The sequence below is a fragment of the Streptomyces sp. NPDC008092 genome (genome assembly GCF_042957285.1).
Classification (GTDB): Bacteria; Actinomycetota; Actinomycetes; order Streptomycetales; family Streptomycetaceae; genus Streptomyces.
On record NZ_JBIBHY010000026.1, the window covers coordinates 1 to 91,750 of the forward strand.

129 protein-coding genes and 1 pseudogene are annotated in these 91,750 nt (G+C 69.1%); 94 read left to right on the forward strand and 36 right to left on the reverse strand.

The annotated features are described in order from the left end of the window. The 5 genes from ACFZB3_RS47245 to ACFZB3_RS47265 form a co-directional block, all read left to right on the forward strand. A partial coding sequence (locus ACFZB3_RS47245; protein ID WP_391389512.1) for a hypothetical protein occupies positions 1-642 on the forward strand: 642 nt, incomplete at its 5' end. Positions 643-657: 15 nt separating this feature from the next. Continuing rightward, positions 658-987, forward strand: a complete 330-nt coding sequence (locus tag ACFZB3_RS47250; RefSeq protein WP_391389514.1) for a hypothetical protein — start codon at positions 658-660, stop codon at positions 985-987. A 20-nt stretch (positions 988-1,007) separates the two neighbouring features. Further along, entirely contained in the window at positions 1,008-1,454 is a 447-nt protein-coding gene (locus ACFZB3_RS47255) for a hypothetical protein (protein ID WP_391389516.1), read from the forward strand. Positions 1,455-1,484: 30 nt separating this feature from the next. Further along, positions 1,485-2,588, forward strand: coding sequence for a hypothetical protein (locus tag ACFZB3_RS47260; protein ID WP_391389518.1), 1,104 nt, complete (start codon positions 1,485-1,487; stop codon positions 2,586-2,588). A 4-nt stretch (positions 2,589-2,592) separates the two neighbouring features. Then, positions 2,593-2,871, forward strand: coding sequence for a hypothetical protein (locus tag ACFZB3_RS47265; protein WP_391389520.1), 279 nt, complete (start codon positions 2,593-2,595; stop codon positions 2,869-2,871). A gap of 258 nt (positions 2,872-3,129) precedes the next feature. Here the strand turns inward: ACFZB3_RS47265 and ACFZB3_RS47270 are convergent, their stop codons facing one another. Genes ACFZB3_RS47270 through ACFZB3_RS47280 form a run of 3 tightly spaced genes read right to left on the reverse strand, consistent with a single transcriptional unit; the run spans position 3,130 to position 3,949 of the window. After that, complete coding sequence (locus ACFZB3_RS47270; protein ID WP_391389522.1) at positions 3,130-3,390, reverse strand: hypothetical protein; 261 nt, start codon at positions 3,388-3,390, stop codon at positions 3,130-3,132. Positions 3,391-3,401: 11 nt separating this feature from the next. Beyond that, a complete protein-coding gene (locus ACFZB3_RS47275; protein WP_391389524.1) occupies positions 3,402-3,626 on the reverse strand; it encodes a hypothetical protein in 225 nt (74 codons plus the stop codon). Between the two features lie 11 nt (positions 3,627-3,637). Then, positions 3,638-3,949, reverse strand: coding sequence for a hypothetical protein (locus ACFZB3_RS47280; RefSeq protein ID WP_391389526.1), 312 nt, complete (start codon positions 3,947-3,949; stop codon positions 3,638-3,640). 273 nt (positions 3,950-4,222) lie between these two features. Between ACFZB3_RS47280 and ACFZB3_RS47285 the strand changes: the two genes are divergently transcribed. Both ACFZB3_RS47285 and ACFZB3_RS47290 read left to right on the forward strand, forming a co-directional pair. Further along, complete coding sequence (locus ACFZB3_RS47285) at positions 4,223-4,513, forward strand: hypothetical protein (RefSeq protein ID WP_391389528.1); 291 nt, start codon at positions 4,223-4,225, stop codon at positions 4,511-4,513. A gap of 90 nt (positions 4,514-4,603) precedes the next feature. After that, positions 4,604-4,867, forward strand: a complete 264-nt coding sequence (locus tag ACFZB3_RS47290; RefSeq protein WP_391389530.1) for a hypothetical protein — start codon at positions 4,604-4,606, stop codon at positions 4,865-4,867. 440 nt (positions 4,868-5,307) lie between these two features. Here the strand turns inward: ACFZB3_RS47290 and ACFZB3_RS47295 are convergent, their stop codons facing one another. After that, on the reverse strand, positions 5,308-5,916 hold the full coding sequence (locus tag ACFZB3_RS47295; RefSeq protein ID WP_391389532.1) for a hypothetical protein: 609 nt from the start codon (positions 5,914-5,916) through the stop codon (positions 5,308-5,310). 181 nt (positions 5,917-6,097) lie between these two features. On the opposite strand from ACFZB3_RS47295, the gene ACFZB3_RS47300 reads away from it, so the two are divergent. Beyond that, positions 6,098-6,505 (forward strand): DUF6221 family protein, encoded by a 408-nt coding sequence (locus ACFZB3_RS47300; protein ID WP_391389535.1) that lies wholly within the window; start codon positions 6,098-6,100, stop codon positions 6,503-6,505. Next, positions 6,502-7,575 carry a tyrosine-type recombinase/integrase gene (locus tag ACFZB3_RS47305; RefSeq protein ID WP_391389537.1) on the forward strand — a complete coding sequence of 358 codons (1,074 nt, stop codon included), beginning with the start codon at positions 6,502-6,504 and terminating at the stop codon, positions 7,573-7,575. Before ACFZB3_RS47300 ends, ACFZB3_RS47305 begins: the two co-directional genes overlap by 4 nt. On the opposite strand, the gene ACFZB3_RS47310 is transcribed toward ACFZB3_RS47305, so the two are convergent. The 5 genes from ACFZB3_RS47310 to ACFZB3_RS47330 form a co-directional block, all read right to left on the reverse strand. Beyond that, on the reverse strand, positions 7,572-7,898 hold the full coding sequence (locus tag ACFZB3_RS47310) for a hypothetical protein (protein WP_391389539.1): 327 nt from the start codon (positions 7,896-7,898) through the stop codon (positions 7,572-7,574). The genes ACFZB3_RS47305 and ACFZB3_RS47310 overlap by 4 nt on opposite strands. A 1,107-nt stretch (positions 7,899-9,005) precedes the next feature. Further along, positions 9,006-9,872 carry a hypothetical protein gene (locus tag ACFZB3_RS47315; RefSeq protein WP_391389541.1) on the reverse strand — a complete coding sequence of 289 codons (867 nt, stop codon included), beginning with the start codon at positions 9,870-9,872 and terminating at the stop codon, positions 9,006-9,008. 592 nt (positions 9,873-10,464) lie between these two features. After that, on the reverse strand, positions 10,465-10,659 hold the full coding sequence (locus ACFZB3_RS47320; RefSeq protein WP_391389543.1) for a DUF6011 domain-containing protein: 195 nt from the start codon (positions 10,657-10,659) through the stop codon (positions 10,465-10,467). 124 nt (positions 10,660-10,783) lie between these two features. After that, positions 10,784-11,107, reverse strand: a complete 324-nt coding sequence (locus ACFZB3_RS47325) for a hypothetical protein (protein WP_391389545.1) — start codon at positions 11,105-11,107, stop codon at positions 10,784-10,786. 9 nt (positions 11,108-11,116) lie between these two features. Continuing rightward, the gene (locus tag ACFZB3_RS47330) at positions 11,117-11,530 is read right to left on the reverse strand and encodes a WYL domain-containing protein (protein ID WP_391389547.1); all 414 of its coding nucleotides are present in this window, start codon (positions 11,528-11,530) and stop codon (positions 11,117-11,119) included. 234 nt (positions 11,531-11,764) lie between these two features. Between ACFZB3_RS47330 and ACFZB3_RS47335 the strand changes: the two genes are divergently transcribed. From ACFZB3_RS47335 to ACFZB3_RS47400, 14 genes are all read left to right on the forward strand, one after another. After that, a complete protein-coding gene (locus tag ACFZB3_RS47335; RefSeq protein ID WP_391389549.1) occupies positions 11,765-12,562 on the forward strand; it encodes a hypothetical protein in 798 nt (265 codons plus the stop codon). Between the two features lie 68 nt (positions 12,563-12,630). Further along, entirely contained in the window at positions 12,631-13,647 is a 1,017-nt protein-coding gene (locus ACFZB3_RS47340; protein WP_391389551.1) for an ERF family protein, read from the forward strand. 310 nt (positions 13,648-13,957) lie between these two features. After that, on the forward strand, positions 13,958-14,302 hold the full coding sequence (locus ACFZB3_RS47345) for a hypothetical protein (RefSeq protein ID WP_391389553.1): 345 nt from the start codon (positions 13,958-13,960) through the stop codon (positions 14,300-14,302). Positions 14,303-14,372: 70 nt separating this feature from the next. After that, complete coding sequence (locus ACFZB3_RS47350) at positions 14,373-14,702, forward strand: hypothetical protein (RefSeq protein WP_391389555.1); 330 nt, start codon at positions 14,373-14,375, stop codon at positions 14,700-14,702. A 311-nt stretch (positions 14,703-15,013) separates the two neighbouring features. Then, positions 15,014-15,925, forward strand: a complete 912-nt coding sequence (locus ACFZB3_RS47355) for a WhiB family transcriptional regulator (RefSeq protein ID WP_391389557.1) — start codon at positions 15,014-15,016, stop codon at positions 15,923-15,925. Further along, complete coding sequence (locus ACFZB3_RS47360; protein ID WP_391389559.1) at positions 15,922-16,332, forward strand: hypothetical protein; 411 nt, start codon at positions 15,922-15,924, stop codon at positions 16,330-16,332. The genes ACFZB3_RS47355 and ACFZB3_RS47360 overlap by 4 nt, the downstream gene beginning before the upstream one ends. Positions 16,333-16,693: 361 nt before the next feature. Continuing rightward, a complete protein-coding gene (locus ACFZB3_RS47365; RefSeq protein WP_391389561.1) occupies positions 16,694-16,993 on the forward strand; it encodes a hypothetical protein in 300 nt (99 codons plus the stop codon). Further along, positions 16,990-17,643 carry a hypothetical protein gene (locus ACFZB3_RS47370; RefSeq protein WP_391389563.1) on the forward strand — a complete coding sequence of 218 codons (654 nt, stop codon included), beginning with the start codon at positions 16,990-16,992 and terminating at the stop codon, positions 17,641-17,643. Before ACFZB3_RS47365 ends, ACFZB3_RS47370 begins: the two co-directional genes overlap by 4 nt. Before the next feature lie 493 nt (positions 17,644-18,136). After that, positions 18,137-19,285: a hypothetical protein gene (locus ACFZB3_RS47375; RefSeq protein ID WP_391389565.1), complete on the forward strand. Its 1,149-nt coding sequence runs from the start codon at positions 18,137-18,139 to the stop codon at positions 19,283-19,285. 12 nt (positions 19,286-19,297) lie between these two features. Continuing rightward, the gene (locus tag ACFZB3_RS47380; RefSeq protein ID WP_391389567.1) at positions 19,298-19,666 is read left to right on the forward strand and encodes a hypothetical protein; all 369 of its coding nucleotides are present in this window, start codon (positions 19,298-19,300) and stop codon (positions 19,664-19,666) included. Next, on the forward strand, positions 19,663-20,460 hold the full coding sequence (locus ACFZB3_RS47385; protein ID WP_391389569.1) for a DciA family protein: 798 nt from the start codon (positions 19,663-19,665) through the stop codon (positions 20,458-20,460). Before ACFZB3_RS47380 ends, ACFZB3_RS47385 begins: the two co-directional genes overlap by 4 nt. 10 nt (positions 20,461-20,470) lie before the next feature. After that, positions 20,471-20,902 carry an SLOG family protein gene (locus ACFZB3_RS47390; RefSeq protein ID WP_391389572.1) on the forward strand — a complete coding sequence of 144 codons (432 nt, stop codon included), beginning with the start codon at positions 20,471-20,473 and terminating at the stop codon, positions 20,900-20,902. Positions 20,903-20,971: 69 nt separating this feature from the next. Then, a complete protein-coding gene (locus tag ACFZB3_RS47395; RefSeq protein ID WP_391389574.1) occupies positions 20,972-21,175 on the forward strand; it encodes a hypothetical protein in 204 nt (67 codons plus the stop codon). Continuing rightward, positions 21,172-21,381, forward strand: a complete 210-nt coding sequence (locus tag ACFZB3_RS47400) for a hypothetical protein (RefSeq protein ID WP_391389575.1) — start codon at positions 21,172-21,174, stop codon at positions 21,379-21,381. The genes ACFZB3_RS47395 and ACFZB3_RS47400 overlap by 4 nt, the downstream gene beginning before the upstream one ends. A gap of 92 nt (positions 21,382-21,473) precedes the next feature. On the opposite strand, the gene ACFZB3_RS47405 is transcribed toward ACFZB3_RS47400, so the two are convergent. Together ACFZB3_RS47405 and ACFZB3_RS47410 are read right to left on the reverse strand one after the other, a co-directional pair. Beyond that, positions 21,474-22,406 carry a hypothetical protein gene (locus tag ACFZB3_RS47405; RefSeq protein ID WP_391389577.1) on the reverse strand — a complete coding sequence of 311 codons (933 nt, stop codon included), beginning with the start codon at positions 22,404-22,406 and terminating at the stop codon, positions 21,474-21,476. Next, complete coding sequence (locus ACFZB3_RS47410; RefSeq protein WP_391389578.1) at positions 22,403-23,560, reverse strand: AAA family ATPase; 1,158 nt, start codon at positions 23,558-23,560, stop codon at positions 22,403-22,405. The genes ACFZB3_RS47405 and ACFZB3_RS47410 overlap by 4 nt, the downstream gene beginning before the upstream one ends. A 923-nt stretch (positions 23,561-24,483) precedes the next feature. Between ACFZB3_RS47410 and ACFZB3_RS47415 the strand changes: the two genes are divergently transcribed. From ACFZB3_RS47415 to ACFZB3_RS47535, 25 genes and pseudogenes are all read left to right on the forward strand, one after another. Then, positions 24,484-24,759, forward strand: coding sequence for a hypothetical protein (locus ACFZB3_RS47415; protein ID WP_391389580.1), 276 nt, complete (start codon positions 24,484-24,486; stop codon positions 24,757-24,759). 223 nt (positions 24,760-24,982) lie between these two features. Then, positions 24,983-25,555 (forward strand): hypothetical protein, encoded by a 573-nt coding sequence (locus ACFZB3_RS47420; protein WP_391389582.1) that lies wholly within the window; start codon positions 24,983-24,985, stop codon positions 25,553-25,555. A 139-nt stretch (positions 25,556-25,694) separates the two neighbouring features. Continuing rightward, positions 25,695-25,955 (forward strand): hypothetical protein, encoded by a 261-nt coding sequence (locus ACFZB3_RS47425; RefSeq protein WP_391389584.1) that lies wholly within the window; start codon positions 25,695-25,697, stop codon positions 25,953-25,955. Positions 25,956-26,140: 185 nt separating this feature from the next. Then, positions 26,141-26,488 (forward strand): hypothetical protein, encoded by a 348-nt coding sequence (locus ACFZB3_RS47430; RefSeq protein ID WP_391389586.1) that lies wholly within the window; start codon positions 26,141-26,143, stop codon positions 26,486-26,488. Between the two features lie 75 nt (positions 26,489-26,563). Beyond that, complete coding sequence (locus ACFZB3_RS47435; RefSeq protein WP_391389587.1) at positions 26,564-26,995, forward strand: hypothetical protein; 432 nt, start codon at positions 26,564-26,566, stop codon at positions 26,993-26,995. 14 nt (positions 26,996-27,009) lie between these two features. Next, entirely contained in the window at positions 27,010-27,273 is a 264-nt protein-coding gene (locus tag ACFZB3_RS47440; protein WP_391389589.1) for a hypothetical protein, read from the forward strand. 71 nt (positions 27,274-27,344) lie between these two features. Further along, positions 27,345-27,971 carry a hypothetical protein gene (locus tag ACFZB3_RS47445; RefSeq protein ID WP_391389591.1) on the forward strand — a complete coding sequence of 209 codons (627 nt, stop codon included), beginning with the start codon at positions 27,345-27,347 and terminating at the stop codon, positions 27,969-27,971. Beyond that, a complete protein-coding gene (locus ACFZB3_RS47450) occupies positions 27,968-28,564 on the forward strand; it encodes a hypothetical protein (protein WP_391389593.1) in 597 nt (198 codons plus the stop codon). Before ACFZB3_RS47445 ends, ACFZB3_RS47450 begins: the two co-directional genes overlap by 4 nt. Further along, positions 28,557-28,766 carry a hypothetical protein gene (locus ACFZB3_RS47455; RefSeq protein WP_391389595.1) on the forward strand — a complete coding sequence of 70 codons (210 nt, stop codon included), beginning with the start codon at positions 28,557-28,559 and terminating at the stop codon, positions 28,764-28,766. The genes ACFZB3_RS47450 and ACFZB3_RS47455 overlap by 8 nt, the downstream gene beginning before the upstream one ends. Next, the gene (locus tag ACFZB3_RS47460; protein WP_391389596.1) at positions 28,766-29,845 is read left to right on the forward strand and encodes a DUF5131 family protein; all 1,080 of its coding nucleotides are present in this window, start codon (positions 28,766-28,768) and stop codon (positions 29,843-29,845) included. The genes ACFZB3_RS47455 and ACFZB3_RS47460 overlap by 1 nt, the downstream gene beginning before the upstream one ends. A 2-nt stretch (positions 29,846-29,847) precedes the next feature. Further along, positions 29,848-30,450 (forward strand): hypothetical protein, encoded by a 603-nt coding sequence (locus tag ACFZB3_RS47465; RefSeq protein WP_391389598.1) that lies wholly within the window; start codon positions 29,848-29,850, stop codon positions 30,448-30,450. Then, positions 30,447-30,695: pseudogene (locus tag ACFZB3_RS47470) on the forward strand (WhiB family transcriptional regulator); the annotation flags it as partial. The gene ACFZB3_RS47465 and the pseudogene ACFZB3_RS47470, both read left to right, overlap by 4 nt. A 251-nt stretch (positions 30,696-30,946) precedes the next feature. Further along, positions 30,947-31,789, forward strand: a complete 843-nt coding sequence (locus ACFZB3_RS47475; RefSeq protein WP_391389763.1) for a WhiB family transcriptional regulator — start codon at positions 30,947-30,949, stop codon at positions 31,787-31,789. Continuing rightward, the gene (gene ssb, locus ACFZB3_RS47480; RefSeq protein ID WP_391389600.1) at positions 31,786-32,280 is read left to right on the forward strand and encodes a single-stranded DNA-binding protein; all 495 of its coding nucleotides are present in this window, start codon (positions 31,786-31,788) and stop codon (positions 32,278-32,280) included. The genes ACFZB3_RS47475 and ssb overlap by 4 nt, the downstream gene beginning before the upstream one ends. Before the next feature lie 143 nt (positions 32,281-32,423). Continuing rightward, complete coding sequence (locus ACFZB3_RS47485; protein WP_391389602.1) at positions 32,424-32,612, forward strand: hypothetical protein; 189 nt, start codon at positions 32,424-32,426, stop codon at positions 32,610-32,612. A 36-nt stretch (positions 32,613-32,648) separates the two neighbouring features. Further along, the gene (locus tag ACFZB3_RS47490; RefSeq protein WP_391389604.1) at positions 32,649-33,020 is read left to right on the forward strand and encodes a hypothetical protein; all 372 of its coding nucleotides are present in this window, start codon (positions 32,649-32,651) and stop codon (positions 33,018-33,020) included. Continuing rightward, a complete protein-coding gene (locus ACFZB3_RS47495) occupies positions 33,017-33,394 on the forward strand; it encodes a hypothetical protein (protein WP_391389768.1) in 378 nt (125 codons plus the stop codon). The genes ACFZB3_RS47490 and ACFZB3_RS47495 overlap by 4 nt, the downstream gene beginning before the upstream one ends. Beyond that, complete coding sequence (locus tag ACFZB3_RS47500; RefSeq protein WP_391389765.1) at positions 33,391-33,672, forward strand: hypothetical protein; 282 nt, start codon at positions 33,391-33,393, stop codon at positions 33,670-33,672. The genes ACFZB3_RS47495 and ACFZB3_RS47500 overlap by 4 nt, the downstream gene beginning before the upstream one ends. A 33-nt stretch (positions 33,673-33,705) precedes the next feature. Next, on the forward strand, positions 33,706-34,131 hold the full coding sequence (locus tag ACFZB3_RS47505; protein WP_391389606.1) for a hypothetical protein: 426 nt from the start codon (positions 33,706-33,708) through the stop codon (positions 34,129-34,131). After that, positions 34,128-35,675 (forward strand): DNA methyltransferase, encoded by a 1,548-nt coding sequence (locus ACFZB3_RS47510; RefSeq protein WP_391389608.1) that lies wholly within the window; start codon positions 34,128-34,130, stop codon positions 35,673-35,675. The genes ACFZB3_RS47505 and ACFZB3_RS47510 overlap by 4 nt, the downstream gene beginning before the upstream one ends. Before the next feature lie 17 nt (positions 35,676-35,692). Beyond that, on the forward strand, positions 35,693-36,262 hold the full coding sequence (locus ACFZB3_RS47515; protein ID WP_391389610.1) for a DUF1643 domain-containing protein: 570 nt from the start codon (positions 35,693-35,695) through the stop codon (positions 36,260-36,262). Continuing rightward, complete coding sequence (locus ACFZB3_RS47520; RefSeq protein WP_391389613.1) at positions 36,259-36,636, forward strand: LuxR C-terminal-related transcriptional regulator; 378 nt, start codon at positions 36,259-36,261, stop codon at positions 36,634-36,636. Before ACFZB3_RS47515 ends, ACFZB3_RS47520 begins: the two co-directional genes overlap by 4 nt. Before the next feature lie 67 nt (positions 36,637-36,703). Next, on the forward strand, positions 36,704-36,892 hold the full coding sequence (locus ACFZB3_RS47525) for a hypothetical protein (RefSeq protein ID WP_391389615.1): 189 nt from the start codon (positions 36,704-36,706) through the stop codon (positions 36,890-36,892). After that, positions 36,889-37,551, forward strand: coding sequence for a hypothetical protein (locus tag ACFZB3_RS47530; protein ID WP_391389617.1), 663 nt, complete (start codon positions 36,889-36,891; stop codon positions 37,549-37,551). Before ACFZB3_RS47525 ends, ACFZB3_RS47530 begins: the two co-directional genes overlap by 4 nt. A gap of 146 nt (positions 37,552-37,697) precedes the next feature. After that, the gene (locus ACFZB3_RS47535) at positions 37,698-38,192 is read left to right on the forward strand and encodes an NERD domain-containing protein (RefSeq protein WP_391389619.1); all 495 of its coding nucleotides are present in this window, start codon (positions 37,698-37,700) and stop codon (positions 38,190-38,192) included. Positions 38,193-38,411: 219 nt separating this feature from the next. Here ACFZB3_RS47535 and ACFZB3_RS47540 read toward each other — a convergent pair whose 3' ends face one another. The 5 genes from ACFZB3_RS47540 to ACFZB3_RS47560 all read right to left on the reverse strand — a co-directional run bounded on the left by ACFZB3_RS47540 (position 38,412) and on the right by ACFZB3_RS47560 (position 40,411). Next, positions 38,412-39,170, reverse strand: a complete 759-nt coding sequence (locus tag ACFZB3_RS47540; protein ID WP_391389621.1) for a hypothetical protein — start codon at positions 39,168-39,170, stop codon at positions 38,412-38,414. A 51-nt stretch (positions 39,171-39,221) separates the two neighbouring features. Further along, positions 39,222-39,530 (reverse strand): hypothetical protein, encoded by a 309-nt coding sequence (locus ACFZB3_RS47545; protein ID WP_391389623.1) that lies wholly within the window; start codon positions 39,528-39,530, stop codon positions 39,222-39,224. Beyond that, a complete protein-coding gene (locus ACFZB3_RS47550; RefSeq protein ID WP_391389625.1) occupies positions 39,530-39,835 on the reverse strand; it encodes a hypothetical protein in 306 nt (101 codons plus the stop codon). Before ACFZB3_RS47550 ends, ACFZB3_RS47545 begins: the two co-directional genes overlap by 1 nt. Then, on the reverse strand, positions 39,835-40,116 hold the full coding sequence (locus tag ACFZB3_RS47555) for a hypothetical protein (RefSeq protein WP_391389627.1): 282 nt from the start codon (positions 40,114-40,116) through the stop codon (positions 39,835-39,837). Before ACFZB3_RS47555 ends, ACFZB3_RS47550 begins: the two co-directional genes overlap by 1 nt. Before the next feature lie 97 nt (positions 40,117-40,213). Next, a complete protein-coding gene (locus tag ACFZB3_RS47560) occupies positions 40,214-40,411 on the reverse strand; it encodes a hypothetical protein (protein WP_391389629.1) in 198 nt (65 codons plus the stop codon). A 280-nt stretch (positions 40,412-40,691) separates the two neighbouring features. On the opposite strand from ACFZB3_RS47560, the gene ACFZB3_RS47565 reads away from it, so the two are divergent. Beyond that, a complete protein-coding gene (locus ACFZB3_RS47565) occupies positions 40,692-41,768 on the forward strand; it encodes a hypothetical protein (protein WP_391389631.1) in 1,077 nt (358 codons plus the stop codon). Here the strand turns inward: ACFZB3_RS47565 and ACFZB3_RS47570 are convergent. The 19 genes from ACFZB3_RS47570 to ACFZB3_RS47660 form a co-directional block, all read right to left on the reverse strand. After that, positions 41,746-41,895: a hypothetical protein gene (locus ACFZB3_RS47570; protein WP_391389633.1), complete on the reverse strand. Its 150-nt coding sequence runs from the start codon at positions 41,893-41,895 to the stop codon at positions 41,746-41,748. The genes ACFZB3_RS47565 and ACFZB3_RS47570 overlap by 23 nt on opposite strands. Then, positions 41,892-42,257 (reverse strand): hypothetical protein, encoded by a 366-nt coding sequence (locus ACFZB3_RS47575; RefSeq protein WP_391389635.1) that lies wholly within the window; start codon positions 42,255-42,257, stop codon positions 41,892-41,894. Before ACFZB3_RS47575 ends, ACFZB3_RS47570 begins: the two co-directional genes overlap by 4 nt. Continuing rightward, positions 42,254-42,832 carry a hypothetical protein gene (locus ACFZB3_RS47580; protein ID WP_391389637.1) on the reverse strand — a complete coding sequence of 193 codons (579 nt, stop codon included), beginning with the start codon at positions 42,830-42,832 and terminating at the stop codon, positions 42,254-42,256. The genes ACFZB3_RS47575 and ACFZB3_RS47580 overlap by 4 nt, the downstream gene beginning before the upstream one ends. Beyond that, complete coding sequence (locus ACFZB3_RS47585; protein ID WP_391389639.1) at positions 42,829-43,746, reverse strand: hypothetical protein; 918 nt, start codon at positions 43,744-43,746, stop codon at positions 42,829-42,831. Before ACFZB3_RS47585 ends, ACFZB3_RS47580 begins: the two co-directional genes overlap by 4 nt. After that, entirely contained in the window at positions 43,743-44,336 is a 594-nt protein-coding gene (locus ACFZB3_RS47590; RefSeq protein ID WP_391389641.1) for a hypothetical protein, read from the reverse strand. Before ACFZB3_RS47590 ends, ACFZB3_RS47585 begins: the two co-directional genes overlap by 4 nt. Next, on the reverse strand, positions 44,333-44,725 hold the full coding sequence (locus tag ACFZB3_RS47595) for a DUF4326 domain-containing protein (protein ID WP_391389643.1): 393 nt from the start codon (positions 44,723-44,725) through the stop codon (positions 44,333-44,335). Before ACFZB3_RS47595 ends, ACFZB3_RS47590 begins: the two co-directional genes overlap by 4 nt. Continuing rightward, complete coding sequence (locus ACFZB3_RS47600; RefSeq protein ID WP_391389645.1) at positions 44,722-44,991, reverse strand: hypothetical protein; 270 nt, start codon at positions 44,989-44,991, stop codon at positions 44,722-44,724. The genes ACFZB3_RS47595 and ACFZB3_RS47600 overlap by 4 nt, the downstream gene beginning before the upstream one ends. Next, positions 44,991-45,161, reverse strand: a complete 171-nt coding sequence (locus ACFZB3_RS47605; RefSeq protein WP_391389647.1) for a hypothetical protein — start codon at positions 45,159-45,161, stop codon at positions 44,991-44,993. Before ACFZB3_RS47605 ends, ACFZB3_RS47600 begins: the two co-directional genes overlap by 1 nt. Before the next feature lie 2 nt (positions 45,162-45,163). Further along, a complete protein-coding gene (locus ACFZB3_RS47610; protein WP_391389649.1) occupies positions 45,164-46,015 on the reverse strand; it encodes a hypothetical protein in 852 nt (283 codons plus the stop codon). Next, positions 46,012-46,137, reverse strand: coding sequence for a hypothetical protein (locus ACFZB3_RS47615; protein ID WP_391389651.1), 126 nt, complete (start codon positions 46,135-46,137; stop codon positions 46,012-46,014). The genes ACFZB3_RS47610 and ACFZB3_RS47615 overlap by 4 nt, the downstream gene beginning before the upstream one ends. Before the next feature lies 1 nt (position 46,138). Further along, a complete protein-coding gene (locus ACFZB3_RS47620) occupies positions 46,139-46,690 on the reverse strand; it encodes a hypothetical protein (RefSeq protein ID WP_391389653.1) in 552 nt (183 codons plus the stop codon). Between the two features lie 205 nt (positions 46,691-46,895). Beyond that, the gene (locus ACFZB3_RS47625; RefSeq protein ID WP_391389655.1) at positions 46,896-47,288 is read right to left on the reverse strand and encodes a hypothetical protein; all 393 of its coding nucleotides are present in this window, start codon (positions 47,286-47,288) and stop codon (positions 46,896-46,898) included. Between the two features lie 810 nt (positions 47,289-48,098). Continuing rightward, positions 48,099-48,263: a hypothetical protein gene (locus ACFZB3_RS47630; protein WP_391389657.1), complete on the reverse strand. Its 165-nt coding sequence runs from the start codon at positions 48,261-48,263 to the stop codon at positions 48,099-48,101. Between the two features lie 333 nt (positions 48,264-48,596). Next, on the reverse strand, positions 48,597-49,208 hold the full coding sequence (locus tag ACFZB3_RS47635; RefSeq protein WP_391389659.1) for a hypothetical protein: 612 nt from the start codon (positions 49,206-49,208) through the stop codon (positions 48,597-48,599). A gap of 56 nt (positions 49,209-49,264) precedes the next feature. Further along, on the reverse strand, positions 49,265-50,728 hold the full coding sequence (locus ACFZB3_RS47640; RefSeq protein WP_391389660.1) for a hypothetical protein: 1,464 nt from the start codon (positions 50,726-50,728) through the stop codon (positions 49,265-49,267). Between the two features lie 234 nt (positions 50,729-50,962). After that, positions 50,963-51,220: a hypothetical protein gene (locus ACFZB3_RS47645; RefSeq protein ID WP_391389662.1), complete on the reverse strand. Its 258-nt coding sequence runs from the start codon at positions 51,218-51,220 to the stop codon at positions 50,963-50,965. Between the two features lie 207 nt (positions 51,221-51,427). Continuing rightward, positions 51,428-52,633 carry a helix-turn-helix domain-containing protein gene (locus ACFZB3_RS47650; RefSeq protein ID WP_391389664.1) on the reverse strand — a complete coding sequence of 402 codons (1,206 nt, stop codon included), beginning with the start codon at positions 52,631-52,633 and terminating at the stop codon, positions 51,428-51,430. A gap of 194 nt (positions 52,634-52,827) precedes the next feature. Further along, on the reverse strand, positions 52,828-53,202 hold the full coding sequence (locus ACFZB3_RS47655; protein ID WP_391389666.1) for a GIY-YIG nuclease family protein: 375 nt from the start codon (positions 53,200-53,202) through the stop codon (positions 52,828-52,830). 22 nt (positions 53,203-53,224) lie between these two features. Then, positions 53,225-53,509, reverse strand: a complete 285-nt coding sequence (locus tag ACFZB3_RS47660) for a hypothetical protein (RefSeq protein WP_391389668.1) — start codon at positions 53,507-53,509, stop codon at positions 53,225-53,227. A gap of 164 nt (positions 53,510-53,673) precedes the next feature. Between ACFZB3_RS47660 and ACFZB3_RS47665 the strand changes: the two genes are divergently transcribed. The 16 genes from ACFZB3_RS47665 (at position 53,674) to ACFZB3_RS47740 (ending at position 63,827) form a co-directional block, all read left to right on the forward strand. After that, entirely contained in the window at positions 53,674-54,018 is a 345-nt protein-coding gene (locus ACFZB3_RS47665) for a hypothetical protein (protein WP_391389670.1), read from the forward strand. Next, complete coding sequence (locus ACFZB3_RS47670) at positions 54,018-54,197, forward strand: hypothetical protein (RefSeq protein ID WP_391389672.1); 180 nt, start codon at positions 54,018-54,020, stop codon at positions 54,195-54,197. Before ACFZB3_RS47665 ends, ACFZB3_RS47670 begins: the two co-directional genes overlap by 1 nt. Beyond that, complete coding sequence (locus ACFZB3_RS47675; RefSeq protein ID WP_391389674.1) at positions 54,197-54,433, forward strand: hypothetical protein; 237 nt, start codon at positions 54,197-54,199, stop codon at positions 54,431-54,433. The genes ACFZB3_RS47670 and ACFZB3_RS47675 overlap by 1 nt, the downstream gene beginning before the upstream one ends. After that, on the forward strand, positions 54,430-54,744 hold the full coding sequence (locus ACFZB3_RS47680) for a hypothetical protein (RefSeq protein WP_391389676.1): 315 nt from the start codon (positions 54,430-54,432) through the stop codon (positions 54,742-54,744). Before ACFZB3_RS47675 ends, ACFZB3_RS47680 begins: the two co-directional genes overlap by 4 nt. Next, positions 54,744-55,139, forward strand: a complete 396-nt coding sequence (locus tag ACFZB3_RS47685) for a hypothetical protein (protein ID WP_391389678.1) — start codon at positions 54,744-54,746, stop codon at positions 55,137-55,139. The genes ACFZB3_RS47680 and ACFZB3_RS47685 overlap by 1 nt, the downstream gene beginning before the upstream one ends. 12 nt (positions 55,140-55,151) lie before the next feature. Next, the gene (locus tag ACFZB3_RS47690) at positions 55,152-55,283 is read left to right on the forward strand and encodes a hypothetical protein (RefSeq protein ID WP_391389680.1); all 132 of its coding nucleotides are present in this window, start codon (positions 55,152-55,154) and stop codon (positions 55,281-55,283) included. Positions 55,284-55,311: 28 nt separating this feature from the next. Continuing rightward, positions 55,312-55,524, forward strand: a complete 213-nt coding sequence (locus ACFZB3_RS47695; RefSeq protein ID WP_391389682.1) for a hypothetical protein — start codon at positions 55,312-55,314, stop codon at positions 55,522-55,524. Between the two features lie 112 nt (positions 55,525-55,636). Then, positions 55,637-55,765: a hypothetical protein gene (locus ACFZB3_RS47700; RefSeq protein WP_391389684.1), complete on the forward strand. Its 129-nt coding sequence runs from the start codon at positions 55,637-55,639 to the stop codon at positions 55,763-55,765. A 17-nt stretch (positions 55,766-55,782) separates the two neighbouring features. After that, positions 55,783-56,046, forward strand: coding sequence for a hypothetical protein (locus ACFZB3_RS47705; protein ID WP_391389686.1), 264 nt, complete (start codon positions 55,783-55,785; stop codon positions 56,044-56,046). Positions 56,047-56,081: 35 nt separating this feature from the next. After that, positions 56,082-57,278 (forward strand): hypothetical protein, encoded by a 1,197-nt coding sequence (locus ACFZB3_RS47710; protein WP_391389688.1) that lies wholly within the window; start codon positions 56,082-56,084, stop codon positions 57,276-57,278. A gap of 68 nt (positions 57,279-57,346) precedes the next feature. Then, the gene (locus tag ACFZB3_RS47715; RefSeq protein WP_391389690.1) at positions 57,347-58,015 is read left to right on the forward strand and encodes a GIY-YIG nuclease family protein; all 669 of its coding nucleotides are present in this window, start codon (positions 57,347-57,349) and stop codon (positions 58,013-58,015) included. Next, on the forward strand, positions 58,015-58,530 hold the full coding sequence (locus tag ACFZB3_RS47720; protein ID WP_391389692.1) for a hypothetical protein: 516 nt from the start codon (positions 58,015-58,017) through the stop codon (positions 58,528-58,530). Before ACFZB3_RS47715 ends, ACFZB3_RS47720 begins: the two co-directional genes overlap by 1 nt. 3 nt (positions 58,531-58,533) lie before the next feature. Beyond that, a complete protein-coding gene (locus tag ACFZB3_RS47725; protein ID WP_391389694.1) occupies positions 58,534-59,133 on the forward strand; it encodes a hypothetical protein in 600 nt (199 codons plus the stop codon). Between the two features lie 137 nt (positions 59,134-59,270). Beyond that, entirely contained in the window at positions 59,271-61,031 is a 1,761-nt protein-coding gene (locus tag ACFZB3_RS47730; protein WP_391389696.1) for a hypothetical protein, read from the forward strand. A 19-nt stretch (positions 61,032-61,050) separates the two neighbouring features. Next, entirely contained in the window at positions 61,051-61,434 is a 384-nt protein-coding gene (locus ACFZB3_RS47735) for a hypothetical protein (protein WP_391389698.1), read from the forward strand. A 62-nt stretch (positions 61,435-61,496) separates the two neighbouring features. Further along, complete coding sequence (locus ACFZB3_RS47740) at positions 61,497-63,827, forward strand: hypothetical protein (protein ID WP_391389700.1); 2,331 nt, start codon at positions 61,497-61,499, stop codon at positions 63,825-63,827. A 215-nt stretch (positions 63,828-64,042) separates the two neighbouring features. Here ACFZB3_RS47740 and ACFZB3_RS47745 read toward each other — a convergent pair whose 3' ends face one another. Then, entirely contained in the window at positions 64,043-64,258 is a 216-nt protein-coding gene (locus tag ACFZB3_RS47745) for a hypothetical protein (protein WP_391389702.1), read from the reverse strand. 327 nt (positions 64,259-64,585) lie between these two features. Between ACFZB3_RS47745 and ACFZB3_RS47750 the strand changes: the two genes are divergently transcribed. The 29 genes from ACFZB3_RS47750 to ACFZB3_RS47890 all read left to right on the forward strand — a co-directional run bounded on the left by ACFZB3_RS47750 (position 64,586) and on the right by ACFZB3_RS47890 (position 91,545). Continuing rightward, the gene (locus tag ACFZB3_RS47750; RefSeq protein WP_391389705.1) at positions 64,586-65,176 is read left to right on the forward strand and encodes a sigma factor-like helix-turn-helix DNA-binding protein; all 591 of its coding nucleotides are present in this window, start codon (positions 64,586-64,588) and stop codon (positions 65,174-65,176) included. Further along, positions 65,160-66,719, forward strand: coding sequence for a terminase large subunit domain-containing protein (locus tag ACFZB3_RS47755; protein WP_391389707.1), 1,560 nt, complete (start codon positions 65,160-65,162; stop codon positions 66,717-66,719). The genes ACFZB3_RS47750 and ACFZB3_RS47755 overlap by 17 nt, the downstream gene beginning before the upstream one ends. Positions 66,720-66,795: 76 nt before the next feature. Then, positions 66,796-68,703 carry a hypothetical protein gene (locus tag ACFZB3_RS47760; protein WP_391389709.1) on the forward strand — a complete coding sequence of 636 codons (1,908 nt, stop codon included), beginning with the start codon at positions 66,796-66,798 and terminating at the stop codon, positions 68,701-68,703. A 62-nt stretch (positions 68,704-68,765) separates the two neighbouring features. Continuing rightward, the gene (locus ACFZB3_RS47765) at positions 68,766-69,554 is read left to right on the forward strand and encodes a hypothetical protein (protein WP_391389711.1); all 789 of its coding nucleotides are present in this window, start codon (positions 68,766-68,768) and stop codon (positions 69,552-69,554) included. A gap of 111 nt (positions 69,555-69,665) precedes the next feature. Further along, on the forward strand, positions 69,666-70,415 hold the full coding sequence (locus tag ACFZB3_RS47770) for a hypothetical protein (RefSeq protein ID WP_391389713.1): 750 nt from the start codon (positions 69,666-69,668) through the stop codon (positions 70,413-70,415). Between the two features lie 15 nt (positions 70,416-70,430). Continuing rightward, a complete protein-coding gene (locus ACFZB3_RS47775) occupies positions 70,431-71,480 on the forward strand; it encodes a major capsid protein (protein WP_391389715.1) in 1,050 nt (349 codons plus the stop codon). Positions 71,481-71,485: 5 nt separating this feature from the next. Then, positions 71,486-71,818 carry a hypothetical protein gene (locus ACFZB3_RS47780; RefSeq protein ID WP_391389717.1) on the forward strand — a complete coding sequence of 111 codons (333 nt, stop codon included), beginning with the start codon at positions 71,486-71,488 and terminating at the stop codon, positions 71,816-71,818. A 95-nt stretch (positions 71,819-71,913) separates the two neighbouring features. Next, on the forward strand, positions 71,914-72,240 hold the full coding sequence (locus ACFZB3_RS47785; RefSeq protein WP_391389719.1) for a hypothetical protein: 327 nt from the start codon (positions 71,914-71,916) through the stop codon (positions 72,238-72,240). Continuing rightward, positions 72,237-73,085 carry a hypothetical protein gene (locus tag ACFZB3_RS47790; protein WP_391389721.1) on the forward strand — a complete coding sequence of 283 codons (849 nt, stop codon included), beginning with the start codon at positions 72,237-72,239 and terminating at the stop codon, positions 73,083-73,085. Before ACFZB3_RS47785 ends, ACFZB3_RS47790 begins: the two co-directional genes overlap by 4 nt. Further along, the gene (locus tag ACFZB3_RS47795; protein WP_391389723.1) at positions 73,082-73,357 is read left to right on the forward strand and encodes a hypothetical protein; all 276 of its coding nucleotides are present in this window, start codon (positions 73,082-73,084) and stop codon (positions 73,355-73,357) included. Before ACFZB3_RS47790 ends, ACFZB3_RS47795 begins: the two co-directional genes overlap by 4 nt. Continuing rightward, entirely contained in the window at positions 73,354-73,593 is a 240-nt protein-coding gene (locus ACFZB3_RS47800; RefSeq protein ID WP_391389725.1) for a hypothetical protein, read from the forward strand. The genes ACFZB3_RS47795 and ACFZB3_RS47800 overlap by 4 nt, the downstream gene beginning before the upstream one ends. Then, positions 73,590-73,976, forward strand: a complete 387-nt coding sequence (locus ACFZB3_RS47805; RefSeq protein WP_391389727.1) for a hypothetical protein — start codon at positions 73,590-73,592, stop codon at positions 73,974-73,976. The genes ACFZB3_RS47800 and ACFZB3_RS47805 overlap by 4 nt, the downstream gene beginning before the upstream one ends. After that, the gene (locus ACFZB3_RS47810) at positions 73,976-74,431 is read left to right on the forward strand and encodes a DUF6093 family protein (RefSeq protein WP_391389729.1); all 456 of its coding nucleotides are present in this window, start codon (positions 73,976-73,978) and stop codon (positions 74,429-74,431) included. The genes ACFZB3_RS47805 and ACFZB3_RS47810 overlap by 1 nt, the downstream gene beginning before the upstream one ends. Next, positions 74,428-74,814 (forward strand): hypothetical protein, encoded by a 387-nt coding sequence (locus ACFZB3_RS47815; protein WP_391389731.1) that lies wholly within the window; start codon positions 74,428-74,430, stop codon positions 74,812-74,814. Before ACFZB3_RS47810 ends, ACFZB3_RS47815 begins: the two co-directional genes overlap by 4 nt. After that, positions 74,811-75,008 carry a hypothetical protein gene (locus tag ACFZB3_RS47820; protein WP_391389733.1) on the forward strand — a complete coding sequence of 66 codons (198 nt, stop codon included), beginning with the start codon at positions 74,811-74,813 and terminating at the stop codon, positions 75,006-75,008. Before ACFZB3_RS47815 ends, ACFZB3_RS47820 begins: the two co-directional genes overlap by 4 nt. After that, complete coding sequence (locus ACFZB3_RS47825; RefSeq protein ID WP_391389735.1) at positions 74,992-75,438, forward strand: hypothetical protein; 447 nt, start codon at positions 74,992-74,994, stop codon at positions 75,436-75,438. The genes ACFZB3_RS47820 and ACFZB3_RS47825 overlap by 17 nt, the downstream gene beginning before the upstream one ends. A 146-nt stretch (positions 75,439-75,584) precedes the next feature. Continuing rightward, on the forward strand, positions 75,585-76,385 hold the full coding sequence (locus ACFZB3_RS47830) for a hypothetical protein (protein ID WP_391389737.1): 801 nt from the start codon (positions 75,585-75,587) through the stop codon (positions 76,383-76,385). Positions 76,386-76,489: 104 nt separating this feature from the next. Further along, positions 76,490-77,044 carry a hypothetical protein gene (locus ACFZB3_RS47835; RefSeq protein ID WP_391389739.1) on the forward strand — a complete coding sequence of 185 codons (555 nt, stop codon included), beginning with the start codon at positions 76,490-76,492 and terminating at the stop codon, positions 77,042-77,044. Then, the gene (locus ACFZB3_RS47840) at positions 76,960-77,418 is read left to right on the forward strand and encodes a hypothetical protein (protein WP_391389741.1); all 459 of its coding nucleotides are present in this window, start codon (positions 76,960-76,962) and stop codon (positions 77,416-77,418) included. Before ACFZB3_RS47835 ends, ACFZB3_RS47840 begins: the two co-directional genes overlap by 85 nt. A gap of 31 nt (positions 77,419-77,449) precedes the next feature. Then, positions 77,450-82,702, forward strand: a complete 5,253-nt coding sequence (locus ACFZB3_RS47845; RefSeq protein ID WP_391389743.1) for a phage tail tape measure protein — start codon at positions 77,450-77,452, stop codon at positions 82,700-82,702. Continuing rightward, positions 82,692-83,591: a phage distal tail protein gene (locus ACFZB3_RS47850; protein ID WP_391389745.1), complete on the forward strand. Its 900-nt coding sequence runs from the start codon at positions 82,692-82,694 to the stop codon at positions 83,589-83,591. The genes ACFZB3_RS47845 and ACFZB3_RS47850 overlap by 11 nt, the downstream gene beginning before the upstream one ends. A gap of 14 nt (positions 83,592-83,605) precedes the next feature. Further along, positions 83,606-84,541 carry a hypothetical protein gene (locus tag ACFZB3_RS47855; protein ID WP_391389747.1) on the forward strand — a complete coding sequence of 312 codons (936 nt, stop codon included), beginning with the start codon at positions 83,606-83,608 and terminating at the stop codon, positions 84,539-84,541. Beyond that, positions 84,538-85,641, forward strand: a complete 1,104-nt coding sequence (locus ACFZB3_RS47860) for a hypothetical protein (RefSeq protein ID WP_391389749.1) — start codon at positions 84,538-84,540, stop codon at positions 85,639-85,641. Before ACFZB3_RS47855 ends, ACFZB3_RS47860 begins: the two co-directional genes overlap by 4 nt. Further along, entirely contained in the window at positions 85,641-88,304 is a 2,664-nt protein-coding gene (locus tag ACFZB3_RS47865; RefSeq protein ID WP_391389751.1) for a hypothetical protein, read from the forward strand. The genes ACFZB3_RS47860 and ACFZB3_RS47865 overlap by 1 nt, the downstream gene beginning before the upstream one ends. Positions 88,305-88,309: 5 nt before the next feature. Next, positions 88,310-88,501, forward strand: coding sequence for a hypothetical protein (locus ACFZB3_RS47870; RefSeq protein WP_391389753.1), 192 nt, complete (start codon positions 88,310-88,312; stop codon positions 88,499-88,501). Positions 88,502-88,657: 156 nt separating this feature from the next. Then, positions 88,658-89,485 (forward strand): hypothetical protein, encoded by an 828-nt coding sequence (locus ACFZB3_RS47875; protein ID WP_391389755.1) that lies wholly within the window; start codon positions 88,658-88,660, stop codon positions 89,483-89,485. A 44-nt stretch (positions 89,486-89,529) separates the two neighbouring features. Beyond that, positions 89,530-90,789, forward strand: coding sequence for a peptidoglycan-binding protein (locus ACFZB3_RS47880; RefSeq protein WP_391389757.1), 1,260 nt, complete (start codon positions 89,530-89,532; stop codon positions 90,787-90,789). A 34-nt stretch (positions 90,790-90,823) separates the two neighbouring features. Next, positions 90,824-91,186 carry a hypothetical protein gene (locus ACFZB3_RS47885; RefSeq protein WP_391389759.1) on the forward strand — a complete coding sequence of 121 codons (363 nt, stop codon included), beginning with the start codon at positions 90,824-90,826 and terminating at the stop codon, positions 91,184-91,186. Between the two features lie 14 nt (positions 91,187-91,200). Next, positions 91,201-91,545 carry a hypothetical protein gene (locus tag ACFZB3_RS47890; RefSeq protein ID WP_391389761.1) on the forward strand — a complete coding sequence of 115 codons (345 nt, stop codon included), beginning with the start codon at positions 91,201-91,203 and terminating at the stop codon, positions 91,543-91,545. The last annotated feature ends 205 nt before the right edge of the window (positions 91,546-91,750 follow it).

Consider the following 91,750-nt stretch of genomic DNA (forward strand, 5'->3'; position numbering starts at 1 on the left):
GGTCGAACTGACGTGAGGGAAAGCCCGGCAGCGTCCCGCAGGCGCAGACGACGAACCGACATCGTCTGGGTCTGCGGGGCCTCGCTGCTCCTGCTGGTACTCGGATGGATCGTCATCACGATGCGGGACCTGTCCGCATCGCTGCACGAGGCGAGCGTGCAGCGGGACGCTCTCGCGCAGCAGGTCCGCGACCTCGGCGCCACCCCCGTGGCCGGCCCGAGCGGGAAACCCGGCACGAACGCCACCGGATCCCCCGGAGCCAAGGGCGACAAGGGCGATACCGGCTCACCCGGCCCGACCTCCACCATCCCCGGACCCGCCGGCGCGACCGGGCCCGCGGGCCCCGCAGGTTCCCCCGGCCCGTCCGGCGCCCCGGGAACCCCGGGAGCCGGCGGTGCAGCCGGACAGAACGGGACGGACGGAAAAGACGGACAGAACGGCAAGGACGGCACCAACGGGACCGACGGCAAGGACGGCCAGACCTGCCCCGACGGATACAGCCTCCAGCCCGACCCGGACGATCCCGACAACCTGGTCTGCCGGCGTGACGACGCCACCAGCAGCCCCTCACCGACCGAATCACCCACCCCCACCGACAGCGACAGTCAGCTGCTGCCCGGGCTGCTGCTGCACACCGGCTGAAGAAGGGAGCCACCCATGGCCAGTCCGGCCGCCATCCGCCGCCCCCGGCACGACACCAGCGTGATCGCCGCGGTCACCATCGTCGTGCTCATCCTGGCGGGCGTCTTGACCTGGCAGAACTCACGCGCCCAGGAACGCCTCGCAGGCCTTCGCAGCGGCCAGAGCACCGGCCTCGCCCAGCGCACCGACCAGCAGCAGCTCACCTGCGCCCTGTGGGCCGTCCTCCGCGCCGAGCAGACCGCCCAGGTACCCGCGGACGTCCGGTCGGCCGCCGACCGGATCTGCTCCACCGTCCCCACCCCCACCCCTGCTCCGTCCAGAAAGCCTCTGACGGGATCGAACTGAAAGACCTGGAGTGACACACGATGGCGAACTTCGTCTTCAACATCGCCCTCGGCAAGGTGGCCTACTACGCCAGCCTGCCTGCCGCGAACGACGGCCTCGTCCTGATCCCCCTGGAGACCAGCGGCCTGGAAACCGACGCCGTCCTGCGCGACAAGCACGACTTCCCCTCCGTCGTCGCCGGCACCACCAACGAGCAGACCACCGTCACCAGGAAGCCGCTCGCCAGCGTCACCGTGACCGTCGACGACACCAACGACCGCGTCGCCGTCGACGCCGCAGACGTCACCTACACCTCACCAACGGGCAACCCGATCAGCGCCTTCGTGGTCTGCTACGACCCGGACACCACCACCGGAACCGACGCCGACCTGATCCCGCTCACCAAGCACGACCTGACGTGGTCCCCGGACGGCAACACCTTCGTCCTGTCCATCGCGGATCTCTACCGGGCCAACTCCGCCGCCTGACTCCTGCTGACCTGACGGCGAAAGGCTGCCATGGCGAGCTTCACCGACGACTTCAACCGCTCGAACGCCACCGACCTGGGCGCCGGGTGGGTAGAGGTGTCCGGCGACTGGTCGATCGTCTCCCAGCAGCTCAGCCCGGGCGCCGCGGGCGGCACGATCATCCTGCGGGCCGCCGGGGCGATGGCCAGCAACGACCACTATGCGCAGGTCACGATCGCTGCGACCACGACAGCAAGCCAAGGCGTGTGGTGCCGCGGCAACAGCAACATCAGCCAGGGCTACCTGCTGCGCAACAACGGCAGCTCGTGGGACCTGTTCTCGGTCGTCGGCGGGTCCTTCACGGTCATCGGCACCTACGCCGTCGCCGCAGCAGCGGGCGATGTTGCGAAAGTCCAGGCAGTCGGATCGGCCATCAAAGGCCTCATCAACGGCGTCGAACGCATCTCCGTCACGAACACCGCGGTGACGACGGGCACCAGCGTCGGCATCCGCTCCGACTCCGCGGGCGCGATCCGCTACGACGACTTCGCCGCCGCCGACATCACCGCCGGCGCCACCCTCGGCATCGCAAGCAGCGTCGACACCGCGCAGGCGCTGACGGGGGCGAAAGCGGCCACGCTCGCCGTTGCCGCGGCATCCGACAGCGCCCAGCCCATGGCTGGGGCCAAGACCGGCCCGCTCACACCAGCCGAGGAGGTGGCCGCTGCCCAGCCTCTTTCCGGAGCCAAGACGACGCCGCTCACCCCACCTGGCCAGGTGGATGCAGCGCAGGCACTGACCGGCGCCAAGGCGGGTGGTCTCGGCATCGCCAGCATGGTCGAAGCCGCGCAACCGATCGCCGGTACCAAGACCGGCATCCTCACACCGGCCGTCGAAGTGGACGCCGCCCAGGTACTGACCGCGGCGGAGACGGAGACAGGAACGCTCGGCACGGCCAACACGGTGGAGACGGCCCAGCCACTGGCGGGCGTCAAGACCGCAACCCTGACGCCAGCGCTCGAGGTCGACGCGGCGCGTCCGGTCAGCATGCCGTCCACGATCGTTCCCAGCCGGTACCGCACCTACAAGGTGCCGGCAGAACCCAGGCGTCTCGCCGTGGCCGCCGAACACCGCACTCTGACAGTACGGAGGTAGTCACGTGCCCGACCACTTCGCCAAGGACCCGGCGGCCCTGCTGGATTACAGCTGGGACTGGTCCGACTGGCTGGCCGATACCGCTGACACCATCAGCTCCGCCACGGTCACCGTCCCTTCCGGGCTGACGGCCGTCGGATCGCCTGTCATTGGTGACACGCTGGTCACTCAGCGGGTGTCGGGCGGTGCCCTCAACGTGTCCTACCGGATGGTCTGCCAGATCACCACGGCCGGAGGGCTGATCGATGAACGGTCGATCTACCTGGCAATCGCCGACCGCTGACAGGGGGCGACCGCGCGGTTGGGCACCGTCGGCCCGGTCACCGGCGTACGTACGATGGCGGCATGCCCACTGCTGACAGACCGAGACCGCCCGCCCCGGAGTGCCCGCCCGCCTACGTGGGCCCGTGCCAGAGGTGCCAGCAGCCCACCCACCGGTACGGCCCCGGCGGCAATCCCCTCTGCCCCGTCTGCCTCGCACCCGTGCGTGCCGGGCAGGGCAAGCGGGCGCGCTGAAGCCCCGCACGGTGGCGGGGCTTCCTCAGAGGCCTTCCTTCTCCAGCTTGTCGGCCATGCGCTTCAGCAGCTTCTCGGCGCGGTCCATGCCCGGCTTCAGGGGACCGTCGGCGGGGAGCTGGTAGTCGCGGTCCATGGCAACTGTGTCGGCGGCGTTGCGCAGGACTACAGATGGGCTGACGGCCTGGTTGTCGATCTGGGCCTTCAGCCGCTCGATCTCCAGCTCTGCTTCGAGGGCGCGGTCACGCCACCGGTTGCCGAACTCCTCAACTGATTCGAGGGCCATGGTCGGTGTCCTCACTTCTCAGCGTCGGTCTTTACCGCGGTCCGGTTGATGTACTTGGTGCACTTGCCGCACGTGACCTCGGCGTCGTCAGGCAGCCACTGGTGTCCCACCTGGGGGTCGAGCCATATCAGGCAGGCCGTGTTGTGGCCGCCGGCGAGGATGCTTCGGACGGCGTGGACGGGGTCGGTTCCGACGTGCTTCGCGCGGAGCGGGAACCGAACCGGGGGCAGAGGCATGATCGGTGTCCTCAGTCTCGGTGGTACCGGTTGACGTGGTTGTTGATGCTCTCCCGGGTGCCCCGGTAGCCGCAGCCGCGCGGGCACTCCTCCCAAATCCCCTTGCCGACGGCCTCCTTGGTGACCGACCCCTCGGCGTTCCGGTCGTGAACGGGGCGGTAGCCGTGGGCGTGGAGCATCTGTGCGACGGAGGAGTCGTGGTGGATGGCGAGGAACGCGGCCTCGGCGGTCTTGTCGTGGCCGGCGGCGAAGAACCGGCCGTAGCCGATCTCTCTGCCGCAGCCGCAGTAGCAGAACCCGGTGGGCTCGGCGGTGTCTGTCATGCCGTCAGGCTAGCGAAGCTTGACCACTCAAGGCAACCCAAGGAATCCAAGGATTGCGCCCGAAAGTCGACCTGTAGAAAGGCCCGTAGGACGCCCGAACTCGGGAACGCCGGTAGGCGGAGACCTTCCAGCACCCCACAGGCCGCCAGGCGCCTGCACAGCCAATCCGGGATCAGATCGGGCGCCCGGAACTACTAGTGATCTACCAGTTCATCCCGAACTAGTAGTTCGACGCGGGATCACGTGCGCTGGCCCACGATAAGCTCACATGCCGTGACCGACCAGGATCCGTACACGCTTCCGCCGAAGCGTACGCAGCAGGACATCGATGCGCTCGTCGCCTTCATCCGGTGCAGAGTTGAGTCGCTCCGCGATACAGCGCGTTCCAACACGGAGGAGTACAGGGTCTCCCAGGCCCTGCTGGACATCACCGCCTACATCCTGGGGACCGCTCAGGCCGTCATTGAACGTGGCGATAATCCGGGCTCGCAGTACGGCAGCCTTGCCGTGGTGGCTCGCCGTTGGGACCGCCACCCCGACTTTCAGCCCGCATGGAGCGAGTAGGGAACAGCGCGCCTGGCTCTGGGTAATGTTCCTGATCTCGGCCCAGCAGCGCGGGGGAACGACGTTCTGATCGCGCGGGACGATGGTGGGATGAGCACACCGATCCTCGCCTGCAAGGGCTGCGGTGCCACGAAGCCTGAACCGGACACCACCCCCACCGACCTGTTCCCTTCCGAGCACTGCGGCGAGTGCCCGCCCTGGACGTGCGGGGACTGCGGTGAGCAGTGCAGCGCGGCCGCCCTGTGCTCCTGCTGGATCCGCTTCAACGGGATGGCCCTCGCTGACATCAAGGCCGTCTTCGCTGCCGACGGCTTCTTCAGTCTCGGTGGCCTTGGCACGACGGGAGGCGAGTGATGGCCGATTCTCTCGCATCGCCGTGGGTCCCGGACCGCGGTCCGGTCGATCCGAGTCCGCATATCTGCATGTACGGAGCCAACCCCGGCCCCGGCTGCGGAGCGCCCGGCACCTGGCACATTGAGTGGGAGGCTGGCCGGCAGTCCATCAGCTGCGACACGCACATGGCCGTCGTCCAAGCGCGCTGGTTGTACCGGGACCGCCACGCGCTTGGAGCCGACTGCGCCATGCCCAACGCCCGCTGGCTACCGGACCGCTGCGAGATCCTGGGGGAACCGACCGCAGCGGCCGCGGCGGCGGAGATGGTCCCGTCTGGCGTCGGATAACCTTCCGTTCTCCGACGCCGGCCCCCGCTGCCACACTCCTGATCTGCGGTCCGAGGGATCACGCGGTGCAAGTCCTACGGCGACACGGACTGGCGTGACGAGACGGGGACAGGTTCACCCGAAGTGGGTGACGGCGCGGACGGCGTCGGCGCTCCAAAGGGGCTGGGTTCCCCTGCTGGTGGCAGGGGCGGGCGCGTCACCGTTCCGGACGGCGAGGCGCCAGTCGTGGGTGGCGATGCCGTGGTAGGTGGCGCACTGGCTGGCAGTCCAGTAGGTGGTGTCGGGGTTGATCCGGACGGAAAACCGGTCCTGCCGGTCGTCTTGGAGGGACTGGAGGCGGGCCTGCCGTTCGGTTTCTTGCGCGGCTCGTCTGGCCTCACGTGCAGCCCGGCGGGCCTGCCGCTCGGCTTCCCGTGCCTGGCGTTCGGTTTCCCGCCGTGCCTGGCGTTCGGTTTCCCGAGCCTTGCGTTCCTCTGCATCGACGGTCAGACGTCGCTTCCTGTCCTCTGCCGCGCTGCGAAGTTCCTCGGCGCGCCGAACAGCGTAGTCCTTTACGGCTTCCGCGTCCCAGTATGGAGTCGTGGCGTGCGCAGGTGTGACGGGAACGGGCGCCCCTGTGGCCCGGGGGTCGGCGGCGTACCTGCGCCAGGTGGTTTCGGAGATGCCCAGGTGCGCAGCGCATTGAGGGGTGGTCCACAGGACGCTTGGTGTGCTGGCTGGCATGGCTCGCATTCTACGGGACGGCGATGAGAGAAGCGCATAACGTGTGTTCTGCGCCGGAACGCCGGCCGTCGGCACGCCCTTGATCTGCACTCTGAGGGATCGCGGAGCCCCGCCTACTAGATAATTACTGTTATGTGGATGCCCCGGCTGGCGGGCCATCAGAGCACGCTCAGGAGGACAGATGGACGACGCCGAACTGACCGTCCGAGTCATCGCAGCTTCCGGCCCACCAGTCGTGGACGACCTCACCACCTTCCTGCGCAAGCGCATCTCCAACGACAGGGAAGCGCTCAATGCAGCGCCCGCCACGGACCCGGCTGACGACCTACCGCCACTCGGCTTCATCGCCCGCGTGAACCACAGCACCATGGCGTATCTGCCCCTGGCGCGCTTCCGCGCGCACCTTGATGCGGTGGAATCCACCCTCGACAAGTTCGAAGCGGCACTCAGTCACGTGTTGCGCGGCAAGCAGATGGGCTGGGATTCCAACAACGCCCAGGTAGCCCTCACCGCGTACATGGACGTCATCAAGCTCCATGCTCTGGAGTACGCCACGCACTCGGACTACAAGGAGAACTGGCGACCGTGACCGAGCTGGTTCACGCTGCCCGGCCGGGCCAGCTCGCCACGCGCAACCGCAGCGCCGCCGACGACTGGCCCGACGAAGCACTCGACTTCGCCAACGAGTTGGCCACCCACTACCCGGCAGGCGACCCCTACCCGGGCTTGGTCGGCGCCTGGATCGCCCGACAGAAGACGAAGAACACCCGCACCACCTACGTACGCCAGTACCGGGTCTGGGACGCCTACGCCCGCGGCACCGGAACCCACCCGCTCCAGGCCCGCTTCCCCCTCGCCGAAGCGTTCTCCCGCCACCTGGAAACCGCGCCCACCCTGCGCCCGGTCAAGGGAGGCCACCGTGGAGAGAAGGCCCCCACCGGACCCCCGCGTTCGGACGCCGCCCGCGCCAACCTCCTGTCCGCCTGCTCCAGCTTCCACAAGTACGCGGTCCGCGCCCTGGGCGACGGCCACGACCCCTTCGACCTCGTCGCCCGGCCCGAACTGGACCAAGACGGATCCGCCACCCAAGGCAGCACAGAAGAAGAATCAGCTCAACTCCTCGCCGCAGCGCACAAAGACGGGCCCCGCTCCTACGCCCTGTTCCTCGCCATCTACACCATGGCCCTCCGACTCGACTCGGCCCTCGCCGCCCAGGTTGAAGACCTCGGCTACGACAAAGGCCACCGCACCCTCAACGTCAGGCTCAAGGGCGGCCGCCGAAAACCCAAGGTCGTCCCCCCTGCGACCGGACACGCCATCGACGTCTACCTGGCCGGCCGCACCACCGGTCCACTAATCCAGACCCGAAACGGCAACCCTCTCGACCCCGCCTACGTGTGGAAACTGGTCCGTCGACTCGCCACGCAGGCCGGGATCTCCAACGCCGCCACCTTCCACCCGCACGTCCTCAAACACGACGCCGTCACCCACGCCCTGGACGCCCCCGACGCCAAGCTGCATCACGTCCAGGACTTCGCCGACCACATGGACCCTCGCACCACGAGACGTTACGACCGGCGCCGCGGCCGCCTCGACAACAGCCCCGGCTACCGGATCGCCGCACGCATCGCAGAACGCCTCCCGGGAGGCGAGGACTAAACGGGCGCCTCGCCGAGCGCGTCGCGCAGGTACTCGGGCAGGGCCTGGCGGACGTCCGGGCCCGCCTCCCACCCGCCGGCCGTCAACTCGGCCGCGGTCACCACGGCTTCCGTCCCAGTGTCGGTGCGGGCGATAGCGCGGAACGTTTCCCCGCCCCGGGCCGGAGTCCCCGCCAGGTAGCCGGCCAGGACCGCCCGGGCGATGTCGGCAGGGTCGGCGCTGGTGGTGGCCCTGCCGTAGCCGCGGCATAACCACACCCGGCTGAACGGCTCCAGCAACTCGATTTCCCAGGTCAGGCGGACTGGTGTGTCTTCGCAGGTCATACCCAGATCCTGCCCGCCGCCGGGCACGCGCACGACCAATACCCGCCAGTCACCTCAGGCTCAGTTCACTGACAAGGGAACACCCACCAGATTCCGTGGCACCGTCTCTGTATGAGGAGTCACGACACCACAGAAGAAGCCCTCGCCGACCTGCGCAAGGCAGCACAACAGCTCCAACGAGCTAAGGCCGCGTACAGGAAGGAACGTCCTCATGCCAGGACCCGACCTGAGATCGCCGCGCCGTTCCGCGACGCTAGGGAAGAACTGCGGCAGACCGCGATTCGCGCTGTCCACGCTGGTGTCCGTCAAGCCGAAGCGGCACGAATCTCGGGCTTCAGCAAGGCTCAGGTCTCTCGCCTCGCGCGGGGAGCCAGATCAGGGTCGGACAAACTACCTCCAGCCGAATACCTGGTGCATACCCTGCCGGCAGTAGAGATCGCAGACCGGTACAAGGCAGGTGAGAGCGCTGTCAGTCTCGGCGAGGCATTCGGATGCAGCAGTTACACCATCTGCCACGTCCTGGAACGATCTGGTGTGTCACGCCGGAAGGGTAGCTCCAAAGATCTGCCCGTCGCTGATGAGGAGTTGGCCCGCCGGTATGTGGAGGACCGTGCGCTGATCCAGGACCTTGCCGCGGAGTGCGGGGTGAGGCCGGAGACGGTTTCCGCTCGTCTTGCAGGTGTCGGTGTCGTCGTTCCGGGCCCGGTACTCCCGAAGCTGTGGCCCGGGGACATGTCCCCGGGCCACAGCTTCGGGAGTACCGGGCCTAGCACCGAGTTCATGAATCCTGAATGCCGAGAACCTTGCAGGTCAGCGCGCTAGACGGGCATCAGCGGCCTTCCCGCACCGGCGAATCGGCGTTCGGGATCGGTGCGTCACCGCAGGTCAAGGGCGATTACAGCGAGCTACTTGTCACTTCGCCGCAGCTTCGGGAGTGCAGGGCCTTCCGGTGGGCAAGCGGCGGATGGATCTGCCCGACGCTGAGATCGTGCGCAGGCACAAGCAAGGTGAGACGATCTCCCAACTTGCTCGGTCTTACCAGGTGTCGTTTCCCACCATTCGGCAGCGCATCCGTGAGCACGGGCCAACAGAGAACAGGTCCTGACCTCAACTCGCCGGCACGTCCCAGAACCCGGTGTGTGCAAGCGCGTCCGCGGTCACGGGCGGCGTCCGCTGCGCCAGCACCGACGACGTCGCCGCGATCTGCTGCACGATCTTGTTGGGGTATTCGGAGACGATGCCCTGCCCGCCCTCCCCGATGATCAGTAGATGCACGCCCTCGGCCGGCTTGCGCCGCCTGGGCAGGTACTCGCGGAGCGCCGCCGAGGTGAGCGCCTCCAGGGTGTACTGGTGGCCGACGTTCTCGTGGTCGTCGGGGGCGCGTACCTCGTAGATCTGCTGCCCCGTGCCGAGAGTCACCTCGTACAGGTGCCGCACGTCCATGCGGACGATCTTCCCGGGGCGCAGGCCTTCCAGGCACAGGTAGGCGATCAGCCGGTCGCGCAGGTGGTTGCGGGAGTTGTTGGCGGACCATCCGCCGACCGCGGCGAGGAACGCGGCGCGTTCCATGGGGTCCAGGCGCTTGGGGGAGATGGCGTCCCGGTCCACGCCGGAGCGGAGCATGGTCAGGTCGGGTGCGGCGCGGATGATCTGGCGTTCAGCGGCCGCCGTGTAGTACTGGGTGAGGGAGGTGATGCGCCGGTCGTGGGACTTGGCGGCCTCCGGGAACTCCTGGGCGAGCTGCGCGAGGGCTGCTGGGCCGTCGAAGGGGCGGTTGCCGAGGTAGCCGGCGGGGCGCAGGTAGCGTTCGTCCGCCCACGCGGCCACGTGCTCGATCCCGAAGGAGTAGGGGTCGATGCCGCGCTCGGTGCACCAGGTGAGCCAGTTGGCGACATCGCTTCGGTAGGCGATCTGGGTGGAGGAACGCAGGGTGCCGGTGGCCAGCCAGTCGGCGAGCAGCGCATGGGGGTCCATGGGTCTTCAGTATGCCCACCGTACGTAATGGATCAAGTTTTCATGAAACCTCAGACCCCCACCCACTCAGGGGAGTCGCGCGCGCTGGGTCCTGTGCCGTCCCACGTCGGGCACCATGGCTGCCTGGTGGTGGGGCCTTCCTGAGGTTTCACGGAAAGATCACTGTGGTGCGTGGACGGGGCTCGGCCAGGCCCCTCCCTGGCCGGGTGAGAACACGCTATGCGCGATCCGCCCGCTTGTCCGAGCCGCTTCCTCCCGGCGCGTCACGCCCCAAGTTGGCCAGACTCAGCGACCGCCCGCCTGCAGCCCCGGCAGTCCACCACCATGTGACGAGGCATCACGGTGCCACCCTCGCCGACTCTCTCTTCGCAGGCCGTCCAGATCTGTTGCGTCCTGCCGACGACGAACGGAGCCGTCGCATGAACGCGTCGGTCACCTCGGCGCTTGTGCCGGCCGGTCCATTCCTCGTTGGTAGCCCATGCGGCAGGCGCAACGGGTGGGGCACTGAACGCCTTGGCCATTCGGCGAGCCTTCGCCAGCTTTTCGGCCTCGGTCTCTTCCGGGTTCCACAAGGCGTCCACGGTGCTCCTCTCTACAGGCCGGGTATTGCGTCTTGGTCGACGTGGTGGTCGGGTGTCGTGGTGCGGTAGTCCGGATCGCATTCCCTTCCCCATCCCCTCAGCCGAGAGTCGAGGTCGGTCAGTTCCCTTCGGCAGCCGCGGCACCAGACGCGTCGGCGCAGGCCCGGGACGGGTCCGGTGAGGGTCTCCTGCTGCTGCTCGGCCATGGTGTCCAGTGTGATCCGTGGAAGGGCTGTACGGGTGACGAGGTCCTGGGCTACGCTTCGCTCACGCGATCAGAGTCAGGCCACCAACCCCGGTGTGGGGCGGTGGCCTTCGTGTTGTTCGGTGTTACCGGCGGGCCAGGAGGTATGGCTTGCGGGAGCGAGGGCCTCGCCGCTCCACCGTGTAGCCCGCGGATCGCAAGGTCTCGGCGTAGGCGTCGACCTTGCGGTGCCGTTCGGCAGCCATCTTGTCGTCGCTGATCCGGTCGTCGTCCAGCAGGTCCGGCTCGGGCATCCGGTGCGCGATCCGGACCTCGCCGTTGCCGTTGTCGTCCACGACGTAGCCGGGTGCGGTGCACTTCCCGTAGCTGTCGCTGACGGACACCTTGTGCTGGGCGAACAGAACTCGGGATGCCTGGTCGACGGCCTCCGAGTAGGCGAAGCGGGGCATGGTGGGCTCCTATGCGGCGAGGCGTACGCGGGGACGGTAGTCGGCGTCGTCGGGGTCGCGCTCCAGCTCGAAGTAGATGAGCGCGGTCTCGTCATCGGCCGGGGGTTCGGCGGGCCGCTCGTACACGGTGGGCTGGGGGCGGCTGAGGACGAACGCGATGCGGTGCACGGTGTAGGCGCTGATGCGGGAGATCGTGAAGGTGCGTTCGGCGTCGGTGGGGTCTTCGGTGTGGGCGAGGCGGCACATGGCGTGGATGCGGATCTCGCCGGCCTGGGTGGTGCTGAAGGCGTACGGCTCGATCGTGCGGATGGTGGTGGTGCCGTCGCGGTCGGTGTAGGTGATGGTGACGGCGTGGCCCTTGTCGATGGCCTTGTACAGGTCGGTGAGGGTCTTGGTGGTGGTTTGGTTGGCCGTCAGGCGCATCGTGGGCTCCCCGTGTTGGTGCGGTGTGGTTCCACAATATCGCGTCACGCATTGCCAGGCAATGCAGAGACGGGTATTGTTGGGATTGTTGGGGCGTCCGCCCCGCCCGCCAGGCCGACCGGCATGGCGTCACAATGCTGAATGGAGGACACTGGCGTGGCACATGCCCCCACCACGCGCCGCCCACCCGGATACCCGACAACGAGGCGGCGCCTGCTGAAAGGACACCGCCCCGTGACGACGGACCAGAACCGCGCCCTCGCCGCCCAGGGAGCAGCCCGGCTCCGCAAGGACGGCCTGCACGATGAGGCGGCCGCGATCGAGGGGTTCCTGGCGCCGGGCGGCTGGGTGCTGCTGCGGGACTCCGACACCCGGGATCTGAGTCCGCTGTCGCTGATGATGACGACCGAGCTGAAGGCGGATCTGCGGGCGGCGTCGGCCGAGTTCGCGATTCCGCTGCCGGCGCTGGCCGAGGAGGGCTACCGGGCGGTCCTGGAGACCGGCTGGCGGCCGCCGAGGACGATGTCGGTGCGGCCGGGTGGGAAGCGGACCACGCTGCAGGTGAGTGTGGACAGCGGGCTGCGTAGGCAGGTCCAGGAGGTGCTTCCGGGGATGACGCGGGAGGCCGGGCACCGGGTGACGGAGTCGAGTATCGCGATCGCGTGGATGTGCTCGGAGCTGGGTGTGGACCTGGGTACGGCGTCGACGCTGACGGTGGTGCTGCCGCGTCCGTTGCGGGATCACTTCGTGGCGGCGGCCGGCGCGGCCGGTGTGGACTTGGACGAGGTGGTCAATCAGCGTCTTCGGGAGCTGGTGGACGGTTCGTGGGAGTTGCCGCGTCCGTCGCGGGCAGCGAAGGGGTCGCTGGCGGGTGTGGAGCCGGGGAAGTTGACGGTTCGGATCCGTGAGGAGTTGGCGTTGGCGCTGGTGGAGTTGGCGCCGGTGCTGTCGGAGCGTCTGAGTTTCCGCCTGTATCCGGGGATGATCGTCCGCTGGATTCTGATCGACCGGCTGGGGCAGCCCGCCGTGTAGGCGTTACGGGGCGGCCGCGCCCACGGGGCCGGCGGCCGTCCTTCATCACTTAGCTCATAGGAGACCTGATGCCGCAGGGCATTGAGGCCCCCGCCAGCATGACGGCGGAGGGCCAGACCTCGCACACCCAAAACCAGGACCAGCCGTCCATCTACCAGCTGATGGCTCTCGTCATGAACGATGTCAGGGATGTCGGGAAGAACGGGTTCAACGACCACCAGAAGTACAAGTTCCGTGGCGTCGACGACTTCATCGGAGCCCTCGCGCAGCCGCTTCGCAAGCACGGCGTGTTCATGATGACGGAGATCCTGGACTTCCAGACGTCGGTGCGGGGGAAGATGAACGCCACGCACATGCGGGTCGCGTTCCACTTCTACGGGCCGGCGGGTGACTGTGTCACCGCGACCACGCTCGGGGAGGCGTCGGACACGGCGGACAAGGCGTCGAACAAGGCGATGTCGGCGGCGTTGAAGTACGCGCTCATGCAGACGTTCATGATCCCGGTGGATGCGGGGTCGCTGGATGACGGGGACCGGGATCATCCTGTGGGCCAGTCGTCTCCGGCGGACTCCTACATGCAGCGGCTGCGGAAGCCAGCCGTGTGGAACAACGTCACGGCGCTGCAGGCGATGCACTCGGAGGCGAAGGCGGACGGCCTGCTGCAGGAGACCGTGTACGCGCCGGGCGGCGAGGAGATGCCGCTGGGGGAGCTGATCGTGGCCCGCGGCCGGACGCTGAAGGCAGAGGCTGCGGAACGTGCGGAGCGGCAGGCTGCTGAGGCGCCGGCTGTGGCCGCGCAGGTGGCGGCGGAGGCCGGGACAGCGCCCGCTGCCGAGGACGAGCCCACGCCGCCCTCCAGTACCCAAGAGGGTCCTCGGGAGGCGTTCACCCGGCTGACTGAGCAGTACCGGAACTGCTGGGGCAACGAACTGGCGTTGCTGCAGATCCGGGTCGAGGGCAAGCAGCTGGGTCTGAGTGAGGAGCGGGTGCAGGGTCCGCCGCCGGAGTCGGCGTGGACGACGTTCGATGCGCTGCTGGAGGCCCGGATCGCCGAGCTGAATGCTGAGAAGAGCAGGGCCGCCTGATGGCCAGCTCTTCTCAGCAGCGCGTTGACGTCTTGGAGCCGCCGCCGGTCCGGATGCGAGACGGCGTGGATATGTCGTTCGAGGACGTGCCGTATCCGGTGGTGCCGGCGTTCACCCGCCGGCCCGTTGTTCATCTCGCGGTTGAGTGTGAGGGCGTGTACTGGAACCGCGGAATGAGCGTCCGTGTGCTGGTGCGTACGCGGTGTGGGAAGAGCGACCTGGCTGCGGACCGGCGATGCATGTCCTGGGTGGCAGAGTGCAAGCGGTGCTTCCCGTCCGAGGCGGCCGGCGGAGAGCGGAGGGCCGCCTGATGGCCAAGCCGATCCCGTGCGACGCCGACCTCCTGTTTGTAGAGAGCCTCGCCTCCGGAACCGTGCACATTGCCGTGCGCTACAGAGCGGGCCACCTTGCCCAAGACCAGGTGATCGAGACTGTCACTGGTGGCGGCGCCTTTGTGGCCATGGCTGTTGCGCCGATGGTGACGCGTTGCGGGAAGCGGACTTTCCCGCAGTTCGAACGCGACCACGAGAAAACCACGCGGTTCTCCGACGACCGTCTCTGCCGAGCCTGCTATCGAACGCTAACGGTTCAGGACCAGGAACGTGCCTTCGAGCACGACCAGCCTGAGGATGCCGGCGACACCGCCAGCACCTGACTCAACCATCCCTACAGTCTCGCGCCACCACTCAACCCACGCCCCGGTTCACGCCGAACGGAGTTCCGTCATGTCCGTATTCGTTCACACGCTGCTCAATCACCCAGCGTTCTGGGTGCTGCTGGCCGTCCTGCTGTTCGCCTTCGTCGGGATGGTGCTGGTCCCTTTGTGGGAGCGGTGGCGGCCGTCGTCGTTCACGCGCGGCCAGCGTGGGGGTGATCTGGCGTGGTGGGGGCTGCTGCCTGCTGACGAGCAGGAGGCCGTCGACCTGAGCGTCATGGATGCGGCCGAGGAGGACGCGTTCCAGGACTGGAAGGCCACGGCGGAGGCCGCTGAGGAGGACAAGCGGCGGCGGGCCGCCGAGCGTGCGGCTGCGATCAACGCCCTGTTCCACCCCTGACCCCGTCCGTTCTGTCTGGCCGGCTTCGAGATGAGAGAGGTGAGTGCCGTGCCTGTTCGTACGTTCACTGCCGCCGCGGCACTCGCCGCGGCGGTTGCCGTTTGTGTGCTGGTGCGCCGGGATCGCGGGTTGCGGCGTGAGGTGGCGTCGCAGCGGCTGATGGCCGGGTGCGCGCACCGGGATGGTGCCGCGTTGTTGGCGCAGGTTCGGGCGTTCGAGGGGCGGCTTGGTCCGCTGCTCGACGTCGAGGAGGCGGCCGGCGGGGAGCCGGTGGCTGGGTTCGAGTGTGTTTCGCGGGAGGGAGGCCCCAGATGGTGACCACGGTCAAGGCAGTGAAGGCAGCGCAGATGAAGTCCTCGGCCAGGTTGCGGGAGGAGTGGCAGGACCACCCGCACTACCGGTATCGGGGGTGCGCCCCGGACGCCGACGACCCGACGAGGATGGCGGGGAATCCCGAGCTGCCGGTGGGCGCCCACCACGGACCGGACTCGTTCGAGGTGGAGGGGCAGATCGAGCGTCGGGAGCGGGAGGCTGCCGCGGTCGAGGTGTGTGTGGGTTGCCCGGTGATGGTGGCGTGTGATCTGTATGCGTCGTCGGTGCGGGCGGATGGGAAGTTGGCGGAGCCGGATGGTGTGTGGGGTGGCCGGTTGGCGTTGGAGCGGCATCGTGCGCTGATTGCGCGGAGGGTGGCGGCGCCGGCGGCTGCGGATCGTCGGTTCCAGACGGCGCAGAAGCGGGCGGCGTTGCGGGCTTTGGCTGTGTGCTGGGATCCGTTCGAGGTGGCGGCCGAGGCGTCGCGGCTGCTTGCGTCGTGGGGTGAGGGGCCGGTGGAGGGGATGGATGTGCGGACGGCGAACTGGCAGCGGTCATCGCTGGTTCGCCTGCTCGGTCTGCCGCGGGATGTGTCCCGGATGCGGGCTCTTGCGGTGGCCCAGGAGCGGGGCCTGCTGGAAGGCGTGGATGTGGTGAAGGATGACGGGTCGGTGCCGGCGGTGCCGCCGCCGACCGCGACGAAGCCTGCGGCCCCCGCGGTGGAGGAGCCGACTGTGGGGGAGCCGGCTGCGGTGGTGGAGGCTGTGCCGGAGATGCTGCCGGTGCTGATGTTGGTCCCGGCCGAGGCCAGTGGGGGGCGGGTTCGTCGTGAACGGCGGTCCCGGCGCCGGGTCGTTCAGGGCCAGGCGGGGTCCGAGCAGCTGGCGCTGGACCTGGGGGCTGCGGCGTGACCGCGGAGCCGGTGTCGGGTGCGGTGCCGTGCGACGACCAGGGTTGGGTCGAGTCGGTGGACGGGGTGCTGGCGGCCCGGGCGCGGTCGTCGGCGGAGTACCTGGCGGGCCTGCTGGCAGCCGCCGAGGTCGAGACCGCGGGCGGCGCCCGGAAGCTGCCGGCGGACTCGTGGCCGGACGTGGATCCCGGGGTGGTGCAGGAGATTTGGGATCGGGCGTGTGCGACGGCGTGGTCGGCGTCTCGGTTCGCGTCGTCGCCGTGGTTGTACCGGGATCGTTTGCAGGGTCTGCAAGCCGCCTTGTCGGAGGCGGGGTTTCATGCGATGGCCGGGACGGTGGGCCGGTCGCGCGGGCTGGTGGCGCGAGCGGGGCATCCGGCGGACTCGGAGATAGCCAGGGAGCACTGACGGGCCGTCACCGATTGTGTGACGAGTCGTACGAACGACACGAGGGGAAGGAGTCGGGACAGATGTGCTGCTCAACCGGTAGGCTTAGCCCCGCGCCAGACGTTCAGTCAGTTGCGAGGCTGGGCGGGAAGCGCACTCCGACAAAGTCGGAAGCCCCCGCTGCCACCGTGGTGGCGGTCCCGGTTTGCGAAGCCAGGACGCGAGGGCTGACGACACCACACAGTTTCCCAACAGATGAAGGTGCCGACATGGCTCAGAGTACCCGGGGTCCGAACCCCGTAGACAGGCTGACCCGCATTTCCGGCGTGAAGATCACACCGCCGACGCATGTGGGCCCTGTCCATTCGATCTCCTCCATCGCATGACCACCCAGGGAGAGGGCCGCATCCGCGAGCCCTACGACCCCATTCCGGACCTGATCGAGCGGGCCGAACGCCGTACTGGTGGCGTGCATCAGCTCAAGGAGATCGCCCGCGTGGCGTTCGACTGGCACCGCCCCGTTCTCGGGTGGGCCACGGATGGCGTGACTCGCGACTCCGAGTCGGGTGAGTTGCTGTATGCGGCGAGCACGGGTTGTGCCTGTGGGTCCGGGGAGTTTCCCTGTCGCTGGCGTCGACAGCTCACCGCTGTCTTCGGCGTGCAAGAAGAGGAGCAGCGATGAGCGCCCGCGCCTGGCCCTCCCGTGAGGAGTGGCAGGCCAAGGCCGAGTACGCCGTCCGGACCGCGTGCACGAAGTACGAGCGGCTCGAACGCGCTCAGCCGGACACCGTGTGGTTCTCCCTCGCCGAAGACCAGGAGTTCGAAGACCTGGCCGCGCCAGCCGCTGCAGAGTTCCGGACGCTCCTGACGGCCGAGATCACCCGCCTTCGCGCCCAACTCCCTGACCGGCCCAAGGAGGGACGGGCGCGCAACGCGTGGTTCGTCGCCTTGGAGGGCCAGGCCTACGAGGACGCCTGCAACCTCGGAGCGCTGGAGGAGATGCGCCGCGACGTCCAGCGGTCCCGCCGCATGGGCCACTGGGGAGTCGTCTGCTGGCAGCTGGGGCGCGTCCGGAAGAACTACACACAGATCGCCTTGCCCGACCATCTGGTCCGGGGCCACGATCGCATGCTCGAGTTGCAAGCGGCCGCCGAGAAGCGTCGGGACGAGGCCGCGGACGCCATCCAGCAGTCCGCCATCGACCGGGAGGTCGTCCGGCGGGCCACTGACGAGGCATGGGCGCAGGAGTTGGAGCGCCGTGCCGCCATCGACCACCCGCGCGTTATCCGCGTGGGGCTGACCCCGACAAGTGAGAGAGACGAGATGACTTAGCGACTTTCCGGCGGGAGGTCCTGAGCCCCTTGGCGGGGGCTTCTTCCTCTACCGCCTGGCCGCTGGTGTTGGCGCACCGCGCGCGGCCTACTTCCACGGATCGAAGTTGGCGCTTCGATCTAAGGCCCCGGATTCCGGAGCGTCCTTCAGGTTCTCACCGAACCAACTCACCACCGAGCGGGCTTTTTCATGTCCGCAGGACGGCAGGTACATAGTGCCTCAGCGCACACCCTCTTGTCAGCTTGGCCGCCCTGGCCATGGCGATTCGCGGCTTATCTCCCCCCGCACGGGCGACACCCAGTGCCCCCCACCCACCCACGACACCCACACCCCCAACACCAAAATCGAACAGAAGGCCGATTACAGTGCAGGCAAGGTCGCTCTCGTGCGCGGCGCCTGCCAGGAGGTGGCCCACACCAAGTCGCGCAGGAGCGGCCCGCGGTGGTGGCGTCGCGCCGTGGCATGGCTGATCGCAGCCGGCCATCACCCACGGGTGACCGCCACCACGCTGCGCATCGCCGAGGACCTCGCCGACCGCATGGACTACACGACCGGGCACGTCCGCTTCTGCATCCTCGACATGGTCGACCGGCTCGGCATCTCCGAGGCGACCATCTACCGGCACGTCGGCTACCTCCGCGAGCTCGGCGCCCTGGCGTGGGCCGTCCATGGGTCTCACGCCAACAGCCAGGCCCCGCAGGGCCTTGAGGGCTACGCGCCCACTGCGACCGTGTACGCCGCGGTGATCCCGGCCGTCTACGACCACGCCATGGGCCACCGGATCATCGGGAACGGGTACACCGCACGGATCATCGTCGACCTCCGCAAGCGCCCCACAGTGCCGTCTCAGCGGGCCTCGGAGCCTGTGGATAACTCGTCTCAGGGGGCTGTGGAAAACTCCGGCCCGGAACCGCTTGAGACCCCTTCCCTGATGGTGGTTAAGAAAGTGGGTCAGGTTCAGGAAGTGGGTGGTTGTACTACTACCGCGCAGCGGCAGCGAAACGACTCCACGCCCAACCAGACCCGGAGGAACAGCGGCAGCAAGCGGGCCACCATTCTCGGCGCGGCCGTCACCGCAGCGGGCATGCAGTTGGGCGACAAGCTCGCCCGGGCCATCCGCCGCCGCGTCCCTTGGGCCCGCAAGGTCACCCACGACCAGCTTCGGTGGGTGTGCGCCGACATGGGCGAGCAGCAGTGGACCGAGGACCAGGCCGTCCGCTTCGTCGTTGAGGCTGGGCACCAGCACGGGGCCGGGTTCGCCTGGCACCCGGCACGCCCCCACCGCCTCATCGCCGCCGAACTCCTCGCCGACCAGGATCGGCAGGCCGAGGACGCCCAGCACCGAGCCGACCTCGCCGTAGCGATCCCGTGGGAACAGTCCACCGCCTACCGCGAGCAGCAGGCCGCACGCGCCTCCCTGGAAGCCCTCTTCCGCAAGCCCCACCCGGAACCGCAGCCGAAGCACGAGTACACCGCCGAGGAACGCGCCCGCGCCCGCATGGACTGGAACGCCTGGCCCGAGGTCCTGGACCACCTCGCCGACGACCAGGACGACGCCATCGCCCTCTACGGCCCAGCCCTGTGCAAGTACGCCATCAGCCAGCAGGCCCGCCTGGGCTCCACCGAGTACGCCCACATCTGACCGGAGGACACCATGCCGAAGAAGACCAAGAACCGCAGCAGCAAGCAGGCCAAGCAGCACCGCCAGGCCAGGGCCCTTACCGCCCGCCAGGACAAGAAGATCGAAGCGATTCTGGACGCGACCGAAGCCGCCTTCCCGGCCGCGTTGGAGGCGGGCCAGTTCCGTGCCCTCCACGGCGACCAGGAGGTGGTGGTCACCCTGGAAGACATCCTGCACCGCGTCAACGCCGACCTGGCCGGGGATGGGGAAACTCCGCTGGGCAGCATCGACGATCTGACCGACATGCTCCGTGACGAGATCCTGATGGGGCTGCTCATCCTGCACCCGGACGATCTCTGGCGGATGCCCGAGGACTACCTGCCGAGGGCGGGCCAGGCATGACCGACGCTCCGCAGATGCCCGGCCGCGATCTGGCCCGGCAGGCCCTCGCCGCCTACAAGGCGACCGCCCGCACCACGCCCGCCGCCGCACCGGCCCGAACACGGCGCAAGCGGGTCACCCGGCCCGGAGACGGCCGCGACCCCATCAGCCTCGCCACCGCCATCACCGGCCTCGGCGCCGACCTCCCCCTTGACGCCGGGCTCGCCGGCGGCAACCTCATCGACCAGTGGCCCACCCTCTGCCCCCAGTACGTCGGCCTGGTCGAACCCGCCCGCTACGACGAGCAGACCGGCCGCCTCGACCTCCGCCCCGCCAGCCACACGTACGCCGCTCAACTCCGTCTCCTCGGCGGCCAACTCGCCAAGCAGATCAACGACAAGCTGGGCCGCCCCGTCGTCCGCACGATCCGTGTCCTGCCCGTCGGCGCCGTCACCGCGGCCCAGCCCGCGCCCGCTGCGCCAGCTGAAGACGACCCGAAGGCGCCGGTGAAGACTCGGCAGCCAGCCCCGCCCGGGTACCGGATCGCCCTCGAAGCCGTCCTCGCCCACCGACCCGAGCGACCACCCGCCGACCCCTACCAAGCAGCCGCCATAGCCCGCCAGGAAGCAGCCCTCCGCGCCAACCGACAACCCGAAGCCGAGCACCGCGACGCCGTCTGGGCCCAAGCCGACGCCGAGACCAAGGCAGGCCCGGCCGCCGGGAGCATGGCCGCCTCCGAACGCGCCGCCCTCGCCTTCAAGCGCCGCGATCAGGCCGGCCTCAACCAGCCCCGCCGCGCCTTCGACACCGCATAGGGCAACCACCGTGGCCCTCGCCCTCATCGGACTCACCGGCTCCCGCTCCTGGACCAACGTCCGCCTCCTCGAGGACACGCTCTTTTACGTCTGGCACGACGCCCTCCAGATCGGCTACACCGGCATCGAGCTCATCCACGGCTGCGCCGACGGCGCCGACACCATCGGCGACCACTGGGCCATCACCAACGGCATCCCGCGCCGCCGACGCCCGGCCGACTGGGACGGCCCCTGCGGCCCCCGGTGCCAGCCTGGGCACCGGCGCCGCAACCGGCGCGGCACCGAGTACTGCCCCCTCGCCGGCCACCGCCGCAACCAGCAGATGGTCGACGAAGGGCCCGTCCTGTTCGTCGCGGCACACCGGGCCGGGAGCACCGGGACCGCGGACTGCCTACGCCGCGCCAAGGCCGCCGGCATCCCCACACTCACCCTCACCGCCTAAGCGCAGGGAACAGTGGGCCGGATGTGGTGCACCGTTGCAGCGATCACCCCAGCACGATCGGAGCCGACCATGACCACCGCCACCACCGCCCAGACCACGCCCACCATGTGCCTCCGCCACGGCGACTTCCACGTCATGGACTCCGACTGCTGGGGCGCCACCATGGACTGGTACGTCGACCATCAGCACCTCGGCGACCAAGCCAGCCGCGACCTCTACCTGGCCGCCGTCGAACGGGAGATGCTCGACAACCTGATCCGGAGCTGCTCATGACCGCCACGCACGTCTACGCCAAGCCGGCCGAGCGACTGGACGACCTCGTGGCACGAACCCTGAAGAACGCCCAGGCGCTCATTGCAGCCCAGGGGCCGCGCCCCCTGCTGCCGTTCCGCCACCAGGACCTGTTCCGCGAGCCCGTCTACACCGACGGGCAACCGTACGACGCCGGCCTGGACGACGAGGACGAGGGTGGCGAGTAGGTGGTGACCACGGTCACCACCTTTGGGTCAGATAGACGACAAGGTGGTGACCAAATGGTCACCACCTTGAGGCTCCGGCACCGCGGTCGCGGCTACCCCAGGTTCCCGGACAGCTCCTCCAGCAGCTCCCGCACAGCGCTCTCCAACTCCTCGGCCTCGCGCCGGGCCCGCCCCGGATCCGACTCGGCCAGGGCGCGGATCCGCTCCACCGCGCGCAGCGGCTCGCTTCCCCCGCCCGTATCCCGCTTCGTGCCCGTCCCGGACTGCTCCAGGACGGCAGGGATTTCCTTCGGCGGCGCGTACCCGAGGAACGTGGCGGCTTGCTTCAGCGCCGTGTCAGTGACGTTGCCGTGCCGGGACGCTTCCATCCACGTCTCCCGGACAGCGTCCGCACCATGGGTGTCGAGTATCGGCACCAGCACCCGCAGCGGGCGTTCCCTCAGCTCCTGCGTCGTCAGGTCCTCGAGTGCCTGGGCCACCGGGGTCACGCGGATGACGTTGTTCGCCTGGTGCTTCTTGATTTGGAACCGGTCCCATGTCAGATCGCCGAACGTGTCGTAGCCGGCGACCTTGTGGAGCTCCTCCTCCTTCATGGCCTTCAGGCGGAGCCCGAGCCCGATGAGGCGCTGCTGCTCGGCGCGTTCGTGGTTGGCGCGGGCCGCGTACTGCACGGCCAGGATGCCGCGGGAGTAGAAGTCCAGCCGCTCCGCAGGGTCGCTGCTGTCCGGTTCGGTGAACTCCGGCATCGGCAGATACCCGGTGGCTGCCGGCCGCGCCGGAACGGCGGGCTCAGATACCGCCGCCGCCGGTTCGCCCGCGGCGGGCACCGCGGGCGCGGGTACCACCGGGATGGATTTCTCGGGCTGGGCCGTCGGCTGCACGGGCTGGACCGGTACCGGAAACTGCTGTTGGCGCCGCTGCCGCTCCGCCTCCTCCCACTCCCGGAGTTGCTCCTCACGCGAGGTGTCCCCGCCCTGCCCAACGACCGGGATGACGGGCGGTTCCTTCCGCCTGCTGCTGCTCACGCCGCCAGCTCCTTCGCCAGGCCCCGCATCACCTCAGCCTGACCGGAGTCAGGAGCATGCTCGAGCAGGGGGATCTGGTAATCGGACGACTCCCGGCCCTCCACCGCGTCCTTCAGGGTCGCCAGCACCCCAGGGGTGGTGAGCTGGTTCCAGCCCTCGTAGAAGCCGCGGGTGCCGACGCCCTTGCGGGAGTCGTAGGCGTTGACGACGAACCCCAACTGGTCGACGACCGCGCCGGTCATCCGGCAGTGCGTGCCGATCTGCTCATTGAGCATCTCGTACGCGTCGAACGACGACCGGTCCGACCACACCGGGATCAGGATCCCCGAGTGGTCGATCAGCTCGCCCGGGCGGCGCTGGACGTAGTTGATGGCAAGGTCTATGGCCAGCCCCAGGTTCGGCGGTCCGTCCAGGATGACGACGTCGTAGCCGTCCTCGAGTGGCGCCAGCGCCCGGGCCAGGCACGTGTCCCGGCCGACCTGGAGCAGGGCCAGCCTGGCGTCCATGAGGAACGCGTCCTTGGACGCGGGCAGGATGTGCAGCCGGCCACCGAACCGCTCCTGCGGCAGCGCCACCAGCGACCGGGCGAGGTGTTTCTCGGCCTCGCCGAGCATGTGCTTGAGGAGGCTGTCCGCGCCCTGGGGGAGGCCGGGGATCTGGAGTCGGCTGGTGAGGTGGCCCTGCGGGTCGTAGTCGACCAGGAGGACGCGCAGTCCGGCCTCGGCCATCGCCTGGGCCAGGCCGGCGGCGACGAACGTCTTGCCGACGCCGCCCTTCTGATTGCCGACCAGGATCCGCTTCACTGGCTGCGACACGAGACGCTGGCTGGGGGACGGATGGAGGCAAAGCCAGTGGACGATGGCTTGTGCCATGCCCTGCACCTTGGTGATACCGCGGGCTTCGCAGTCCTGCGTGAATCGTCCGGGCAGGCCTGGAGGGAGGAAGACGCCCCACGACTTCGCGCCCTTGGTGTCGATCGTCTCGAACACCGAGTCTCCTGTGTCGGTCTCCAGCCACAGGGAGACGGCGTTGGAGGCGGCGTCCTGCATGTTCAGTCCGTGCTCGGCGGCCCGGATCCGGAGGTCTCTGCGCAGTTCAGGCGTCAGATTGACGAGCAACTTTTCGCGCGCCTCATCGGCGCCTGGAGTGGTCATGGCGAGCAAATTACCAGGCTGCCGGTGGTGGTTGGCGGTTCGCGGGCCCTGGAGTTTCTGACCGGCCGGTAACTAGAGGGTGGGCGGCCCCTGTTGGCGTGCGACACGCAAGCGCGGTCGGAGCGTCGGATGTCCCAGCATGTGCCACCGAATCTTGTTGACTAAAAGTCGATAACGCGTGGGGTTGCCCGGGTTTCGTGTCGCCTGATCGTGTGAGTTTGTCGTGAAGAACGTTCCTACCAGCGAGAACGGGTACTGGACTGGACACGCCAGCCCCCCACGGTTGGGTGGCCGGCCGCCCGGGCCGGGCGTGGAGCTCTGTGTGGATCGCAGCCCGCCAGGCACCCGCCCGGCCCCACGGCGGCCAGCCACCACCCGGCATCCTTGCCCAGCCCGGCCGCCTCATGCATCACCTTGGGGAAGACCCCTCCCCGGTGACGCAGCCGAGGACTAGACTGCCGTCAACCTGACGGGCACGCCCACCCGCCACCCGTACCGGTTTCAGCCCACTCCACACCGCCTCCGGCGCCTGCCGGCCGGGCCGTCAACGGGTCAGGCCCTACTTCCCACCACACCCTTACCGCGAGTAGCAGAACCAGCCACCTGGGTAAGGGATCCGGTCACGGCGGAGTTAAAAGTCGACCCGCACATCCCCACTCACATCAAACGGTGTCACAGTGAGGGGTCCGGGGACCGTGGACTGGCAGCCACACCCCGGGACGGGGGCCACCACGCCGACAGGTGGCCGTACGAGACCCACCCTTCCCACTGCCGGAGGAGCGGAGCCCTGCATGTCCGCAGCAGAGCCGGCCAACCCCGTACAGCCCTACATGAACACCGGGGCCCTCGGGGCCGTAATCGATATCACCAAGCACTCCCGGCGGGGGAGCGCAGCACAGGCAGCCCAGGGACGGTGGACCAGCATGACGACACCACCCGACCCCACCCCACGGCCCGGACCCGGCCGGGACCGGACGCCGCTCGAGCTGTTCGCCAACGATGTCGAGACCGCCTTCAATGCGATGATGCCGCGCCACACCCTGACCGACGAGGACACCGCCGCGGTCTACCTGAAAACCCTGGACGTCTGGCAGCGTGCCCTTGAGGGTTCCTCGGCGCAGGGCCTCATCACCGAACCCCAGCTCGCCGAACTCCTCCAGGTCCTGGACGGGATGAGGCAGGCCCCCCGGCTTGTCTGAATATGCCAGCCGATCATGCGGTTTGAGTGAGGGGTGTGCCGTACCGATTCAGCACACCCCGTAGATCCTTTCTTACAAAGCGTTCAACAACGGCCACACCCGTGCCATCATTGGGCGTCCGGAATCACCCGGAGTGACAACTTCCGGCCTCCGGCGCGCGCCCCTGCACGACGTGTACGGATGCCCCGCGCCCCGGGTGGCCGCCGCGAGGGGACGGGGACACATGGCACACACGGACACCGGCGACACCGAAACCGACAGCGCCGGCGTGCGCCTCGCCGAACTCCACCACTACTTCCGGCAGCATCCCGTCACCGGCCCCGAAGGCCACTCCTACACGCTGTCCGGTAACCACCACACCTTCACCGAGACCGGCATCCCCTACAACGTCCGCGTCGCAGACCACATCCAAGCCTCCGTCACCGAGGTCATCACCCGCACCCGCGACGCCAACCCCGACGCCGGCCTGCCGAAGCGCATCGAGGACGTCTACGACTGGGCCCGCGAGCACACCGAGCACGCCCCCGACGACGTCCGGTTCCGCCGCGACACCCTCGAATACCGGCACCGCCTGGAACACGCCATCGCCGCCGGCGACACCGCCGTCGTCCGCCCCCACCGCTGCCCCTCCTGCGGCACCCTCGGCCTCCACTGGAACACCGACCGGCAACGCGCCGTCTGCCTCAACCTGCACTGCGCCCGCACCAACCAGGGCATCAGCCGCTCCTGGACCCTCGGCCGGCTCGCCTTCGAACGCACAGCCACCGAAAAAACCTTGCGGGAGTGTGCAACCTGACCCGGGGTAACCGAGTCGTACTCAGCAACACCGCACCACCAGCACAACATCACCACACAAGGGCCCGCCACCAGCAGGCCCGCCCCGCCTCGGCGCCACCGGAGCTGCGAACGATGGTGCCGCCGACATGGGAGCCCGTATGGCCACAGCAGTCCTCGCCCCCGACACCCACCCCGCGCGTATCCAGGACCCCGTGACGTTCACGGAGTGCGCGCTGCTGTTCATGGAGACCGGGGAACCCGAGTTCGCGGGCAGGCCCGTCAAGGCCGTCGTCCGCAAACTGCAGCGGTGGGCGCAGCAGGACCATCTGCGGCAGGAACCCCGCGGGCGGTGCTTGGTCGTCTCCTACAGCGACCTCCTGGTCGCGCACGCCAACCGGCATCCGGCCCCTCGCCGGTGACCGGAAGGTGAACAGGCCCCGTACCCGGTAGCCCTCGGGGTACGGGGCCTTTCCCACACCCAAACCGTCCGATGCATTGCGTCTCAATGCAGGGCGAGGTACGGTTGTGGTGTTGGTAAGGCAACAAGCCCCCCACCAGGACTTGTTGACCCCGTTCTGCCCTCCCTGGAGCCACCGTGGCCGTGATGACGCATGCCCGCGCACGCACCAACGCCGACTACACGGCCCTCACCCCCGCCCAACAGGACCGCTTCGACGACCTGATGGAACAGGCGGACCACGCGCGAACCGGCGACGCCTACCACGACGCGATGACCGAAGCCGCCCTCACCGCCACCCTCCCGGTGCCCGCCTCCCGGGACATCGCCCGCTGCTCCTGCTACACGGACGCCGGCGGATGCGGCTGCGCCACCATCTTCGACTCCCACGCCCCCGGCGCAGTCGTCACCGCGGTCAGCGACCCCGGCTACAACCTGTCCGGCCTGCAGTGCCCCACCTGCGGCCACGACCACCCCCGGCCCATCGCCGACTGACCCGCCACCAGCCTCCCGGGCCGTACACGACACCGCCTCTGTACGGCCCGGGTGCCCAACCCCTGGGAGAACCCAATGCAGACCACGGCCAACACCCTGGAACGCGCCGCCTACCTGATCAGCATGCTCGGGCTGCACACCGGCGACCAGTTCGCCGCCGCAGAGTCCGACGCCCTGGACGTCTGCGCCGCGGTCTACATGGCTGCTGAGGGGATCTGCCCGCCCGAGTTCTCCACCGACGAGTTGACGTCCATCACGTTGATCGAATCCTCCGCGCTCGCCATGGCCGCGATTCGCGCGATCAGCGACGTCCTCGACTCCAGCGTCTGCGAGGACCAGATCGCCCCCGGCATGTACGTCCCGAACTACATCGAGCACGTCTCCAACTGGGCCGCCACCGCCCCCATCGGCGAGAAGACGCCACCCACCACCAGCGAGGTCATCGGCCGCATCCTCCGCGCCGCCAACACCCTCGCCACCCAGACCCCCACCCACCGCGCCGCCTGAAAGGACCCACCCCCATGAGCCTCATGACGTTCGACGTCCTCACCGACGGCTTCGCCAACGACCCCGCACACTCCGCCGGCCGCGCCGACGCCTACGACGACACCAAGACCCTCACCGTCGACGAACTCGTCATCCGCGCCGGCATGCACGCCGACCACCACCCCAACCTCGCCTACGCCGTCGGCTACATGGACCGCGTCATCGAACTCCGCCTCGAACTGGACGCCGTATCCGAGGCCGAGACCGAACTTGTCTGGACCGACCGCATCACCCCCTGAACCCTCAGAACACCCCCTTCCCCCACCCACCACGGAGCACCACCCAGCCCAAGCCAGGACGGAGGCCTGAGATGGCCACCAGAACCCGCAAGACCACCGCCAAGAAGACGGCCACAGCAGCGAAGAAGACGACCCCGGCCCGCAAGCCCGCCGCGAAGAAGGCCCTGCCCAACACCCCGCCGGTCAACACGGACACCGTCGTCAACGTCCGCCCGCCCGTGCTCGTACGCCGCAAGGTGTTCGTCGGCCCCATGGGCGTCACCGAACAAGCCGCCATACGCGCCGCCCTCGCCGCAGCCAAAGCCGCCCTCCGCGTCCCCGTCTCCGCCTGGCACGGACCCGTCGCCCACCTCGCCGACGACACCGTCCTCACCCACACCCCGGCCCACGCCACCACCGACCAAACCCCCACCTTCCGGGCCGCCATCGCCTGCCCCCACGGCGCGATCCACCTCTACACCATCCACACCGCGCAGGAACTCCACCGCGCCCGGCTCCTCACCGCCCAGTGCGACGGCTGCACCATCCCCACCCCGGACACCGAGACCTCCCCGAAGCCGGCCGTGCGCGCCCTCGGCGACGCCCTCACCCGCGCCCGATCCGCCACCGCCGAAACCCAGCCCATGTCCCGCGACGACATCGCCGCCGGCCTCGCCGCCCGCGCCACCGACCAGGCCAAGGAGCACCCCCAGCCGTGACCACCGAACTCACCCAGGAGCAACGCGACCGCCGCTGGAAGCAAGCCCACACCGCCATCCAGAACGCCCTCGCCGCCTCCTGGACCGAATGGCGCCGCACCGGCCGCCGCCCCGACTTCACCAAGGCCGCCGACCACGCCATGGACGGCCTCGGCGACCTCGCTGCGGAGATCCTCGCCGACGGCACCATGTTCAAGGCAATGACTGTCAAGGACGGTGTCGTCACCATTGAACTCGCTGAAGCCCACTGGTTCCTGGAGCTGTACGTCGCATCCATGCGCGCCGTTCTCGACGATTCCGGAGCCGAGAACTACGCCGAGATCCCGTTCGAGACCGCCCCCAGGCTGTCGATGGATCTCCAGGATGGCAGCAACCCGGCCGACGCCTACACCTTGACCCTCCAGCGCCGTTACAAGCCCACCCCGCACGAGTTCCGGCTGCGCGCCGAGGAGAACCTCGGCGCCGTCATGCACGTCATCGAGCACTGGGTCGACCAGGTCAAGGACGGCGAAGACGTCCACGTCGACCAACTCACGCGGGCCCTCCAGATGGTCGGCCACCCCGTCCGCGGATACGAGCACGCCGATGACTGAGCACACACCCGGCTACATCGACGCGCTTGCCGGCCAGCTCCGCGGCCGTCGCCCGGACCTCCTCGCACTGGCGGAGACCGAACTCCAGCAACTCCGCGGTCGGATGCAAACCATCGCCCGCTTCATCAACAACCAGACCATCCCCCTGGACGTCCGTCAGGGCCTCGCCCAAGACCTCCACCTACCCACCCCGGAGAAGTAGTGGCCACCGACACCAGCATCGAATGGGCCGACAAGACATGGTCACCCATCATCGGCTGCGACCGCGTCAGCCCCGGATGCGACTCCTGCTATGCGATCAGCACCGCCCGCATCCGCGAATCCAACCCGCACCCGTCCATCGCCACCGCCTTCGCCGGCACCACCCAGCACACCGACCACGGTGTCGACTGGAGCGGCCAGGTCAACCTCCTCAACCACCGGTTGACCGAACCCCTGCGCTGGAAGACCGGCCGCAAGGTCTTCGTGAACTCCCTCTCCGACCTCTTCCACAAGAACGTCCCCGACGAGTTCATCGCCAAGGTATTCGCCGTCATGGCGCTCACTCCGCAGCACTCCTACCAGGTCCTCACGAAGCGCCACGCTCGCATGCGATCCCTGGTCGGCAACCCGGAGTTCGAGAAGCAGGTCGACTACGAGCTGCTGCACTTCCCGCCGTTCGCCGACCCGAAGCTGACCCGCCGTTCGTGGCCGCTCCCCAAGGCGGGCTGGCCTCTCCCCAACGTGTGGTTGGGCGTGTCCGTGGAGAACCAGCAGTGGGCCGACCTCCGTATACCCGCTCTCCTCAACACCCCGGCAGCGGTTCGGTTCCTCTCCTGCGAACCCCTTGTCGGACCCGTCACACTGGCCGACCACTGGATCGGCTCCGACCCCTACCGGCGAGACGAGCCGTCTATCTCCTGGGTGATCGCGGGCGGCGAGAGCGGCCCCAAGGCGCGCCCCATGCACCCCGACTGGGCCCGAACCCTCCGCAACCAGTGCGCCGCCGCATCCATCCCGTTCCTGTTCAAGCAGTGGGGTACCTGGGGCGTCGACGCTCCCCTGGACGACCAGGGACGCCTCCTCAACACCCCCCGCGGCCACGGCATCACCGTTGCGAACGACGGGACTGTCTACCAGCCCGGCGACCTCTCCTACCCCGACGGCCCCCGCTACGTCGAAGCCATCCGCGGCGGCCACGACCGCGCCCACCTCACCGGCATGTACCGCCTCGGCAAGAAGTCCGCCGGCCGCGAACTCGACGGCCGCACCCACGACGCCTTCCCGGCGGTGGCGCAGTGACCATGACCGCCCCCGAGACCCCGCCCACTGGCTCCGGCCTGGGCCGCCCCGTCGTCATCGGCATCGACCCCTCGTTGACCGGAACGGGCATCGCCTCCAGCAACGGCTGGTGCGAAGTCATCGGCTACAAACGCGCACGCGCCAAAGACCCCGGCATCACCCAACTCCCACACGCCGAACGCCTCACCGCCATGCGCGACCTCCACGCCCAGGTCCGCAAAGCCATCGGCTGCCCCGACCTCGCCGTCATGGAACTCCCCGCACCCTCCCGCAGCGGTGGCGGCGCCCACGAACGCGGCTGGTTCTGGTGGGAGACCTACCACTACCTCATGAGCAGCTACATCCCCGTCGGCCTCCTCACCCCCAACGCCCGCGCCCTCTACGCCACCGGCAAGGGCACCGCCCCCAAGGGAGCCGTCGTCGACGCCGTCGCCCGCCGCTTCCCCGACTGGGCCACCGAAGGCAACGACAACGCCGCCGACGCCGTCACGTTGATGGCCGCTGGCCGCGACTGGCTCGGACACCCGATCACCGACATGCCCAAGACCCACCGGGCCGCCCTCGACAAGGCGACCTGGCCGACCCTTCCCGGAGCCACCGCATGACCGCCGCCACCCGCCGCCCCATAACACCGGACGCGCCCAACGCTGATTGGCACGCCACCGCCCTCTGCACCCGGGACACCGCCCACCTGTTCTTCCCCGACACCACCGCCCAGACCGAGCAGGCAAAGAAGATCTGCGGCTGGTGCCCGGCCCGCGAGCAGTGCCTTGCCTGGGCGCTCGACACCAGGCAGCAGCACGGCGTGTGGGGCGGAACGACCGAGATGGAGCGCCGCATCCTCAAGCGGGCCGGCACCATCGACCCGGACCGCCTCAGGGTGTCCGGGAGCCGAGTGGTGAAGGAGTCGCAGTACTGGCCGGACTACCCGAACGCGGTGGAGGGGATCCTCGCGACGCGTCGGGGTGATGTGGAGGACCTGGCCCGGCAGGGTGTTCGGGTGGGGCGGATCGCGCGGGTGTTGAAGACGAACCCGCAGACCATCAAGAAGGTCCTCGCCCGCCTGGCTGCTGAGGCTGAAGGGGTGGCGGTGTGAGCACCATGGCCGCTGTCAGGTGGAGCGCCGACGCTGCCTGCGCGACTGCTGACCCGGATCTGTTCTTCCCCGACGAAGACACCACGGACGAGCAGATCGCGATGGCCAAGCAGATCTGCTCGGGTTGTCCGGTCAGGGAGGCGTGCCTGAGGGATGCGATTCAGCATCAGGACCGGGACGCGATCTGTGGGGGCCTGACGCCGGAAGAGCGTGTCTCAGTGCAGGGCGGGCTGAAGCGGCGGGCCGGTAAGCCGACCCCGCGGCAGTTGGCTGTGCAGCACGGTCAGTACGTGCTGACGTGTCTGGTGGACTGGCAGATGAGCGTGGCCCGGGTGGCTGAGGAGCTCGGTGCTACGCGGTCTGCGGTGTACTACGCGTACATGATGCTGGTGCCCGCAGCGAAGGGTGTCGTGCGGAGCAAGAGGCTGTCTGCGATCGAGGAGCTCCTTGTTACGTCGAAGGAGTGCTTGCGGTCCCTGGAGCGGCGGGGACTGTCCCAGTCCGAGATAGCGACGGTGCTGGAGTCGACGCAGAGCGTGGTGAGTGCCTGCCTGAAGATCCTGAGGCATCGTGACGAGGCGGTACTTCGGTTGTCGCAGGATGGCCAGGATGGGATGGCTCGATTGCAGGCCGAGGAGATGCGCGTGCACGTGGAGTCGGGCGTCGGTCTACGGGTGGACGAAGTTGTTGCGGCGGCCGGCCGGAAGATCCTCCGGATGCAGGGCGAGGGCGTTCCCCTTCGGAAGATCGCTGCGGAGATCGGTATCAATCGGGAGTCGGTTCGCCTTGCGTACCGGCAGATGACCACAAGGACCCTGAACCAGAACGAGATGGGAGAAGCGGCATGAGCCTGCCGACACTGAACGGGACCGCACGACTCATCGACACGCCGGAGCTGCGTTTCTCCGGAGCCGGCAAAGCCGTCGTGCGCGTACGTCTGGCGTTCAACGCCCGCCGCAAGGACGACTCGGGGAACTGGGTCGACGGCGACACCTTCTACATCGACGGGAAGGCCTTCGACCAGCACGCGGAGAGAATCGCCGAGTCCCTAGAGAAGGGGATGGAGGTGGTGGTGGCGGGTCGGCTGAAGACGGATCAGTGGACGACCAGGGAGGGGGAGAAGCGGTCGGGTCCGTCGTTGCTGCTGGATGCGATCGGTCCGTCACTGCGGTACGCCACCGCGCAGGTAACGAAGGCTGGTTCGGGTGGTGGCCGGCAGGCGTATCAGGAGGCGCGGCAGGCGTCGTCGCGTGAGGGTATGGATGATCCGTGGGGTGCGTCGCCGGCGGCGCAGGGGCAGGCCGGCGGGTGGGGTGGTGGCGAGGATCCGCCGTTTTGATGCGGGTGTTGGGGTGAGGGGTCTGGCCTTCGGGCCGGGCCCCTTTCTCATTCCCGCACCCTGTGATGCATTGTCCGACCATGCGTGAAGCGGTACGATGCGGGTATTCAGTCCCACCCCACCCATCTCCCAGGGGACCTCTCATGCCCACGCTGCGTCTCGTCGACCCCGACGGCTACTCCGTTCCCGGCGCCCTGCGCACCACGGCACCCGACACCGAGGCGCAGGCCCGCACCGACCTGAAGAACCTGGCCGCCGACCACGCCGCCCAGTGGGCCGACTTCGGCTACCACCCCGACGCCTACCAGATCCGTGCCGACCCGGCCGCCTGAACCACCTTCCCGCACCGACGAAAGGCCCCTGCCACCGTGACCACCCGCCGCGGCGACCTCGCCGTCATCGAACGCACCCGGATCGACCACAGCAGCACCGGCCGCACGGAAACCACCGAGTACACCGTCATGACCGTCTGCTCCGTCACCCGAGACGGCCGCGCCAAGGCAGTTCGCGACGACCGCTACCCCAGCGATGGCCACAACGTCCCCCACCCGCAGCCCCTCGCCACGATGCTCGGCCTCCGGAACATCCTGATCGTCCCCAAGGACGAAATCGACGTCGCCGCCGCGATCGCCACCGCCCGCTCCCACACCTACCCCGACAGCACCACACCCCGCGCCTACGGCTCCCTCGACGACGTCCGCGCCGCCCTGCGCCCACACCTCACCGGGAGCGACGCATGACTGCATCACCCGTCGTCGCCCACGGCTACACGTTGCGCGACCTCGACGCCCTGGCCCGTTCCGTCGTCATGAACAACCGCACCTGGTGGCCCGCCGGCGACCGAGACGACCTCCACGCAGCCGCCTGGCACGGCATCGTCGAACACCTCTGCACCGTCGACGAACAACCCGCCCGCAGGGATCTACTGGAGGCTGGCCGCCAAGCCCTCCACGACGACGTCCGCGACACGATGCGCCACCGTGGTGCACGCCGCGACAGCAGCAACAACGGTCAGAAGTACGCCATGTACTGGGACTGGGCCGGACGGCTGTCCCGAGCCCCGAGGCGGCCATCGTCGAGCGCGCGGCCCTGGACCAGATCCTCGCTGCCCTGACGCCACGGCAGCGGGAGGCGTTCGCCGCGCTCGCGGCAGCAGGCGACTACCCGGAGGCGGCGCGCGTCCTCGGGATCGCCGACCAGACGTTCAGGTCGCTGCTCGGCCGGGCGCGTGGCGCGTTCAGGGAGCTGTGGCACGAGGGCGAGATTCCGTCGGCGCACTGGGGCTGCGACCGGCGTGCCGGAGCCACGCGAGGAACCGTCGGCAAGGGCGAGTCCGCCGTTGCGAACCTCCGCCGTCGACAACGAGCTGCAGCACGCAAGCAAGCCGCCTGACCAACCCACTCCCTCCCGGCACTGAGAAGGCTCATGACCAGACTCGACGACACCGTCACCGCGGAGAAGACCGCCACCCGCGAAGCGTGGACGTTCACCCTGAAAGCACTCAACCTGACCGCCCGCCTCGGCAACTGGGAGGCGAGGACCACCGACACCGGTCTGATCCTGTCCGCTCCCGTATCCGGGTCCGACGCCGTCACCGCTGTCCGGGACTTTGCGGCCACCAGTCACATCGCCGGTGTCTGCGGTGACTTCCAGCGCGCTCAGCTCGACTACCAGGTCCCGGGCCGTGTGGCTGCGGTGTGGCAGTCGAACGGCGTGTGGCTGGAGCTGTGGACCCCCGACACCGAACCAGGGCCGCCAGCACCCGTCCAGACCGTCCCGAAGGCATTCCGGCGCTGGCGTGCCGGCCGGCTGCCGAACACCCGACGACGCAAGGAGAACACCACACCATGACCGAGCCGCCGTACTACCGAGACGAGCAGGTGACCCTGCACCTCGGCGACTGCCTCAACGTCCTACCCACCATCCCCGACGCGTCCGTCGACGCGATCGTCACTGACCCGCCCTACGAACTCGGCTTCATGGGCAAGACCTGGGATGCCTCCGGCATCGCCTACAGCGTCGACATGTGGCAGCAGTGCTGGCGCATCCTCAAGCCCGGCGGCCACCTGTTGGCCTTCGGCGCCACCCGCACCTACCACCGCATGACCGTCGCCATCGAAGACGCCGGATTCGAAATCCGCGACAGCCTGCACTGGGTCTACGGCACCGGGTTCCCCAAGGGCCAGGACATCGCCAAGTCCATCGACCGGCACCGCAACGACCGGGACGACATCCTCCGCGTCACCGCATGGCTCAAGGCCGCCCGCGACACCGTCGGGTGGACCACCAAGCAGATCGATGACCTGTTCGGCTTCAACGGCATGGCCAGCCACTGGACCGCGACTGCCAGCAAAGCCGCCTCCGTCCCGACACCCGAGCAATGGGACCGCCTCAAGGAAACCCTCGGCTTCGACGACACCGCGATCCGACCGCTGGTCGCCGAACTCAACGCACGCCGAGGCACGCTCGGCGAGGCCTGGGCACAGCGCGAAGTGATTGGACGCCGACACTCTGGCCTCCACAACGGCGGCACGAGCATCTTCCTGAGTGGAACAACTGGCCGCGCAGCGGACGGAACCATCCCCATCACCGCTCCGGCCTCCGAAGCCGCACACCAGTGGCAGGGCTGGAACACCGCCCTCAAGCCCGCACACGAACCGATCGTCCTCGCCCGCAAGACCACCGGCTTCAACACCACCGCCGCCAACGTCCTGGAACACGGCACCGGCGCGCTCAACGTCGACGGCTGCCGGACCGAGACCGGGCAGGACTACCGCGACAAGTGCGCGCCTGTCGTCGGCCTCAACTCGAACCGCAACGGCGACGCCTACGGCGAATGGACCGGCGCCCGCGAGGACTCGGCACACGCGGCTGGTCGCTGGCCCACGAACATCCTCCTTGGCCACGGACCCGAGTGCATCGACGGCGGGGCATGCCAGCCCGGCTGCCCAGTCGCCGAGATGGATCGCCAGAGCGGCATCACCAAATCCTCGGGCGGATCCGGAACCGCAAGCGGCCGTCCCGGACAGTCGGTGTACGGCACCTACGGCCAGTCGGCAGGCGCCAACATCGGCGGCCTCGGCGACCAGGGGGGCGCCTCCCGGTTCTTCCCCGTCTTCCGCTACGAAGCCAAGGCCCCAGCGTCCGAGCGTCCTCGGCTCGCCGACGGCACCGCGCACACCACCGTCAAGCCGCTCGCTCTCATGCGCTGGCTGGTTCGCCTCGTCACCCCGCCCGGCGGCATCGTCCTCGACCCGTTCGCCGGATCCGGAACCACGTTGGAGGCCTGCGTCACCGAAGGCTTCCACGCGATCGGCATCGAACAGCACGAGCCCTACGCCGACCTGTGCCGGATCCGCCTGACCAAGCCGATAACCCCGGCGCTGTTCACATGACCTCCGAGGAGCCGACAGTGACCGTTCTCGAGATGATGCCGACTGGCATGGACCTGGACATCGTCGTTGACCACAGGCAGGACCTCGCCGGTGGGACCGCGGCGGCCGTGTTCGACGAGTCCCGCACCTACCGCTACCTCCTCACCCGGATCTGGGACCCGGCCCGAGCGCCGATGGTGTGGGTGATGCTCAACCCCAGCACCGCGGACGCGTTCGTGGAGGACGCCACCGTCCGCAGGCTGGCCGGCGGGAACGGGTTCGCACGGCGTGAGGGTGCGGGCGGGATCGTCGTCGTCAACCTGTTCGCCGTCCGCTCCACCGACCCGCGGGTACTCCTCCGTCACGAGGATCCGGTGGGCCGGTACAACGACGTGTTCATACGGCAGGCCACCAGCATGAGCAGCACCGTGGTGTGCGCGTGGGGTGCGGCAGGTGTGCAGCACGGGCGTGGCCAGCAGGTCACCGAGGCGCTGACAGCGCGCCGTGTGGCCCTGTCGTGCCTGGGGACGACGTCCACGGGGCAGCCGAGGCATCCGCTGTACGTGCCCGGTGACGCGGTCCTGCAGCCGTACGGGGGCGTCTCGTGACGGCCCCGGTTCAGGTGGGCCCGTCGTCCTTCCGCGGCGGGCTCATCCGCTCCCTGGGACCCATCCGGGACTACCCGAAGACGCTGGAAGCCCAACCACGCACTGGGGTCACCGGCCGGCAGATCCAGATCCTGCTGCTGGCCGCGAACGGCAACACGAACCGGGCGATTGGCCGGCAGTTGGACATCAGCGAGGAATCGGTGAAGACCCACATGCAGTCGCTGCTGCGGAAGCTGCGGGTGCGAGACCGGGCGCAGGCGGTCGCGGTGGCGTTGCGGCTGGGCCTGATCTCTCTGGAGCAGGTGCTGGTTCCGGAGGGCGCCAACTACGACTGCCGTAGGCCCGCAGGCGGCCGGGAAAACCGGACATCTTAGACACCGTCATCGGCGGGTAAGACCGATCACCGACCGAGAGGTCCCCATGAAAAACACCCACGCCCGCATGTCAGTCACCGAAGCAGGCATCGCAGGCGCCGCCGCCGGAGGCCTGAACGCCCTGTTCTGGCGGCTGATCCTCGGCCAGATCATGCCCGTGTGGGCGTTCGTTCTGGCCGCGCTGGTTCCCGCGCTTCTGCTGACCGTACTGACGGCAGCACGCGCCCGCTCCACCAACCACAGGAAGGCGGCATGAACGACATCGAAGAACGACTGCGGAAGGCCCTGCACGACTACCCAGGTACGGCGGAGGACGTCCTCGAGATCCTCCGCCCGGACTGGGCGGAGCGGGATGCGATGGTCCGGTACTGGCAGACCTGCCGCGACGGGTACGCCACCGAGAACCGGAAGCTCATAGGCGAACGGAACCGACTCCGCAGGGAGATCCAGGAGTCGTCCGATTTGACGGCGCAGGAGGCCCGGGCCGAGGTGGACCGGCTGTCCGCCGACCTCTACTACGCCCTCGATGCGGTCGGGTACGTCGAGGAGATGTGCACGATCGTGGAGTCCGCGGAGATGGAACCGTCGCAGGGAGCGATGGTGTCGACGGTGGACGTCCGGCAGTGGGTGAAGGGCCCGCAGTGCGTCCGCATGGCCGTGGTGGACGCGAGCATGGTGCCGGCCACCCGGCCGAAGGACGATGCCGAGCTCCTCACGACCGCCCTGCGCGTCCAGGTGCGGGCCGCGCTCGAGAAGTCGGGCCGTTCGCAGGCCTCCGTAGCCCGCGAACTGCAGGTCAGTGCACGGCATCTGAACCAGATGCTGGTGGGCCACACGAAGCTGACCTTGTGGTGGGCGGCGCGGATCCTGCGCTGCTGCGGCATGCGCCTTGTCATAGGGGAGGTGGAGGGGTGAACGCGGGGGAGTCGCCGCTGCGGTGGGCTGAGGCTGAGCGGAAGCGGGCCAGGAAGGGCGTACGCCGGAAGGTACTCGCGTGGGCTGGCCTGAACCCGGCGGCCCGGCGTGCCGATGCGCTGGCTGCCCGGGCCGCGCACGGTGCGGTGGGGGAGCGGCAGACTGCGGCGCTGCTGGCCCGATTACCGGCCGGTTGGACCGTGTGGCACGGCTGCCGCCTACCGGGCCGGCGGCACGACCTGGACCACGTGCTGGCGTCTCCGTGTGGGACGGCGGTGGTGGTGCTGGACTCGAAACGCTGGCACGCCCGACGGCCGACGCACGACCGCGGCGGCCGGGTGTGGTGCGGGGAGGAGGACCGGCACGACAAGATCGAGGCCGTTGCCCGGTATGCGGCCCGTCTCCAGACGGCGCTCGGCATGCCGGGGGTGGTGGTGTGGCCGCTCCTCGTCATCCACGGCTCCCGGATCGAGGGCGGCCGGCTGGAGGTGCGGGCGCCGGACTGGCCCGGGGTGGTGCATGTGCTGGGCCCGGACTGGCTGGTGCCGACCCTGGCGTCGGCGCCGAGCGGGATCGACCCGGGGCGTGCCGCGGCGGTGGTGGCGAGGCTGGGTCAGGTTCTTTCGCCCGCTGTGGGGTGAGGCGTATGGTGGCGGTCCCACATGAGGGGGGCACCCGTTGCGGCCCGCTGGTCTTCGGACTGGTGGGCCGCTTTCGTGCTTTGTGCAACCGCCCGTCCCGACGGGGGATTACGGGACGGGCGGCAACTGGTGGGCCCGTCCCCCACCGTCGAGAAGGGGACGGGCGTTGCACTGGGAACCAGCCTGCCACGCAGCACTGACAACCCGACCGGCACCAGGTCAGGTCTGCCGCAGCGTGTAGTTCGCGAGCAGCTGCTTCAGGCCGGGCAGGTCGTACTCGGTGGTGAACTTCCCGCCGTCCGCGACCGTCGGCTGCCCACGGCTCTTCGAGCACATGACCGGCTTCCGACCCGCCGCTGATTTCACGCACTCCTGACTCGCCACCACGCCGTCCTTGTTCAGGTCCAGGTTCGGGTGGTCCAGGCCGAGGACGTGCCCGAGCTCGTGGGTGACCGCATCCTTCCGCCACGCCTCGTTCAGCGACGCGGTCTTCGAGAACCAGGTGCTGGATGTCCAGTACTCGGAGTCCATGCGGATGTGGCCGCCCCACGCGCTGCCGTTGCTGCTGGCGTGGCAGGGGTCCGTGCGGCTCATGCCCTTGGTGGTGTTGGGCCGGTAGGTGTAGTGGACGACGATCCGGTGCCGGGCCGGGCAGGTACCGACCGGGGTGGTGTCGATGAGGGTGGTGACGGTTATGGGGACACCGACCGCGGTGGTGACCTGCGCGGTCGGCCCCGTGAAGTACTTCGCCAGCTTCGACCGGGCGGTGGTGTCGGCGAAGACGATGGTGTACGGGTCGGGGGAGAGGCTGTAGATGCCGAGGCTGGTCTCGGCCTTCCAGCCGGTGCCCTTGTACACGGGCGCGGTGGCGGCGTGGGCGTCTGTGGCGCCCGCCATGAGCAGCGCGATGACGGTGATCAGAGCGGCCGCGACGGCGAGGAGGGTGCGGCGGATTCGTGCTGGTTTGTGGGTGGGCATGCCCTTCAGTCTGGGCACGAAATCACGCCACGTTCCCCCCGCTCTACGCCGTCAGGGGCGCTCCCATTCGCGTTGGTCGTTCTGCACCATGCCGGCCCCACAGTGTCGGCAGATCCCGAGCATTCGCGGTTGCCCGAACTCGGGCGTCTCGATGACCTCGTCGTGTGGGCATGCGTTCTGGTCGACAGGCTTCGACAACGCGACGGCGCGTGCGGCCCGCGTGCCAGGCTCCGGGATGACGCCAAGGAGATCGTGCTCCAGGACGGCGATTCGGTCCGCGTCCGCGCGCGGTGCGGGCGGCTCGGGCTCTGGTGGACGCTGGCGCAGCAGCTTGCGCCACAGGCTGAGTACGGGCCCCATCAGGCGCCGTCTGCGGGCGGTTGGAGGGCGATGGCCGGGTATTGCTGGACGCCTTCGGGGACTGGCCGGGGCTTCACTGTGCCGCCGAGGGGTCGGAAGGCTGGTCCCAGGAGGGGGTGTGTGGCGGCGGGGAAGGTGACGAGGTGGTCGCCGGTGTCGATGCATACATCATTGGGGCCGACGATGCGGATCGTGCCTTCGCGCAGGCCGATGGGGTCGGTGTGGATGAAGGCGACGGTGTCGCCTTCGGTGAGGGGCCGGCCGCTGTAGTCGACGGCCAGGGGCGGGGGCGTGTCGGTGGTCATCAGGCGCCTGCCCCCTCTGCAGGCCTTCGGACGACCTGGTTGAACCGGATGTGCTCGGGACGGGAGCCGGTCACTGGTACAAGCCGTCCTTGGAGGATGACCAGATGCCCAGACTGCACCACGATCTGCTCTCGCGCTGATCCGTCGCGTCCGATCAGCATGATGGTGCCGATGTAGTGGGCGTCGTTGTCCTTGCTGGTGAAGGCGATCTTGTCTCCTTCGGACAGCGGCTGGTCGAACAGGTCGAAGACGGTCAGGGGTTGCTTTTCGGTGGGGGCCATACCCCTACGGTCTCGCCGTTTCGGCCGGGCGTTCCCTCGGGTTCTTCTGGGCCCGGCAGCGTGCTGGGGGCACGGCTGCCGGGCTGCTGGCGGGGGTCTAGCCCCAGCCGGTGTCGCCCTGGACGATGTCGGTGGGCGGGTTTCCCCAGCCGGTGTCGGCGGGGGTGGTGGCTGGTGCGCCCCAGCCGGTGTCCGCTGGCGTGGCGGGTGTGAGTTCGGTGGCGATGATGGTGCCGGTGGCGGCGAGGGTGGCGATGGCCAGTGCGGTGATGGCGCGGGTGATTCGCCTCTTCACAGGGTGTTCCTTTCTGTTTCGGGTGGTTGTGGGGCATGAAAATGGGGCGTCTGGCCCGATTCTCGTGTACTGGGTCCGCTGCGATTTCCCCTGCGCCGAACGTTGGTACCTGGCAGATGCACGTTGTGGCGTGGGGGAGGACCTGGTGTACGAGCGTCGGGGGACGCCCGTGAATGAATGTGCCGTAGGCTCGGTGCGTTCTCAATCGTTTCTTCGTGCGGGTGTGTGCAGTGCGCAAACCCGCAGATGATCACGTGTGCGGGTTCGGGGGAGTGAAGCGTTGGCCATGGTTTTCGGTGGGGATCACAGAGCAGCCGAATTGTCCGAACAAGCCCAAAAGTTGTATGGGGCAATCTCCGGACAGGATTGGGCACTCGCCGCCACCCTGCAAGCCTCCGACCCGAATTCCCGTCAGGAATTGGTGACTTGGGGCTTCATCAGCGATGAAGAACCCCCCGTCGCCCGAGACCCGCAGCAGGTCCTGCGAGACATGGTGTCCCGTGAACTCGCGGCAGCATCCCGGCATATCGCCCTCGTGTCGACGATGCCGGAACTCTCCCGGGACATGATCCGCGAGTACCGGCAGGGCCAGCTCCGGGCCGGGACCTCCAGCGTGTACCTCGCCGACCAGGACACCGTGAACCGCCGTCTGCAGGATGTGATCGGTGACGCCCGCAGGGAGATCCTGGCCGCGCAGCCGGGCGGCCCCCGTAAACGGGAAGTCCTCAAGACGGCGATAACCCGGGACGGTGCTGCCCTGGACCGGGGCGTGGAACTGCGGACGATCTACCGGGACACCGTCCGCGACCACGCGCTGACCGCCGAGTACGCGCGGACGATGTCGACACGTACGGGCGGCCGGCCCGCCCAGTACCGGACGCTGGTCGCGGATTTCGAACGGATGGTGATCGTGGACCGGGAGACCGCGGTCCTGTCCGATCACATCGTGGAGGGCGGACCGGAAAACGCGGCGTGGCTGGTGACCGACCCGGCGGTGGTGACAGTCCTGGCGCGGATGTTCGACGCGAACTGGCGGCGTGCCCAGCCGTGGACGGGGGAGCTGCGGCCGTCGCGGAGAAGCGACGTGCGGAACGCGGGCACGGCCGGGGACGGTGTGCGTACGGACCGGCGGCAGCGGGGCATCCTGCGCTACCTGTGCGGGGGTGAGTCCCAGGACGTGACGGCGCGGAAGATGGGTGTTTCCCGGCGGAAGCTGCAGGGGGAGATCGCGGTCCTGAAGGAGTTGTGGGGGGTGCGGACTCTGGCTGAGCTGACGTATCAGTACGGGTCGTCTCCGGACCGGCTGGTGGACGACACCGACCCCGCGGCGGATGTCACCACAGGGCCGGCTGGGTAGGCCCGTCAGGGGGCTCCTGGTCGTCGTCCAGGTCGATGGTCTCCTGCCCGTCCAGCGGGGCCGGTGTGGGCCGGGAGAGAGCCGCCTGCAGGCCGTCCAGGCGCGCGTACAGGGCTCCGTCGGTCACTGGCCGCTGCTGGGTGTGCGGACGACGGTCCGCGGCGGGCTGTACGCCACCTCCGCCAACTCCGCGTAGACGCGCATCTCCTGACAGGACGGGCACCGGTGCGCGTTGAACCTGATACGGGGCTCACCGGGACCGGCTAGTCCGAAGGCGAGGAGAGACGGGCCCGGGTGGGCGCAGGCCCAGCAGGCGTTGAGGTCGCCGGCGTGGGCGCACAGGATGACGGGCGCCTCTTCCCAGGGCCGCCAGGTGATCGGTTCGCCGTCGTGCTCAGCAGGGAGCTCGGGCATGTACGGGGTGGCGGCGAGCGCCGCCTCGAGGTGGGCGACGCGCGCGAGGAGTTCTTCCCTGGTCGGCTCGGTCACTGGCCATCGTCCTTGCGGGGGATGCCTACCGCGTCGAGGGCGGCGTGCACGGCGTGCCAGAGGATGGCGTTGCGTTCGACGACGGTGGTGGGCAGGAAGTCGACCGGCTGCTGGCGGATGTAGGCGAACACGGCGTCGTAGGCGGACTGCCGGGGGTCTCCCGGGGTGAGGTTACCGTCCGGTCGGGTGATCTGGTGGACGGCGCCGACGGCGGTGTCCCGGTTGATGGCCTCCGGGAGGCGTTCCTTCCACGCGGAGGCCATCTGGTCCAGGCGCTCCACCTGCTTCTGCGCACGCTGGCCGGCGGCGAGTTCGGCGTTGATGCGGTCCTTGAGCGGGGCACCGAACTCCCGAGTCATGGGGTCGGGGGCGAGTCGCCGCACGGCGTCCCAGAACGCGCGGGCGGCTTCGTCGGGCTGGTAGTCGTCGCCGAGCTCCAGGGTGCCGTCGGGGCGAATGGTGATGAGCGGCCGGCCGTGGCTGGCCATGATGGTGATGTCGTTCCGCTGGACAGCAGCAGCGGTAATGCTGCTGTCCTCGAGGGCCTGCGCGCTGATGACGTGGTCGCTGCTCATGCCGGGTTGGCCTCCTCAATCTGCTTGGCCGCTCGGATGGCGTTGGCCACCCACCAGCGGTGCTGGCCGGCCTGGATGGTCTGGTCGGTGGGGATGTCGTGCTTCTTCGCGATGTCCCACAGGCCCTGGTCGCCGGAGCAGCCGATGTCCTTGTGGATGTGGCCTTCGTCGGTGTTCTCGCAGTTCCAGCCGACGAGGACGGCGTAGAGGAGGGCGTCGAGCCTGTCGGCGGCCCAGTCGCGGGAGTCGAGGGTGATGCGGGTGCGGAGGGCCTCGAGGGCGGTCTTTACGCCGAGGAGGGCGGGGACGGCGACGGTGTAGTTGATGGCGCAGGCGCGGGCGACTTCGCGGACGTCTTCGCGGTCGGCTTCGGCGTCCCACAGCCGGTCGTACAGCTCGGCGAGGGTGGCGTCGGTGTGCTCGGCGAGGGGGATGCGGTGTTCGGGGTCGGTCAGCGGGGGTGCGGGCGGCAGTTTGCCCGTCTCGGTGAGGAGGTGCTGTTCCCACAGGGCGCGAAGGACGCCGTGCCAGGTCTGCGGTACGGGATTCCAGCCGCAGGCGCAGTCGACACTCCACCGGTCGCTGGGGAGCTTGAGACGGCGGGGGAAGTGGTCGGTGACCAGTTGGCGGTGGTCGGGGCAGATGTGGCCGCCTGCGGGGAAGATACTGCCGGAACCGAGGGTGGCCCAGCCCTGGCCGGACCATTCGGGGCGTGGGGGAGGGTCGCCGGCCATGCAGGACAGGGCGTCGTACTGGCGCATGCAGCTGGGTACCAGGCAGGTGCGCAGGGACGGCTGGTTGAGGATCGCCTCGTGGATAGCGGCGTCGACCGCGGCCTCGGGCGTGGTGCCGCGCCAGCGGGCGTCAGCGGCACCGATCAGGTCCAGAAGCAGAGTGCGGGCTTCGGTTTTCACGCGCTGGTCCTCTCGGGTTCGGGTGTGCAGGTGGGGTGTTGGTGGGCGGCGGTCCCCATGGCGTGCGGGTAGTCGTAGGAACTGGGGAGGCCAGGAATCGGCTTCCACGTCTCCCCGTGGGCGCCGCAGGTCTTGCACCGCCAGCGTTCCCCGCCGTCGACCTTCTCCAGGTCGAAGCGGGTGTAGAAGGTGTCGAACTCGGCTTCGCGTTCCTGGTAGATGGTGATGCGCCGCGTGTAGTCCCGGTACATGAGGCCGCGGGCTTTCGGGTCGTCGATGGTCTCGTTCCAGGCGGGCACGTACCGGGGGTGGGTGCGCCAGAGCCGGGCCAGATTGCGCATGGTGGTGCAGGGGGTGCCGGCTGCTCCGGGGCAGGTGACGCAGACGGCGGAGGATCGGCCGCGGCCGTCGACCCAGATGTTGTGCTGGTTGGCGATGAGGTAGAGGGTGTCGATGCGGTTCAGCTCGGCGTCCCGGGCGGGACCGGGCTCGAGGCGCTCGGCGGCCTGCTGGGCGTCGGCGAGGCGGGCGTACACGAAGTCCTCGCAGCGGAACTCCCACCGCCACGCCGGATCGTCCGGGCTCGTCATCGGACCTCCGGGGCATTGACCAGCTCGATGAGAACGGCAGCATGGCAGTGGTCGGGCTGGCCGGGTTCGGGGAGCGGGCACCAGCAGGCGAGGCCACGGCCATGGAGGAGGGCACGGAACAGGCGCCGCTGCTCGGCCTGCTCCGGCTCACGGATCCATCGGGCGTACCGATCAGTGGCTTCGGCGCGGGCTGCGGTCTTGTCGTCCCAGCGGCCGAGTGTGCGGCCCTGGTGCTCGACGGCCCACATATCCAGTGGTCCGCCGCGTTCGGAGGCGGCGGGGGCGATCGTGAAGGGGTTGCCGAACCGGGTTGGGCGTCCGACGTAGACGGCCCCTTCGGGCTTTCGCCAGCCTGGGATGCGCTTCCGCTGGATTCGCTTCGGCATCATGCCTCCCGCTTTGTGCTGATGGCCGGATACAGGTGGGGGAGCGCCAGACAGCCTTCGACTACCTGGACCACAGCGGATCCGTCGCCCGGGTAGGGGGCGCCCTTTGGGTGGGTCATGCCGCAGATGTAGCCCATGACGGCTGCGTCCTTGACCAGGGCGCGTTCCCGTTCGGTGAGCGAGCCCAGGAATTCGTTCACTGCGTTGACTCGCTGGGCATCCTGCTTGGCCAGGTAGTTGACGAGGAACTCGGGGAGCGCGTCGGACATCAGGCCTCCCCGCATACGTGGTCGTCGGGGTTCATCGGCTGCTCGTTCTCGTCGTGCAGCGTCAGGCCGTTGTCCTCGTCGTACCAGCCGTCACCGGTCGCACCGCAGCCGCCGCATTCCCAGGTGCCTGCCAGGCTGATCCCGGTGAAGCCTCCGCTGGTTGTGGCCACGGTCAGGCCTCCTTCGCGCGGGTGGCGGCAGCACCGGGCACGGCGGGGCACAGGAACGGGTATGGCAGGTTGCGGTGTTCCGCCTTGCAGGCGGGGCAGCGTTCGGCGTTCGCCTTGTCGCCGAGGTGGACCGGCGGCTCGGTCTCGGTCTGCTGCGCCTCGTCGGCCAACCGGCGCAGCTCGTCGGCCCCTTCGTCCCGGCCTTCCTCCCAGGCGTCCCGGATGGTGTCGGCGGCGATGCCGAGTTTCCGCCGGTCCAGGGCGGCCACGGCGTCGGCGGCTTCCCGGAGCACGGTAGCCCGGTCGGCGGCCGCGGGGAGGACCGACAACACCGTGGTCTGCACGGCGGTCAGTACCGAGTCGGTGATGCTGCCGCCGAGGCTGGTGTCCTCCAACTCGGCGTACAGGCGGAAGCCCTCGTCGACGGCGGCGGCGATGCGGTCGCGGAGCGCGGTCCGGTCCGGGGTAGCCATGGCCATACGGCGGTGCAACTCGGCCGAGGTGACAGCGCAGCCCGGGTCGCACGGCACGAAGCGGTGGCATCCCTCCTCGAACGTGCAGGCAGATCCGGCCTGCCCGGCAAGGTCTGTCTCGAAGGCGGCGGTGCCCGCTTGGTCCGGGTGGTCGGCCTGCTGCACGAACTCGGTGCCGACGTCGAGACGGCGCGGGATCTCGGCGTCTCGGGCGATGCCAGCCGCGATGACGGCGCGCAGCCACAGGCGGGCCTCGGTGACGGCCTGCTCCCGGAACGAGAGCGGCAGGTCCTTCCACTCGGGGAGCTTGGTGGCCTTCTCCCGGACGAGCCGGTGCATGGTTTCGGCGAGTTGTCGGGCGCGAGGGTCGGGGTTGGTCACGATCGTCTCCGGGTGAGGGCGTGGATGGTGGTGATTGTGAACCCGAGGAAGCAGCCTCCGGCCCCGACCGCGGTGGTGAGGCCGAGGATGACCAGCAGCCCGGGCAGGACCGGCAGCTCCACGTCAGGCTCCTTCGAGTTCCCAGAGCGGGCAGTGGAGGACCGGGAACAGGTAGCCGTCCTCGGGCCCGGCGGGGTGGAGGCAGGATTCGTCGTCTTCAGGGTGGCTGCCGTCCTGGTGGTGGACGCACGTCTTGCAGCAGGCCAGGCCGGGGTTCTGCCAGCAGCGGGTCATGTGGTCCTGGACCTGGGTGATGCTGGCGCGGGTGTATCGGCGGCAGAACGGGCACTGGTGCCGGGACACGACCACGGGCATGGGCAGGTCGACCGGCGGCCGGCCGGTGGGTTTGCGGGTGATCCGGTACTGGTCGTGCAGGACCGCGGCGGCGGCCGCGGTGCTGACGGGGGTGAACGGGCCAGTGTCGCTGGGCGTGGAGGCGATCGTGTTGACGATGCCGGTCAGATTGTTGAGGCTGCGGCCGTCCTTGGCGAGGAGATCGAACGCGTTCAGGAGGGCCCGGACGGTCTCGTGGTCGTCGAGGATGCGCGGGCCGGCGTGCTCGGCGAGCCAGGTGGTGAGTTCGTCGCGGGTGAGGGGCGCCTGGATGGTGGGCATCTGGGTGGGCTCCCGGGGTTGGGGCGTGTGGTCCAGCCTGCCGCCGAACGGCCGTGGTGTTCCCTCGGCTTGGGGCGGGTGGACTTCAGCCCGCCCACTGTACCGCGTTTCGCATGGCAGAACAATGCGAACAGGGGGGGTGGTGGGTATGAAGATGCCCCGGACCCAACAGGACCGGGGCATCGACCAGCGTTCCTCTACCGGATCAGTCCTCGTCTTCGGGCCAAGGCGCCCCCAGACTGCCCAGCACCCCGGTGGCCTCCCGGAGATGCTCCTCAACCGCGCCCAGCGCCTGACGCGCCTCCTCCAGCCCGAACAAGGCCGTGGAAACGGCGTGGAGGATGTCCGCCTGGGAGACCTCGCTTGGATGCCGGTCAGCGAGCCGGATCCGGTTGTCCTCGTCCAGGCGCCGCAAGCCGGCCTCAAGCTGCTGAAGAGCCTGGGGAAGACGCTGCACGACCGCGGCGACCCCGACAGCGGTATCGGAGACATCGGCCGGCTGCGGGAAGGCGTCGGGTTTCAGAGTGCGTTGGTTGAGCGCTCGGATGGATTCTGCAGCGTCCGACGCCAGTTGTGACGGGGTCTTGTCGAGGTCCATGCAGGCTCCAGAAGGGGGCGTACCGGCAACGGCGGCTAGTCTTCCAGCCAGTACTGACGGGCGGGCCGGAAGTGCTGGGATCTCGAGGTGCTGGTCCTCTACCGCCTGCCGAGCCTGCGGCTCATGCTGTAGCTGGGAGCTCGTGGAGGGAGATGCTGGTGAACTGTCCGCGGTGTGGGGCCAGCGCGCAGCAGGGATCTGACGGATCGTGGGCGTGCCCGAACTGCGGGCCGATCTCCGGCACCGCGCCGGGCCCGGTCATGGTCCGGATAGGGTCGACGGCGTGAGCAGGCGACTGAAGCGTACGCAGGGCGTCCTGGACCCGGAACGGGCGGCTGCCGCGGCTGCGTTCCTGGCTGGGCAGGAGATCACCACAACGGACTGCCGGCGCTGCGGCAGCCACATCGCCGGAGTGAACGGGCGGTATGCGTGTGGCGCCTGTGGGTGGACCAACCACTGGTCGGAAGGGTCCCGGGAGCTTCCGCCAATGGAGTTGGCCGACGAACCTGCCGAGTAGCCACGCGCTGGGGGGAGGGCCGTGAACTTTCTGTTCATCTGCGGCTGGTGCGGTACCGAGTGCGTGCTGTGGGGTGAGCCGGTCGCCTCATGGTGGTCTGACAAGTACCGTTTGCCTGATTTGTTTGAATGTTGGTGGTGCGGACAAGACAGCACCGTGCCAGCCCCACCGTGGACACCCGCAGACGACTAACCAGCCCGGGCCCACACCCACTTCAACTCGGCTGCCACCGTCATACGGCATGCGAAGGCCCGGCCGCCGTGGGGGCGCGGCCGGGCCGGTGATGCGTGTGGTCAGCCGCTGACCACGCGGCTGTGCTGGCTGCCGGGCTCGTTCGGGAGCTTCTCGGCGATCTGCTGCTCCGCCGCGGTCTGGCTGGTGGCCACCGCGAATCGGCTGTACGTCTCGCCGGTCGGCTCGAACTCGACCTTCACCTGGTACGTCTGCTGATCAGCCATTCCTGTTCCTCCTTCATGCCTGCGGGGTGGGAGCGTGGGGCGCCGTCGGTTCTTCCCGGGATTCGCGGCGCCCCCATGCATGCAACCGTACCGGCCAATGCATTGGATGGCAATGCGGAAGCGGCTGGTTGTCTACGCGATCACGTCCCCCCGACAGTCACTGCACAGCACGTCCTCGGCAGAGTTCCGCAACGGCCGATGGCACTCCGGGCACTTCGCGACGGCACCGGAACGCCGGCTGGTGACAGAGGACGGGCTGACCCGGCCGCTCGGGGAACCGGGGGAAGCCGGACCGGGAACTGCCGCGTAGCGTGGCGCCGCCTATGGGAAGGCTCAGCAGTCGCCTTCTTCCAGGTGACCGTTGAGTACCCATGGCTTACCGCGTTCTGGCTTCTCAACCACCATGTTCAGCACGTGGTCGTCGTCCATGATGAGCATCCCGTGGAAGTGCAACTGGTGCAGGTGGAAGGCGGCCGCATCGTCCGTCATCAGCTCTGCCTTCTCGGGCAGCCCTGCCTCCGGGTACTGCTCGCGCATCCGGTCCAGGCTCTCCTGCGTGGACACGGCGGCTGCCATCTCCTTGAGGGGAACGAGTCTGACATGGCCGGGCCGCCCGGTGATGGCGATAGGCACTTCACCGGTGGCGAGGATGCTGTCCAGGTATACAGCCGCCATGGGAACCAGGTAGTTGTACCGGGGGCCGAGTTTCATGAACGTGTCCATGAGGTCCTTGGCGCCGTCCTCCAGGCTGTCGTCGTACCGGACGGGGTGCTCGAACATCTCGCCGGCGTGCCGGGGTACGCGAATCCATTCCTGGTAGCCGCTGAACGGCGGCTGCAGGTAGTACAGCGGGTGGTCCTCACGCTTCCTGGCGTCACGGATGGTCCGCTGCTTGGCGAGCTTCTTGTCCCGGGCAGAGCGGTTCTTCTTCGGCCGGTTGGCCATTCTGCGTCCTCCTCGATGAAGGGGCGTCCCAGCGCAGGACCGGGGCGCCCAGGGTGTCAGAACGGTGCGTCGGTGCAATACGCCTCAACTTGCTCTGGGGTGCCGAACTGGTGGGCGTACATGGCCCGTAGGCGGACGGTCTCCTCGTCGACCTCAGACTGACCTTGGACGGTCCCAACGGTCTCTGGAGCCCGTTCGGGCTGCTGCGACTCGTGCGGGGCCGCCAGGCGGGCGGTGAGCGCCGCAAACGCGGCCTCAGCCTCCCGCACGCATGGCCCGCACTCCCCACCATCGGGAACGGCACCGAAGAACGGGGCCTGGCAGATCGCACACTCCGACGGCCGCCCGCTCACCCACTTGTTACTGCTCTTCTCGAGCTGGCCCGCCGCCCGGGCTGCCCGACGTTCATAACGCCGTTGAAGGCAGGACCGGCAGTCGGCTCCGGTGTCCACCATCGTGCCGTCCTCACACGACGGGTCCGGGCAGTACCGGGAAGGGCCGATCAGCTCGAGAGCCGCACCGATGGGATGGATCAGAGCACCGTCGTGTAGGGCCGGCTCGTATCCGTACGCCACCCACCGACGCTCCACCCGGTCCCGCAGCTGCTCCACGGTCCGGGACTCCAGCGCGTTGAGGACTGCGGGCCGGTTGCGCTTCGGGAACTGCTGGTACGGCAGCAGCGCACGCAGTACAGCGGGCAGCAGGGCTTCCACGGCGCGCACGGCTGCCAACTGCTCTCGAGACAGCTCAGGCCCGTTCGACTGCCGGGGACCCGGGACCGCAGCTTGCACTTCTTCCTGATCCGACGACGAGCTTTCTTCTGCCGCCGCGGCGAAGCCGCTTCCACCCCCCGGCTCGCTACTACCTGAGGTAGAAGTGCTACGCACGCCAACGGCACTACGTGCCGAAGGCACACCCTCCGTCTCATCAGTCTCCACGCGCGCAGAAGAAGTCTTTTTCCTTATATGAGCACCCCCCTGACCGACCCCCGGTGAGGGGGGTGTCGGTCGGTCCTGCACGTTTGCATCATTTCCGCAGGTCGCACCGACACCCCCTCTGGGCGGGGTCGGTCGGGATCCAGAGTTCGCAGCGCGATTCCTCGGATCCAGGCAGGCCGGCTCGACCCGGTGGCACTTCACATTCCCGTCGGCGTAGATGTCCTCGATCATCTCTGCTACGTCGTCAGCGGTGAATGGGATCGAGTCCACGGAGAACGTCGTGTACCAGGAACCGCCGCGTTTGACGACCTCCTGGCCGTCCTCGATGACCGTCTCCGTCGTCGCACGCTGGATCTTGAACTTGACCACGTTGGCGTTGTCCACCAACAAGCGCATGGCCTTCGTGAGAGCCTTCTCGCCCTCGTCGTAGTCCTGGCTGAGCGACTCCACAGTGACGTCGTCACCGTCCTTGGCGCGGATCAGACGGGTGAGCAGCCCGATGGCAAGGATGGACGGCAGGGTGTCGATCGCCTGGTTGTCGACAGCTGCAAAACGCGCAGGTCGCGATACGCGTTTCCTCATCGGACACTCCCGCTGGGGGAGTGGGATTGCAGGGTGCTACTTGGCACGATGCGAAGTGCCGCTAGCATGGGCATGAAGCCTCGCTCTGTGACTGGAGCTTCTTCGACCAGCGGATCGCATCCGCTGGTGCTGCTTGGACGGCCTGGCGTTTGAGTGAGCTGCGAACTCTCTCTTGCCGGGCCGTCTTGCGTTTCCGGTGCCGTGGCTGCGATCACGGCCAGCGGGAACGCGACCTTAGGGCTTGTTGGGGCCGCGGCCACCGCGTGGCGGGCCGGCCTTGAAGTAGGCCAGGAAGACCCCGGTTTCCATGGTGCGGGCGTTCCCGACCATGACGTACCGATGCTTTTCGCGCCCGTCTCCGAACGGCCAGTCAGCGGCCGTACGGGCGATGTATCGGAGTCCGTCGGGCGTGATGCTCTCTACGAGGCCCTCGTCGATGAGCAGCTGGGCGCCAGTCGTGAAGGTGACGAAAGGTGGATCGTTTCGGGTCATCGGGCATCTCCGAGACCCTTCAACTTCGATGTTCTCGAAGTTGTCGCTAGGCTCGACACGTACAGGTCCTTCCAATAATCGGTGGTCTGTGCACGGCCGCACATGACATTCGCAGGTCAGCGGCCAAACAGGGAGGTCGGTGGTTGTGGTGACCGCCGGCCTCCCGCCTCCTACGGCGGGCTCTTTATCACGTCGAACACTCCTCTCTCACGCCGCCAAGGCGTTGATCGCCTCGACGGTCTCCTCAGCCGTGCGATTCCCGGCATACCGGGGAGCACTGAGCATCCCCGCCAGCCGATCAGCGCGCTTCACGATCCACGAAATCTGGTCCTCCAACGGCAACGACAGCACCGGCCAGATGGCGTCGGCCGCGCCCTCCACGTCATCGAGTTGGACCCGGGCCGTCGCCAGGTAGATGTGGGCCAGCCGCTCGTCATCCAGCGACCGCTCCTCCACCGGACCCGCCTCCCACAGACCGATCGCCGAGGTGGCTTCCCGCTCCGCCCGCTCCGCGTCATGGCCGCCCTGCAGCCAGATCAGCGACGATCCGGCGTAGTACGACTGCTTTGCCCGCGAGAACCCGAACAGCCCCGACAGGGTGTCCGGCCGGCGGATACGGTCCCGAGCCTCCTCCGCAGCATCCAGCGCGCCGTTCGCCGCGCGGCTGTCGCCGAGGTTCGCCAGGCACTGAGCCTCACCGCAGCGCAGCCGGGCCTCCCCGGTGCCCTGCCCGTGCCCCACCCACTGGTAGCCGTCTCGCACGTACTCCAGGGCGCGCCCGTAATCACCCTGGAACCGGGCGATCAGCGACTTCGTGCCAGCCACCCATGCGGCCAGCTCGGCGTCACCGGCGAACTCGGCGCACCGGCCCGCCGCCGTGGCGTGCTCGATCGCCTCCTCCGCATCCCCCATGTCCAGCAGCGCGTACGACAGCACCCCGGACAACCGGCCCGCGGCAACGTACAGATCCGAACGGTCCTGCGGCCGGTGATGCCCTGAGCGAAGCCGCTCGAACGCCTCACCGCGCAGCACGTGCGCCCGGTCCATCATCGGCGCCGGCGGGGAACCCAGGTAGTCGACGGCGGTCGCCGCGACCCCATCCTGCAACTCGCTGATGTCCAGGTCCGCCAGCGCGGTCAGGTCCCGGGACATCGCCAGAGCGGCCGCCCGCACCCGATGCGTTGCTGCAGCCTCCTGACGGTCTTGGTCCTCCCGCCGCCACTGCTCTACGAGCGCACCGTTCGCGCCCGTCGCCTCATCGGCGGCCTCCGCCACGCACAACGGCGTCGGGCGGCGGCCGGTCTCGAAGTTGTGCAGCGACGTGCGGTCGTAGCGGACACGCTGCGCTAGGTCCGCCAGGGACATGCGGGAAGCCAGCCGCCACTCGCGGAGCAGTTCCGGGAAGGTCGTCATGCTGCGAGTTTTCCTCCTCTCACCTGTTGCTGGGAGGGCATGCTGCCCTGTTCGCGGTCTTTGTCTGTTGGCAATTCGTAGTCGGGCTGATTGCCAACAGCAGCCTCAACTCCGCGGGTGCAGCCCGGTGCTGGCATGGAGTCAGCACCGATCGACGACCCCAGGGATGGCTGCCGTGGCATTGGACAACTGGCCTACGCGGTCGATCGCTGGCGCTCTGCCAGAATTTTTCGGTTTGTCTCCAAACGGTTCACGTACGCTTCGGCGACGAACCTTCCCCAGCCGGGCCGCCCGTGGATGTTGCGCTTGGGATCCTCGGATCGGATCGCCGTTTTCTCGACCGCTTGGGCTTCCTGGCGGGTGGCGTACCACTCGACTCGGAATGACGCCGCTTCGGACCACCACGTGTGCCGTGCAGCGTGCGAGGACCAGCGGTTCATGGGGTTGTTGCCCATGCCGACGTACAGCAGAGATCCGGCGTTGTCGTAGATCCGATAGACCGCAGTCTGGCCATCAGTACCTACCCCGGGGTGGGCTATCAAGCCTGTGGACGGTTGGGGGAGCGTCACTATGCCTCCTTCAAGGCCCTGCTTACTGGTTTGGTTCGTCGGTTTGGCTGGGCTCCTTGGCTGGTCCTCGGCCGCGGACGGTCCGCTGCTTGAAGAACTGCTCGATGGGACTCCAGGGCATCGCCCAGGCGTTGCCGACCTTCATCCACTGCTCTTGCGGAACTGGCCAAGCCGGGTCCGTCTCCGCAATGTGCCGGACGCCCTGGCGCGTGATGGGCCTTGAGACCAGCTTCCGCTCCGTCACGCGTTTGGCGATCTCCGTGAACGTCACCATCTCGGGAATTTCCCCCCTCTCGTCAGAAGCCATGAACTCACCTCTCCATAGTACTTGTCAATGCGCAAGTACTGTCGTAGTGTCGTCATCACAGCAAGAAACCCCGGTCGGGCTAGCCGACCGGGGCTCCCGGTCCCGCCCGGTGCTCCAACACCGAAACGGACAGCCGAACCCCTGCTTGACCAGGAGGTCGACCCATGCGTGATGGTACTTGCGCATCGACAACTCGCACAGCTCACCTCGGCGACAACGTCCGCCCGGTTCGCACGTCCCGCTATCACTACGCCCACATGCGCTGCGCCGAGCAGGCTGCCGCGCACGCCCCGAACCGGGCGACGCGTGACTCCTACTACCTGCTGGCCGCCGCGCACCGCGCCGCCGCCGGACGGATCGAGAAGCGTTCCCGCCGCGCGCTGGCGTGGTCCGACTTCAAGGCCGCCCCGTTCGCCGAGCTGTACTGGATGGCCGGCGACCGAGCGCGCGGACTGCAGCGGAAGGCGTCCCGTCTGGCCCGCCGCATCCGCCGGGCGGTGAGCGCGTGATGGCCGCCGTCGACGCCACCCGCACCGTCCTGGAGCGCTTCCCCGCCGGCCACCCGCGCGGCGCCCACCCCGCCGAGAAGTTCGCCGCCGACCGGCGCGCCGCCGGGCAGCCCGCCGAGGTCGTCATGGACCTGAACACCGACACCTTCCTCGTGATCGTCCGGGGAGGTGCCCGCTGATGGCCCGCATGTCACGCCGCGAGATGAACGAGCTCGCCGCCGACCGTGAGAAGTGCGCCGCCCGCTGCGACCGGAACGCCAAGTCCGGCCGGGAGGCAGCCGCCGACACCACGCTCTCCGACAACACCCGCAGGCAGGCCGCGGCCTCCGCCCAGCTCGCCGACAAGCACGCGCAGGAGTACCGCGAGGAAGCCGCCACTCTCCGCGAAGGCCGCATCCCCGGGGAGGACTGGTGACCATGGACAACCAGCAGAACACCCCCGAGGAACTTGCCGCGCTCGAGCTGTACCACCAGCTCGCGAACCTCTCCGACGAGACCGCCGACCGCGCCCTCCTCCTCACCCTGCGGATGCCGAACGGCCGCTACGTCGGTGACGTGTGGCTGTCCCGGCAGGACGTCGAAGGCCTCACCGACTCCAGCCTCGGCCTGGCCATGGTCAAAGCCGACCACGGCCAGCAGGCCGAACCGCTCCTGGACGTCGACGCCAACGACATCGCCGATGTAATCGCCGAGGCCGAGTCCTTCCTGACGGACGGCGGTATCTGATGTCCGGCCCGTACCCCAGCACCGACGGGAACCAGGTGCCGTCCGTCGACGGCACCGACCTCGGCAACACCCTCGAAGACCTGAACAACATCCACCCCGGCCTCGACCTCATCCGCGATGGCCTCCGCCTCATCGCCCACGACCGCCTGGACGTCAACACCACCCAGGTCCTGATCGCCGCCCTCGCCGGCTCCGCCGACGCCACCGACGTCCTCGCCGCGGTCGGCCACCTCGTCGCCCGCCTCACGAACGCCGACACCAACCCCACCATCCGCCACCTGCCCCTCGACCAGCAGAAGCACGCCGCCCACCAGGGCTGGCTCACCGCCCACCACCTCACCGACCCCGACCTCCGCAACAGCGCCGCCACCGCCAACCACGCCATCGACCACTGAAGGACCACGGCCATGACCAACCTGATCGCCCGGTTACGGGCCCGGCTCCCCGCCTCCGGGCAGTGCAACAGGTGCGGCGGCGTGTTCCCCGACTGGAACGGCGGCACCTGCGACGCCTGCAAGACCCTCCCCGAAGCCGCCTGAACCCGCCAACCCGAAGGAACCCCGACTCATGCCGACCTCTCAGCAGACCGCCACCGCCTACCACTGGGTCATGTCCATCCAGACCCCCGACGGCCTCATGACGACCCGCGATGCCGTCATTGACGTTCCGGAAGGAGTGACCCGTCAGCAGATCTTCCACTTCGTGGCCACCCAGTTCGCGGAGGACTACGGACAGACCTTCACGATCCTGTTCTTCGGCCTCCAGCCCAACACGCTCTGACCCACCCCGGGCCTCTGGCCCGGCTCGAGGCCGCCCCGCTTCCAATCCCCCGGCGGGGCGGCCCCCAGCCAGACCAGCACCCCACCCCGACCAGACCGAAAGGACACAGCGCATGACCGGCAAGGAATACCGCGACGAGCACGGCGACCCCGGCAGCTGGGACGACACCGAATACGAGGTGTTCCAGGCCATCGCCAAGCCCCGGCCGCCCGCCCCCACCGACCACGACCTCGCCGCCTGAAAGGACACCGCCCCCCGATGCCCACCGCGACCGCCGACACCGAACCCACCACCCAGACCTGGCCCGAAGGAACCACCGCCCGATTCCTGACCCGAGCCGGAATCCTCACCCACGACCTCAACGCCACCGTCGACATCCACGACCACGACGACCGATCCCGAGCCACCTGCCGCCCCTGCGGCTGGACCAAGAGCCACGGACTCACCTACCGCGATCAGGTCCTCGAATGGGCCCAGCAGCACGCCGACAACTGCAGCGCCCTCGCCCAGCCCACCGCCTGACCACACGACCAACTCACACCAGGAAGGACCCGCCCATGCTCACCGACATCCACACCGCGGTCGAACGGGTGCCCGTGTACGCATGGGCCGCCCTCCTCGCCACCATCACCCTCACCATCGGCTACCTCCTCGCCAACAAGGCCCGCGCCCACACCAAGACCCCCGGTTCACGCGACCCGCAGAAGCGCCGCAACCTCACCGGCCTGACCGGCATGGGCCTCGTCGTCATCGCCGGCCTCGCCCTCTCCACCAACACCTCCGCCCGGTTCGCCGAGAAGCGACTCCACATGGAGTCCCCCCTCAACGTCACTGTCGGCCTCGTCCTCGAAGCCATCGTCATCGGCCTCTCCCTCTACGCCTGGGCCTTCAACGACAAGGGCGCCACCCGCACCGCCTACGTCCTCGTCCTCGCCCAGGCCATCGGTGCCATCGAGGTCGTCCGCCAGGAACACGAGGACATCGGCACCGCCCTCGTCCGGATCGTCGGCCCCGTCATGCTCGCCTACGGCCTCCATAAGCTCCTCGGCCTCGAAGCGAAGCTCGGGAGGATCAAGATCAAGTCGGATGCCCTCCTCGCCCGCTGGTGGCGCGACCGCCTGAAGCGCATCGAGGGCCGCCTCGGGATCGGCTCCCGTGGCGCCGACGCCCAGGCCATCAGCCGCCGGAACGCACAGGACAAGGTCGTCGCCCTGGCCACGCTCGGTAAGCCCTGGTACATGAGCCAGCGCGCCTACGGCAAGGCCCTCATGCGCGCCGGCGACGCCTCCTTCCACGGCATGGACGACACCCTCGACCAGATGGGCACCGAGCTCCAGATCACCACCCGCATCGACCGCATGGGCGCCTTCAAGGGACTCCCGAACCGCACCGAGGACTACACCCTCCGCTCCCTGCGCCCCACCAACGCCCCCCAGGGCGCACCGGAGACCGCGCCCGACGACATAAGCGCTCTGACCAGCGAGGGCGCAGCAGGGCGCACCACAGGGCCCGCCACGGGCACGCCCGAGGCGAACCCCGGCGAGGCGCAGGCGAGCAGTAGGCGAGACGGAGGCGACACCGACCGCCGGCGCCTCGCCTTCGACCTCTACTTCGACCTCCGCGGTACCGGCTCGACCCCCTCCCAGAACGCCTTCGAACAGGCTTGGCGCAAGGCCGGATACGGTCTCAAGACCGACGACATCCGCGCCCTCTACAAGGACATCCACACCAAGGTCACCGGGGGCAGCCAGTGACCGAGAACAACAGCTCATGCGTTGCGCGCGACGAGGGTCGTACATGTCCCCGCACGGCGGACGTCCTGGTGCCCGTCGCACTCTGCAACGCTCATCGCATCGAGGTAGCCCTCACCGTCGTCCCCGACATGCTGCGCAGCGGCCTCGCGGCGGCCCAGGCCAGCAGCAATAAGGCCGTTGGAGCTCGAAATGACCTGGTCACAGCGGCCACTGCAACGCCGATCGAGGGCCTGCTGCGTGGGGAGCACGAGGGCGTCGTCTACTTCATTTCGAACGGCGGCCGCGTCAAAATCGGCCACACAACGAACCTGAAGAGCCGTGTCAGCGCGCTCTCCTTGCGTACGGACAGCGTTCTCCTGGCACTTCCAGGCGGACCTGACCTGGAGCGTGCGTTGCACGCCAGGTTCGCAGCGCACCGCCATGGCGACACCGAGTGGTTCGACTTCGCATCGGAGATTTTCCACTTCGCGTCTGCCCGTAATGCAGCGATTTCGGGCGTAACTCCTCTGCCTTCCGTGCAAGCAGGGACTGGCCCGAGTGCAGCAGCTATAGCCCGGCGTGAGACCCGCAAGGCCCGCGCCTTCCGGGTCTACGCCGACCTCGGCCAGCCCTCCCAGCGGGCCTTCATCAAGGTCTGGCGCGAGCGCGGATTCGGTGAGTCCGACCAGACCCTCCGCGACCTCTACAACGAAATGCACGAGGCCTTCGAGAAGGCCCGGAGGGGGACCACGGACTGATGACGCGCCAGGACACCCGACCCACCGCCAGGCCGCGGACGGCACCCCCGCCCGCGGCCCCCGGCCGCGCCCCCCTGCGGACCGCCCCGGCCCCGCAGCGGGTCCAGATGCCGGCGGCTCCCAACTGGCCTTCACGCTGGCACCTGCTGATCCCCGCCGGCTTCCGCAACCAGATGGAGGCCCTCGGTCTCTGGCAGAACCCCACCCCCCTCATCCCGTCCGACCACCTCGCCCAGACCCTCGCGGTCCTCGACCGCTACGGATGGGGGCGGTCCCTGGACTTCAGCCCCACCGGCCGCATGTGCATCCGCGGCGCCCAGACGTTCCTTCAGCACACCGGGCACGTCACCTCCGCCGGACGGGCCCGGGCCGTCGACTACATGCAGCAAACCCTCCAGGAACACGGCTACCACCAGCCGTTTTTCGCCTGGAACGACCACCAGGACCGCACGTTCCAGCACGTCACCCGCCTGATCACCCACGCCGCCCGGACCGCACGCCAGAACGGAGAATGAGCAGTGACTCCCGAGCAGTTCGACCAGGAATTCGGCCCCGAATTCGCCCCCCACATCAACTCCCACACCAGCCCGTACGGGAATTCGGTACAGCCGGTAAAGCCTGGCCTGACCAAGCGCGGGAAGGTCGCGATCACCGTCGCCGCTATCGCCATGGCCGGGACCGGGTTCTTCTGGTACGAATCCCACGCTGCCCAGGCCGCGCAGGACGCCAAGGAGACCGCAGCCCTCGAAATCCAGATGAAGAAGCTGGACCTTGAGAAGCTGAAGGAAATCAACAAGGCCACCGCTGCACAGAGCAAGGAACAGGCCGCCGCCGACGCCACCCGGCAGAAGTCCGTCGACGCCTGCATCGACGCAGACAAGGGCCTGGTCGGCAAGCAGATGGGCGTCACCTACAAGTCCGTCGTTGCCGACTGCCAGAGCCAGTTCGCCGCCGGCCAGGGCGTGAACGGCAGCGACATGGCCGAGGCCGGCTCCTCCACCAGCACCAAAAACGGCGGGGGCGGCATCAACTCCACCGGCCTGCTGGCCATCGCTGGCGCAGCCGGTCTCCTGGTCGTTCTGGCGGCTCGCCGCACCAAGAATTCTCACGCAGCGTAACCATTCCTGGTTACTTACTCCCTGCTCCTGTCGGCTGGATCAGCGGAGACGATCCCCGAGTGATCGTCTCCCGTGGAAGATCCACCGTCGGGAACGGGAGTAAGTAATCACGCTACGTCACATACGAGGAGTGACAGATGGCGACCGACACGGCCCCCGCAGTACCCCCCGGGCCGCCGGACCCCCCGCAGACCCCGGCCACCACCTCAGCCACCGGGCAGACCCCGTCGAAGGGCTTCCTGGCGTCGATGGTCGCCGCCGTGGAACCGGCCCGCGCGGCCACCTTCAACATCGCCCCCACCACCGGCGCCGGCACCTCCACCACGGACCCGGAAGGAATCCTGGACCGCTCGGCTCCCGGCGTGTCCTCCGCCTCGTACCAGAACGCCGAAGAATCCACGGCCAAGGACCCCGACGGACGCCAGCGCAAAGCCCAGGGATCCATCTGGAAAGCGTGGTGGCTGGCCGGAGCGCAACGCTGGGGAAAGGGAGGCGGCACCGCCAACAAACGTCTCGACCTGAGGAAAGCGCAGGCTCAGTCACATCAGGTTAAGGAAAGCCGGACCACCTCGCTCAACAGGTCCGGCGGAATACCCGTGCGAAATTCCAGCGGGTCTGGCGGGGGTTTCAAGAACAACACCAGCAAGTCCGGCGGGAACTCGAACGGGAAAGGCCAGGTGAACTCCGCCGGGAACCGGGCGCATGGTCCCGGCCGGGACGGGTCCGGCGGACGTTCGGGAAGCCACGGCCCAGCCGGATCGGGCGGCGGGTCACAGCCGGGCGGCGGCCGGAAGGACACCGGGGCCAAGGACCCCAGCCGGTCAGGAAACGGCGGCAAGGGAGCCCCCGGATCCCCGGGGTCTGCCGGTGCAGGGGGCACGTCCGGCAAGGACACCAGCAACGGGTCGAAGACCCCGGCGCCCAAGCACTCCACCGACAAGACGCCGAACAAGCCCTCCAACACCGGCAGCAGCGGTGGCCCGGGGAAGCAGGGATCGTCCGGAACGAACGGAACCGCCGGCAAGGACGGCAAGCCCGGAGCAGCCGGCACGTCTGGCGGCGTGGGTTCTTCCGGCAAGGGCGGCCACTCCACCGCCGACACCCGTACGCCGCTGGAGAAGTCCCGCACCATCGGCCACCAGGACGGCAGCACCGTCCGCAACGTCGTCGACCACGTCAAGGCCTACAAGGACGGCGTCGTCGACGGCTACCGCGACAAGAAGGACGAGAACGCCAAGGAACACGACCGCCTCGACGACGCCCACGACAAGCACAAGACCGCCAAGGCGGAACAGAACACCAAGCCCGACAAGGACGCCACCGGCGGCCCGCTCACCGCCGTCGTGAACGGCCAGCACATCACCATCACCGACGACAACACCCCCCTGGAGGACCCCCTCATGGCGAAGCCCACCCCCATCCAAGCCCAGGGCATCGACGCCACCCACATCACCCTGGGCGACGGCTTCCTCAAGAACAACGTCTCCCGCGGGGAACTCCGCCGCTTCAAGCAGTACGAAGGACGCCTCGAGGCCCGCATCGACGGCCTGGCCCGCGTCGCCGACGCCACCAAGGCCCTCGCCGCCCAAGCCCGCGACCAGGCCACCGAATGCCAGAACCTCGCCGAACAGGCCAAGAGCGTCGAAGGCGGCGAGAAACTCGTCGGCACCCTCACCAAACTCGCCGACCACGCCAAGGCACAGGCCGAAGAAGCCGACGAGGTCAACCGGAAGGCCATCAAGGCACACGACTTCGCCAAGGCCGTCCTGTCCAACATCCAAACCCGGTACACGCCCCTGTACCAGGCCGTCGTCGACAGCGACGAGACCAAGCCCGCCGAGCTGAAGTTCTACGCCGACCGCGGCGTCACCCCCGCCGAGACCGCCCTCGCAGCCTGACCACCCCAAGGAGCCCCACATGCCGGCCGAACTCACCTACAAGTCACTCCAGCGGGCCGTCACCGGCCTCGAGAAGAAAGTCACCCGCAACGCCACCCAGATCCAGAGCGCCGCGAAGGTCATCGACGACGAGGCCACCGCAGCACGCAAGGAAGCCGACGCGATGGCCGCCCAGAGCGTCGACAAGGACTCCGTCGCCGACGCCTCCGAACTGTCCAAGACCATCCAGGGCGTCTCCGAAGGCATCCTCTCCTACGCCGCCAAGGGCCAGGACACCGCCCGCCAGGCCAAGACCGTCGCCGACCAGGCCCGCACCACCCACGGCAGCTTCCAGGAAGCCTTCGACCGCTCCCAGATCGACGGCCTCCAGGACGTCTCCCGCGACTGGTTCGAACAGCAGTAACCCACACCGACACCCCGGTCCGCCCGGCCACACCGCCACTACCCAGACAAGGAGCACACCCCGTGTCCACGAACACCCGCACCGCACCCCGCACCGACACCGCGGAGCGGGCCGCCGCGATCAGCCAGACCCTCGCGCCCATCGCCACCGGCATCCTCACCCCCCTGCTCGACCCCTCAGCAACCGCCATCACCGCAGGCGCCTACCTGGCCGGCGCAGCCTTCGTGGCCGCCAACTACATGAACCGACTCGGCACCTGGGCCGACGACCTCCCCGGCATCGACATCGCCCGCGCCCACCGAGACACCCTCGGCATCTCCACCGTCACCACCGGCATGGCCCTCGGCCTCGGCCTCACCGGCGGACCCCAAGCCGCCGAAGCCCTCATGGCCGGCTGGCTCGACATCGCCAACCAGCCCATCCCCGGCATCCTCTCCCTCGGCTGGTGCGCCGCCGTCGCCCTCATCCCCCTCAAACTCCGCCGCGTCTTCGCCCGCACCCCCCTCCAGCCCACCGCCACCCCGGAAACCATCACCGCGATCAACCACACGATGGGCCCGGTCACCGCCGCAGACGAGATCATGGCCGCCTGGCACCAGCACATCAGCAACCCCGACACCGGCATCCACAAGGGCCAGGTCCTCACCGACATCCTCGTCTACGCCGACCGCTGGACCGGCCGGATCCTCGCCCCCGCCGGGAACGCCGTCACCGTCACCAAAGAGACCGTCTCCTCCGTCTACCGACGCAACCCCGGCTGGATCAGCATCAGCCACGGCGACCACTCCGGCGAAGCCCGCATCACCGTCAACCACCAGCCCCCCGCCGAACTCGACCCCACCACCCTCGAAGGCGCCTGGAAGCGCCGCGTCGCCTGCCCAGGCGGCACCATGCCCAAAACCCACCTCGAACAGGTCACCGACGACCCGAACACCGGAGGACAGGCCGCCTGGGTCGTCGCCGACGACGACATGCGCGGCGCCCTCAAAGCCCCCGACATCACCGACCTCGCCGGAGACCTCCGCAAATCCCCCCTGCTCATCTCCTACGAACCCAACCGCAACGACGTCCGCAAGGCCATCATCCGCGTCATGGACTCCAACCCCCTCGAAGCCGGACACCCCTTCCAAGGCCTGGACTCCATGAAAGCCACCGACGGCGGCTGGTTCCCCATCGGGAAAATCATCTCCGGACACCCCGCCCGCTTCCAGATGTTCGACCCCCAGCTCGGAGCCCTCCACCTCGTCATCGCCGGCACCACCGGATCAGGCAAGGGCGGCGCCGCCCAGATCGTCTGCCTCGGCTACCACGCCAACGGCGCAGCCATCATCTACGCCGACCCCAAGGGCGCCTCCAACCCCGCCATCCCCAAGATGGCCGCCTACTCCGGCCTCCAGCGCTACGGCGCCCTCGGCGCCCTCCGCCTCTCCTACCACGTCCTCCAGCACCGCATCGCCGAGGCAGCCAAGTACGACCTGAAGAACTTCCAGCACTCCAAAGGCCGCCCCTGGTGCCCCACCGTCCTCGACGAAGCACCCCAGATGCTCGCCCCCAAGGTCCCCAACCGGGCCGAAGCCGTCCACATCGTCAAGGCCGGCGCCGCCCTCGGCCGGTCCATGGGAATGCCCCTGGTCCTCATCACCCAGACCGTCAACCTCGACCAGATGGGCGGAGAACAAGCCATCCGCGCCAACCTCCTCGCCGGCGGCGCCTGGCTGATCCTCCGCACCGACTCCGACCAGGTCAACCTCGGCGACCTCCCCAACGGCTTCGAAGGCATCGACCCCTCCCAGATCCCCGCCGTCTGGCCCACCGACGACGAATCCCTCATCTACGACCCGTCCATCCCCGAGAACGACCCCCGCCGCACCTTCGGACTCGGCTTCCTCGCCGCCCCCGGCGGACGCGCCGGCATGATGCGCATCGACACCCTCGAAGACGCCACCCCCCACGTTCGGGACGACCTCATCGCAGCCCCCGAAGACGTCCCCTGGTGGGGCGACGAGGACGTCATGGAGGAACTCGCCAACACCCCGCTGCCCGGCTTCGAGGAAAAGACGGACGGCGACGACTACGACGACGACCGGCCCGTCATCGCCCCCGGCATCAACCTGCCCGCCCCGAAGGAGCTGACCGCCGAGGAGAAGGTCCTGACCGCCCTCCGCGACGCTGCCGACCCCCTCCACCTCGAGTACCTGAGCGGCAGCAGCCACGTCGAAGAAGACGACTTCGAGATCAGCTACATGGACCGCCCCGCCCTCCACGCCGCCACCGGCCTGGTCGACTCCACCTTCGCGAACACGCTGAAGAAGCTCGAAGCCACCGGAAAGATCCACCGTGTGACCGAGGGTAAGACCGTCCGCGTCGCCCTCGGCCCCACCCCTGCCGCCTGACCCAACCGGGCCAGGGGGAAGCGCCTCTGACAAACCCCCACCCATGCGCCACCATCAAAACAGCACGGCCCCGGGAGTCCGTACCGGTGTCCCCGCGCCCTACGCAGCAACTGCGGGCCGTGCGTAAACCGCTCGGGCGCCCTTCCCCCAGGCCCACCCGAGCCCACCACCGGCCCCCGCCCCGAATCCCCCTCGGAGCGGGGGCCGGCCCCGTCTCAGCCCTCCGGATGCTCCCGGAACCACGCCACCATCTCCTGCAGAGGCGTCGACACCGCGAACGAGTTGCCCTTCGCCCCCAGGTTGTCCCGGCCGTAGTGGTCAGCCAGACGCTCCGCCCGATCCACATCACCGATCGGCTCCGCATACGTACTCGGATCCCTCGCCTGCATCGCATCCCGCACCTGAACCGCGGCCGCCAGCTTCCGGGTCATGAACTCCTGGCAGTCCGCAGCATCCGTACACCCCGACGCCGTCGCCGCCTGATACGCCTCCAACGCGGCCCGCGGCGCCATCACCGACCTCGACACCGACGGACTCGCCGACGCCTTCCCGCCAGATCCGCCACCGCCAGCACTGCACCCGGCCAGGCCCAGCACCGCGGCCGCCACCACACCGGCCGGCCACCCCGTACACGCTCGTCTCATGCCGCGCATGCTCCCCCAAACCCCCACCCGGGGGAACACACAGGCAGAAATCAGCGATCATCCGTGACAGGGCGCGGGGCCTGACAACCACACAGCAGCGGGAGCCCCACCGCCATGCCACCTTCCAAGGCAAAACGAGCACTCGTCGCCAAACGGCGCAGCGAGATGCTCACCATGAAGATCCAGGGACGGACCGCGGCCCAGATCGCCGACCACTTCGGGATCTCACCCGCCACCGCCCGCTCCGACCTGTCCCGGGCCATCAAGAGAGCCCACGACCTCGAGATCCAGGACGCCCAGCTGTACCGGCACCTCCAAGGCGCCCGGCTGGAAAGCCTCCTCCGCGCCGTCATGCCCGCAGCCATCGGCACCAGCCTGCTCCCCGGCGACGACCCAGACGCAGCCGACCCGACGGTCACCACGGAGGTCGACCTCAAGGCCAGCGAACAAGCCCGGAAGATCATCGCTGACATCACCGAACTGTTCGGCCTGCGCGTCCCCGTACGTACCGAGATCAGCGGCCCCGACGGCGGCGCGATCCCGTTCTCCAGCGGCGAAGCAGCCGAGATCATGGCCCTCATCGACATCTCCGACCGGGAGAACGCCGAGATCCCAGCCATCGACCCCGACGCCGACTTCGACGACGAAGACGACGACCAGGAAGAGGACCTCGACGATGAGGACGACGGTGACGACGGCGACTGACCGTCAGGCCGAACTCGAGGCCAAGTACCGCAGCCTTCCTGCCGATCAACGGCGCCGGGTCATCGCCCGGGCCCGCCCCGAGACCCGTATCAAGCTGGCCTGGGTCGAACGGCAGATGGCCATGGACCGGTCCCCGGGCGCCCTGGCCGCCGTCCTCACCGAAGGCAGGGAGAAGCAGGCCGCCCACCTCGACATGATCGACAGTGCTTTCCGGCGGATCGCTGCCGGCGAGCGCCTTCAGGTCATGCTCACCTGCCCCCCACGACACGGGAAGAGCCAGCGTGCCTCCCGTTGGGGGCCGCTCTGGTACCTGCGCCGGCACCCCGAACACCGGGTGATGATCGCCTCATACGGCGCTGACCTAGCCGACGACCACGGCCGCTGGGTACGCGACCAGCTCCGCGAATACTCCTCGGTCCTCGGCATCAAGCTCCACTCCGCCTCACACGCAGCGAACCGCTTCGACCTCGAGCAGAAACGCGGCTCCAGCGTCCGCGGCGGCATGGTCACCGCCGGTGTCGGCGGCGGCCTCACCGGCAAGGGCTTCAACCTCGGCATCATCGACGACCCCTTCAAAGGCCACGACGACGCTTCCAGCCCTGCCCAACGCGACCGCATCTGGGAGTGGTACCGCAGCGTGTTCTTCACCCGCCGCGCGTCCAAGGCCTCCATCATCCTGATTAACACCAGGTGGCATGAGGACGACCTGTCCGGGCGGCTCCTGAAGCACGAACCGCACCGCTGGGTCCAGATCGACCTGCCCGCCCTTGCCGACAGCACGACCGACCCGCTGCACCGCGAAGTCGGCGAACCCCTGTGGCCAAGCGAGTACGGCCTCGACGAACTTGCCGACATCCGCGAGAGCGTCGGTGAACGTGTCTGGTACGCGCTCTACCAGCAGAAACCACGCCCGCTCGAAGGCGGAGTGTGGAAGTGGGCGTGGATCACCAGCAACCGCATCGACCCCAAGGCGTGGCCGGGCATCACCCCGACTCGGGTCATCGTTGCTGTCGACCATGCCGGCGGCGACTCGCTCCGCAACGACGAAGTCGGCCTCGTCTGCGCCGCCCGCGACAGCGAAGGCGACCTGTACGTCCTGGACGACCGCTCCCGCACCATGGGCGCCGACACCTGGGGCACTGAGGTCTGCAGGCTGGCCATCGAGCGGCAAGCCGATGCGATCGTCGTGGAGAACAACTTCGGCGGCGACATGGCCAAGCAGATCGTCACCCAGGCCTGGCGGGCCCTCGCCCAGGACGGGCAGACGAACCGGCTCCTCATGCCGTCGATCATCGAAGTGCACGCCAAGCAGGGCAAACGGCTGCGCGCCGAGCCGATCGCGCAGTTGTACTCCCGTGGCCTGGTCCACCACGTCGGCGAGTTCACCGAACTGGAGGGCCAGATGGTCACCTGGCTGCCCGGCATGGACTCCCCAGACCGCATGGACGCAGCCGTTCACGCCCTGACCGAGCTCGCCGACCCGTCCCGGCAGGGCCTCGGTACCGAGCACTACGGCGACCAGCGGCTCCGCGGCCGCCGATGACCCGGGGGAACCCGACCGCCCCGCGCCCGTACTCTGATGATCAGGCGCGGGGCCTGACAGCAGTAGGGGAGTAGCGGTGGGCCTGCGCGAGGTCGTCATCCACGCCTGGTCGTGGCTGAACTACAAGCCCGTCTACTCCGGCACCCACCACGCCGACGCACCCGGCATGCCCAACCGGCGGGCGTTCCCCGAAGCCAACGCCATGTGGGTCCCCGAAGAGGACCAGAAGCGCCTCGCCGCCTACAAGCTGCTCGCCGCCTACGACCAGAACCAGGCGTTCGAACTCGCCGAGGCCGCCGGCGACCACCACGCCCGGGAGAAACGCGAGTTCGGCGACCCCAGCATGTTCATCGAGACCGTGATGTCCCACGTCCTGGGCCGTGAGCAGACCATCACCGTCCACGGCGCTGAAACCGACAGCGAGCAGCCCACCCCCGAAGAAGCCATGGCCGCCCGGGTCCAGGAGCAACTGCGGGAGTGGGCCGACGACGAGCAGCTGCCGATGCGGATCCAGCAGTGCGAACGCAAGTCCGTCAGCCTCGGCGACGGCGTGTACCGGCTCGCCTGGGACCCCGGCCGCATGCGCCCCACCCTCCGCGTCCACGACCCCGGCTTCTACTTCCCCGTCCTCCCCGAGGACGGAGACGCCGGCGACTACCCCACCCGCGTCCACTTCGCGTGGGAACTCCCCGCCGACCCCCGCCGCGGCACCAAGGCCCGGCTGCGGCGCATCACCTACGAACTCGACTGGATCCGGCCCGCGACCGCCTCCGGCGTCGACACCAAGGGCCGCGCCGTCCGCGCACCCCTTCCCGCCCCCGAGCCGGACCCGGACCAGCCCGCCGCCGAAGTCCCCCCGCCGCTCACCCCCGGCGACCTGTACTACCCGGCCACCGGCGCGATCGCCCGCCAGTACCCGTGGAACGACACCCCCTCCTACGTCACCTGCTACCTCACCGACGCCACCTGGATCATCGAAGACATCAAGGGCACCCCAGACGTCGACTCCCTGCCCCTGGACGGTGCGGTGTTCGCGACCCGCGGCGACGGCGAAGTCCTCGACCACCTCGACCTGCTCATCGACTTCGTCCCGGTCGTCCACGTCCCCAACACCGTCCCCCCGGCCGAAGAACACTGGGGGCAGTCGTCGCTGGCGAAGGTGCTGCAGGTCTTCGACGAACTCGCGAGCAGCGACACCGACAGCGCGAAGGCCTCCGCGACCACCGGATCCCCGATGATCGGCCTGTGGGGGAAGGCCGCCGGGTCCAGCATGGACGTCCACGACGTCACCCCCGGCCTGATGGTCAAACTCGGCGAGGGCGGCGGCATGATCGCCCTGGACACCAGCAAGAACCTCGCCGAACTCCGCAACCACATCGGCGACCTCGCCGACCGCGCGGCGAAGATCGCACGCCTGCCCGCCGTCGCCCTCGGCACCCTCGACCCCTCCCAGGCGCCGTCCGGGTACGCCATGGACGTCTCCCTCGGACCCCTCGACTCCCTCATCGCCTCGATGAGGCTGGCCCGCGACCACAAGTACGCGCTCATGCTGAAGTTCGTGCAGCGCCTGTACGTCGCCGGCCAGCACCCCGACTGGTCCGGGATCACGCCGATGCCCGCGAAGGTCGCATTCGGGTCGTACAAGCCCACCGACAAGCAGGGCGTCCTCACCCTCGTCACCGAAGGCGTCGACGGCGGCGTGCTCTCCCTGGAGACCGGCCTGAAGATGCTCATGGAGGCGGGTTTCCCCATCGACGATGCGGCCGAGGAGATCGACCGTATCCAGTCCCGCCAGTTCGACAAGGCCCGCATGCTTGCCGACGCCACCGGCGACACCCAGCTCGTTGGCGACTTCCTTGGCGTCAAGGTGACCGAACCAGACCCGGCGCCCGCCCCGCAGCTCCCGGCCGCGCCCGGCGACCAGAACCCGGCCCAACCTGCCCAGGATCCGGCCGCGCAGGGAACCGGGGGGAACACGGCGTGACATCTGTGGTGTCCTTGATCTCAGGCGCGGGGCCTGAACTGTCCTTGGGAGGACTGTCGCTCATGCGTCGCCCCGCGCAGCACCGACTCGGCCCCACGCCTGCCCGCGGCTGGGCCCACCCCTACACCGGTCTGGCCGGTCTCGCCGTCTTCTACAACGACGGCGCCCCCACGCCGCCCGCGCCCGCACCGGAGCCGCCCAAGCCCGGGCCGCCGCCCGCACCCACACCCGCAGGCCAGTTCTCCCAGGAAGACCTCGACCGCATCGCGGCCAAGGAGAAGGCCCAGGGACAGCGGGCCGGCGCCCGCCAGGCCCTCGAGGACTTCGCCAAGGAACACGGCTTCACCACCGTCGACGACGCCAAGGACTTCATCGCAGCCGCCCGCAAGGCCCAGGAAGACGCCCTCTCCGAGCAGGAGAAGCGGGAGAAGGACCTCGCCGAACGCGAAGCCAAGGCAGTCGCCCGCGAGCAGGCCACCACCGCCCGCGAACGCGCCGTCCGCCGCGAGCAGGCCCTCACCCGCCTCGGCGCGTTCGACACCACCGACGACAAGGGCAACACCATCCCCAACCTCCAGGACGCGCTGGCCATGCTGGACCGCGACCTGTCCGCAACCCCGGACGCAGACGACCAGGCCGTCGCAGAAGCCGCCGCCAAGCTCAAGGGCCGCCGGCCCGAACTGTTCGGCACCACCACCGCGCAGCCCCAGCCCAACGCGATGCCGCCCGCCCCCGGCGGAGCCCCGGCCGGCGGACCCCCGCCCCGCCAGGCCCCCGTCGGAAAGCCCGGCGACCGCGGCCGGGAAATGGCCCGGCTGCGCGGCCACATCCGCGACAACAACGCGGCCTAAGACCACCCCGGCCCCCGGGCCGAGGAAACGGGACCACGCCCTCTCCTCGTGGACGCGCGCCAAGTGGTGGCGCAGCTGTCACCGCACGCCGTTTCACAAGGAGAGGCAGTCGTGAACGACTTCCAGCCCTACTCCTACACGGACAGCGTCACGGCCGACCGCCCGTGGCTTGCGTCCCTGGTAGGAGTCCAGGACACCAACACCATCACCCTGGACCTGACCAAGTTCGTCCAGGGCACCCACTACGTGGTCCCCACCAACCCGGCGCTGCAGAACCGGCGCGTCATGAAGTCCGGCATCCCGCTGGGCGTCGTGACCGCGTCCGGCCTGTACGCCCCCTACTCGGGGCCGCGCAGCGAGGTCCAGACCGTCACCGTCACCGGCGCGCCCACCGGCGGCACCTACACGCTCACCTTCAGTGGGCAGACCACCGCGGCGATCCCGTACAACGCGACCGCGACGCAGGTGAAGACCGCCCTCGAGGCGCTGTCGAACATCAACGTCGGTGACGTTGCTGTGTCCGGCGGCCCGCACCCGGCCACGGCGATCGTCGTGACGTTCGGCGGGCAGTACTTGTCCGACGACGTCGCGCAGATGACCGCCACCGGGTCGTTCACCGGCGGCTCCAGCCCGGCCATCGCGGTCGCCACCACCACCGCTGGCGGCGGCGCGTCCGCGTCGGACGGCACCGAGGTCCTCGCCGGGTTCCTGGTCTCCGAGATCAGCTTCAACCCCACCTCGACCAAGGCCGCCGGCGCCCTGCTGTGGCACGGCGAGGTCTTCGCCGGCCAGTGCCCGGTCCCGTTCGACCCCACCGACGTCGCGTCCACCGCGCCCGGCGTCAACATCCACTACCGGTAACAGGAGGAGCAGACGATGGAAGCCCTTGAGCTCCTTCTGCAGGACACCAACGACACCGACCTGACGGTCTACGCCCGCCAGATCTACACCCCGGCGAACTACGCCCTGACCCGGGAGATCATGCCCGAGCGGCGTATCCAGGGCGTCAAGTTCCGCACCACCTCGGCGAAGCGCCGCGTCAACGCCGCGAAGTTCCGGGCGTACGACGCACCGACCGCCCTCGCCAAGCGGCAGGCGGAGCGGGTCGTCAACGAGGGCATGCTGCCCGCGCTCGGCCAGACCCTGCCGATCTCCGAGATGGACCAGATCCTCCTCGACGTCGGCCGCGGCGCCGACACCCAGGAGTACATCGACCTCCTGTACTCGGACACCGACCGGCACGTCGAGTCCATCCAGACCGCGCAGGAACTCGCCGCCGGCCAGCTCCTGGCCAACGGCACCGTGAACCTGCCCGGGCTGGGCCTGGACGTCGACTGGAACGTCCCGGACGCCAACATGCCCACCGCCGCGGTCCTGTGGGACCAGCCGACCGCCACCCCGCTGTCGGATGAGCGCGGCTGGATCGACTACCTCATCGACTCCGGCGCCCCGGCGCCCCGTGAGGTCGTCACCTCCCGCCGGGCCCGCTCGATGCTGGCGTCCAGCGCCGAGTACCAGATCGCGTTCTACGGGCAGAACGCGGCGAACAACCCGGGCACCACGCTCTCCCCGCTCGAGGTCGACGCGGTCCGTGCCCGGTTCGGGCTGCCGCCGATCCGGATCTACGACGTGCAGGTCTGGAACGACGACGTCTACCAGCGGGTCATCCCCGACACCAAGTGGATCATGATCCCGGACGTTCCCGCCTCCGAGTGGGGCGAGACCCAGTACGGCGTCACCCGCGAGTCCGCCAAGTTCACCAGCGGCACCAACCCGGCCCTGACCCGGGAAGAGGCCCCGGGGATCGTCGTCGTCACCAAGGTCGAGGACGACCCGGTCCAGATCTACACCCGCGGCGCCGCGATCGGCATGCCGGTGCTGTACGTGCCGGACATCCACATCTCGGCGACCGTCCTCGGGAGCTGATCGCCATGGCCAAGCTCGTCAAGGCCGTGTTCGTGAAGGACCCCGACCGCAACCGCATGGTCCTGCTCCAGCCGGGTGAGGAGCCTGAGCCGCGTCTCGCGGCCCTGATCACCAACCCCGGCGCGTGGGAGGACGGCGAACTGCCCGATCCCGAGGACGACGACTCCGCGAAGGAGTCGAAGTCCGCCGGCGACGGCAAGGACGCCAGGGACGCGGGGGACGGCGAGGAGAAGCCCAAGGCCGCACCCGCGGCCAAGAAGACGGCCGCGAAGAAGACCGCGGCCTCCCACCGGTCCGGGGGCCGGGAAGCCGCTGACATGGGCGACAGCGGCAACTAAGCGGCGTGCGGGCCCGCCACCTGGTGGGGGCGCCATCCGGCGGTCCCGCACGCCGTGACCACCCTTCCCACCCCGCACCCACCCTGGAGGCCAGCATGGACTCAGCCGTACAGCACTGGCTGCTCGCCCAGCTGGGCACGGCCACCGACGTCTCCGACCTCGAGGCCCGCTACACCCGCCTCGGGACCGCCCGCGCGGTCGCCCTCGAAATCCTCCGTGAACGGTATGCCGAACTCCTGGGGCAGCCCACCGGCGTCACCGTCACCAACGTCGTCGCCATCAACACCACCGCGAACCTCGCCGCCTACGAACGGCAGATCGCCGCCCTCGAGGCCGGCGACCCGCCCGCACCCGACGAGCAGACCGCCAGTACAGACGACGCCATCGGCTACATCCAACTGATCGCCAGGCCCCGCCGATGACCGCCCCCACCAGGCAGCACACCGACGACCGCGCCGAGCTCACCGCGCTCATCACCACGGCGACCACCGAACTGGTCCGGCAGTGGCAGCGCCTCGTCACCGCCCAGGACACCCTGCTCCGCACCCTGGAACGCCTCCGCCCGGGCCGCGGCGCCACCACCCGCATCAACAGCTACATCACCTCGTTCAACCAGCAGGTCGGCGAGTTCTCCCGCCTCACCACTGCCCTCGTCAACCGGTGGGCCGCCCAAGACCTCCCCACCGCCTACCGCGACGGCGCCCTCCGCGCTCTCCGCCAGGCGAACGCGGACATCAACCTGTTCCGGTGGACCGCCGACCACCAGGCCGCCATCACCGCCCTGACCGCGACCTTCTACACCGACCTCGTCGCACGGATCCAGGAAGCCGTACGCCGCGCCCAGCAGTTCGCCCGGGCCGCGCAGGACGCCACCCGGGACGTCACCCTCGGCCGCAACCACGCCGGCATCGACGCCGCTCGCCTGGCCGCCGACCACCCGCTGTCCGCGGTCATCTACCGCGACAACTCCCGGCACCCGGTGAAGGACTGGGCGAACTCGGCGCTCACCTACCAGGGAGCGGTCACCGCCAACCACGGCGCGATCAACACTGCGCGCCTGGACCTGGACGCCCAGTGGATGGAGGTCCGGGATGGCGACGCCTGCGGATGGGTCTCACATCAGGACACTGACCACGCCGACGGCACCATCCGGTCCATCGACGACTGTGCGGCTTACCCCGTGGCCCATCACGGCTGTGTGAGACAGCTGATCCCGCGCCCCGACCTCACCGGCCAGCGCGGCCTCGTCTCTGGAGATCCCGCATGAGCCACGACCGGACCAAGCCGCCCACCGAGTGGGAGAGCCTCGTCGAGGCAGGCATCACCAAGGTCACAGACGACATCTACTTCGGGTGGATCGACAACACGGCTGACCCGACGTTCTGGCACTGGTGCCAGACACAGGGGCGCTGGGTGGCTGCCGGTACGTGGAAGCACCAGATCGTATCGCGTGATCCCCTGCACCTCGAACCGTCGCTCCTGTGGAAGTGCTGCGGGCTGCACGGATGGGTCCGTAACGGTCAGTGGGAGTCGGCATGACCGAGCAGCCCATCGGGCCCATCCTGGACGGCCTCGGAACGACCATCGACCTGGAAGACGGCGACCTGGTCGCATCCGCCATGGTCATCGCCAAGGTGATCGAACCCAACGGCGACGTATCGCTGTCGTTCTGCCTCAGCGAAGGCCTGTCATGGGTGGAACAGAACGGCCTGCTGGCATCCGCGCAGCAGATCATGAACCAGACCGCCATCGGCCGGCGAGGAGACGACGCATGACCGCCCCCACTGAGCCGACCGCGCACGGCGTCCGGATCGACGCCAGCCCCGGCCACGCCAGCATCAGCATCGACGGGACCCTGCTGCCCGCAGACCAGGTTGTCGGCTACGAACTCCAGCACGACATCATTGCCGGCCTGCCCATGCTGGTCCTGCACACCCGGCAGCCCGAAGGCGCCGTCTGGGAGGGCCTGGCCCGGGTCGCGGTCGCCGACCCGCAGCAGGACCTCGGCGAGCAGATCGCCGCGTTCATCCACGGCATCAACCCGGCCGCCGTCCAGGGCGCCGCGCTCGGACGTGACGACCTCGGCAACGAGAAGACCTCGGTCACCGAGGCGATCCTGCAGACGATCGCGGACTGGGCGCGGGGGAGGGGCGCCTGATGGCCGGCCTGGACGGCATCCTGTCCGGTGTCGTGACGTGGATCGAGACGAACCTCCTCGTCGACACCGTCCGCATCACCCTCCCGCCGACCGACGACCCGGTCCTCAACCGGAGCACCGGACAACTGGAGTACCCGGAAGGCGAGACCCTGTACGAGGGCCTTGGTGCCGTGCAGGGCGGCATCGCCCAGTCCGAGGTGTCCTCCATCCCGACCGCGAACCAGCCGTGGGCGCAGGAGACCCACTCCCGGTACCGGCTCATGACCCCACTGGACGCGCCCATCCCGCCCAAGGACGCGATCGTCACCGTGGTCCAGGTCCACAACCCGGCCCGGGCCGACCTGATCGGCCGCTCCTGGCTGTGCCAGGACCCCGGGATCGCCGCGACCACCGAGGTCGTACGGATCACCGCCCTCGACCAGAACCAGACGGCAGGATCGAGGCTCCAGACATGACCCCCGACGAACTCGCCGCCCGGTTCGAGCACGCCGCCATGAAGGTCGGGCCGGCGATCCAGAAGGGCATCGACCACACCGGGACGCTGGCCGTCGCCCGGATCCGGGGGAACGCGTCCGGCCGGCCCGGGCCGAACGTCATCACCGGCGGCTACCGCAACTCGTGGCGGTCAGAGACCAAGCGGCTCCCGTACGGTGCGCAATGCACCATCGGCACTGAACTGCCGTTCGGTCGGCGCCTCGAGTTCGGCTTCACAGGTACGGACAGCCTTGGCCGCTCCTACGCGCAGCCGCCGTTCCCGCACGTCCAGCCGGCGCTGCCGTACATCGAGCAGACGCTGATGGCACAGATGCGGCTGGCCGTCACGGAGGTGCTGCTGTGAGCGACAGCAACAGGATGCACGTCTATCCGGTCGGCGACCTGATCGCTCACGACACGGAGTCCGACGACTGCGTATGCGGGCCAGCCATGCGGCCCGTGAAGCGGGACGACAGATCGGTCGGCTGGGTCATCACGCACCACTCCCTGGACGGCCGGGAGCTGACCGAGGGGTCAACCGATGATCGGAAAGCTTGACGCGTCGATCGCGGTCGCCACCATGCTGGGCGAGGTCACCGGCTTGCCGGTGGGCCGCGGGCAGAAGCCGCAGGGCGAGCCCCCGTACTACATCCTCTACAGCCTGGACACCAACCTCTCCGGAGCGCCCTTCACCGACCTGAACGAGGACGCCTCGCTGGTCTGGCAGGTCACCTCCGTGTCCGGCCCGAGCAGCAGCGTCATCAGCTCCACCGGGTTCCTGGACCAGGCCGAACTGATGGCGGACAAGGCCCGTGCCGCGTTCCTCGAGCGGAACCAGGTCACCGGGCAGTGGGTGAACTCCCTGACCGTGCCCGGCTACAAGGCCATGTGCCGGGAGCTGGAGGCGGAACCCGGGGGAACGAGTGATCCCTCAGATGCCATCATCAGCTATGTGCAGAGGTTCAGGATCGACTGGACCCCCGCCTGACCCTTATCAGGGCAGACGGACCGTTTGACCGCACCGCGGCGGGACCCCACGCGGACGCCACCAGGCAGGTGGCCGCCACCACACACCGCGTGTAGGGGTCTGTACCGCCGGAAGGACGGCTGGCCCCGGGAATCTAGGGGCCCTGAATGCCGGTCAAGAAGTACATGCGGCGCGGCACATCGAAGTTCTACTTCGTGCCGACGATCGCCGCCACCACGATGATCCCGACCCGCAGCGAACTGTCCGCGGGCACCCAGTTCACCTCTCACATCGCCGCGATGGACGGGTGGACGGTCGCCAACCAGGAGATCGACACGCCGGACATGGCGGACACGTACGACTCCACCATCCCCGGCTCCGACAAGGCCGACAGCAGCTCGTTCACGTTCTACGAGGACGAGGTCGACGCCGACCTCGAGGAGACCTTCGCGAAGGGCACCACCGGATACGTGGTCATCCTCCGCAAGGGCGACGTCCCCGCCAACCAGAGCATGGACGTCTTCCCGATCCGTGTCGCGAGCATCAGCCCGCAGTACACCGCGGACAACGAGGCCGCGAAGTTCATGGTCACCTGCTCCATCACCTCCCGTCCGCTGCAGGGCGCCGCCGTCCCGGCGGCCGGCACCGACGAGGTCCAGCAGGTCGCCATCACCGGCGGACCCACCGGCGGCACCTTCACCCTCACCTTCTCGGGGCAGACCACGTCCGGGGTCGCCTACAACGCGTCCGCCGCGAACGTGCAGACCGCCCTCGAGGCGCTCTCCAACATCGCCCCGGGCGATGTCACCTGCACCGGCGGCCCGCTGCCGACGACACCGGTGTCGGTGTCGTTCGCGGGCGGCGCCTACGACGGCGCGGACGTCCCGCAGATGACCGCCAGCGGCGCTTCCCTGACCGGTGGCACCAGTCCCGCGGTCGCGGTCACCACCACCACGCCCGGCGGCTGACCGATCCCATCCCGCAGCTCCCGGCCGGACGGCACACGCGTTCGGGAAGGGGCGCCCATGTGGCGTCCGGCCGGGTCCCCTTCCCCTGACGGAGGACCAACCTCATGACCACCAGCCAGACCAAGCCCGAACCGCCTGCTGCTGCGGTGGCCGCCGACGCGCACTGGGCGGCCACCCGGGAACGCCTCCGGAACCGGCAGCGCCCGACCTCCAGCCTGATCATCTGCGACGACCTCGACGTCAAGAAGGCCTTCGAGGAAGCCAAGTTCACCGTCCGCAGCCTCACCGCCCAGGCCGACGCATCCCCGGATGACGCGGACTTGAAGAAGGACCTGCTGGTCGCGCAGGTGGCCCTCGGGAAGGCCCAGACCGCGTTCGATGAGATCGCGATCGTGCTGCGGTTCCAGGCGCTGCGCCGGCCGGACTGGGAGGACCTCAAACGGGAGCACCCGCCGACCGAGGAGCAGGCCGAGGACAACCTGGCCGTCAACGTCGAGACCCTCGGCCCGGAGATGGTCGCCGCGAGCTCCCTGGACGGCATCACCGTCGACGACGCCAAGACCTACTTCAGCGAGTGGTCCGACGGCGAGGTCAACGCCCTCTTCAACGCCGCCTGGAACGTGCAGTCCGGGATCCGCATGGACGTGGGAAAAGGCTGATCTCCGATGACCGACTCCGTGACGAACTCGCGCTGTGCCGCCAGTACGGCATCCCGCACAGCCAGTTCCTCGGCGTCGGAGACGGCACCTGGACCCCGCGGGACCGGGAGAAGGCCCTCGCCTACGAGAACTACCTGCGGGCCGTCTGCCCGCAGTGCGGCACCCGCGAATCGGAGTGGGTCGACGAGCAGGGCGACTACCAGGACGCCTACGTCGCCATCTCGCACAAGTGCTTCGGATGCGAGGAGATCGCAGCCAAGCAAGCCGAGATCCCCGAGGGCCGCCCCGGGGCCGGGATGAAGGTCCTGCTGCTGCCGGCGTCAGTGCACGCCGCGCAGCAGCTCCTCGAGGAACTGACCACAGCAGCCCGATAGGCGGGCCAGGAGAGGGAAGGGAGGGGCACCGGTGGCGAACTGGAACCTGTCGGTCGACATTCGCGGAATGGGCAACAGCCTCTCCCGGGACCTGAAGGCGTCCGCACGCGATGCCCGCGCCCTCGGCACCGCCGCCCGGACCGCGAAGACCGAAGTCCGGGAACTCGGAACGGCCGCCGAGACCACGGGCCGCCGGATCCGCACCCTCGGCAGCGAGGCCCGCACCGCCGCCCGCCACATCAACACCCTCGGCGACGGCGCCCAGAACGCGGCCCGCCGCCTGAACCGGTACGGAGACGCCGCCCAGACCGCGAACCGACACCTGAACAGCCTCGGCGGGAACTCCCGCACGGCCAGCCGCGACCTGGCCCGCATGTCCGGCGAGCTCAACACCGCGGTCCGGGACCTGACCCGGCTGGCCCGGGCCGCCAGCGCCGCCGACACCCGCCTCGGCCGGCTCGGCGCCGGCGGCGTCACCGGGATCCGCCGCTACCGGGAGGAGACCAGCCGCCTCCACGAGACGCTCCGCAGCGTCGCAGCCCTCGGCGCGACCGTCGGCCTCACCCTCGGCCTGCACGAGGTGGTGGAGGAGGGCGGCCAGTACACGCAGGCGATGAACGCGTTCGGGGCCACCACCAGCGCGACGCAGATGCAGATGAAGCGCGCGGCCGCGACGGCCAACCAGCTCGGCAACGACCTCCAGTTGCCGGGCGCGACCGCCGCGGACGCTGCCGAGGCCATGGTGGAGCTCGCGAAGGCCGGTTTCCGCACCGACCAGGCCATCTCCGCGACCCGGGCCAGCGTCGTCTTGGCCTCCGCAGCCCAGGTCAACGCCGCCGACAGCGCGAAGTACCTCGGCGACATGATGGACCAGTTCGGCCTCGGCGCTGACCAGGCCGGAAAGGCCGCTGACACCCTCGCCGCCACAGCAAACGCGGCAAGTGGTGACATTATAGACATTTACTACGCCATGAAATATGCCGGGCCGGTCGCGCACGGCATGGGCGTCAGCATGCAGGAAGCCGCCTCCGCAGTCGGCATGCTCGGCAAGGCCGGCATCCTCGGCCAGACCGCCGGCACCACCCTGCGCGGCATGCTCGCCAACCTGGCCTCCCCGACGAAGCAGATGTCGGACGGCCTGAACGACCTCGGCATCAGCGCGTTCGACGCACAGGGCAACTTCAAGGGCCTCCGCTACGTCATCGACGAACTGTCCCAGGCCCAGCACCACATGACCCAGCAGGACTTCGCGGCCGCGGTGAAGAAGGCCTTCGGGAAGCCCGCCATGTCCGGGGCCATCGCGCTGGCCCACCAGGGCACCGCCAGCTTCGACAACCTGATGCAGGCCGTGTCCCAGACCGGCGCCGCCTCCCAGATCGCCGCCGCGAAGGGCAAGGGCCTCGCCGGTGCCATGCTCCAGCTCAAGACCCAGGCCAAGCAGACCGGCCTGGCCATCTATCAAGGAGCAGCGCCCGGCCTGGAGCGGCTCACCCGGGCGGCCACTACCGGCCTGAACAAGGCCACCCCCGCGATCGAGCACTTCTTCTCCTACCTCAACGACAGCGCAGCCCTGTTCGGCCCGGACATCTCCGCCGCCGTCAGCAGCGAGTTCAACCGCATCAAGACCGCGGCCGCGGGCATGGCCGGCGGCTTCAAGGACCTCGGTGAGCAGGGCCTCGCCGACCTCCTGCACCTCCTGCTGACCGTCGGCCAGCTCGCCGTCCAGGTCCTCACCAACCTCGCACACGGCGTCGAACCCGTCGTGGCCGCGTTCGCCGGCCTCTCGGGTGAGGGCAGCACCGTCTCCTCCACCCTGGACACCGTCGTCACTGCCGCCGACCTGGCCGCCAGCGCGGTCGGCGCCCTCTCCGCGGTCCTCGTGCCGATCGGGCACATCGTCGCCACCCTGGTCTCCGCGTTCGGTGGCCTGCCCGCCCCGATCCAGCAGTTCGTCCTCGCCGCCCTCCTCGTGCGCCGGATCCAGCCCGCCATGGCCGGCCTGGCCACCACCGTGAGCGGCCGGGTCACCGGCGCGGTCCGCGGACTGGGCGAGCAGATGCGCGTCCAGCAGACCCTGGCCGCGTCCGCCGGAGTGTCCCTGTCCCGGTACGGGGCCGCGTTCGCCGTCCTGCAGTCCCGGGTCCCGGTCATCGGCCGGATGGGCACCGCATTCCGTGACGCCACCACCCAGACCACCGGATTCGCCGGCGCGGTCCGCGGCGTCACCGCGGCCGCCGGCGTCGGCCTGCGCGGCGCCATGTCCGGGCTCATGGGCGCCATGGGCGGCCCCTGGGGCGTCGCCATCACCGGCCTGACCGTCGGCCTCGGCCTGCTCGCCTCCTCCCAGCAGCAGGCGGCCGCGAAGGCCGCCGAGCACAAGGCGAACATCGACGGCCTGACCTCTGCGATGCGCCAGTCCAACGGGGTCATCGACGAGTCCGTACGCCAGCAGGCCGCCCAGACGATCCAGAACGCCAAGCTGGAGGGCAGCAGCCAGTCCCTGGTCGACGTCATGGGCAAGGTCGGCTACACGCTGTCCGACCTCACCGACTCCTACCTCGGCCAGGGCGAGAGCGTCGACAAGCTGGCCGACAAGATGCAGGCCCTGGCCAAGGCGAAAGCCGAGGAGGCAGTTGCCAAGGGAGCTCACAACGTCGACAAGGATCTTGCGAAGCAAGCCAGCGCGTACGCGGCGGCCGGCAAGTCCCTCAGGTCGATGTCCGGGGACGCCAAGGAAGCGGCGAAGAACGCGAAAGACCTCACCGACGCCACCAAGGGTGCTGGGGACGGCACCAGCGCCTACGACCGGCTGAAGACCGCGGTCGCCGCGCTCGCCGACAAGACCGCGGACGCCGACCAGCGCACCCGCGCCCTCCGCGACGCCCTCGACCTCCTGTCCGGCGGCAGCATCAGCCTGCAGGCGGCGCAGGCCCGGGTGAACGAGGCCATCACCAACGCCACCGAGGCCATGGCCGACGGCATCGACAAGACCGCCGGCTACGGCAAGGCGCTCCTGCAGACCAACGGCAGCCTCAACACGACCACGAAGAACGGTCAGCAGCTGTTCAACACCCTCAACACCGTCTCCGACGGCGCCGCGAACGCCGCGATCGCCGCCTACGACTTCGCCCAGTCCCAGAACAAGAGCCTCCCGGAGTCCCTGAAGGCCGCCAGCGCCGAGATGGAGAAGGCCCGCAAGTCCGCGATCGACCTGATGGGCGGCTACGGGCTGACCGCCACGCAGGCCGGGAAGGTCGCCGACTCCCTCGGTCTGATCCCCGGGCAGGTGTCGATCCTGCTCGAGACCAAGGGCGTCGACTCCACCCTCGCCGAGCTCGTCGCCGTCCAGGCCGAGTTCCAGAAGGTCCCGAAGTCGAAGACCATCAAGGTCGACGCGCTCGGCGCGGACGCGAAGAAGGAACTGGAGGACATCGGCTACAAGATCGAGCTGATTCCCGGCACCCGCGAATACAAGATCACAGCTCCGACGAAGGACGCCCGCACCCAGCTCGACCAGCTCATCAACACGATGTCCCAGGTCCCGTCCGGCAAGAGCGTGAAGGTCGACGCGAAGACCTCCGCGGCCATCAAGGACCTGGAGGCCGTCCAGGCGAAGATCCGGGGCACCAACGGCAAGACCATCACCATGAAGGCGCCGACCGCGGCGGCCCGCGCACAGCTCGAAGCCCTCGGATTCAAGATCCACCAGGTGCCGGGGTCGAAGAACGTCACCATCACGATCCCGACCGGCGGCCCGAAGAGCGCGGTCAGCAGCATCCAGTCCGCGATCAACTCCATGCACGGCAAGACCGTCACCGTCACGATCAACGGCGTCAAGACCGGCGTGGACCCGTCGAAGTACTACTCGCAGGGCCCCCACAAGAACGCCGACGGCGGCGTCTGGGACTACTACGCCGACGGCGGCGTCCGGGCCCGCCCCCGCCCGAAGAACGTCCACCACTTCGCCGGCGGCACGGAGAACCACGTCGCGCAGATCGCCCGCGCGGGCGACTGGCGGATGTGGGCTGAGCCGGAGACCCAGGGCGAGGGCTACGTGCCTTTCGCGACCTCGAAGCGCCCGCGCTCCCGGAAGATCACCGAGGAGATCGTCCGGCGCTTGGGCGGCGACCCGGCCGGCATCCAGTGGAACGCCGACGGATCCGTCACCGACTGGCGCTACGACCCCCAGACCGGCTCCCTCTACAGCGTGTCCGACGCCGGACAGGCCGGGCACAAGACCCGCAAGGTCAAGCTCAAGGGCGGAAAGACCAAGAACGTCGACTACTTCGACGTCGGCGCGGTCGAGGCAAAGATCAAGTCGGCGGCGAAGGCGACCGCGGCCTGGAACAAGGACCTGGAGAAGGTCGCCGACCGGGCCGGCGGCGACGTCGCCGAAGCCCTCGCCTCCATGGGCGAGGACGGCATGAAGATCGCCCACAAGATGGCGACCGGGTCCACGAAGTACGTCAACGAGATGACCAAGGCACTCAAGGCCCTCCAGGCCACCGCCAAGGCCTCGCTGACCGACTACACCCGGCAGTTGACCAGCGCGAACAAGGTCAACGCAACGTTCACGGCGAACCTGGCCAAGCTCGCCGCCGAGGGCTACGGAGACCTCGCCGCCCAGCTGGCCGCGCAGGGTGACGAGGCCGCCCAGCAGTTGGCCGCGTCCGCCGCCGGCGACAAGTCGAAAGCGTCGAAGGCGAACGCGCAGGCGAAGACCGCCAACAGCGCGCTCACGGCCGACCAGGTGTCCGAACTGGTGGAGATCATCGCCTCGATCAAGACCAAGGACACCGGGATCCACGCCGTCGCGGCCGCCACCGGCCTCGGCGAAGACGAAATCATCACCGTCGCCACCAAAGCCAAGTCGCAGATCAGCAAATCCCTCGGGACGAGGGCCGGGAAGTTCCTCGCCGACCTGTCCCGCGCCAACAAGCACCTCTCCTACGCCGACGGCGGCATCCGCGCCGGCATGTACGCCACCCAGTCCGGGATCGTCCGCTTTGCCGAACCGGAGACGCACGGGGAGGCCTACCTGCCCCTCTCCCCGTCCAAGCGGCGCTCCGCGCTGCCGGTCCTCCAGGACGTCGCGCACCGCTTCGGATTCGGCCTGACCGACGCGGCATCCGGCCGGACCGTCGTCATCGTCAGGTCCGGCGACACCATCAACGTCCCCGTGACCCCGGTCCGGACCGGCGCGACCGCATCCGACATCGGCGCCCAGGTCGGACGGTCCGTCCGCCGCGCCCGCAGGGGAGGGGTGGCATCCCGTGCCGCTTGACCTTGACGACTGGCAGTACGACATCGGAGGCGTCCTCATCGGCGCCGGCACCAGCGTGCAGGTCATCGAGACCACCGGCCTGGGCCGGCCACCGGTGCGGGACAACGACGTCGACCAGCCCAGCATGGACGGGCAGTTCGCGGGCCCCGACTACTGGACCGGTCGGCAGATCCAGTTCGATGCCGCAGTCCGGATCCCCGGTGACGCGGCCGCCTGCCACGACATGATCGCCCAACTGCAGGCAGCCACCGACCCGGCCGCGGTGCGCCTGGTCGGCGGGCAGGGCCTGACGCTGCGGATCAAACGGCCCGGCCGGCCGGTCAAGTCGATGACCGTGCGGGCCCGGAAACTCGACCCGGAGTTCAAGGACGTCATCCACGGCTACGTGCCCCTGGACCTGGAGTTCCTCGCCCACGACCCGACCTACTACGCCGACACCGACACCGTCACCGAGATCCCCCTCGGCTGGCTCACCGGCGGCGGGTTCGCCGCGCCCGTCGTCGCACCCATCTACGTGCAGTCCGGGACCACCGCGGCCGACCGGCCCGGCTGGGTCACCAACTCCGGTGACGCCGACGCCTGGCCCATCATCCGGATCACCGGACCGTGCGCCAACGTCACCGTCACCCACGTCGCCTCCGGCCGCACCCTCGCCCTGCCCACCCTGACCCTGGCCGCCGGCCGCTGGGTCGAGATCGACACCCGCCCGGGCTACCGGACCGTCACCTGGGACAACGGCGGCAACGCCTCCTCCTACCTGTCCCCGGCCTCCCGCATCGACCTGTTCAGCCTCCCCGCCGGCACGTCGGAGATGCGCTGGACCGCGTTCGACTCCACCAACACCGCCCGCCTGCGCCTGACCTGGCGCGACGCCTACATCGCCCTCTGAGGAGAGAGCCGACCATGTCCCTGTACCCGCGGCCCATCCTCACCAACGGAGCCACCCACCCCGCCGCCCAGTTCCGCATGCTCGTCCGGGACCTCGCCCGCGGCGCCGAGGGCATCACCGAAGGCGACGACCTCAAGGTCACGCAGCGCTCCACCCCCGGCGGCGGTGTCACGGTCGCCGACGGGTCCTGCGTCATCCAGGGCCGCGACGACGCCTACCAGGGCCACTACTCTGCCTACAACGCCGGAGCGGTCGACGTCGACATCGCAGCGACCGGCGGCAGCGCACGATCCGACATGCTCATCGTCCGTATCGAGGACCCCGAGTACACCGGCAGCCTGGACCCTGCTGCGGACGCCATCGTGTACTTCCAGGTCATCTCCAACGTGTCCTCGTCGGCGACCGCCATCCCCGACGGCCGCACCGGGATCCCCCTCGCGCGTATCGACATCCCCTCGTCGACCGCGACCATCACCAACGCGATGATCACCGACCTGCGGTCCATCGCGAACCCCCGCCGCACCCGGCAGATGTTCACCCACTCCCCAGCCAGCGACAGCTCACTGATCGGCGCCAGCACCAGCTACTCCTACTTCTCCACCGAACCCGGCGTCAGCATCGCCGTGCCGTCCTGGGCGACCAAGGCCCGAGTCCGCGTCGACGTCTGCCCGCTGCGCTACAGCGTCGCCGACTACCTCGGCGCTCTGCAGGCCACATTCGGAGCCAGCCTCACCCTGCAGAACACCTCCCTCGACGACAACCAGGGCTCCGGCGTCCGGAAGATCCCCGCGATCTGCGCCGACACCCTCACCATCCCCTCCGCCTACCGCGGCACCAACCAGCTCCTGCGCGCCCAGGCCAACGGCGCCTCCGGGAACGCCGGCCGCATCAACGTCACCTCCAGCACCACGTTCGTGTACGACGTCGAGTTCGAGGAGGCCCCCCGGTGACCGCCCCCGTACCCGACCGGGTCCTCACCCAGAACGCGCTCACCGGGCAGTGGCTGTCCACCGCGCTGCCCCTGACCGAACTGGAGTACGGCAACGAACTCAACGGGCCCGGCAGCCTCACCGGGAAACTCGCGCCCCGCCTGCTGTCCTCCAACCCGGCCGTCGTGGACCCCGACAACACGTTCATCTACGTCGAATCCGCCGGCCAGATCGTGTGGGGCGGGGTCATCTGGGACGTTCGCAGCGAAGGCAACGAGTACACGGTCGAAGCAGCGTCCTGGTCGTCGTACCTGCAGCACCGCTACGACCTGGACGGGCAGCACGGCGGCCGCGGCCCCTACACCTACGCCGACCGCTGCCAGGTCATCCGCAACATCTGGACCTACGCCCAAGGAGTCGCCGACGGCAACCTCAGCGTGATCGTGGACTCCACCACCTCCACGTCCACCATCGGCACCCCCAGCGACGTCTACAACAGCTTCTGGTACGACATGAACTGCCTCGGCGACCAGGTCGACGACCTCGTCTCCGGCGACGCCACCCCCGACTACACCTGCGCCACCTCGTGGAACGCCGACAAGACCGCGATCGTCAAGCGGATCCGGCTCGGCTGGCCGCGCCTGGGTCGGCGCCGCAGCGACATCACCTTCACGTCGGGCGTGAACATCATCGAAGATCCCGAAGTCGTCCTTGGCGGCGACGACTACGCGCAGGTCGTCATCGTCACCGGATCCGGTGACGGCTCCGCCAAGCTGAGGCAGATCTCCGCCGTCCGCAACGGCCGGATCCGCATGGAAGCCGCCGTCGACGCACCCGAACTCAACGGCAACGACACCCTCAAGGCCCGCGCCAACTGGGAACGGGCCTGGCGGCAGGTCCTCGGATCCATCGACGAGATCACCGTCCGCGACACGACCGCGGCCCCGTTCGGCAGCTACCAGATCGGCGACGACATCTACACCCGCGTCCACAACACGTGGACCGACTTCGCCGGCTGGTGCCGGATCACCGGATGGTCCCGGAAACCCACCGCGCAGGGCGGCCCGCAGACCGTCGTCTCCCTCAAGCCGTCCGCGATGTACAACTACGGGAGCGCCTGATGGACATCGGCCGGAAGCTGAACGAGCTCGAATCCCGGCTGAGGAACGTGGAACGCCAAGCCCGCCTCTCCCACGCGGCCATCGACAACACCGCGCTGGTCGTGAAGGACGGCACCGGCAGCCTCCGCGGCATCATCGGCCTGCAGTCCGACGGCACCACCGCCGTGACCATCGTCAACGGGCCCCCGCCGCCGCAGCCGTCCGCTCCGATCGTCGCCTCGGTCCTCGGCGGGGTCACCGTGTCCTGGGACGGCACGTTCGCCGACGGCTCCCCGCTCCCGCTGGACTGGTCCAGGGTAGAAGTCCACGCCTCCGCCACCGCGGTGTACGAGCCGGCGCCGTCCACGCTGCAGTCCACGATCGAGACCGCGCAGGGCGCCACCGTCGTCGTACCGTGCCAGACGGCCGTCTACGTCCTGCTGGTGGCCCGGAACACCTCCGGGACCGCCAGCACAGCCTCCGCCATCGTCGGCCCCTACGGGCCCACCCCGGTCGTCGCCGACGACGTCCTGGACGGCATCATCACCACCGTCAAACTCGCCGACGACGCGGTCACCCAGGCGAAAATCGCGGCCGCCGCGGTCGGTTCCACCGAACTCGCCGCCGGGGCGGTCCTCGAGGAGAAACTCGCCGCGAACGCCGTCACCACCGGCAAGCTCGCCGACCAGGTCATCACGGACACGAAACTCGCCGACGACGCCGTCACCGCCGCCAAGGTCGCCGTCGCCGCGATCGAGGCCCCGGCCCTGGCCGACGGATCCGTCATCGCTGGGAAGATCGCAGCGAACGCGGTCACCGCCACCACCATCGCCGCCGGCTCGGTGCAGACCGCGGCCCTGGCCGCGGACGCGGTCGCCGCCGGGAAGGTAGCGGCGGACGCCATCACCGCCCGCGAGCTCGCCGCCGCATCCGTCACCGCTGCCGAGATCGCCGCGAACGCGGTCACCGCGGCCGCCATCGCGGCCGGCGCCATCACCACCGACAAACTCACCGTCACCGGCGGCGCCAACCTGCTGTCCGACCCGTCCTTCGAGGGCGCCTACGCTGCCAGCCTGGTTACCGGCAGCAGCAACTTCTCCATCGACCCCACCGGCAACGGGTCCGGGCACAGCCTGAAAGTCAATGCGGTCGCCGGATCCGCTACCACCCGGTCCCTGAAAATCACCACCGTGCCGATCCTGGCCGGCGACCAGCTCTACCTCGCCTTCGACTACCTCGCCAGCAGCGACTACACCAGCACCGCCATCATCAAGCTGTACGCCCGCTGGGAGGACAGCACCGGCGCGGTCCTCGGCTACGGCGTCGCCCAGGGCAACCCGCCTGTCCTCGGCGGCAGCACCTGGACTCGGCCCACCGCCACCGTCACCGCACCGGCCACGACTGTGCAGGCAACCGTCTGGGTGGAGAGCTACCAGGCGTCGGCAGGCACCGTCCGCTGGGACAACGCCGCCGTCCGCCCGGTCGCCGCCAGCACCCAGATCCAGGACGGTGCGATCACCACGGCCAAGGTTGCCGCGCTGGCCATCACCGCCGCGCAGATCGCCGCCGACGCGGTCGCCGCCGGGAAGATCGCCGCCGACGCCGTGACGGCCCGGGAGATCGCTGCCCTCACCATCACCGCGGCCGAGATCGCCGCGAACGCCATTGTCACCGGGAAGATCCAGGCTGGCGCTGTCGACGCCACCGCGCTCGCCGCGGACGCCATCACCGGCAAGACCATCACCGGCGGCACCATCACCGGATCCGTGCTCCAGACCGCAACCAGCGGTGAGCGGATCACCCTGAACGAAGCCTCCGCGAACAAGGTCCTCGTCTACAACTCCAGCGGTGTCGCCATCGGTGAACTGTCCTCCCGGGGCCTGCTGGTCGCCGGAACCACTGGGGCTGTCATCTGGGCCAACCCCAGCGCTGCCCTCCCGCAGTTCCTCCTCCAGAACGCAGCCGGCACCAACTCGGCGTACATCCAGATGGCCGACCCCACGGGCAGCGACGCCAACATCCAGATGGTCACCGGCACCTTCACCGCCGACACCTTCACCGACAGGTGCTGGCGCCAGTACATGGGCAACGACTTCGCGACGATCGAACGCATCCGCCGCGGCAGCTCCACCGCCAACCGCGGCGGACGCATGAACCTGCACGCCGACTACGCCGAAATCGGCTACATGGATGCGGCGTCCACCGCGAACTCCGGCTACCTGTACCACGAGCCCGGAGCCGTCACCACCAAGGGCCGCCACGCCGTCACCCCGCTCGCGGCCAGCAGCAGCGACGCCCTGTCCGTGAACGCGTTCACCGGGCACACCGGGACCCTGCTCCGGGCTCAGCTCAACGCCGTCGACAAGTTCACCGTCGACAAGGACGGCAACACCGCCGTCGCCGGCAACGCCGCACTGGCCGGGATCCTCACCGCCGGGAACCTGGCCTGGGGCCGCGTCACCATCACCGTTTCCACCGCGAACACGCCCGCGTCCGTCACCGTGACCGGCCTGAACGTCACCGGCAGCACGTTCCAGGCCCTCGCCACCCCCCTGGCCACCACCCCCGGCTCCGTGGTCACCGGAGTCGGGGTCACCTCCATCACCGCGACCTCGGCGGTGGTGTGGGCCAACCGCAGCAGCACTGGAACCGTCCAAGTCTCCTATCTGATCATCGGAGTGTGATCTCTGTGAGCGACGAAGACCCGCAGCCCGTCTACATGACCGCGACCTGCCATACCGAAGGCTGTCCCCTCAACGGGGTGCCGTTCGTGGCGCCGTTCTACCCGAACACCACGGAACCGATCTACCGCGGTCAGTGCGCCGAGTGCGGGCAGCCCATCACCGACCTCGTCCCCCTCGACCCGCAGCCCACTACCTGACCGCCTGGGCGGAGGGAACGTATGTCCCGGCCGCCTCTACTCTGATCACTGGGTGACCCTCCGCCCCCCTTTTGCTGGATCCCCCGAGGGACGACCACACGCAGTGGTCCGCCACCACATTCACCTGGGCGCGGGGAGATCCAGGAGTACGGGCGCGTGCCCGACCTCAAGATCAAGAAGTATGAGGTGCACCCCAAGCTGGGCAGGCACCTCGTCCTCGACCCGCGCACCCTCGCCTACCAGCGTCCCTACGCCGGTGAGCCCCTGAAGCCCGCCGAGTGGGAGCCCACCGTCCCGGTCCTGGACCAGGAAGACCTCCTCGCGCAGGGCATCCGCACCAGCGAGATGTTCCAGGGCGTCGAGGATGTTGACGCTCTCGGGTCGTGCACCGGGAACTCGGGCACCGAGCTGATCTCCGCCCTGCACGACGCCAAGACGCTGGCGGACGCGGGCCTGGACATCACCGATCCGGTCGCCGCCGAGAAGTGGGCCATCGGCCTCTACTCCGACGCCTCCCACCGCGACCAGTGGATGGACCAGAACTGGCCCACCACCGACTGCGGCTCCTCCGGCCTCGGCGTCGCCAAGGCGCTGCGCTCTCGTGGACTCATCGACCAGTACGGCACCGCCACCAGCGCCCTCGAACTCTGCCGGGACCTGCAGCACGGCGGGCTGCTGGCCGGCATGCCCTGGTTCAAGGCCTGGTTCGAACCCGTCGGCTCCTCGGCCCTCCTGGACGACATCCCGGACTGGGAGAAGTCCCCGATCGCCGGCGGCCACGAACTGTACGTCAGCGCCCTCGAGCAGGTCCGCCAGACCGCCGCCGGCCGCATCGACTACAAGCGCACGATCATCCGCCTGCGTAACCACTGGACCCGGTCCTGGGGAGACAACGGCTCCTTCCGGATGTCCCTGGCCATCTACCAGAAGCTCCGCAAGCAGATCGACCTTCTGCAGCCGCGCCTGGACGCCTCCCGCCACTGACCCACCCCCCTACCTTCCCCCGCCCCACACCCGAGGAGAACGTCATGGGCGAGCACCGCCCGATCGAGGACGACATCAGCCAGGACCGGCAGGCCCAACTGCTCACCAGCACCGGCAACGGCCCGACCGTCGGCAACGAGGAAGACCTCCTGGCCGCCGAGTTCGGGCCGGCCGACAGCCGCGGCATCTACGGCGCCCCGGCCGCGCCCGACGCCGACACCGCCGAGGACGGCAGTGGTCCGCGGCAGCTCGGCCAGAACACCGGTGGCCTGGAGAAGATGATCCAGGCCATGGAAGCGTGGCTCGGCACCGGCGAGCCCAACGCCATTCAGGCCTGGTACCGCGAACGCAACGGGAACGCGTACGCGGGCAACTTCGCATGGTGTGACGCGACGGTCACCATCTCGGCGTTCGTCTCCGACAACTACGGTGCCGTCAACTTCGACACCGACTACGCCTACACCGTCGCCCACGCCGCCCGCTTCGACGCGGCCAAGCAGTGGACGCCGATGACCAACGGCATCCTCAAGTCCGGGATCCGCCGCGGCGACATCATCTTCTTCGACTGGGACGGCTCCTCCAGCATCGGAGCGATCGACCACGTCGGTGTCGTGACCAGCGTCTCCACCGACGGCCAGTACGTGTACACGATCGAGGGCAACACCGCGAACGTCTGCGCGAGGCGTGTGCGCGTCGTCCACGACATCGCGGGGTACGGCCGACCGAAGTACCCGGCCGTCACCGGTGTCACCACGTCCACGCCGGCCCGCTACCAGGTCACCGTCAACGGCCTCGCCTACGGGTACGGGGCGAAGGGCGACCACATCACCGCGGTCCGGACCGCGGTCGCGAAGAAGGGGCTTGGGAAGCACGCCACGACCGGAGCCACATGGTCGGACGCCGACACCCTGAACTTCAGCGACTTCCAGAAGTCCCTCGGCTACAAGGGCACCAAGGCCGGCCAGGACGCCGACGGCGTTCCCGGCGCCACGTCCCTGGTGAAGCTGCTGGGCAAGCTTCCCGCTCCGGCCCCGAAGCCGAAGCCCACCCCGCAGTACGAGCCGTTCCCCGGCGAGGGCTTCTTCCACGCTGGCCGCCACAGCCCGGTCATCACCGCGATGGGCCGCCGCCTGGTCGCCCTCGGCTTCGGCCGCCACTACACGTCCGGGCCCGGCCCGAACTGGACCAACGCGGACCGGGCGAACGTACGCGATTTCCAGATGTCCCGGGCCGACCTCAAGGGCGACCCGGACGGCATCCCCGGCCCCAAGACCTGGGCCGCACTCCGCGTGCCCAAGGTCTGACCTCTCACCCACCCCTCCCACCAAGGAGACCACCGTGTCACCCGTCCTCATCCTCAAGCGTGAGCCGGCCGCCTGGCTGACGCTCATCGCGGTCGTCGTCAAGCTCCTCGCCGCGTTCGGCCTGGACGTCACCGCCGACCAGCAGTCCGCCGTCAACGCCGTCGCGGCCGCCGCGATGGGCCTGCTCGTCGCCGCCATCGCCCACGACGGTGTCGGCGCCGCCGTGATCGGCCTCGCGCAGGCCGCTCTGGCCCTGGCCCTCGGTTTCGGCCTGGACTGGTCCGCGGACCGCCAGGCCGTCGTCATGGCAGCCGTCACCGTCATCGTCGGCATGTGGGACCGCACCCAGGTCACCGCGCCCGCCCCGGCCGCCGTCGTGCGGTCGGTCAAGGCCTGAACTTAGGAGCCGCCATGGGTGACGAGCCGACCAACGGTGAACTGGCTCGTCGCCTTGACGCCGGGTTCGACGACCTCAAAGAAGACATGCGGACTCTCGCCGCACGTCTCGACACCAAGGTCGACGCAAGCCTGCTGGCGCTGCAACAGCAGGCACAAGACGACCGGCACCAGGCGCTGGAGACTCGCGTGACCGCCATCGAGGGCGATCGAACCCGCGAGGCAGAGCGGCGCCAACAGGAACAGCGCGAACTCGAAACCCGGCGGGCCGGCGACAAACGACTCATCCTGACCGCGCTCGTCGTGCCCCTCCTGCTCCTGCTTCTGCAGGTGTACCTGGCCAGTAAGGGGTCGAACTGACGTGAGGGAAAGCCCGGCAGCGTCCCGCAGGCGCAGACGACGAACCGACATCGTCTGGGTCTGCGGGGCCTCGCTGCTCCTGCTTCTGCAGGTGTACCTGGCCAGTAAGGGGTCGAACTGACGTGAGGGAAAGCCCGGCAGCGTCCCGCAGGCGCAGACGACGAACCGACATCGTCTGGGTCTGCGGGGCCTCGCTGCTCCTGCT

Excerpts from the sequence above, each read along its gene's own strand:
- ACFZB3_RS47250 (WP_391389514.1), top strand. The coding sequence starts at position 658 with ATGGCCAGTCCGGCCGCCATCCGCCGCCCCCGGCACGACACCAGCGTG.
- ACFZB3_RS47255 (WP_391389516.1), top strand. The coding sequence starts at position 1,008 with ATGGCGAACTTCGTCTTCAACATCGCCCTCGGCAAGGTGGCCTACTAC.
- ACFZB3_RS47260 (WP_391389518.1), top strand. The coding sequence starts at position 1,485 with ATGGCGAGCTTCACCGACGACTTCAACCGCTCGAACGCCACCGACCTG.
- ACFZB3_RS47270 (WP_391389522.1), bottom strand. The coding sequence starts at position 3,390 with ATGGCCCTCGAATCAGTTGAGGAGTTCGGCAACCGGTGGCGTGACCGC.
- ACFZB3_RS47275 (WP_391389524.1), bottom strand. The coding sequence starts at position 3,626 with ATGCCTCTGCCCCCGGTTCGGTTCCCGCTCCGCGCGAAGCACGTCGGA.
- ACFZB3_RS47280 (WP_391389526.1), bottom strand. The coding sequence starts at position 3,949 with ATGACAGACACCGCCGAGCCCACCGGGTTCTGCTACTGCGGCTGCGGC.
- ACFZB3_RS47290 (WP_391389530.1), top strand. The coding sequence starts at position 4,604 with ATGAGCACACCGATCCTCGCCTGCAAGGGCTGCGGTGCCACGAAGCCT.
- ACFZB3_RS47295 (WP_391389532.1), bottom strand. The coding sequence starts at position 5,916 with ATGCCAGCCAGCACACCAAGCGTCCTGTGGACCACCCCTCAATGCGCT.
- ACFZB3_RS47300 (WP_391389535.1), top strand. The coding sequence starts at position 6,098 with ATGGACGACGCCGAACTGACCGTCCGAGTCATCGCAGCTTCCGGCCCA.
- ACFZB3_RS47310 (WP_391389539.1), bottom strand. The coding sequence starts at position 7,898 with ATGACCTGCGAAGACACACCAGTCCGCCTGACCTGGGAAATCGAGTTG.
- ACFZB3_RS47315 (WP_391389541.1), bottom strand. The coding sequence starts at position 9,872 with ATGGACCCCCATGCGCTGCTCGCCGACTGGCTGGCCACCGGCACCCTG.
- ACFZB3_RS47320 (WP_391389543.1), bottom strand. The coding sequence starts at position 10,659 with ATGGCCGAGCAGCAGCAGGAGACCCTCACCGGACCCGTCCCGGGCCTG.
- ACFZB3_RS47325 (WP_391389545.1), bottom strand. The coding sequence starts at position 11,107 with ATGCCCCGCTTCGCCTACTCGGAGGCCGTCGACCAGGCATCCCGAGTT.
- ACFZB3_RS47330 (WP_391389547.1), bottom strand. The coding sequence starts at position 11,530 with ATGCGCCTGACGGCCAACCAAACCACCACCAAGACCCTCACCGACCTG.
- ACFZB3_RS47340 (WP_391389551.1), top strand. The coding sequence starts at position 12,631 with ATGCCGCAGGGCATTGAGGCCCCCGCCAGCATGACGGCGGAGGGCCAG.
- ACFZB3_RS47345 (WP_391389553.1), top strand. The coding sequence starts at position 13,958 with ATGGCCAAGCCGATCCCGTGCGACGCCGACCTCCTGTTTGTAGAGAGC.
- ACFZB3_RS47350 (WP_391389555.1), top strand. The coding sequence starts at position 14,373 with ATGTCCGTATTCGTTCACACGCTGCTCAATCACCCAGCGTTCTGGGTG.
- ACFZB3_RS47355 (WP_391389557.1), top strand. The coding sequence starts at position 15,014 with ATGGTGACCACGGTCAAGGCAGTGAAGGCAGCGCAGATGAAGTCCTCG.
- ACFZB3_RS47365 (WP_391389561.1), top strand. The coding sequence starts at position 16,694 with ATGACCACCCAGGGAGAGGGCCGCATCCGCGAGCCCTACGACCCCATT.
- ACFZB3_RS47370 (WP_391389563.1), top strand. The coding sequence starts at position 16,990 with ATGAGCGCCCGCGCCTGGCCCTCCCGTGAGGAGTGGCAGGCCAAGGCC.
- ACFZB3_RS47380 (WP_391389567.1), top strand. The coding sequence starts at position 19,298 with ATGCCGAAGAAGACCAAGAACCGCAGCAGCAAGCAGGCCAAGCAGCAC.
- ACFZB3_RS47385 (WP_391389569.1), top strand. The coding sequence starts at position 19,663 with ATGACCGACGCTCCGCAGATGCCCGGCCGCGATCTGGCCCGGCAGGCC.
- ACFZB3_RS47395 (WP_391389574.1), top strand. The coding sequence starts at position 20,972 with ATGACCACCGCCACCACCGCCCAGACCACGCCCACCATGTGCCTCCGC.
- ACFZB3_RS47400 (WP_391389575.1), top strand. The coding sequence starts at position 21,172 with ATGACCGCCACGCACGTCTACGCCAAGCCGGCCGAGCGACTGGACGAC.
- ACFZB3_RS47410 (WP_391389578.1), bottom strand. The coding sequence starts at position 23,560 with ATGACCACTCCAGGCGCCGATGAGGCGCGCGAAAAGTTGCTCGTCAAT.
- ACFZB3_RS47415 (WP_391389580.1), top strand. The coding sequence starts at position 24,484 with ATGACGACACCACCCGACCCCACCCCACGGCCCGGACCCGGCCGGGAC.
- ACFZB3_RS47420 (WP_391389582.1), top strand. The coding sequence starts at position 24,983 with ATGGCACACACGGACACCGGCGACACCGAAACCGACAGCGCCGGCGTG.
- ACFZB3_RS47425 (WP_391389584.1), top strand. The coding sequence starts at position 25,695 with ATGGCCACAGCAGTCCTCGCCCCCGACACCCACCCCGCGCGTATCCAG.
- ACFZB3_RS47430 (WP_391389586.1), top strand. The coding sequence starts at position 26,141 with ATGACGCATGCCCGCGCACGCACCAACGCCGACTACACGGCCCTCACC.
- ACFZB3_RS47435 (WP_391389587.1), top strand. The coding sequence starts at position 26,564 with ATGCAGACCACGGCCAACACCCTGGAACGCGCCGCCTACCTGATCAGC.
- ACFZB3_RS47440 (WP_391389589.1), top strand. The coding sequence starts at position 27,010 with ATGAGCCTCATGACGTTCGACGTCCTCACCGACGGCTTCGCCAACGAC.
- ACFZB3_RS47445 (WP_391389591.1), top strand. The coding sequence starts at position 27,345 with ATGGCCACCAGAACCCGCAAGACCACCGCCAAGAAGACGGCCACAGCA.
- ACFZB3_RS47455 (WP_391389595.1), top strand. The coding sequence starts at position 28,557 with ATGACTGAGCACACACCCGGCTACATCGACGCGCTTGCCGGCCAGCTC.
- ACFZB3_RS47465 (WP_391389598.1), top strand. The coding sequence starts at position 29,848 with ATGACCGCCCCCGAGACCCCGCCCACTGGCTCCGGCCTGGGCCGCCCC.
- ACFZB3_RS47475 (WP_391389763.1), top strand. The coding sequence starts at position 30,947 with ATGGCCGCTGTCAGGTGGAGCGCCGACGCTGCCTGCGCGACTGCTGAC.
- ssb (WP_391389600.1), top strand. The coding sequence starts at position 31,786 with ATGAGCCTGCCGACACTGAACGGGACCGCACGACTCATCGACACGCCG.
- ACFZB3_RS47485 (WP_391389602.1), top strand. The coding sequence starts at position 32,424 with ATGCCCACGCTGCGTCTCGTCGACCCCGACGGCTACTCCGTTCCCGGC.
- ACFZB3_RS47495 (WP_391389768.1), top strand. The coding sequence starts at position 33,017 with ATGACTGCATCACCCGTCGTCGCCCACGGCTACACGTTGCGCGACCTC.
- ACFZB3_RS47505 (WP_391389606.1), top strand. The coding sequence starts at position 33,706 with ATGACCAGACTCGACGACACCGTCACCGCGGAGAAGACCGCCACCCGC.
- ACFZB3_RS47510 (WP_391389608.1), top strand. The coding sequence starts at position 34,128 with ATGACCGAGCCGCCGTACTACCGAGACGAGCAGGTGACCCTGCACCTC.
- ACFZB3_RS47525 (WP_391389615.1), top strand. The coding sequence starts at position 36,704 with ATGTCAGTCACCGAAGCAGGCATCGCAGGCGCCGCCGCCGGAGGCCTG.
- ACFZB3_RS47530 (WP_391389617.1), top strand. The coding sequence starts at position 36,889 with ATGAACGACATCGAAGAACGACTGCGGAAGGCCCTGCACGACTACCCA.
- ACFZB3_RS47540 (WP_391389621.1), bottom strand. The coding sequence starts at position 39,170 with ATGCCCACCCACAAACCAGCACGAATCCGCCGCACCCTCCTCGCCGTC.
- ACFZB3_RS47545 (WP_391389623.1), bottom strand. The coding sequence starts at position 39,530 with ATGGGGCCCGTACTCAGCCTGTGGCGCAAGCTGCTGCGCCAGCGTCCA.
- ACFZB3_RS47550 (WP_391389625.1), bottom strand. The coding sequence starts at position 39,835 with ATGACCACCGACACGCCCCCGCCCCTGGCCGTCGACTACAGCGGCCGG.
- ACFZB3_RS47555 (WP_391389627.1), bottom strand. The coding sequence starts at position 40,116 with ATGGCCCCCACCGAAAAGCAACCCCTGACCGTCTTCGACCTGTTCGAC.
- ACFZB3_RS47580 (WP_391389637.1), bottom strand. The coding sequence starts at position 42,832 with ATGAGCAGCGACCACGTCATCAGCGCGCAGGCCCTCGAGGACAGCAGC.
- ACFZB3_RS47590 (WP_391389641.1), bottom strand. The coding sequence starts at position 44,336 with ATGACGAGCCCGGACGATCCGGCGTGGCGGTGGGAGTTCCGCTGCGAG.
- ACFZB3_RS47595 (WP_391389643.1), bottom strand. The coding sequence starts at position 44,725 with ATGATGCCGAAGCGAATCCAGCGGAAGCGCATCCCAGGCTGGCGAAAG.
- ACFZB3_RS47600 (WP_391389645.1), bottom strand. The coding sequence starts at position 44,991 with ATGTCCGACGCGCTCCCCGAGTTCCTCGTCAACTACCTGGCCAAGCAG.
- ACFZB3_RS47620 (WP_391389653.1), bottom strand. The coding sequence starts at position 46,690 with ATGCCCACCATCCAGGCGCCCCTCACCCGCGACGAACTCACCACCTGG.
- ACFZB3_RS47625 (WP_391389655.1), bottom strand. The coding sequence starts at position 47,288 with ATGGACCTCGACAAGACCCCGTCACAACTGGCGTCGGACGCTGCAGAA.
- ACFZB3_RS47630 (WP_391389657.1), bottom strand. The coding sequence starts at position 48,263 with ATGGCTGATCAGCAGACGTACCAGGTGAAGGTCGAGTTCGAGCCGACC.
- ACFZB3_RS47635 (WP_391389659.1), bottom strand. The coding sequence starts at position 49,208 with ATGGCCAACCGGCCGAAGAAGAACCGCTCTGCCCGGGACAAGAAGCTC.
- ACFZB3_RS47640 (WP_391389660.1), bottom strand. The coding sequence starts at position 50,728 with ATGAGGAAACGCGTATCGCGACCTGCGCGTTTTGCAGCTGTCGACAAC.
- ACFZB3_RS47645 (WP_391389662.1), bottom strand. The coding sequence starts at position 51,220 with ATGACCCGAAACGATCCACCTTTCGTCACCTTCACGACTGGCGCCCAG.
- ACFZB3_RS47650 (WP_391389664.1), bottom strand. The coding sequence starts at position 52,633 with ATGACGACCTTCCCGGAACTGCTCCGCGAGTGGCGGCTGGCTTCCCGC.
- ACFZB3_RS47660 (WP_391389668.1), bottom strand. The coding sequence starts at position 53,509 with ATGGCTTCTGACGAGAGGGGGGAAATTCCCGAGATGGTGACGTTCACG.
- ACFZB3_RS47665 (WP_391389670.1), top strand. The coding sequence starts at position 53,674 with ATGCGTGATGGTACTTGCGCATCGACAACTCGCACAGCTCACCTCGGC.
- ACFZB3_RS47670 (WP_391389672.1), top strand. The coding sequence starts at position 54,018 with ATGGCCGCCGTCGACGCCACCCGCACCGTCCTGGAGCGCTTCCCCGCC.
- ACFZB3_RS47675 (WP_391389674.1), top strand. The coding sequence starts at position 54,197 with ATGGCCCGCATGTCACGCCGCGAGATGAACGAGCTCGCCGCCGACCGT.
- ACFZB3_RS47685 (WP_391389678.1), top strand. The coding sequence starts at position 54,744 with ATGTCCGGCCCGTACCCCAGCACCGACGGGAACCAGGTGCCGTCCGTC.
- ACFZB3_RS47690 (WP_391389680.1), top strand. The coding sequence starts at position 55,152 with ATGACCAACCTGATCGCCCGGTTACGGGCCCGGCTCCCCGCCTCCGGG.
- ACFZB3_RS47695 (WP_391389682.1), top strand. The coding sequence starts at position 55,312 with ATGCCGACCTCTCAGCAGACCGCCACCGCCTACCACTGGGTCATGTCC.
- ACFZB3_RS47700 (WP_391389684.1), top strand. The coding sequence starts at position 55,637 with ATGACCGGCAAGGAATACCGCGACGAGCACGGCGACCCCGGCAGCTGG.
- ACFZB3_RS47705 (WP_391389686.1), top strand. The coding sequence starts at position 55,783 with ATGCCCACCGCGACCGCCGACACCGAACCCACCACCCAGACCTGGCCC.
- ACFZB3_RS47710 (WP_391389688.1), top strand. The coding sequence starts at position 56,082 with ATGCTCACCGACATCCACACCGCGGTCGAACGGGTGCCCGTGTACGCA.
- ACFZB3_RS47720 (WP_391389692.1), top strand. The coding sequence starts at position 58,015 with ATGACGCGCCAGGACACCCGACCCACCGCCAGGCCGCGGACGGCACCC.
- ACFZB3_RS47730 (WP_391389696.1), top strand. The coding sequence starts at position 59,271 with ATGGCGACCGACACGGCCCCCGCAGTACCCCCCGGGCCGCCGGACCCC.
- ACFZB3_RS47735 (WP_391389698.1), top strand. The coding sequence starts at position 61,051 with ATGCCGGCCGAACTCACCTACAAGTCACTCCAGCGGGCCGTCACCGGC.
- ACFZB3_RS47745 (WP_391389702.1), bottom strand. The coding sequence starts at position 64,258 with ATGACCCGGAAGCTGGCGGCCGCGGTTCAGGTGCGGGATGCGATGCAG.
- ACFZB3_RS47750 (WP_391389705.1), top strand. The coding sequence starts at position 64,586 with ATGCCACCTTCCAAGGCAAAACGAGCACTCGTCGCCAAACGGCGCAGC.
- ACFZB3_RS47765 (WP_391389711.1), top strand. The coding sequence starts at position 68,766 with ATGCGTCGCCCCGCGCAGCACCGACTCGGCCCCACGCCTGCCCGCGGC.
- ACFZB3_RS47775 (WP_391389715.1), top strand. The coding sequence starts at position 70,431 with ATGGAAGCCCTTGAGCTCCTTCTGCAGGACACCAACGACACCGACCTG.
- ACFZB3_RS47780 (WP_391389717.1), top strand. The coding sequence starts at position 71,486 with ATGGCCAAGCTCGTCAAGGCCGTGTTCGTGAAGGACCCCGACCGCAAC.
- ACFZB3_RS47785 (WP_391389719.1), top strand. The coding sequence starts at position 71,914 with ATGGACTCAGCCGTACAGCACTGGCTGCTCGCCCAGCTGGGCACGGCC.
- ACFZB3_RS47790 (WP_391389721.1), top strand. The coding sequence starts at position 72,237 with ATGACCGCCCCCACCAGGCAGCACACCGACGACCGCGCCGAGCTCACC.
- ACFZB3_RS47795 (WP_391389723.1), top strand. The coding sequence starts at position 73,082 with ATGAGCCACGACCGGACCAAGCCGCCCACCGAGTGGGAGAGCCTCGTC.
- ACFZB3_RS47800 (WP_391389725.1), top strand. The coding sequence starts at position 73,354 with ATGACCGAGCAGCCCATCGGGCCCATCCTGGACGGCCTCGGAACGACC.
- ACFZB3_RS47805 (WP_391389727.1), top strand. The coding sequence starts at position 73,590 with ATGACCGCCCCCACTGAGCCGACCGCGCACGGCGTCCGGATCGACGCC.
- ACFZB3_RS47810 (WP_391389729.1), top strand. The coding sequence starts at position 73,976 with ATGGCCGGCCTGGACGGCATCCTGTCCGGTGTCGTGACGTGGATCGAG.
- ACFZB3_RS47815 (WP_391389731.1), top strand. The coding sequence starts at position 74,428 with ATGACCCCCGACGAACTCGCCGCCCGGTTCGAGCACGCCGCCATGAAG.
- ACFZB3_RS47825 (WP_391389735.1), top strand. The coding sequence starts at position 74,992 with ATGATCGGAAAGCTTGACGCGTCGATCGCGGTCGCCACCATGCTGGGC.
- ACFZB3_RS47830 (WP_391389737.1), top strand. The coding sequence starts at position 75,585 with ATGCCGGTCAAGAAGTACATGCGGCGCGGCACATCGAAGTTCTACTTC.
- ACFZB3_RS47835 (WP_391389739.1), top strand. The coding sequence starts at position 76,490 with ATGACCACCAGCCAGACCAAGCCCGAACCGCCTGCTGCTGCGGTGGCC.
- ACFZB3_RS47855 (WP_391389747.1), top strand. The coding sequence starts at position 83,606 with ATGTCCCTGTACCCGCGGCCCATCCTCACCAACGGAGCCACCCACCCC.
- ACFZB3_RS47865 (WP_391389751.1), top strand. The coding sequence starts at position 85,641 with ATGGACATCGGCCGGAAGCTGAACGAGCTCGAATCCCGGCTGAGGAAC.
- ACFZB3_RS47880 (WP_391389757.1), top strand. The coding sequence starts at position 89,530 with ATGGGCGAGCACCGCCCGATCGAGGACGACATCAGCCAGGACCGGCAG.
- ACFZB3_RS47890 (WP_391389761.1), top strand. The coding sequence starts at position 91,201 with ATGGGTGACGAGCCGACCAACGGTGAACTGGCTCGTCGCCTTGACGCC.